This window comes from Mycobacterium sp. ITM-2016-00316 (assembly GCF_002968335.2).
Classification (GTDB): Bacteria; Actinomycetota; Actinomycetes; order Mycobacteriales; family Mycobacteriaceae; genus Mycobacterium.
Genome location: NZ_CP134398.1, coordinates 1420116 through 1535458, shown reverse-complemented (window position 1 = coordinate 1535458; position 115343 = coordinate 1420116). Strand labels below are relative to the sequence as shown.

The following is a 115343-nucleotide window of genomic DNA, read 5'->3' as shown; positions in this document are numbered from 1 at the left end:
TGCGTGATCGCGCTGGTACCCGCCGAGCGATGCGAGGCCGTCGGCGGTGCGGTGCGCGCCGCAACGCGCCACCGCGGCCACCGTGAACCGACGATCGTGGCGACTCATGCCGGCCACGGCGCCGGCGGTTAACCACATGACACAGTTCGAGCTCGTCCTGCCCAGCGGTGGCCGCCCGGTGCGCGCGGTGATCGCCGAGGCAGGCGCGGCCATTCGGCAACTGAGCGTGGACGGCGTCGAGATCACGGCCGAGTTCGACGACCGCGGGCCCGTGCCGTTCTTTTGCGGTGCGGTCCTGGTCCCATGGCCCAACCGGGTGCGCGACGGCCGCTGGGTGCACGACGGGCGCACACACCAACTCGACATCAACGACGCCTGCCATCGCAGCGCACTTCATGGGCTGCTGCACGACACGGCGCATCGGGTGCTGGCCCGGTCGGCCTCCTCAATCACCCTCGGGGCGCCGGTGCTTCCGCAACGCGGGTACCCCTTCCGACTGCAGACCGAGGTCACCTACCATCTGGTGGCTGACGGCATGACCGCGACGCACACGGTGCGCAACGTCGGGTCCGACTGTGCCCCAGTCGCGATCGGTGCCCACCCCTTTCTGGCGATCAGCGACGTGCCCACCGAGACGCTGACGCTGACCGTGAACGGGTCGCACCACATCGACATCGACGACCGGCTCATACCCACCGGGCGTACTGCGGTGCCGGGCACCGAATGGGACCTGCGCGGTGGACGCGTCATCGCCGACCTCGACCTCGACGACGCGTGGTCGGTGCCGACCGCGGACGGGGGCAGCGTGCACACCCTGCGCTCCCCCGACGGCCGTACCGTCTCGCTGTGGGCCGACGACAGCTTCGGATTCGTGCACGTCTTCATCACCCGGCAGTTCCCCCGCGCCGGGAAGGTCGTGACGGCCGTGGCGCTCGAACCGATGACCGCGCCCGCCGATGCATTCAACAGCGGCGTCGGGTTGCGTTGGCTGGAGCCCGACGAGACGCTGTCCGCCTCGTGGGGCATCGGCTATGACGACGCCGACATTTCACGCCGATGAACCTGCCGGTGGGGCAGGATGAAGCACACCCACTTGCCGGATTCAGTCATACTTGACGATATCGTCATTCTCTGGTTCTGTTGGCGGATATGAACCCGCGCAGGGCTCGACCGTCGAGTACGCACGAACAGGCGTCGACGACGGAGCCGCCCCGCACCCGCCGCAGTGAGGGACTCACCATGGGAAATGCCGCCAACGCGCCGGCGTATCGACGGAATATCTACGCACGCAGCGCCATCGTCGACCCCTACCCGCACTACGCCCGACTACGACAGCTGGGCACGGTGGTGTGGCTGCCGCGACAGCGGGTCTACGCGTTGCCGCGGTACGCCGAATGCAAGGCCGCGCTGCGTGATGACGGGCGCTTTGCGTCCGGCCAGGGCGTGGCACTGAATCCGCTGACCAACCGGCTCTCCCGGGGCACCACACTCAACAGTGATGGCGCCGACCACGACCGCCGACGCAAGTTGCTCGCCCACCGCCTCACGCCAAAGGCGCTGCGCACCATGACAGAGGCCATCGATCGGCAGGCCGCGACGGTCGTTGAGGCAGCGGTCGCCCGTCGCCACGTCGACGGCGTCCGAGACGTCGCCACCGCGCTTCCGATAGCGGTGGTACCGGATCTGGTGGGGTGGCCCGAGGAGGGCCGCGACAATCTCATCGAGTGGGCCGGCGCGACATTCGATTCATTGGGCCCGCTGAACCAGCAGTGGCTGCGCACCATGCCCGCAGCCCTGTCGATGCTGCGATTCTCCCGCCGCGTCGTCCGCGATCGCGCAGTGCTCCCCGGCAGCATGGGTGACGATGTGTTGCGTGCGGCCGACGCCGGCGAGTTGCCGCGAACGGAATGTTCGGCACTGATGATCGACTATCTGGCGCCCTCGCTGGATACCACGATCAGCGCCATCAGCTCGGCACTGCACCTCTTCGCGACCCATCCCGAACAGTGGCAGACACTGCGTCAGGACCCGTCACTCGTCGCGAACGCCGTCAACGAGGTCGTACGCCTCGAGTCGCCGTTGCGGGCATTCTCCCGCAAAACCGTCACCGACGTGGAGCTCGGCGGCTCGTTGATTCCACGAGATTCTCGCGTTCTGGTCGTCTACGCCTCAGCCAACCGTGACGAGCGTGAATGGAATGAACCCGATACCTTCGACATCACCCGAGATGCCAATCGGCACTTGGGTTTTGGATACGGTACTCACAGCTGCGCCGGGCAGGGACTAGCCCGCCTGGAGTCACAGGCAATCCTGCGCGAACTTGTTGCCCGAGTGAAACGCATCAACCTCACCGGCGAGCCGATCTGGGCCGTCAACAACATCATCCACCGCTACCAGCGACTGCCCCTTGAGCTGGTACCCGCCTAGGAAGGAACGGCACATGCGTGTCACCGTCGATCAGGACCGTTGCGAAGGCCACGGTTTGTGCACCCAGTCCGCCCCGACGATCTTCTCCTTCGATGACGAGGGCGATCTGGTCAGCGAGTACGTCGATACCGATGTGCCCGAGGACCTGGCCGGCGCCGCCCGGGAGGCGATCGACATCTGTCCGGTCGCGGCGCTACGCGGCAACTGAGTCGTCGCGCCGGCGGCTCACGCCGCCGAATGCGGGGGCGCGATCGCATCCAGATCGGGAAGCGGTCGAGCGCAGACCTCGGCGGCATCGGCTGCCGACATACCGAACAGTCGCAGCACGTCGGACGTCACAGAGTCGGCCGCACGGGCATCGTCGCGATCGGGATCACTGCTCAACAGGGCGCCCAATCCCATGATGGCGCCGCCGGCCACCGCGAGCGCCAACTGCGGATCGTCGACCGAGAACCGCCCGGCGCCGACGGCGGCTTCGATATCGCGCAGCGCACGGGGCGCCAATCCCCGATCCGAGGTCAACAGCGCAACCCCGTTGGCCAAGAGGATCTGACTCTCCTGCGGGCGGCGACGAAACAGACGCCCGGTCAGCCGGAATCGACAGGCGAACGCCTCTGCGGGGTCCTCGACGTCGGCGGTCAGCACATCCAAGAGCGCACCGTGCGCCTCGAGGGCCTCAGCCACCGCGGCGGCGAACAACTCTTCCTTGCTGTCGAAGTAGTTGTAGAACGAGCCCATTCCCACATCGGCGGCCTGCGTGATGTCCAGCACCGGCACGCTGAGCCGACCTTCGGCGATGAAGCCCTGCGCTGCGCTGATCAGCGCAGCACGGGTGCGTTGCTTACGCCGTTGCACCCGACTGACGCCCGGTTCCACGGACTCACCCATCACTACCTCGCCTGTCTCGAAGGGAGCCTCAATCTAGCAGTTCAGTCACAACTGAGGATATCGTCAGTAGCCTTGACTGAGGATGCCGTCGTATGTGACGATTTCATCAGACTTTGAAAGGAGGGCGGTCGACACATGGCTGGGACCCACAACGACCTGCACAGCGAGCGCGGTGCATTGCCCGGCGAGTTCGCCGACCGCGCCACGAATCCCACCATCAAGATCCGCGACATCTCGTGGCTCGAATTCGAGAAACCCGATCTTCTACGTGCCGAGGCCTTCGCGCGTGCGTTCGGCTTCCAGACGACCCTGCGAACTCCCGAGGAACTGCACCTCCGCGGAACCGATGTGGGCACTCCTTGCGTGATCCTGCGGCGCGGCGAAAAGTCTCGCTTCACCGGCGTGGCCTTCCGTGCCGCCGACGAAGCCGACGTCCGTCGGCTTGCCAACAAGACCGGCGCGAAGGTGCGACCGCTGCCCGACACCATCGGCGGTTCGGCGGTCCAACTGAACGACCCCAGCGGAATCCCGGTCCGCGTGGTAGCGGGTACTCATGAGCTTCCCCAATTACCTACGCAGACACCGCTTCTGTTCAACACCGGCCATGAGACCGTCCGCACCAATGCCACCCAGCGGCCTCCTCGGGCCCCGGCCAGAGTCCAACGCCTCGGTCACGTGGTGCTGCAGTCGACCAAGTACGTCGAAGCGCTGACCTGGTATCAGCACAACCTCGGGATGATCGTCAGCGATTTCCTGTTCTTTCCAGGCCAGCGCGAACGTGGCCCCACGATGAGCTTCATCCGCTGCGATCGCGGCGCCGAGCCCGCCGATCACCACACATTGGCGATGGCGCTGGGCCCGGCCAACCGGTACGTGCACTCGGCGTACCAGGTCAGCGATCTGGATGCACTCGCAGCCGGCGGGGAGTACCTGAGAGAGCGCGGCTATTTTCGGTCCTGGGGTATCGGCCGCCACATTCAGGGCAGCCAGCTCTTCGATTACTGGCGTGATCCCGACGGGTTCCTCGTCGAACACTTCGCCGATGGTGACATGTTCGACAACACCCTCGAACCCGGCTGGGCACCGTTCACCGCCAGCGGCCTGTCCCAGTGGGGCCCTCCGGTCAGCAACGACTTCCTCGGCACCAGCCCGCGCGGCGCCCGCGCGGAAGCCCTGTCCATCCTCACCGCCCTCCCACAGCGCAACGAGTTCGACCTCCACCGCCTCATCGGCCTACTGAAAGTTGCCCGCTCATGAGCACATCCATCATTCGCACCGCCGACGGCTGGTGGGTCAAGACCGCCGACCGCGCCACCAAGATCGGCACCTCTGCCTCCACCACCGCACAGCTGCTCGCCGACCGCGCCGCGATCGCCGCCGCAACCGGTGACACCGTCGCGGTGGACGGGCTGGATCTGCTTTCGCCGCTGACCCGGCCCTGCCGGGTAGTCGCGCAGATGACCAATTTCGAATCCCACGTGAAGGATTCGGGCATGGACCCCAAGACGGTCCCGCTGACGTTCTTCCGAAAGTCCTCCGCATCCATCAGCGGCCCATTCGACGACATCGTCAAACCCAAACATGTCCGGTTCCTCGACTACGAGGTGGAGATCGGCCTGGTCATCGGGCGCGACCTGCCGGTAGGCACCGACGTGACACCCGACAATCTCGCCGATTATGTTGCCGGACTGGTGATTACCAACGACGTGTCCGCACGCGACATCCAGCTGCCACAGACCCAGTTCTACGAGGCGAAGTCGTACCCGACCTTCACCCCGGTCGGGCCGGAACTCGTACTCCTCGATGCCGACGAGCTTGCCCGTTTCGGCGACCTGCGCCTGCGGCTGAGCGTCAACGGGGACGAACGTCAGAATGCCGTGGTCGAGGGCGATATGCTCTACCGGCCGCTGGCCGCGTTGCAGTCGCTGACCCGGTTCCAGGATCTCGCCGCCGGCGACCTCGTGCTGACAGGTACACCAGCAGGCACGGCGCTCGTCGCACCACCCAAACCCATCGAGATGATCGGCGCATTGCTGCCGCCGGCGGTGAAGTGGAAAGCCTTCTTCAAACGTCAGGCTTCCAACCGCAAGTACCTGCAGCAGGACGACGTCATCACCGCATCGGTGGCCACCGACGACGGTGCGATCGACCTCGGCATCCAGCGGATGAAGGTCACCTTCGCGTGACCACCGATCAGCTGTGGCCACGCTACGCCGGACCCGCCGACCTGCCCGATGTCGAGCGTGTGCCGCTGCATCAACGGGGGCTGCCGAACTCGACATTCGACATCGTGGAGCGGGCGGCCGGCCTGTGGCCGGACGCCCCGGCGGTGACCGTGTTGCCGGACGCGACCCACTGGGACAACGGCACGTCGAAGACGTTCGGCGAGTTGGCCACCGACGTTCGCCGAAGCGCCAACTTTCTCCGTGCCATCGGGGTCCAGCGCGACAGCGTGGTGGCTCTGCTGTGCCCGAACTGCGACGAACTGATCACCGCAACCCTGGCGGCGCAGCTGGCCGGGATAGCCGCACCGATCAACAGCGGGCTGAGCGCTGAACAGGCCGGCGAACTCCTCGCGCGGTCCGGTGCCCGCACCCTGATCAGCGCGTCGCCCGAGTTCGATGCCGCGAGCTGGGATGTGGCGCAGGCCCTGGCCGACAGTGGGTTGATCGACTGCGTCCTGTTGCTTTCACCGACCGGCACGGCGGTGACCGAGCCCGTGCCCACATTGCCCGGCGTCACCGTCGGATATCTGACGGTGATGGCCTCGGGATACGACGGCGCGGGCTTCGCGGGCGAGCCACCCGAACCTGGCGACCTGGCGGCGATATTCCATACCGGGGGCACCACCGGAACCCCGAAACTCGCCGCGCATACCCACGCCAATGAGGTCACCGACGCCTGGATGGTGGCCGCCGCCGACACCGTCCTCGACCAGGATTCCGTCGTCTTCGCGGCGTTGCCCCTGTTCCACGTCAACGCCTTGGTGGTCACCTTGCTGGCGCCGCTGCTGCGCGGTCAGCGGGTGGTGTGGGCAGGTCCGCTCGGATACCGGGATACCGCGCTGTATGCGAACTTCTGGAAGATCGTGCAGCACTACCAGGTCGCAGCGATGAGCGCGGTGCCCACCGTCTATGCGGTGCTCGCTCAGTGCCCGATCGACGCCGACATCTCCAGCATGCGGATCGCCATCGTCGGCGCATCGGCACTTCCGCCCGCCGTGCGCAAGGACTTTGAATCACACACCGGTATCACCCTTGTCGAGGGATACGGGCTCACCGAAGCGACCTGCGCGAGCGCTCGCAGCTTCGGTCCATACCCACGACCCGGCTCAGTGGGTCAACGCCTGCCCTACCAACAGATCACCGCAGCCAAGGTCGATGAGCAAGGACACCTGATCGATCTTGCTCCCGGCGAGGTAGGAACGTTGATCATCGGCGGGCCAACGGTATTCGCCGGCTACGTGTCCGGCCACGGCGCGCACGGCCTGCAACTCGACGGATTGGGAAGCCTCCATGGGGAACGGCTGGACACCGGCGATCTCGGCTGGGTTGACGACGACGGGTTCGTCTATCTGACCGGCCGCGCCAAAGACCTCATCATCCGCGGCGGCCACAACATCGACCCCGCACAGATCGAGGACGCACTACTCGCCCACGGCGACGTGGCCTCCGCTGCCGCTGTCGGCGCCCCAGACGCCCACTCCGGAGAGGTCCCGGTCGCCTACGTCACGCTTCATCCTGGATCTATCGTCAGCGCTGACGAGCTGACACGGTGGGCGGCCACCCAGGTCGGTGAGCGCGCCGCCGCGCCACGAAAAGTGACCATCCTCGACGCGCTACCGGTGACCGCCATCGGCAAGCCGTACAAGGTGCCCCTGCGCGCCGATGCCGCCCGTGATGTCTTCTCCGACGCCCTGGCCGGGCACGACGGTGTCTGCGTTCACGCGCAGATCGAGGGCGGAGCGCCCGTGCTCATCGTCGATATTGCCGACCCATCACACCGTGAGGACATCGACCGCGTGTTGGCACGCTACGCCGTGACCTACCGCGTGGTGGAAGCGAACTGAGCTCAATTCAGTGACTCCGCATCTGAGATTGATCACTGCCGCCGGACCGCCCGTCGTCATCGTCGGTGCGGGTCCTACCGGTGCCACCGTGGCGACCTTGCTGGCGCAGTACGGCATCAGCAGTCTGGTGCTCGACCGGTGGGACGGGGTCTATCCGCAACCCCGCGCGGTACACATGGATGACGAGGTCTATCGCATCATCGCGCGGTTGGGCCTCTCCGCACGGTTCGCGGCCATCTCGCGCCCGGCCCACGGACTACAGCTGCGCGACCACGATCACCGTGTTCTTGCCGAGTTCCACCGAGATACCCTGCCCAGCACCAATGGTTTTCCGCAAGCAAACATGTTCGACCAACCCGAGCTCGAATCTGTCCTTCGGGAGAATCTCACCCGCTACCCCGGCATCGAAGTGCGGGGCGGCTGCGAGGTGATCGGCATCGAGCAGCGTGCAGACGGTGGCGCTCGGGTCAGCTACCGCGACCGCGGTGACGGCACCACCCAGCAGGTGGACGCGGACTACGTACTGGGCTGCGATGGCGCCAATAGCTTTGTGCGCTCGACGATCCGCGCGCAGATGGTCGACCTTCGGTTCCAGCAACGCTGGCTGGTGATCGATGTCGAGACCACCGCGGACCTCGGCCAGTGGGAGGGCGTCCATCAGGTCTGCGATCCCGTACGGGCAGGTACCTACATGCGTATCGGAGACACCCGCTACCGGTGGGAGTTCCAGTTGCTCGACGGCGAGACCGCCGAACACTTCTGCGACCTGACCGCGCTCAAGCCGCTGATCGCGCCGTGGACCGGAACTGTGGGCGAGGACCAGCTGCACCTCATCCGGGTCGCCGAGTATGTTTTCCGCGCCCAGCTCGCCGACCGCTGGCGCCGGGGGAACGTCTTCTTGCTCGGTGACGCCGCCCACCTGACGCCACCCTTCATCGGCCAGGGCATGGGTGCCGGACTTCGCGACGCAGCCAACCTCGCATGGAAGCTGGCAGGTGTGATTTCCGGTGACCTGCCACCGTCGGCACTGGACAGCTACGAGCGCGAACGAAAACCACACGCGCGAGCCATGGTTCGACTGGCCCTGGTTGTCGGCAGATTCATGACCGCGGGAGGTGAGACCGGCTCGCTGCTGCGTCGCATCGTGGTGCCACGGCTGGGGCTGATACCGGGCATGCGCAACCGGATCATGGATTCGTCGACACCGGCGCTGCACCGCTCCCGCTTTGTTCGACGCCGCCGAGGCCTTCGGTCACTGACCGGGACATTGTGCCCCAACTCCGTGTTGCCGGACGGCCGCCGGGTCGACGACGTCCTGGGTCTGGGTTTCGCGCTCATCACCTCGCTGCCGCTCACGTCGGCCCAGCACCTGCTGGCCGAAGAGCGCGGCTGCACAACATATTTCGCCGCACCCGGTACCGAGATGGCCCGGTGGCTACGCCGCGGTCACACCGTCGCCGCGTTGGTCAGACCCGATCGCACCGTGATGGCGACGTCGAGGAGTGTCGCTCAGCTCGTCACGCAGGTCCCGCGCTACCAACCCTTTCCTCCTACGATGCCGATGCCGATCTCGAAGGACTCTGGATCTCTGTTCAGCTCGACCGACAACCAATGCGATGCCGCAGTGACGGAGGACAAACCGTGAACGCACCCGAGATCTACGACGTGGTCATCGTCGGCCTGGGCCCATCGGGCGCGGCCGCCGCGAATGCCTGCGGCCAACTGGGATTGCGGACCTTGGTCGTCGAACGTGATCTGGCGATCTTCGAACGCCAACGCGCGATCGCCCTGGACGACGAAGCGCTGCGCGCGATCGACAACCTCGGCCTCTACGACGACGTCACCGCCCACATGCATCTCGGGGTGACTGCACGTTTCATCGGACTCAACGGCAAGCCGTTCATCGTCGGCCCCACCGGGCCCACCCGCTACACCGGACATGCGGTGGCGAACTTCTTCCACCAACCGTTGCTGGAGCATGCTCTGCGCGAGGGGCTCAGGCGCTGGCCACACGTCCAGGTGCTCGCCGGCTGGACCGCCGAGTTCGTCGAGCAGGACGGTCAGGCGGTCACCCTTCGCGTCGCCGACGCCGACAGCACCGACCGCCTGGTGCGGGCCCGCTACGTGTTGGCCTGTGACGGCGGAAGTAGCCCGCTGCGCAAGCAATTGGGTATCGAGTTTGCCGGCAAGTCGTATTCCGAGCAGTGGATGGACGTGCAAGCCCGCACCAAACGGCCGTTACACCGTGGACCCCACTTCGACTTCGTGTGCTCGCCGACCCGGCCCGGCGTGCGCTGTCCCTGCCCGGGTGGTTACTACCGCTGGGAGTGGCGCATCAATGCCGGCGAAGACGCCGAGTCCATGCTCGAACCGGAGAACGTCTGGCGCATGCTGGCCGAGGAGGGCGTCACCCCCGACGACGTCGAGATCGCCCGGACCTGGTCCTACACCTTCCACGTGCGCAAGGCACGCGAGTGGCGCAGGGGCCGGGTGCTGCTGCTGGGCGACGCGGCACACGTGATGCCGCCCTTTGCCGGTCAGGGGATTTCGGGGGCGTTCCGCGATGCGGCAAATGTGGTCTGGAAGATCCACGCCGCGATCGCCGGTCATGCCGGCGACGACCTCCTGGACACCTACCAGAGCGAACGCGAACCGCACCACGACGCCATGACCGGCCGGGCGGTCCTGCTGGGTCGACTGGTCATGCCGCCCAGCAGGTCGATCGCTCGCCTGCGCGACATCGCGTTCCGGGTCGTCGCCAAGGTGCCCGGAGCCGCGGACGCCATCACCCGTAAGGTCGTGGAACCGACGCCTCTGGGCCGTGGTTGTCTGACAACAGTTCCGCGCAAGCGGTCTCCGGTCGGCTACCTCCTGACCCCGGCGCGGGTCGCCATGGCAGACGCGCAACAAGTCGGCGTCGACCAGGCACTCGGGCTCGGTTGGAGCATCCTCGGAATGGACGTCGATCCCCGCGCGACGATGACGCCGCAACACCTGGCGGCGTGGCAGCGGATCGGCGCGCGCTTCCTGACCATTCGACCCGGTACGTCGGTCGTCATCGACGGCGAACTGGGCGACCCCAGCGGTCAGCTGTGGAATGCGTTGACCGACAACGGTGCCCGCTACCTCATCGTGCGGCCAGACCGGTATGTGTATCAGGCCACCGACGACGCCGCTGCCCTCGCGCCACCCACGTCCTATCGCCCCGGACTGGTCGCCCACGCCACGGCGGAACAGACCACCGCATGACTGCCTTCAACAGCGGGGGCGGCTTGCGCCGGCCGGCACCCGGCGAGGCGAACGCGTGCGAGTAGAGTCGTCGCCGATAGCGTCTAGGGTTCCGGCGGTCACACGCGACTGGTCCGAGCGTCGCCACCGGGAGTTCCGAACACTCGCGGTCATCTGAACGGATAAAAGCCTGGAGGATCTTGCGGTGGCGCGCGCGTGCCACCGGGAAGGTCCTCGGATGACGCCGATCATTGCCCTCGCCGTGTTGTTCTCAGCGCTGCTGCACGCCATGTGGAACTCGCTGGCGCACAACGTCAACGACCGACTGGTGGGTTTCGCGCTCATCGGCGCGGTCGACATGATCGGCGGCGGGGCGTTGGCGGTGCTGGCGGGGTTTCCGCCAGCAGGCGCGTGGCCGTTCATCATCGCGTCCGCGGCGCTGCACGTGGGCTACAACCTGCTGCTGCTGGCGAGCTACCAGCTCGGCGAGTTCAGCCAGATGTATCCGCTGGCGCGCGGCACGTCGCCGTGGATCGTGGCGCTGGTATCGGTGGTGGTGCTCGGCAACGACCTCCCGCCGAGCGAACTGGCCGGGGTGATCGCGATCTCCGCGGGGCTCGCCGCGCTGGTGTTCGCCGGCGGCCGGCCGGGCCGCCGCGACATCCCAGCTGTGACGGTGGCGCTACTCACCGGCGTGATGATTGCCGCGTACACCGTCGTCGACGGGCTCGGCGTGCGAGAGGCGCCGTTGGCCGCCTACATCGGGTGGATGTTCCTGCTGCAGGGCCCGCCGATCGCGGTGCTGGCGGTGATCCGGCGCCGCGGCCGGCTCGGGCCGGCGTTACGTGCGTCGGCCGGGGCAGGGATCACCGGCGGGATCATCTCGCTGGCCGCCTACTCGATCGTGCTGTGGGCGCAGACCAGCGGGGCACTGGCTCCGATCGCCGCGCTGCGGGAGACGAGCATCATCTTCGGCGCGCTGATCGGAGCAGTGTTCCTCGGCGAGAAGCTCGGCGGCCGCCGCGCGATCGCGTCCGCAGTGGTGGTGGTCGGGGTGGTGTTGATCAGCGTTGGCTGACCAGCGCGGCGATCGCGGTGGACAGCGCCGCGTGGATGGCCGCGTCCGGAATCTCACCGCTGCGGGCGAAGGGCAGCAGCGCGGCTCGGCATGTGCCGCCGAAGGTGTGATCCGCGTCGCGGCGTGTCGCGTCCTCGCACTTTCTCTACGACACCGAGGTCGGCTCCCCGATCCCGTTGGCAGGCACCGTCGCCGCGGTGGTCGTCGACATACTGGCGGCGCAGGAAGCACGCTTGGGGGTGTGCACGTCGTAGACCCCGGCCGGCGGCGCGTCCGGGTCGGAAAAAGGTGTGACGGACATTGATGGCCCAGGCTTAGAACGGACAGCAGCGGGGCATCCTGCGAATATCCCGAACTTACGGGCGATCTGGAGAACCCAAAATGACATCCTCACCTCTGGCCGACGAAGCCAAGCTCATGCTGGAAAAGCCCAACCCCGCCGTCATCAGCACGACCCGGCGCGATGGTCAACCGGTGTCTGCCGCGACGTGGTATCTCTACCGAGACGATCACTTGCTCGTCAATATGGATGTCGGTCGAAAACGTCTGGAACACCTGCGCAGAGACCCACGTGTATCACTGACGGTCATCGACCAGAACGATTGGTACACCCACGTCACCGCCATCGGACACGTCACCCGCATCTACGAGGACGACGGACTCGCCGACATCGACGCACTCTCCGAGCACTACCAAGGCAAGCCCTACCCCGACCGGGACCGCCCCCGCGTCAGCGCACTCATCGAAATCGACCGAGTCCACGGATGGGGCGCACACAAGAACAACGATCAGCCCGACGGAAGCGGCTAGGGCCGGTTGCCGATCTCGGGGCGTCAGGCAGGCGCCGCGGGCTCGTGAGCCATCTCGGCCATATCGGAGAACTCGCGCTGGATCTCGTCGTCCTCGCGGGCAGTCATGAGCGATACGGCAACGGCCACCACCAGGCAGGCGAGGAAGCCGGGCACGATTTCGTACATCGCGCTCGACAGCGACTCGGTCTGGCCCCAGATACCGACCACCACCGCACCGGCGATCATGCCGGCGATCGCACCGGCCGAGGTGAGCTTGCGCCAGAACAGCGACAGGATGATCAGGGGGCCGAACGCGGCCCCGAAGCCGGCCCACGCGAAGCCGACAAGGTCGAGGATCGTCCCATCCGGGTTGAGCGCCAACAGAACCGCCACCACAGCGACCGTCAGCACCCCGAGCCGACCGTAGGTGACCAACCTCGCCGAACTGGCCTCTTTTCCGAACGCCCGGTAGATGTCCTCGACCAGAGCCGACGAGCACACGATGAGTTGCGACGAGATCGTCGACATGATGGCCGCCAGCACTGCGGCGAGCACAATCCCGGCGATCAGGGGATGGAACATCACCTGCGCCAGCTGGAGGAACACGGTCTCGGGGTTGTCCAGCGTCACTCCCTCGCGGAAGAAGTACGCCAGGCCCGCGAAGCCGGTGGTGATCGCACCTGCCGAGGTGAGGATCATCCAGCTGATGCCGATCCGACGACCGGCCTTCGCATCGGCCGAGGAGCGCATCGCCATGAACCGGACGATGATGTGCGGTTGGCCGAAATAGCCGAGTCCCCAGGCCGCAGCCGACACGATGGCGAGGAAACTACCGCCGAAGAACAATGACGTGCGGTGGATTTCGTCGCCGGGGTTGGCGGCGTTGTGCGCGGCGTCGGCGGCCTGGACCAGATTGACCATCTCGCCCGGTCCGCCGGTCGCGATGATCGTGACGACGGGGATCGTGACGAGCGCCGCGAACATCAACACCGCCTGCGCAACGTCGGTGAGCGACGCACCCAGAAAACCACCGAACAGCGTGTAGCACATGGTGATTGCGGCGACCAGAAGCATCCCTGCCAGATACGACGAACCGAACGACGTCTCGAAGAACACGCCGCCGGCGACCATGCCGGACGACACGTAGAACGTGAAGAAGACCAGGATGATCGTGCCGGCCGCGATCCGCAGGACATGTGACTTGTCGCGCAGCCGGTTCTCGAAGAAGCTCGGCACGGTGATCGAGTTGTTGGCGATCTCCGTGTATGCCCGCAGTCGCGGTGCGACGAACTTCCAGTTGAGCCAGGCTCCGATCACCAGGCCGATCACGATCCACGACTCGAGGAGGCCGGAGGCGTAGATGGCGCCCGGCACTCCGAGCAGCAGCCATCCGGACATGTCTGACGCGCCGGCCGACAACGCGGCGACGGTCGGGGTGAGCCTGCGGCCGCCGAGCATGTAGTCGTCGAGGTCGCTGGTCTGCCGGAAGGCGTAGAAACCGATCGCCAGCATCAGAGCGAAGTACAGCCCGATCGCCAAGATCTGAAACGCGGAGTCGGACATAGATTTCTCGTTCCGTCGAGGGTACCTGTGATGCGCTCGTTGCTCTGAATCATGCAAGCAGGACGGCCGTCTGAACTTCTTGGCCGATCGTATGGGAAATGGGCTCGTTCTTTATCCGGTTCGACAGAGCGCCCGGGACAAAGCTTGCTCAGCTGTTCGGTGTCCAGACGCGACCAGGACTTCCCACAGCGCTCCCCTGCGGGCACGAAAACGGCCCCCGGAGAAATCTTCGGGGGCCGTTTTACCTAGTAGCGAGGACAGGATCGAACCTGCGACCTCTGGGTTGTGCGCCGGCCGGTTGCGTTCTTGCCGTTGCAGCCCACGCCGCTCACGTGCAGGTCGGCTGCGAGTCAGCGTCTCGCGTGTCGGGCAGGTGTGAGTGCCCTGCGGTGGCTAGCTTGTTGTGATGATCAACTTGCCGCCTCTTGGGGTGTTGTTGCGTTCGAGCTCGGTCAGCGCTGGGATCGCATCTTGGAGCGGTACCGTTTGAGCGATCGGCAGTCTCAGAGTTCCTGCTGCACACATCCCGGCAAGCTCTTCGAGACTGTCGACGTCGAGCTGGGTCATCAGGATGTTGTAGGGACCCGGCAGCGCGCTTTTGATGAACTTCTTCACGCTGGAAGGGACGATGTCGATGATGCGCCCTCCGGACGCGAGCAACCTACGCGCCGTCGCTGGCGCAAGCGTGCCCACGGTGTCGAAGACGATGTCGAACTTCTTCGCTAAATCGCTTGGGATGGAGTCGAAGTCGACGACCGGGTCAACGCCGAGCACTCGGGCATCCGGCATGCGGCTGGCACGGCAACTTCCTCCCACGCTCGCGGCCCCGCGAGCCAAGGCGATTTGGACAGCAGCCCGCCCGACCCCGCCAAGACATCCATGGATGAAGACGGATTGCCCCGTCTGTAGCTTCCCCTTGGTCACGAGGCCCTGCAGCGCGGCACCACCAATAGTCGGAATCGCAGCCGCATCCTCGAAGGACAGCCGGGCCGGTTTCCTGACGATGCCCTTTTCCATCGCGACGATCATTTCCGCGAAGGCACCGCTGGTTTTCATGGGGGCCACACCCAGCACGTCATCGCCCACTGCGAGCCGCGTGACACCGGGCCCGACCGCCTCCACGACACCCGCGAAGTCGTAGCCCAGTCCCCGCGGAAACGTGCGGCCGGTCATCATCTTCATGTCCCCGTTGCGGACCTTCCAGTCATACGGGTTAGCCGCCGCGGCCTTCACGCGAACCATCAACTCCCCGTTGCCCGGGCGCGCCGGCTCGAAGTCCTCAAATCGCATGACGTCGGGCCCGCCGTACTTGTGATACTGAATACGTTTCATCGTCGACTCCCGCGCGCCCTGACCACACCAAAGCGGCTGAATCTGTTTATTCGCCAAAGACATTCGGGTTGGTCGAGGTGAATTGTCCTCATGTCGCCCTTCTGCTGTCGGATCGAATCGACATGGAACGCGCATAGCGCGCCGGGGCGCTCATGAACCATGCGTTCGCGCCCCGCACGAGATGGGCTTTCGGCGACAAGAACCCGCCAGGGCGCGATCTGCGCTCGACTGGTGTGGCCGCCCGTGCGGCGCTGCAGACAGTGTTCTCGCACACCAAAGCCAGTGCATCATTTCTGGTTCGGGTCGGGCATCGTGAAGTCCCAGGTTCCTTCGGCGATGTCTGCGAGGCGCTGAAGGTAGGCATCCCGTCGTTCTTGCGAGGCGCCCTGCCGTTCCCGGTCCAATTCCGACACACCGAGATCCGCAGGAGGAAGAGTCTGCACAGTGGCCTCCACACCGTAAAACGGAAGATGGTCGTCGAAACCGCCTGGGGCATAGAAGTTGAGTACACGGGCATCCTCGTCGGATATCACGCGGAACGCGTGCCTCGTGGATTTCGGAACCCACACCACAGAACCCGGCCCGGCCCGTACGACCTCGTCTTCGCCGACCACGAACTCGATCTCGCCGGAAAGGATATAGAAGCCCTCGGCCTGGCGCTCGTGGATGTGCGCCGGCGGACCGGCGCCTGCCGGGATGATCTGCTCGATAAACGTGAACTCACCGCGTGTTTGGTTCGCGGACAATAGCACGTTCCACAGCACGCCGCGATACCAGTACGCCGGCGAATCGCCGGCCTTGCCCAGCAGCACCGTAGCTGGATTGCCACTGTTGACCATCGAATACCCCGCCTTCCCCGACCCGACCTTGTTGTCGCGACGTGACATCACGCTACCACTGATGTCGCGGCGTGACATCAGGAGTGCGGCCCGACACGGCGCCCGCATGTGAACCGAGCCACACGCGTCGCCGAAACGCGACACCACGCGTTGTCACGCCGCGTCATCACCGGGGTATCGTCTGGCTGTGCCGCGATGGGAACAGGGCAGTAAAGAGCGGCTACAGCAGGCCGCTATGGAGTTGTTCGAAGAGCAAGGGTTCGAGGACACGACTGCTGTCCAGATCGCCAAGCGTGCTCGCGTCACGACGAGGACCTTCTTCCGGTATTTCTCGGACAAGAAAGAGGTTCTGTTCGCCGACGAGGACATGCTGCGCGCGGCGCTCGTCCAAGAAATGCTCCACACAACTGACGTCGCGGAGCCGCTGGAGGCAGTGACTCACATGTTGGCGGGATTCAATTGGGAAGGTCTGGCTTCACGAGATTCCCTGCGCCGACGGGAAGCAATGATCGCATCGACGCCCTATCTGCGGGAGCGCGAACTGGTCAAACAGCATCAGATGGCCGACGAGTTCGGCAGCGCACTGCATCAGCGCGGAGTCGACCCGGATATAGCCGAGCTCGCGGCTCATGTGGGAGTCCAGATCTTCCGTACCGCCTACCGGCAGTGGCTAGAGCACAGGGATGAGACCGATCTGAGAGCCGCTACCAATTCCGTGGTGTCGCTGCTCGCGACGATCGTGCCAGGCCGACCAGCCGGCCACGCGAGAGAAACCGCCGGTTAGCCAGATCTCAGGCTGATTGATCGGGGGTGGCGCCGCTGTCGGCGAACCTGGGCGTGTTGGGCATGAATCGCCGATCCCCCACGCCATCAACGGTTCTGCGCCGTGGTCAGGCAGTGCTTGTCTTGTGCCCGATGCCCGCAGCCAAGATCGCCAACTACCGCGCTTCGCTTCTCGCCGTGAACTGCGCGACGAGTAGTCGAAGTCGCACGGTGTCGTTGCCCGGGCGTAGCCGGTCGGCACGGCTGAGGGTGACCAGTCCGTGCAGGGCCGCCCATAGCACCTCGGTGAGGGCGTCGGAGTCCTCGTCGTCAGTGATGAGGTCGACCACGCGGCGCAACTCGGCGAAGGCCGCGGTCAACTGCGAGGGAACGTCGTGGGCGGCGAAATGCATGGAAGTTGCCCGGGTGAACATCGCGTCATAGACGGCTGGGTTGCTGCGGGCGAAGTCGATGTAGGCGTGCGCAACGCGGGTCAGCGCGTCAGCGGCCGAATCGCGGCCGGAGCAGGCAGCCCCCATCGCCTCGGCGAGTTCGCCGAAGCCGTCGACGGCGACCGCATCAGCAATCTGGTCCATGCCGGTGAAATGCTTGTACAACACGGGCTGGCTGTACTCGATCTCATTTGAGAGCCGACGCGTGGTCACCGCATCCCAGCCTTCAGCCTCGGCCACCCTGCGAGCCGTGGTGATGATCAGCCGTCGCCGGGCGGCCCGCTCCCGTTCTCGGCGATCGCTAAGGGCCATACCGAAACAGTAGCACTGATACCAACGCTAGCGACGCTATTGACCGCTATCCCATCAAGGGTTAGCGTTGCTAGCAGTTCGATCGACGAGGAGTGACACCATGCCCCCGGACCTCATCACGCAAGTTGCCGCTGTAATCGCGGTGCTGTGTACCGCGGTTGTCTACGGCACCGACGCGTTTTGCGCGATCGTGCTGAAACCGGCCCTGGCGGCCTTGGACGACGACGCCCTGGTCGCGATCACCGGAAACGTGCACCGCTACGGCGACCGGCGCATGCCGGTGCCCGGAACGCTCGGACTCATCGCCACCGCGATCACCGCGGCCGTAGCCACCGCAACCGCCAACTGGGTACAAGCGATCGCCGCGGGCATCGCCCTGGTTCTGCTGATCTGCTGGCTCGTGCTCTATACGCGGCTGAGCGCACCGATCAACCGACAACTCACTTCAGCCGCCGACGCTGGCCGCACGCTCCCGAATGGGCGGGCGCTGCAAGCGAAGTGGGACTCGATCATCGGCGTCCGCGCCGGACTGCAGGGGCTGGCAGTGGCCGCCCTCTGCGTAGTGCTGATGACCTAGCGCGATCACCGCGATGCCAGCCAACCCGAAATCACATGAAGGAGAACAGCATCCGATGTTCCAGCTCAGGATCTACACTCTGCGATCGCCCGAAGCGCTGCAACAGTACGCGACCGTGCACTGGGCGCGCCATCTGGTGACCTTCACGACTTTCGGGATCACCACCCATGGTGTGTGGACCGAACATGACGACGCCACGAACCGACTCATCGCGTTGATCAGCTACCCACCGGGCGCCGACCCTGCCCAACTCACAGCCAGCATCATGGCCAGCGCCGAATTCGCCGCGGACATGGCCGGCTTCGACATCGACAACATCACCGATGTCCAGTCGATAGCCCTCGACCCGACCCTTTTCTCACCGATGCACTGACCGAATCCATTCTCGCCAAACAGGAGTGCGCCATGACCATCGTCATCACCGTCGCCTACACGCTCGCCGGACTCATCGCCGCGGCCATCATCGTCATCGGCGCTCGATTTCTCATTGCCCCCCGCGCCGCGGCCGCCGGTTACGGCTTACAACCCGATCTCACCCAGCCGTCAGTCGGCGCCTATATGAGCATCAAAGGCATCCGCGACATCGCATCGGGGTTCATCGTCATCATCGTCATGGCAGCGGGCCAGCCACACGTGCTGGGATCGGTAATCCTGGCTGCGACCATCATCCCGCTCGCAGACGCCGTCATCGTGCTACGCAACGGCGGCCCCGCATCCATCGCCTGGGGAATCCACGGCGCAACCGCTGCCACCATGCTTGTCACCGCGGCACTCCTGCTCGCTTCCTGAAAGAAACGCCACGTCGCGGTCCATCGATCTCCGGGAGGTGAGGTCTCCCCCGGTTCCATTGGCATCACGGCGCGGCGACCCCGCGCGCCGTAGCCGTACGACGAGCGAACTGCTCGTAGTCGATTGCTTTCCGCGGCAATACTTTCGACAGATCATCGAGGTTGCCTGCAGGAAGTCCGTGCACGTCGTAGTACTTCATCATCTGCACGTAAGTGTCCTGCGCATCGGACGACCAACTTCGAAACCCTCGAGCGTTCGGAGCCGCCCGCAACCCCCGAACGACGTCGGGAAGGGAACCTAATCTGGTCGCCAGCAACGACTTACCGATTGCAGAACCGAAGGGCCCAATGGCCACCAGCGGATTTGTCAGCGCCTGTGGGGGAATTCGGACGGCATCCATGGGGTGACCGAGCACGCGGCTCCAGATTTGCGCCATGTCGTGGCGGGTGAGTTCTACCGTCGACAGGTCATAGGTCTTTCCGATGTGTCCACCCGGTGTGATCAACACGTTGGCCGCGGCGGCGGCAATGTCCTCGACGTCGACCACGCCCATTCGACTCTCTGGCGAGGTGGGGTACGGAAGGAGGCCCGCGCCGAAGAAGTCCCAGAAGTCCAGAACGTTCTGCATGTAGTGCGAGGGGCGAAGCACCGTCACGGGCAGACCCGAGTCGCGCAAGATCCCCTCGACCCTGAGCTTTTGCCGATGATGAGGGAGTTCGGCGATATCGGGATGGATGACCGAGTGAAAGACGACCTGATCGAGTTGTTCGTCTTGGGCTGCCTCGATAAGTCGTTCGGCCACGGGCAGTTCGTCGACGAGCTGAGTTGGGGCGGCATGGTAGATCCGACGGGCTCCGCGTAGCGCGCGTTCAAGATCGCCGGGTCGCCTCAGATCACCGATCACGATCTCTGCGGCACCGTCTCCGCGCGATCGTCGCGCCTGGTCTTCGTTCTTGACGAACGCCCGCACAACTTGTCCGTTGGCGACGAGTTGTCGAACCAGAGGGCGTCCGACACCACCCGCTGCGCTGGTGACCAGAATCATGCCGTGCTCCTGTCGTCGAAAATAAATGGCTTTGTCGTGCAACGAGATCCGTTGCCGTACGTCACGTCGGGCGGCACGGCAACCGTTGACCAGTCGTCATCTTCGGACCTTGACTGGTCGTAGCGACCTCGCGAGCGCCGGCATCAGCACGCGCCTGGGGATCAGCCGTGCCAATGCCGCCGAGATCGAGTTGCTGACTCCCGAGACCGCAGACGGCGGTGTCCAGCGGCGGTCGAGCGCCCGCAAACCTGCCGCCGCGACCTGATCGGCGGACTGCAGGCGGCCCACCGCGGTGGCGGTCTCGCCGATCACGTCGAAGAACTCAGTGTGGGTGGGTCCCGGCGCAAACGATAAAACTGTGACGCCGTGTTGTTTTGCTTCGTACCAGAGGGATTGGCTGAAGCTGAGCACGAACGCCTTGGACGCGGCGTAGACAGCCAGGGTCGGTACCGGCTGATAGGCGGTCGTGCTGCAGACATTCAGGATGGCGCCACGACGTCGTCGAACCATCTCCGGCAGGAACGCATGACACAGGTCGACGACTGCACCGATATCGACGGCCAGAACGCGTGCGTAATCCTCCGCGTCACCGTCCAAGAATGGCCCCTGAGTGGCAAAACCTGCACTGTTGACCAACAGGTCGACATCGCCGTCGACGAGCGCGCGCAACTGGGTGCCCGGACGCTGGACCGATAGGTCGAAATCCACCGAGGCGCAAGAGATTCCATACTTTGCCTCGAGTTGTTTGGACAGCAGGTCGAGCCGATCCTGGCGGCGAGCCACCAGCACCAGATCACAACCGCGCGCGGCGAGCGCCTTCGCAAAGGCCTCTCCGATCCCCGAGCTGGCACCCGTCACCAGCGCTCGCACTGCGCGGTCGTCGTCGCGCACGATGTGCCTCCGTTGCGTGTCAGCTGCCCGTCGTCGTTTGCAAGGAGCGGAACGCTGCATGCATACGCGACTATTGCATGATGAGTGCAATTGGCGCAATATGTGATGCTCGTAGGATCGACGAATGGCCAGGAGGTCGAGCATCAGTGCCTCAGAGCGGCAGGCCGCCGTCGAGCGAGTACTCGGCGGACAACGTGCAACGACCGTCGCCGAAGAGGTCGGCGTGCACCCTGCCACCGTGCACCGATGGGTCAACGATGCGTCCGCCGGCGCCGGGTCCATCTCCACCGATCTGCGTCTGATGAAGGCCACGCAGGAGTTGCTACGCGATCACGACTACAACCAGATCACCGTCGAAGAAGTGGCCCGGCACTCCGGTGTCGCGCTGCGCACGGCCTTCCATCACTTCGACAGCAAGCGCGAACTGTTCAGAGCGGCAGTAGACAACGCTGCCGTGATCCTGATCGAAGCCATGCGCCATCAATATCAAGGCGCCCAATGGCCCGACGAGCCGCTACTGCAGTTGAGCACGTTCTTACGCCTGTCCGCCGAAGCCATCTATGCGACACCCTCGGCACACGTCCTCTTCCGCGACCTCGGAGTTCCGCGGTCAGACAGCTTTTCCGAGCGTTGGCATGACACCTTCGAGCAGGCCGTCGCGCAAATCCTGGCGAGGTGCGCGCTATCCGCGGCGATTGATCCCGACACCAATATCCCGGCAGCAGCGCACGCGATCACCGGGGCCATGCGCGGAATACACGCCGCGGTCTTCGATGGCGGCGACCCTGCACAAGCACTGCGGATCATCGATCGCCTCCATCTCACCGTGTCCGCCGGCAGAGCAGAGTGAACGATGCCGCGTGACGATCGACCGAAGGCAGTAACGGTTGACTGGCCGGCCGGTGTGATGCAGCGCCCGTGGCTGACCAAACTCGAACCCACTGAGGAAGGTCCATTTTCGGGAATATCCCTTCTACCGGGCCGCGCCGAAGAACTGGTCTCACTGCTCGGAGAGGGGCCGGTGGGCTGGGCGGTCGAACTGGGCGCGACGATGGCCGACCGCATCACCTCGGCCATTCCAGAGCTCGCGGTCGACGCGGTCGCTGTCGAAGTGCGCAGGGGTTGCGAGGCGGTGGCACTCGCGGCACTCACGGCGCTCTCCGGCGACATGCACGAGTCGTTCCCGGCCATGCCGGAGGTGCTGACGGGCCCGGCGGAGGTGGTGGCGCGCGGGATCGGCATCGAACACATGCTGCGCAGCATCCATCTCGCGCACGCCACTGCCACCGAGGTGCTGCTCGACGCCGCAGCACGGGTGATCCCGGAGTCGCAGCGCTTCGGGGAAATGCGACGAATCAGCGAACTCCTGTTCGGCTTGGTCGAGGTCGTGAACGAGCGGATGTCGAGCGAGTACGCCCGTGCGCACGAGGCGTGGTTGACCAGCTCCACGGCCCTGCGCATGGAGACCGTCGAGAACATCTTGTCCGGCAAGGAGATTCCGCTGGCGCGGGCATCTCGCATACTGGGTTACGACCTGAGTCGCTGGCATCTCGCGGTCATCGTCTGGACTGCGGGCCCCAGTCCGGCAGACCCGGCTCATTTACGGCGCGCCGCGGATGCCGTGTTGGACTCGGCCGGCTGCACGTCCACCATCGTGTTGCCGGTCGGCGCCCACCGGGTGTGGGCGTGGGGGTCGCGCACCGCCCACCCACCGGTGCCGGGCGAAGCAGATTCGGTGCTGGTACCGCCCGGCGTGCGGGTCGCGACCGGGGTGGACGGTATCGGCGTCGACGGATTCCGGGGCAGCCATCAGCAGGCCGCTCACGCCGCCCGCGTCGGCGCAATGTCAACCGGAGACCAGTGGCTCCTGCACTACATCGATCTCGACATCATCGCGATGCTCAGCGCGGACCTGCCCGCCGCCGGTGAGTTCGTCGCCCGTGAGCTCGGCGCGCTGGCGGGTCCCGGTGCATCGGTGCCCGTCATGCGCCACACCCTCAAGTCCTACCTCGACCGCGATCGCAGCCTGGCTCGCACCGCCGAACATCTTCACGTCGCCCGCAACACCGTCGCCTATCGCGTGCAGCGCGCCGAACAGCTGCGCGGCCGACCGGCCACCCACCGCCGCCTGCAGCTACACGCCGCGCTCACCCTCGCCGAGGACCTCGGAGATGCCGTCCTACCCAAGCAAGCCTGACGAGAGACGTCGTCGGCCCATTGGATTCAAGTCCAACTTGAACACTTCTGTTTTGGATCTCGAACCGAGTATCGGGATGGCTCCGCGGTCTTGACTGGATTCGTCCGGCCCGCTGCCAACCACAAGGAGATCCGGTGGTCACCCACCTCATCCGCTACCGCCACGAACAACGCGTCGGGTGGGGTGTCCTCGCCGGCGGCGTCATCTCGCCCCTCGACGGGAACTACGACCGAACCGCCGATCTGATCGAGCGCGGTGAGTCGGATTGGCGCTCAGCCGCGACGAAGGTCGGCAACCTTGGGTTGGACGACGTCGAGCAACTCTCGCCGGTCACGACCCCGTGCCGGGTGATGTGTCAGGGCGCCAACTATCGCCAGCATGCGATCGAATCGGGCATGAATCCCGACGAGCGGGCGTTCAATCTGTTCTTCGACAAGACCGACGCCACCGTCACCGGGCCCGACGGGCCGGTCATCCGTCCTTCCCACGTCGCGCTACTCGACTACGAGATCGAACTGGCCCTGGTGATGCGCCGACACGTCAGCACGCCGACCACGATCACGTCGGAGAACCTGCACGAGTACGTCTTCGGCGTGACCATCGCCAACGACCTGTCCGCCCGAGACGTGCAACTGCCCCAAGGTCAGTTCCTCAAAGGCAAGAGCTACCGGGGCTTCTGCCCCACCGGACCCGTTCTGGCCGCGCTCGAACCCGACGACTTCGCCGTGCTCGATGACCTCGACCTGCGACTCGACGTCAACGGCGAACCACGCCAAGGCGACAACACGGCCAACATGCTCTACCGCCCCGCGGAGACCCTGACCGAACTGACCGAGTTCTGCAATCTCAGTCCCGGCGACATGCTGCTCACCGGTACGCCGCACGGATGTGTCGCCACCTCGCCGCCACCGGTGGTGCGCCGACTGGCCACCGCGCTGCTGCCCGAGGACAAACTCTGGGCGGCGTTCGTCAAGCTGAACCAGCGCAAGCCCTATCTGCAGCCCGGTGACGTGATCAACGCGTCGATCCGCAGCGCCGACGGTGTTCTCGATCTTGGCACCCAGCGGACCACCATCACCGCACCGTAGAAAGGACACGACGCATGAGTGCCTCTCCGAGCCCGCAGCCGTCGACCCCCGAGGGCAACGACGAGGTGACGTCGGCACCCGACCTGAGCCGACTCCCCGACCGCGTGGTGCCCTCGTTCATCGCCCACTGGGTGGTCAAGACCGCCCGCAGTACGGAGATGATCGACTGGTACGGGCACGTGTTCGGCGCCCGCGTCGTCCACGAGGACGATCACATCGCCTTTCTCACATGGGATCACGAGAGTCACCGCCTCGCGCTGGTCAAACTCCCACCACCGCTGCGACATATCTTTCCGTTGGCACGGCTGCGGCGGAAGACCTACGGCATAGACCATCTCGCGTTCACCTTTCCCTCCTTGGAGCAGCTTCTGCTGAGCTACGAACGCCTGAAAGGCGTTGGCATCAAGCCGGTCTGGTCCATCAACCACGGTCCGACCACCAGCCTCTACTACGAGGACCCCGAGGGCATCCGGCTTGAGTTTCAGGTAGAGAACTTCCCTACCGCTCAGCAGACAGCGGACTACTTCAACAGCCGGGAGTTCGCCGACAACCCGATCGGCGTCAACACCGACCCGGACTACCTTCTGGAACGATTGCGCGCCGGCACCGAGGAAGTCGAGCTGCTGTCCCGTGGCGCCGGCACGCGCCCGGGGACCAAACAGAGAGCCAACAAGCGCACCCTCACATGGAAGACACTGTGACGCATGACTACTCACGACATCGTCATTGTCGGTGCTGGTGCTGCGGGTAGCACGCTGGCGCTACTACTGGCCCGCTACGGGATTCCCAGTACCATTGTCGACCAACGCACCGATACCCGACTACATCCCGCGGCCCACGTGGTCAACGCCCGTACCCTGGAGATCTGGAATCAGGCTTCTCCCAAGTTGGTTCGCACACTCGAGACGATGACGCCGGCGATTGACACGGTGAACATCATCCGGTGGTGCACCGACGTCCGCGCTGATCCCTTGGGCCAGATCGACCTGCTCTCCGAACCGGAGCGGCTTGCCGAGGTTCGAGGGCACAGCCCGTTCCTGATCTCTCACATCGGTCAGCATCTCCTCATGCCGGCCCTGTGGAAGGCGCTCGACGACGAGGCCCTGATCGACTTCCGCCGCGGTTGGCGCGCCGACCTCGACGAGGGCACGCTCGTGCTCCAGCCGCCAGGGCTGGCGCCCATCACCGAGACGCCGCAGTACCTCGTCGCCGCCGACGGCGCCAACAGCGCCTTGCGCAACCGGGCCGGCATCGCGATGACCGGCCCGGTCCTGGCCAACATGGGCAGCGTCTTCTTCCACGCGCCGCGGCTCTACCCGGAGGGCCACGACCGCCCTCTGCTGAGCTGGATCTATCACCCCCGCTTCAGCGGAGTGATGATCGCCCACGCCGACGACGACTACGTGCTGATGACGCCGTACCTGCATCCGGCGCAGCTCATTGCACGGGACAGCGAGAACTACTGGAATCGACAGCTGCCCGACGTGATCGGCGGGGCGGACTACCAGATCCGGTCAACGGGAACGTGGACCATGACCTCGCAGCTGGCCAGCACGTTTCGCCGAGGACCCCTGATGTTGATCGGCGATGCCGCACACCGGTTCCCGCACACCGGCGGTTTCGGCCTCAACAGCGGGGTCCAAGACGCCCACAACCTGGCCTGGAAGCTGGCCGCAGTGCTCGACTCGGGCGCACCGGACACGCTGCTGGACACCTACGAGACCGAACGCAGACCCGTGATCGCCCGGTTCGCCGAGCAGAGCACGACCAACCACTTCAAGCTCGACGAGGTCACCGCGCCACTGGGTATCACCAACCGCTCGCTCCATCAGGCCACCGAGTTCATGGCCAAGCCGTGGCTGTCGCGGATTCCCGACCGCGTCATGGCCTCCGTCGCCGATGGTCTGACCCGGGCACAGACCTCTCGGACGAAGCGACTGTTGCGAGACGACACACGGGGTCGGCGCCTGCGACGACGCATGGCCGAGACCATCCCCGGTCAACTGGAACACTTTGTCGCCAGCGGTCTGGAATTCGGCTACGCCTACGTCAGTCCGCTGATCGACACGGGTATCGAAGGCCCCTGCCCCGACGGCGACGTGTCCATTTACGTGCCGACGACACACCCAGGCACACGCCTGCCACACGCTCTGGTCGGCGACGGCGATGGGGAAATCCGGCCGTTGCACGACCTGATCCGACCCGCCGGGCTGACGCTGTTCACCGCCGACCCACCGGCCTGGGCCGCAAAGATGCCGCAGTCGCTCGCAAACGTCCCGATCACCATCACCGGGCTCACCCCGCCCAGCCCCGACACCCGTTCGGCGATGCTCGATCTCTTCGAGATTGGCGAGCATGGCGCCGTCGTCGTCCGCCCCGACGGTCACGTCGTGTGGCGCAGCCGTAACGGAGTCGACGCAATCGACCATTTCGCGACGTTCGTGCTGAGTGCCTGGGCGCCGCTGAGTAACGTTCGGACCGAAGCCGGTCAGAACCCGGTGCACCACCACCAGGAGCAATCATGAGCCTGCCGCATCCGACATCGCCGGCGCCGGCACATGCCCACGGCGCAGCGCTGAAGGAGGTCTGCGATGCGGCGCTGTGGCTGTCGACCGCGATCGTGCACCACGCCAATCGGGTCCGGCCCAACCCGACCGGAATGAAAGTCGGTGGCCACCAGGCATCTTCGGCGTCGATGGTCTCGATCATGACGTCCCTGTGGTTCGAACAGCTTCAGCCCGGGGACCGGGTTTCCGTCAAACCGCACGCCTCGCCGGTGTTGCATGCCATCAACTATCTCCTCGGCGAACTCGACGAGAAGTACCTGACGACCCTACGGGAATTCGGTGGTCTGCAAAGCTATCCGAGCCGATCCAAGGACCCCGACCCCGTCGACTACTCGACTGGCTCGGTCGGTATCGGTGCCACCGCCCCCATCTGGGGCGCGTTCGCCCGCCGCTACGTCGACACCACCTTCGCCACCACCGGCACAGGCAGACAGTACTCACTGGTCGGTGACGCCGAACTCGACGAGGGTGCGGTCTGGGAGGCGATCCTGGATCCGTCGGTGCAATATCTCGGCGAGATCGTCTGGGTCGTCGACATGAATCGGCAGTCCCTGGATCGGGTGGTTCCCAACATTGCTGCCGGACGCCTGGAGTCGATGTTCTCGGCGGCCGGGTGGCAGGTCATCACCGTGAGGTTCGGCAGGCTGCTCGAGGCGCTGTTCACCCGGTCCGGCGGCCACGCGCTACGACGCCGCATCCTGGACATGCCCAACCCCGAATATCAGCGCCTTCTGCGGTGTACCGCCGAAGAATTGCGCGAGCGGTTGCCGGGCGCCGAGCCCGATGCCCACGAGATCGCGATGCTCTTGGGCGATCTCGACGACGAGACCCTGCTGGCCGCGATCCGCAACCTGGGCGGACACGACCTCGCTTCACTGCGGAAGGCCTACGCCCAGATCGACGATGAGCGGCCGACGGTCATCATCGCCTACACCATCAAGGGTTACGGCCTTCCCACCGAGGGACATCCGCAGAATCACTCGTCGCTGCTGAGCGACGAGCAGTACGCCGACCTCGCGAACAGCCTGGGCAAGGACATCGCCCGACCGTGGGCCAAGTTCGACGACGACAGCCCCGCCGGACGTCTGTGTTCGGCCACTGCCGAACGCCTGCACCGCGACCGCCAGAGGGTGAGCACACCGCCGGCGGTGCCCAAGGATCTGGGCCGCACCCCGCCCGCGGTGTCCACCACGCAAGCCGCTCTGGGCCGCGCCCTGCTCGACTTGACCAGAGACGCACCGGAGGTGGCGAAACGGGTCGTCACCGTCAGCCCGGATGTCAGCTCGTCGACCAACCTCGCCGGCTGGTTGAACAAGGTGGGTGTCTGGTCCACCGATGAACGACGCAACTGGTTCGACGACGACCGCGAAACCATCATGCATTGGCGCGAGAAGCCCACCGGCCAACACATGGAACTCGGCATCGCCGAAACCAATCTCGTCGGACTGATCGGGGAATTGGGCGCCACCTGGAGCCGGTGGGGCCAGCCACTGTTCCCGATCGGGGTGCTCTATGACCCGTTCGTCGAGCGCGCGCTGGAACCGTGGTCGTACGGCATCTACGCCGGGGGCCAATCAATTCTGGTCGGCACGCCATCGGGGGTGACGCTCGCAGCCGAGGGCGGCGCGCACCAGTCCATCAAGACTCCGTCCATCGGCCTGGAGCAGCCCGGCTGCATCGGCTTCGAGCCGGCATTCGCCGTAGACGTCGAGTGGATTCTCATGGATTGTCTGTCCCGGCTGGGACGCCCTGACGGCACCTCGTCCTATCTTCGACTGTCGACCAGGCCTGTCCTTCAAGACCTCGCGGCGATCCCTGCCGATCCCGCCGCGCGGGAGCGCCGCCGTCGCCACGTTGTCGCCGGCGGGTACATCCTGCGCGGCACCGGCAAACCCGCCGTCACCTTGGTCGCCATGGGCGCCATGGTCACCGAAACCCTCGCCGCCGCGGACCGACTCGAACAACTCGGCGTGGCCGCCGAGGTCGTGTGCGTCACCAGCCCCGGATTGTTGTACGAGGGGCTGCAGGCACGTCACGGGCTCGGCGACGGACCGTCATGGATCGTGGACCAGATCCTTCCCGCCGACCGCGCCGCCCCCATGGTCACTGTCCTCGACGGGCATCCGCACACCCTGACCTTCCTGGCGACCGTCAACCACGTGCCGATCAAGTCGTTGGGTGTCAGCCGATTCGGGCAAGTCGGGTCACTCGACGCCGTGTACGAATTCCACGGTATCGACACCGACAGCATCGTCCGGGCCGCCCTGGATATGACGAGTTAGCCCGGCCGTCGAGCGTCGACCTCCGAAGTGTCCGCGCTGCGCGAAGCTCCGAGGCCACCGGCAGGATCCAGCATCGCGTGATGCGCCCAGTGGACCTGTGTCATGCAGACCGACGTCTCGGTGTGATGTGACGGCGCCGTGCCGCCTCGACCAGTGCGGTCGGTTCGAGCCGGAGAACACGTCGGGCTCAACTGGCACACCGCTCCGCGGCGGCGCGAAAGTCGGCCACTGCCTGCATCGCACGAGCCATGAAGGCGAAGAAAACGGCCCCCGGACCGAAGTCCGAGGGCCGTTCCTACTAGTAGCGGGGACAGGATTCGAACCTGCGACCTCTGGGTTATGAGCCGGTCGGTTGCGGTCTTACACTTCTGCCTACGTCGCTACCGTGCAGGTCGGCTGCGATTTCGCGTCTCGCATGTCACCCCGTGTCGAAGCAGTCGGCGCCGTTGCGCACGGTTTCGTTCACAAATCCGTTCACATCGATCGCGGCGCCCCGGACCGGTGACCACGTGAACACCGGGGAGCTTGAACAGGAATCTTCGCGAGGTCGGCCAAGCGCCTAGGTGACCGAGAGTGATCGGAGTGGCTAAAGGTACGGAGCGTCACGACGCAGTCGATGACTCGGGCGGGGAGTTGGTAAATGAGTCCGGGATGCGGAAGGCCGGGTTCGCGACCGCGGTGCACAGGCCGGTGCCGATAGGTCCACGCGCATCGAACAACGTTGCCGATCCGGTGGCCACTCCGGCGGCCCCGTGATGGGTGAGGGCTGCCAGGCCGATGAGGGCGCTCTCTGGCAGGCGGCTCAACGTCAAGGTGTAATCGGCGTTGATGTAGCGCAGACCGTCGACACTGAAGTTGGCCACTGAACTGGTCAGATCGGCGGCCATTGCAGCCCGCACGAATGGGGTGAGCACTTCGTCGTCGACCAGGGGCCGGACTTCGCGCACCCAGGCGTACTTGGGTCCAGTGTGTTTCCACTGGGTGCCGTCGCCTCCGGCGGCTGGATCGCGTCCGAAGCAGGTGATGAACATGGGGCGGTCTTCAGGCCAGTTGTGGCGTTCGGGTGGTGCCGCGGGCATAGTGACCGGCGTCGACCACGGTTCGGGCTGCGGATGCTGGCCTCGACGCAGATAGAGAGCGCTTGCGCGTGCCACGACGTGTCCGTCCTGAACGAGTTCGGCGTCGATGGCGCACATGCGATTGCCGGTGCGCACCACCGATGAGTCCACCTGGATCGGTCGCAGCGCTATGCGCCGCATGATGTCGACCGTAAGCCGGGCGGGCTGCATCTGAGAGTCGGCCGCGTGACGCTCGACCGCGCGGGCCAGCAGCCCACCGACTACCTGGCCCCCCACGGTGGGGCCCCAACCGCCCTGGGCGATCGGGCCGGGGACGAGTCCATCGGGCTCCTTAGTGACAAATGGTGTAGCAGCACACATCTGAATGGCTCCTCTAGGTCGTCGACGCCCTGTGGTGGGCGAGCCAGGAAAGTGTCCGCCGTGAGCCGCGTACCGCACACGACGCAGGGTCAGTTCCTCGATACCCGGAAACCGTATTGCATTCTTCAAGGGCAGAATCATATTCTGCCATGTAAGAAGAACGCGACACAGCCGAGGTCGGTGCTCACCGAGCACCGCCGCCACGGTTGCGCTTACTCCTCCCGACGACGAAGGATGAGGTAATTGGTGTGAAGGTCCATTTGCAGGGTGAGGGCAAGCCGGACAAGGCGGCCCGACGGGCGCAGGCGGTCGCCGATGTTGGGGCCGACGGGCTGTTCAGCTTCGAGGGTTCCAACGACGTGTTCCTTCCGCTCGTCGCCGCTGCGGGCCAGACGGACCTGGAGTTGATGACCAACATCGCCGTCGCCGGCCCACGCAGTCCGCTACATCTGGCGCACGCCGCCAATGACCTGCAGGTCTACAGCGGTGGCCGGTTCCGGCTCGGGTTGGGCTCGCAAACCCGGACGCACATCCTCAAGCGGTACGGGGGGCAGTGGGGTAAGCCGGCCGCTCGGATGGGCGAAACCGTGCGGGCGGTCAAAGCGATCTTCGCAGCGTGGGAAGGTAAGGCCCCGTTAGACTTTCGCGGCGAGTTCTACACCCACACGCTGATGACGATGGCGTTCGACCCCGGGCCCAATCCATTCGGTGCGCCTCCTGTACTGATGGCTGCGCTGGGCCCGCTGATGACCCGCACCGCCGCCGAAGTCGCCGACGGTCTGCTGATACATCCGCTGACCAGCGACCGGTTCTTCACCGAGAAATCCCTGCCCTCGTACACCGATGGCTTGACGCGCGCCGGGCGCACACCGGCCGATTGTCAGATCATGGCCCAGGCCATGGTCGCAATGGGCCGCACCGAAGAGGCTCTCACCAAGGCCATCAACGGGGTGGCGTTCCAGATCGGCTTCTACGGATCCACGCCGGCCTACCGACCCGTGCTAGAGCAGGAAGGTTTCGCCGACCTACAGCCGGCCCTCAACGCACTGGCCAAGCAAGGCAAGTTCGCCGAGATGCGCGCCCTGATCAGCGACGACATGGTGAACGCCTTCGGCATCGTCGGAACGCCCGAGGAATGCGCGGAAAAGATCCGGAGGCGCTTTGGCGACCACGCCACCGACGTGTGCTGCTACTTCTCCAGTTACACCCCCGAGGACGCCGATGTCGCCGACCTCATCGCCGCCCTGCACCAGGTCACTTCCCCCATGAGCCGGGCGCGCAGGTGAAAGTGATCAGAAGTGCGGTGATCTCATGACGCACACCCCACCGGAGCACACGCTTGAGAAGGTTCTGGATCTGCTCGACGTGACGCCAGGAGCCGGGGACACCTTCATCTGCGCCACCGGATGGCCGTCCGCAGGCGCTCGCCAGGTCGTCGAAGGCACCCCACTGCTCGGGCAGGCGCTGGTAGCTGCGGCCAAGCGGTTTCCCAACATGTCGGTGCGCTCCGCACACGCCGTCTTCAGCCGCATCGTGAACACCGGCCGTCCGGTCGAATTCCGGGTGCACGCAACCCACGAAGGCCGTTCGACGGCGGCCGCTGTCGTTGCCATCTGGCAGGACGAGCGGCAATGCGCAACGGTGACAGTGTTAGTCGATACACCCACCATCGACGTTGTGCGCCACCAGCTACCGCGCGCCGAGGTCGGACATCCCGACGACGCGCACCCTTCTCCGGAGGCGCTGCGGGGCATGCGATCACATGTCGTCGAGATGTCCGACGTCAACAGCGCTGAGCAGGTCGGTCCACCCGTGCTGCACGCCTGGCTGCACTACGACCAAATACCGATGCGAGCGGACCTGGTAAAGGCCCTGCTGGCCTACCCGGCCGGCCATCTGGCGATTGCGGTGGCGCTGCGGCCACACCCAGGGTTCGGCACCAGCCAATCCCACCACAGTCTGTCCACCGGGGTGCTCTCCGCGAGCATCTCTTTCCACGAGCCGGTCACCTTCGAAGACTGGCTGCTGTACTCCTGGGAAAGCACCCACGCCGGCGCCGGGATGGCCTACGTGCGGGGCACCGTGCACACCGCAGATGGTGAGCTGCTTGCGTCGTTCACGATCGAAGGAATGATCCGCCCCTTGGGGCACACGGCGCAGCCGATAGGCGTCGACCAGCGCCTATGAGCCTTCACGTCAGCGTGCGTGCGGCACGGACAGCGCGAACCGCAGCAGATGTTCGACCTCTTTGCGGTCGGGTTTGGTCTTGGCCCATAGATGGCTGCTCACGCGACCGACCACGGCTTGGGTAACCAGTTCGGCATCTAGTTCGGGGTTTTGGCTTCCCAGCGCTTCGAAGGGCTCGCGCAGCAGTTTGGCCAACGGGCGTTTGGAGACTTGGCTGCCGATCGGGATGGCTGAGTTGAGATTGACGCTATTCCACAACACCGCCAACGTCGCTTCGGCGTTGGCGTCCTCGGCTTGAGCGAGCACGCCGTCCAGCCACCGCTTCACCCGCCCTTCGGGTGTGCGTTCCTTGGCCATCCGTCGCCCGATACCGGCCGCGGTGCGTTCGGAGCCGTCCTCGACCAGGGCCGCGACCAAGGCGTCCTTGGATGGGAAGTGCCGGTAGAACGCATCGTTGGACAGTCCGGCGGCGGCAACGATGTCCGAGACCCGCACACGGGCGCCGGTGCCGTTGGTGGCCATGATCTTCAGCGCGGCATCGAGCAGGGCTCGAACCTCGTTGTGGTAGTTGGTCCGTCGCGCGGCGGTCTGGGCGGCGATGCGAGCGGCCACACCCTCGGCCGGATCCACTGCGTTCTGCATGAACAGAATTCTATTCTGCCGAAGCCTTGTCTGTCCCCATGCGGCCCCGGTTACACGCGCTGCGGGTTGCCGCCCGTCGGGCCGGGCGATCCTGACATCCTCCGCAACCACTCGTCTCTTGCATTCTCCGAGCAAGAATCTTATTCTCAAGAATCATATTCTTGATAACCAGAAGAACGATGCCGGCTTGGTCGTCTGCCGGCGCTTCGTGGAAGGACCATCCGATGAGCACGCTCGGCTACCGCGCGATCGACGTCGACGAGCATTACTACGAGCCGGTCGATTCGTTCACCCGCCACCTACCCAAAGAGTTCAAGCGCCGCGGAGTGCAGATGGTGAAGGACGGCAAGCGCACCATCGCGTTGATGGGCGGGCGAGCCAACCACTTCATCCCCAACCCGACCTTCGATCCGATCATCGAGCCTGGGTGCCTGGACCTACTGTTCCGCGGAGAGATCCCCGAAGGCGTAGATCCGGCGTCGTTGATGAAGGTCGACCGGATGGCCGACCACCCGGAGTATCAGAACCGCGATGCCCGGGTGAAGATCCTGGACAAGCAGAACCTCGAAACCGTCTTCATGCTGCCGACTTTCGCCTGTGGGGTGGAGGAAGCCCTCAAAGACGACGTCGACGCGACCATGGCGTCGGTCCACGCCTTCAACCTGTGGCTGGACGAGGATTGGGGTTACCACCGCCCTGATAACCGGATATTGGCCGGCCCGATCATCTCTCTGGCCGACCCGGACGAGGCCGTCGAAGAGGTCGAATTCGTACTCAACCGCGGCGCCAAGCTGGTTCTGGTGCGCCCAGCGCCGGTGCCGGGGGTCGTCAAGCCCCGATCACTGGGAGATCCGCTGCACGACCCGGTATGGGCGCGATTGGCCGAAGCCGGCGTCCCGGTCGTCTTCCACTTGTCCGACAGCGGCTACTTGGCGATCTCGGCGCTATGGGGCGGCACCGGAACCTTCGAGGGGTTCGGCAGGCGTGATCCGCTGGACATGTTCCTGGCTGATGACCGCGCCATCCACGACACGATGGCCTCGATGATCGTGCACCAGGTCTTCACCCGCCACCCCACCCTCAAAGTGGCCAGTATCGAGAACGGCTCCTACTTCGTCTACCGGCTGATCAAGCGGCTGCGCAAGGCCGCCAACACCGCCCCGTACCACTTCACAGAGGACCCGGTCGAGCAACTCAAGAACAACCTGTGGGTGACGCCGTACTACGAGGACGACGTGAAACTGCTGGCCGACACCATCGGGGTGGACAAGATCCTGTTCGGTTCGGACTGGCCGCACGGTGAGGGCTTGGCCGACCCGATGAGCTTCACCGCCGACATCCCGCAGTTCCCCGAGTTCAGCGATGAAGACACCCGAAAGGTGATGCGCGACAACGCGCTCACGCTACTCGGCGCGTCCGTACCCGTCACTGCCTGACCAACCCTGTCCACCATGTATCGGCGGTACGAGGGGAGGTGGCGGGCCCGGTGAGGGGTCCGCCACACCGCTCGCGTCCCCACATCAGGCCAACCGGAAAGGCGCGCATGGCCGAATGGTCCTTCGCTGAGATCCTCGATACCGTGGCGGCCGCCGTCCCCGATCGGGTGATGACCCGCTGCGGGTCGCGGGTGACGACGTTCGGCGCTGCCGCCCGCGACACCCGGCGGATGGCGAACTATCTGATCGACCGGGGACTCGGCGGGCGCACATCGGCTGCGGACGTCGCGCGATGGGAGTGCAGCCAGGACCGGGTGGCCCTACTCATGCGCAATGACCGCTACCCGGAGGCGTTCCTCGCCGTCACCAAGGCGCGCGCCGTGCCGGTCAACGTCAACTACAACTACGCCGCCGCTGAAGTCGCCGACCTGCTCGCCTACGTGGCGCCCCGCGCCATCGTCTATCACCGCAGCTTCGGACCCGTTGTCGCACAAGCGATCGACCCATCTGTCACCTCGCTGCTGATCTGTGTCCAGGACGGCAGCGACGCTCCGATGTTGTCCGGGGCGATCGACTACGACACCGCCATTGACCGCGGTGATCCCCACCGCCCCACTCCCTCCTCCCCGGACGATCTGGTGATGATCTGTACGGGGGGCACCACCGGCCGTCCTAAGGGCGTGCTGTGGCGCCACGGCGACATGTACGTCTCGTCCATGGGCGGCGCCGATCACGCCAGCGCGGCGGCGATCACCGACATCGCCCACGCCGGCGGGCAGACGTGGTTTCCAGTCTCCCCACTGATGCATGCACTCGGGCTGTGGAGCGCATTTGCCGCGATCCTCGCCGGACACACCGTGGTACTGCACGACGACCGCCAACCGTTCGATCCCCAGGTGGTGTGGAAAACCGCCGAACTGCACAAGGTGTCGATGATGAGCATCGTCGGCGACGCGTACGCCGCTCCACTGGCGGCCGAACTGCAACGCACCGATTACGACCTGTCGATGCTGTTTGCGCTCGCCACCGGCGGAGCCGCCACCCACCCCCAACACAAGCAGGCCCTGATGTCGCGGCTGCCCCAACTTTCGATCATCGACGGCTACGGATCCTCGGAAACCGGCGGCCTGGGTTACGGGCAGAGCCACCACGGTCAGCAGCCTCACACCTTCTCGGCGTGGAGCGGCGGTGTCGTGCTCTCCGATGACCGCAGCCGGATACTCACCCCAGGTGACACCGAAATCGGCTGGGCCGCAAAGACCGGACGCATCCCGCTGGGCTACTTCGCCGACCCCGCCGCCACCGAAACGACATTTCCCGTGATCGACGACCGCCGGGTGTCGATTCCCGGTGATCGGGCCAAGATCGAAGCCGACGGAACGATCTATCTGTTGGGCCGCGATTCGCTGGTCGTCAACACAGGTGGGGAGAAGGTCTTCGTCGAAGAGGTCGAAGAAGTCCTGCGCGCCCACCCCGCGGTGGCCGACGCGCTGGTGGTGGGTCGCCCACATCCGCGCTGGGGACAGGAAGTGACCGCCGTGGTCAGCACCACAGCCGGGCACAGCGCCGATGCCGATGCGTTGCGCCAGTACTGCCGGACCCAGCTGGCCGGTTTCAAAACTCCCAAAGCGGTGGTGTTCGTCGACGCCGTGCGTCGCCTGGGCACCGGCAAGGCCGACTACCGGTGGGCCAAACAGGTCGCCACCGACGCCGCCGCGGCGCACGCCGCGGCTCATGAATCGGAGATGGTATGAGTCCCAACGTGATCGACTGCCTTGTCAACGTGCACTTCGGTGAAACCGCGCAGCAGCCGCAGTTCATGCTCAAGGTCCGCGATGACTACTTCAAGGGTCCCGCCTCGCTCTACCAGCAGATCGAACTGCCGGCACTGCTCGAGGAGATGGATGCTCACGGTGTCACCAAGGCGATCCTGATGGACAACATCGCCAAACCCTCGGCGACCGCCCGCAGGTTCGTCGACGAGCGACCCGACCGCTTCGCGCTGGCGCTGGGCGGGATCAACCTGCTGCGGCCAGTGGCCTCATTGCGCGAGCTGACCGCGATCGCCGCCGATCTGCCCGTTGCCTACGCGGTTGTCGGGCCGAGTTTCTGGGGTGACGGCCAGTATCCGCCAAGTGATGCCGTCTACTACCCGCTGTACGCCAAGTGCGCCGAAATCGATCTGCCGCTGTGCGTGAACACCGGTATCCCCGGCCCGCCGATCCCCGGAGAGGTGCAGAACCCGATTCACCTCGACCGGGTGTGCGTGCGGTTCCCCGAGCTGCGGTTGTGCATGATTCACGGCGCGGACCCGTGGTGGGATGTCGCGATCCGGATGCTCATCAAATATAAGAACCTGCGCCTCATGACCTCGGCGTGGTCACCCAAGCGGCTCCCGGACTCCTTGCTGCACTACATGCGCACCCGCGGGACGGACAAGGTCATCTTCGCCTCGGACTACCCGGTGCTGCGGCAACAACGCGTCGTCCCCGAGGCCCTAGCACTGGACCTGCCACCGGAGGTCTTGCAGAAGTACCTGCACGACAACGCCGAAGAGTTCTTCTTCGGCACCCGCCCAGTCCCAGCACCCAGCGCGACTGCCGTCGCAGCCGAGGTGGGCTGACCATGGACCGCCACGAACTGCGCCGGCTGGACTACAGCCTCACCCAGGACCACACTGACCTGCAGAACGCGTACCGCGAATTCTTCACCACCGCCTGCCCGATCGAGACGGTCCGTGCCGCCGAGGCAACCGGATTCGACAAGAGGCTCTGGGAACGTCTGTGCGCCACCGGCGCAACCACCATGGCGTTGCCCGAGAGCACCGGAGGTGACGGCGCCACGCTGGTCGATCTCACCCTGCTCGCCGAGGAAGCTGGACGCACCCTGGCGCCGGTGCCGTGGATCGACCACGTCGTGACCGCCCGACTCTGCGCGCGTCTGGGAGCCATGAACACCGAAATCCTCAGTGGCGAACAGATCTGCGCGCTTGATCCCCACCAAGACAGCGCCACCGGCCCGCGCCTGCTGCCGGCGGGATCCATCGCCGACCAGGTCCTCGTGCGCGACGGTGACCAGGTGCTGCGCATCTGGTTCCAGAACAAGCCCGCCCGCGTCCACAACATCGGCTGTCTCCCGATGGCCTGGGTAGACCCCGCCGCGGCCACCGACCGACACGTTCTGGCCCACGGACCCGATGCGGTCGCGGCTTATCAACGCGCACTGGACGAATGGCGACTGCTCACCGCGGCCGCACTGACCGGTCTGACCGATGCCACCATGACGATCGCCGCCGATTTCGCCAAGACCCGCTACACCCTCGGCGTGCCGATCGCCTCGCTGCAGGCGATTTCACATCCGCTGGCCGACATCGCCATTGTCGTGGCCGGCGCACGCAATCTGGTCCGGCGCGCGGCCTGGTTCATCGACAACGAACCCGGCGAACGACCCGAGTTACCCAGCTGCGCCTTCGTCTACATCGCCGGTGAGGCACCCAAGGCCGCTGCGACGGCCGTCCACGTTCAAGGCGGACTAGGGGTGTCCACCGAAGCCGCCGCCAGCGCGTACCTGGTGCGCGCCCGCGGGTGGGCGCTCGCCGGTGGCGACCCCGCCCACACTGCCCAGCGCATCACCGATCTGGTCAATGCACGTGAACACACCCGCCAGAGCACGCGCGGCACCGCAGTCGCCGAGCCCGCCGCGGTCTAGGAGTACACCATGGATTTCTCCCGCATCGCCCTGGCTGACGACGACGCCACCTTTGCCACCCACGCCCGCGACTTTCTCGACGCCCACGTCACCGACGAGGTGAAACGTCGCGTACACGAGACCGGGGAAAGCTTCGACGAGACAGTCCATCTGGCACTCGGCGAGCAAGGATGGCTGGCCGCTCAGCTCACACCGCACGCCGAGGGCGGCTTCAGCCGGTTACACCGCCGCATCTTCGATCTGGAGAAGCGGCGCTCCCGAGCCCCCTACATCGCCTGGGGCACCACCGCCATGGTGGCTCGCGCCGTCCGCAAGTTCGCCCGCCCCGAACTGCAGCAGGAAGTACTGCCTGGGGTCTGCACTGGCGAGATCCGGCTATGTCTGGGCTACACCGAACCCGAAGGCGGTTCGGACATCATGACCTGCAAGACCCGCGCTGTGCGCGACGGCGACGACTGGATCATCAACGGCGCCAAAATGTTCACCACCGGCGCTCACGTGTCCCAATACGTCTTCCTGATCACCAACACCAACCCCGACGCACCCAAACGTGACAGCCTCACGATGTTCCTGGTGCCACTGAACCTGGCCGGCATCGACATCCACGGTGTGCGCTGCGTCGACGGGGACCGCACCAACCTCACCTACTACAACAACGTCCGCGTCCCCGACAAGTACCGCATGGGTGAGGTCGACGGCGGCTGGACAGTACTGCGCGACCCCCTCAATGCCGAGCACGGCGCCGTGGACGCCAATCCCGACGGCCTACAGGACATCGCCGTGATGCAGCAGCAAGCCGACATGCTCGCCGAGGCCGTCGATGACGCCATCGCCCTTGCCTACCAGGCAGACTCGAAGGGCCGTTGTCTGGCTGACGACCAGTCCGTGGGGTACCGGTTGGGCCGTGACTACGCGCGCGTCGAGGCCGCACTGTCCACCCCTAACATTCTCGGGCGCGTGGCCATCGCTCAAGCACTGCGCGAAGTCTCCGCCGACGTGATGGACACCCTTGGCTCGGCGGCGGCACTGCCCATCGGGGCCGACGGCGCCGCTGACGACGGTGCCGCCGAATACCTGTTCCGGTTCGCTCCGCTGGTCGCCATCTACGGCGGCACCGTCGAAGTCTTCCGCAACATGATCGCCCAATACTTCCTGGGCCTCGGAAAACCCGCCTACGCATCACCGGCGCAGAAAGCCTGAACCCCACGATGACACACCAGGAAGAGATCAGATGACCAGTGCGCCCGCGGTGGTCTTCGACCCCTTCTCCGAGGAGTACTTCACCAACCCCTACAACACCTACCGCCGGATGCGCGACGAAGCACCCGTTTACCACAACCCGCAATACGACTTCTACGCCCTGACCCGTCACGCCGACGTCGCCGACGCGCTGAAAGACACCGAGACCTACTCCTCGGCCAAGGGCGTCACCCTCGATCAGATCCTGCTCGGAGATGACCCCGGTGGCGCGTCGATCATCACCATGGACCCGCCCGAACACCGCCGGATGCGCAGCCTGGTCAACAAAGTCTTCACCCCACGAGCGATCCACAAACTGGATCCGCTCATCCGAAAGACCGTGCACCACTACCTGAGCCGGGTAGATCCGATCGCAGGATTCGACGTCATCAGCGACTTCGCCGGACTGTTCCCCGTCGAAGTGATCACCACCATGCTCGGGGTTCCCGAAACCGACCGCCAACAGATCCGGCTGTGGCTGGACACCACCCTGGAACGGCGCGCCGGCAAGCTGGGCATGTCCCGCGCCGGCGTCGAAGCGATGCGCAACACCGGCATGCTCTACTACCGCCTTATCCAGCAGCGCCGCGCAGAACCCCGCGACGATATGATCACCGCCCTGACCACTGTGGAAGTCGACCGCGACGACGGCACCCGCACCAGCCTCGACGACATCGAGATCGCCGCCTTCTGCACCCTGCTCGGCGGCGCGGGCGCTGAGACGGTGACCAAACTCATCGGCAACGCGATGGTCCAACTGGCACGCCATCCCCAGCAATGGCACCAGCTCAAAGCCGACCGCGCCATGATCCCAGCCGCCATCGAAGAGGTGCTGCGCTTCGAAGCGCCCGCGCAATACGCCGTGCGCTACACCCACCACCCCGTGCGACTGCACGACACCGACATCCCGGCGGCCAAACCGGTCCTGCTCATCGAAGCATCAGCCAACCGCGACGAACGCGCCTTCACCAACGCCGACGACTTCGATATCAACCGAGACCGCAGCCAAGCCCAGAACCTCGGCTTCGGTTACGGCGTGCACAGCTGCCTAGGCGCCGCGCTGGCCCGCGCCGAAAGCGCCATCGCGCTGGAATATCTGCTCGACCTGCTCGAAGACTACGACGTCGACGACGACCGACTCACCCGCGTACGGATGACCAGCGTCGCCGGCTGGGCCAACGTCCCCATCCGAGCCAGACCATGACCACCAGCCCCCGCCAGTGGTATTCCGAAACGGTTGCCCCAGAACGGAGTTCAAACCCATGAAGACACATCCTCCTCGCCGCACCCGGATGAACATGGCCAAGCTCTCCGCATTGAAACCCTGCGGATACACCCTCGACGTCGTCGCCGCCAACGTAGCCGAAGCCGTGGACGCCGCAGGCGGACTCATCTTCGACCGTGCCCACGGAGGCTGGACCGTCCGGGTTTTCGTCCTCGATGACGACCTCGACCACCGTGCTCTGCGCATCCTCGGTGCCCGCAGCTTCCGCTACCACTGGACCAATCCTGTGGCACCGTCAAAACGGCACACCGCGCTAGCACTCTCCAGCGCCGCGATGGCCCAACACGACGACATCTATCACGACACGCTGACCCGGCTGCACCGCGGATGCACCGAAGTCACCCTATGGGGAGACCCCCCAACCGAACTGCAGCAACACCTCCTGCCGATGCAGCATCGCCTCACCCCTGCCGCCACGGCGTTCAAGACCGCAGCATGGGCTGCATGCAGCACCCGCCCCGCCGCGAAGCACCACACCGAACGCTTCCACGGGTCAGGCACCCTCTGCCTCCCCGGAAACCCGACCTCACCCCAGTTACCGTCGCCGCCGGCTGAACGAACACCCAACCAACTGCCGAGCCTGGGCCACGCGCGACTCTTCCCCCGCAAGGAGCAACAATGACAGCCCCCACCGCCAATCACCTCGCTCGGATCCTCGCCCAACCCAGCTCCTACACCGACGAAACCGCACTACACACCACGCTGGCCCACCTTCGGGCAGAAGCCCCCGTCTCCTGGGTCGATCAGCCCGGCTACCGGCCGTTCTGGGCGATTACCAAACACGCAGACATCAGCGATATCGAACGCGACAACACGACGTTCACCAATGCACCGCGGCCCATCCTCATCACCACCGAAGCCGACGACCTACAAGCCGGCAGTGGCGTCAGCACCCTGATCCACCTCGACGGTCAACAGCACCGCAAGGTCCGCGCGATCGCTGCAGATTGGTTTCGCCCCAAAGCGATGCGTGCCCTCCAGACCCGCATCGATGAGCTCGCCGCTCGCTACGTCAACGACATGGCCGAGACGGGTGGTGAATGCGACTTCGTCCAACACATCGCCGTCAAGTTCCCTCTCTGCGTCATCATGACGCTGTTAGGGATCCCCGAGTCCGACTTCGCGTTCATGCTCAAACTCACCCAAGAACTCTTCGGCAGTGACGACGACGAATACCAACGGCCTTCCCTAGAGGAACAGGGCCCCGCGCTGATGGAGATGTTCGGCTACTTCACCGAACTCACCGCCAGCCGCCGACAACATCCCACCGACGATCTCGGCTCGACGATCGCCAACGCCCGCATCGACGGCGAACCTCTGCCCGACATCGACACCATCTCCTACTACGTCATCGTGGCTACCGCAGGACACGACACCACCAGCGCCACCATCTCCGGTGGCCTGCATGCCCTCATCGATAACCCCGACCAGCGCCGGGCGCTGCGCGCCGACCCCGGCCTGCAACCATTGGCCACCGAAGAGATGGTCCGCTGGGTAACCCCGGTCAAGGCATTCATGCGCACCGCCGCACGCGACACCACAGTGCGCGGCGTACCCATCGCACAAGGCGAGTCCCTGCTGCTGTCCTACGTATCGGCCAACCGAGACAACGACGCCTTCAGCGACCCCTTCCGCTTCGACATCACCCGAAACCCCAACCGTCATCTCGCATTCGGACACGGCGTGCACTTCTGCCTCGGTGCCGCGCTGGCACGCATGGAAATCAGCAGCTTCTTCGCCGCCCTGCTGCCACGCCTGACCGACATCGAGCTGGCCGGCACCCCCGAACACGTCGCCACCACCTTCGTCGGCGGGCTCAAACACCTGCCCATCCGGTGCCAGTTGACGCAGTGACGATCCCGGGTGCCCGCTACCGAAGGAGTTTCGCCCTTTTGACGTGTGCTCGACGCATGTGACCCAGCCGAACGCCAGCTTGCCACTGCACCCAGGCACGCACCACTCGCCGTCACATGCGGGCTCACGGCTGCGACGCCTGCCCGCTGGATAGATCAAGCCGAGCACAGACTTGCCGCTACAGGACTTTGTGCAATCACTGGCGGCTCGTCACGCGTCAAGATCGTCAGCCGGAAATCCTGACGTTCACAAATGCGTTCACAACCCAATGAAAACGGCTCCCGGAGTTGCCTCCGGGAGCCGTTTTACCTGGTAGCGGGGACAGGATTCGAACCTGCGACCTCTGGGTTATGAGCCCAGCGAGCTACCGAGCTGCTCCACCCCGCGTCGGTAAACACAACATTACCCAAGGGGATGCAACGCACCAAATCGGGTGCTCAGCGCCGGTTTCTAGCCCGAAAACCGCACCACCTGACCGGTGTTGAGCACCCCCGCGGGGTCATATCGATCCGCCAGCGCGGCCAGCCGGTGCCGGGTGTCCTCGTCGTAGGCCCGTGCCATCCGTGCCGGGTCAGCCGCGGGCGCGAAGTTGGGCAGCAGACCGCCCGTCGACCACGGCGCCAGGGCGTGGGTCAGGGCGCGCGCCTGGGCCGGCACCAGCTCGGCGGCCGGGCCGGCCGGCACCCCGATGACGGTCACCGCGTAGGCCGCCTGACGGTGGCAGAACGCGCTGCGGTGCGGCGCCTGTCGTGCCATCGCCCCGCCGAGCAGCCGTACCTCCACGATGGTCTGCACCGACGCCGAACCCGGGCCCGCGGCGGCCAGCAGGATATCGACTGCCTCGGCGCCGAATTCGCGCAGCAGCACGTGCTCCTCGTGCACCGGCATGGGATCGACCGGGTCGGCGTGCACCGCCCCGATCGCGGCGTACGGCAGCACCCCGACGGTGTCCAGCACCGGCGTCGCGGTCTCCCGCATCGGCGCCAAAAGCGCTGCGGCCTCGGCAAAATCATCCAGTGCGGTGTATCGCACCGCGACGGTCAGCCGGCCCGCCAGCGGCTCGGGAACCCCGGGCAGCGGCGGCAGCTGCTGAAAGGCGATGGAGGTGTTGATGTTCTCCGGCAGCGCGGTACTCCACTGCCGCCAGGTGCGCAGCACCGCGGCGGCATCAGCACCGTCGAAATACAATGCCCCGCCGTAGAACTCGGAAATGGGCAACAGGTCGATCTCGACAGCTGTGACGATGCCCAGGGTGGCCTTGCCGCCGCGCAGCCCCCAGTACAACTCGGCGTGCTCCGCGGGCGTCACATGCAGCAACTCCCCCGCACCGGTGACCAGATCGAAGGAACGCACGTAGTCCGAGGACACCCCGACGCTGCGCACCAGCGGGCCCACGCCGGCACCGGTGAGAAACCCGACCACGCCCACCGAGGGTGACGATCCGCACAGCGGCGCCAGCCCATGCGGTGCGGCCGCCTCCAGCACGTGCTGCCACCGCGCGCCCGCGCCGACCCGGGCGGTCCGGCTGGGCAGGTCCACGACACAGTCGGTCATCGCGCTGGTCTGCACCAGGATGGCATCAGCGCCCACCGGGATGGCGCCGTGCCCGGTCGCCTGCACGGTGACCCGCAGACCGTGGCCGGCGGCGAACCGGACGGCCTCGGCCACGTGATGTGGGGAGGTGGCCAGCACCACGGCGGCGGGCTGGACGGGCACGGCGACATTCCACGGGGTGCAGCGTTCGTAGCCGGGCTCGCCGGGCAGCGCGACCAGGGCGCTGACATGGTCGGGCAGTGTCGACACCGCGCTGTTGGCGACCGATTCGGCCAGGGTCATTCGAGGGTCCTTTCGGGCAGGGCTGTTCATCGGAGAACAGACTCACCCGGACCACTTGGCATCTTCTTGGAATAGACCCCAAGCCCAGCTCACGCCCCCGCGAACGTGCGCCGAATCGGGTTCGACGACGGTGTGTCGGCCATCAGACACGCACGCTCGCGGAGAGAAGAGGAAAGAAAAAGCTACCTGGCCTCGCGGTACTTGTTCATCGCATCGTCCAAGCGCTGCAGCGCCTCGCCGAACTCGGCGAAGTCACCACTGGTCTGGGCCTGCTGCATGTTGTCGAGCGCGGCGTTGACGTCCTGCAGCGCAGCGGCTTTCGCCCCCGACAACTGCACCGGACCACCCGGCACCGCCGCTGCCGGCGGAGGCGTCGCTGCCGGCGCACTGCCCTGCTGCGGCGGAGTGGCCTGCGGGTTGGCCGCGGGCTGCGCCGGCGGGCGAGATGCCGGCTGACCGTCGGCGGGCGCGGGGCCCGTCGCGGTGGCGCCTGCGCCGGCACCGAAGATCTCATCCAGGGCGTCGCGGACCGTAGGGCCGTAGCCGACCTTGTCGTTGTACATCATCGCCACCCGGATGAGGCGCGGATAGGTCGAGGCCGCGTCGCCGGTGCCCGGTGAGGCGTAGATCGGCGCGACATAGAGCAGGCCGCCGTTGCCGATCGGCAAGGTGAGCAGGTTGCCCCAGCGAATCCGGTTCTGGCCGTCACGACCGATCTGCCCGAGTTCGGTGGAGACCGCGGTGTCGGTGCTGATCGCGTTGAAGGCCAACTTGGGACCGTTGACCTGACCGGGGACGGTCAGCACCGTGAGCTTGCCGTAGGTTTCGGGATCCGAGCTCGCGCTGATATAGGCGGCCAGGAAGTCACGCCGGATCCAGTTCATCGCACTGGTCAGCTGGAACGACGCCGAGTCGTTCTCCTGCCGTGCCAGATCCTTGGCGACGATGTAGTAGGGCGGTTGGAAGCTGCTGGCCGTCGGGTTGGGATCCAGCGGCACGTCCCAGAAATCGGAGTTCGTGAAGAACTGCACGGGATCGTCGACGTGGTACTTGGCCAACAGTGCGCGTTGCACCTTGAACAGATCCTCCGGGTAGCGCAGGTGTTCCCGCAGCTCCTCGGAGATCTCCGAGTTCGGCTTCACCGTGTCCGGGAAGACCGACATCCACGCCTTCAGCACCGGATCGGCCTCGTCCTGGGCATACAGCGTCACCGTGCCGTCATAGGCGTCGACGGTGGCCTTCACCGAATTGCGGATGTAGGACACCTGCTTGTCCGGCAACAGCCGGTTCACCGCCACCTCGTTGGAGTCGATGGTGGCGTTCGACAGCGTGGTCAACTCCGAGTAGGGATAGTTGTCCAGCGTGGTGTAGCCGTCGACGATCCACACCATTCGCTTGTTGACGATCGCCGGGTAGACCCCGTTGTCGGTCGTCAACCAGGGCGCCACCGCCTCCACTCGTTGCGCCGGATCACGGTTGAACAGGATCTTGCTGTTCTCACCGATGACGTTGGACAGCAGGAAGTTCCGCTCGGCGAACTTGGCCGCGAAGACGCCGCGGTTGATCCAGTTGCCGATCCCCACACCACCGCTGCCCTGGTAGGTGTAGTTCTTGGTCTCGGTGTTGGTCTCGTAGTCGTACTCGCGGTCCACATCGCCGTTCTTGCCGACGATGGCGTAATCCGCGGCCGCGCTGGCGATCACCGGACCGAAATACACCCGCGGCTGGTCCAGCGGCGCCGGTCCCGGGGACACCACGCTGCCGTTGGCACCGACGACCGTCGCCAGGAACTCCGGGTATCCGCCGTTCTGATTGGGATCGTTGGCGACACCGCGCACCGTGTTGGCCGGCGAGGCGACGAAGCCGTTGCCGTGGGTGTAGACGGTGTGCCGGTTGATCCAGTCGCGCTGGTTGTCGATCAGGCGGTCCGGGTTGAGCTCCCGGGCGGCCACCACGTAGTCGCGGATCTGCCCGTCCGGCCCGGTGTAACGGTCCATGGCCAACTGCTCAGGGAAGTTGTAGAAGTTCTTGCCCTGCTGGAACTGGGTGAACGCCGGGCTGACGATCGTGGGATCGAGCAGCCGGATGTTCGACGTGGTGGCCCGGTCGGACGAGACCTGCTGCGCCGTCGCGTTGGCATCGCCGCTGTAATCGCGATAGGTCACCGTCTCGTCGGTGAGTCCGTAGGCGTCTCGGGTCGCGGTGATACTTCGGCTGATGTATTCGCTTTCCTTCTGCGCCGCGTTGGGCTTGACGCTGAACTGCTCGACCACCAGCGGCCAGCCCGCACCCACCACCAGGGAGGACAGCAGCAACAGCACCAGACCGATGGCGGGGATACGCAGATCGCGAAGGACCAGTGCGGAGAACACCGCGACCGCGCAGATGACGGCGATGGCCAGCAGGATCAGCTTGGCCGGCAGCACCGCGTTGATATCGGTGTAGCCGGCACCGGTGAACGGCTTACCGGCGCGGGTGTTGCTCAGCAGCTCGTAACGGTCCAGCCAGTAGGCGACGGCCTTGAGCAGAACCAGGGTGCCGGCCAGTGCGATCAGCTGGATGCGGGCCGCGCGGCTCAGCGCACCGGAGCGCCCGGCCAGCCGGATACCGCCGAAAAGGTAGTGGCCCAACAGGTTCGCCACAAACGCCAGGAACACTGCGACGAAGAGGTAGGTCAGCACCAGCCGGTAGAAGGGCAGATCGAAGGCGTAGAAACCGAGGTCGATGCCGAACTGCGGGTCGGTGATCCCGAACTCGCCGCCGTGCAGGAACAGCTGGACCTGCGGCCAGTAACTCTGCGCGACGATGCCGGCCAGCAGACCGATGAACACCGGGATGCCGATACCGAACAGCCGCAGCCGGCTCATCACCGTGGTGCGGTAGCGGGCCACCGGATCATTGGGGCCCACGGTCGGCACGAACACCGGGCGGGTGCGATAGGCCAGCGTCATGGCCGCAAAGACCACCGCGCCGATCAACACCGCCACCACCAGGAACAGCACGATGCGGGTGAACAGCACCGTGGTGAACACCGAGCGGTAACCGAGCTCGCCGAAGAACAGCCAGTCGACATACCCGTCGATGAACCGGGGGCCCACCAACAACAACAGGACTACAGCTACCGCGACGCCGATGAGAACCCGGCTCCGACGTGTCAGCTGCGGCATTCGTGCCGCGGGCCGCATACCCAACTCTTCAACTCCAGTCCATGATCGGTGGCCTCAGCAAGTAGAGGGGCCACGTCTTGTCCCAACTCTACGCAGTGCCCGCCAAGGAACCTCTCAGCATGTGGGGGGTTCGCCACCGGCAGAAATCGTGTTCAGCGCGTCGACGGCTGTGGTCAGCGTGTCCACCTTCACCAGCTGCAGGCCGTCCTGGTGCGCGGTGACGGCCTCGGCGCAGTTCTCGGCCGGGACCAGGAACACCGTCGCCCCGGCTTCCCGGGCCGCCAGCATCTTGTGGGTGATGCCGCCGATGGAGCCCACCTTGCCCTCGGCGTCGATGGTGCCGGTGCCTGCGACGAACTTGCCGTCGTTGAGCTCGCCGGTGGTCAGCTTGTCGACGACCGCCAGGCTGAACATCAGACCCGCCGACGGGCCACCGATATTGGCCAGGTTGAACTCGATGTCGAACATCGCCCACGGCGCGTCGAGCACCCCGACGCCCAGATACCCCTGCTTGCCTTCGGGGTGCTCGCCCAGCGTGATGGTGGCGGTACCGGCCGGGGCGTTCTTGCGGCGGTAGTCGATGACGATCTGCTCGCCGGGTCTGGTGTTCTTCACGACGTCCTGAAACGCCTTGAGGTCGGCCACCTCGACGTTGTTGACCATGTCGATGGCATCCCCGGGCTGCAGCTTGCCCGCCGAGGGCCCCTTGTCCTCCACGGTCTCGACGGTGACGGCCTTGGGGTACTTCAGGTAGGACAGGGCCGCGTATTCGGCGTCGTCCTCGGACCGTTTGAAGTCCGCGGTGTTGCCCTTGTCGATATCGTCCTTCGACTTGTCCGGCGGATAGACCAGCTCCCGCGGGATCAGCTGATCGCGGCCCGACATCCACAACACCAGGGCCTGGCCCAGGGTGAGCCCGTCGCGCTGGGACACCGTCGTCATGTTCAGGTGACCGGAGGTGGGATGGGTGATCTCGCCGGCCACCCCGTCGGTGCTCTTGATGTCCACGACCTGCTTGCCGTCGATCTCGCCGAGGGTGTCGAACGTCGGCCCCGGCCCCAACGCGACGAAGGGCACCGTCACCACCGACAGCAGCAACCCGAACGCCACGATGGGCACGAGCGCGACCACCAGCGTCAAAATCCGCCTGTTCACGCCGCCCACAGTAGAGCGCGTTCACCCACAGCGTGACCCGCGGCCCCACCCGCGCCGCCGTCGGTGGGTACCGTTGACGCTATGTCTGACCTGCCCTTCGGCTTCTCTCACGGAGACGACCCGGATCCTGACAAGCGCAAGAAAGATCCCTCCGGGGATCCGTTCGGGCTGGGCGGTGAAGGTTTCGACATGTCCGACCTCGGCCAGATCTTCACCCGGCTCGGCGAGATGTTCAGCGGTACAGGCAATATGGCCGCCGGCGGCCAGCAGGCCGGACCGGTCAACTACGACCTGGCCCGCCAGCTGGCCACCAGTTCGATCGGTTTCGTGGCGCCGATACCCGAATCCACCACGTCCGCGATCACCGACGCGGTGCGACTGGCCGAGACCTGGCTCGACGGGGCCACCGCGCTGCCGGCCGGTACCACCCGCACCGTGGCCTGGACGCCGACGGAGTGGCTGGACAACACCCTGGACACCTGGAAGCGGTTGTGCGACCCGGTGGCCCAGCAGATCTCCACGGTGTGGGCCTCGGCCCTGCCCCAGGAGGCCCAGGCGATGGCCGGACCACTGCTGGCGATGATGTCCCAGATGGGCGGGATGGCCTTCGGTAGCCAGCTGGGCCAGGCGCTGGGCAAGCTGTCCAAGGAGGTACTGACCTCCACCGACATCGGATTGCCACTGGGCCCCAAGGGCGTTGCCGCTCTGATGCCCGAGGCCGTGGACGCCCTGACCGAGGGTCTGGAGCAGCCGCGCAGCGAGGTACTGACCTTCCTGGCCGCCCGCGAGGCCGCCCACCACCGCCTGTTCAGCCACGTGCCGTGGTTGTCCAGCCAGCTGCTCAGCGCGGTCGAGTCGTTCGCCAAGGGCATGAAGATCGACATGAGCGGTATCGAGGACATGGCCCAGGGCTTCAACCCGGCGTCGCTGGCCGACCCGGCCGCCATGGAACAGTTGCTCAGTCAGGGCATGTTCGAACCCAAGGCGACACCGGAGCAGACCGCCGCGCTGGAGCGGCTGGAGACCCTGCTGGCGCTCATCGAGGGCTGGGTGCAGACCGTCGTCATCGCCGCGCTCGGGGATCGCTTGCCCGGCACCGAGGCGCTCAGCGAGACGCTGCGCCGTCGCCGCGGCACCGGCGGGCCCGCCGAGCAGACGTTCGCCACCCTGGTCGGGCTGGAACTGCGCCCCCGCAAGATGCGCGAGGCCGCCGCGCTGTGGGAGAAGCTGACCGAGGCCGTCGGCTCCGATGCCCGCGACGCGGTCTGGCAACACCCCGACCTGCTGCCCGGCGCCGCCGATCTCGACGAGCCGGCCGCCTTCATCGACCGGGCCATCGGTGGCGACACCAGCGGCATCGATCAGCTGCTCGAAGACCTGGAGCGCAACGAGCGTCCCGACGGCCCTGTGGATAACTGACGCGGCGATCGGGCCCGTCGTGACACAGTCGGGTGATGCGGCGCTACGCACTCAACCCGGCGATGCCGGTCTTGTTGCGGCCCGATGGAACCGTGCAGGTCGGCTGGGACCCGCGTCGCGCCGTGCTGGTGCACCCGCCCGCCGGATCCACCGGTCCGGCGCTGGCCACCCTGCTGCGTTCCATGCAGGATCCCGCCACCGTCGATGAATTGACCACGCGCGCTGCGGGCTTCGGGCTGCCACCGGCTACCGTGCCGGACCTGTTGGAGGCACTGGTCGCCGACGGTGTGGTGACCCGGACCCGTGCGTCGCTGCGATCGGTGGCGGTGCGGGTGCACGGCCGGGGCCCGCTGTCGGACCTGCTGTCCGGGGCGCTGAGCTGTTCGGGCACCCGGGTGACGCGCAGCAGCCGCCGGCACGCGGTGGTGACCACCGACCGCGCCGACCTCGTGGTACTGGCCGATGCGCTGGTCACCGACCCGCGGGTGCTGCGCGATCTGCACACCGCCCGGGTGCCGCATCTCCCGGTCCGGGTGCGTGACGGCACCGGCCTGGTCGGGCCGCTGGTGATACCCGGCCGGACTTCATGCCTGGCCTGCGCCGATCTACACCGCAGCGACCGGGACGCGGCCTGGCCGGCCCTGGCCGCGCAGCTTCGCCACACCGTCACCACTGCCGACCGGGCCACCGTGCTGGGCACCGCTGCGCTGGCGCTGACCCAGGTCGATCTGGTGATCCGGGCCATTCGTGATGATCTCGACTCGAGGGCCGCTTCGCGCACGCCCATCACACTGGACGCCACCGTCGAGTTCGACGTCGGCACCGGTTCGGTGGTGACACGACGCTGGTCGCGCCACCCCGCCTGCGGGTGCTGACATCGCTTGTTGCCAGTTCGTTGCGGCATATTCAGGCCGGTCGTGGATGATGGTTGGGTGTCCGAAATCAAACGAGGCAGCGTCGCGCGAAACGCGAAGCTCGCCAGCCTTCCCGTCGGCTTTGCCGGACGGGCCGCACTCGGGTTCGGCAAGCGGCTGGCCGGCAAATCCAAGGACGACGTCACCGCTGAGCTGATGGACAAGGCTGCCCAGCAGCTGTTCACGGTGCTCGGTGAACTCAAGGGCGGCGCGATGAAGGTCGGGCAGGCCCTGTCGGTGATGGAAGCCGCTATCCCCGAGCAGTACGGCAAGCCCTACCGCGAGGCGCTGACCAAGCTGCAGCGCGAAGCCCCGCCGCTGCCCGCGGCCAAGGTGCACCGCGTGCTCGACGGGCAGCTCGGTACCAAATGGCGCGACCGGTTCCAGTCCTTCGATGACAAGCCGATCGCCTCGGCCAGCATCGGTCAGGTGCACAAAGCGATCTGGTCGGACGGTCGCGAGGTCGCGGTCAAGATCCAGTACCCCGGCGCCGACGAGGCGCTGCGCGCCGACCTGAAGACCATCCAGCGGCTGACCAGTGTTTTCAAGCAGCTCGCCCCGGGCGCCGATATCGAAAGCGTCGTCGCCGAACTCATCGAGCGCACCGAGATGGAACTGGACTACCGGCTCGAAGCCGACAACCAGCGGGCCTTCGCCAAGGCCTACACCGACGACCCGCATTTCGTGGTGCCCGCGGTGATCGCGAGCGCCCCCAAGGTCGTCATCTCTGAATGGATCGAAGGCGTGCCGATGTCGGTCATCATCCGGGAGGGCACCCCCGAACAGCGCGATGTGATGGGCACCCGGCTCACCGAGCTGACCTTCGGCGCCCCCAAACGCCTGGAGATGATGCACGGTGACGCGCATCCCGGGAACTTCATGTTGATGCCCGACGGGCGGATGGGTGTCATCGACTTCGGTGCTGTCGCACCGCTTCCCGGCGGATTCCCGGCATCGTTGGGTAACTGCATCCGACTGGCCCGGGCCAAGAACTACGTCGAGCTGTTGCCCGCGATGGAGGCCGCCGGCTTCATCCAGAAGGGCGAGCAGGTGTCGGCTCAGGAGATCGACGACATGCTGCGCCAATACGTCGAACCCGTGGAGACCGAGGTCTTCCACTACACACGGCGCTGGATTCAGCGGATGGCCGCCGGCCAGATGGACAACTCGGTGGCGCACATCAAGATGGCGCGTCAGCTCGATCTGCCGGCCAACCTGGCCATCCCGCTGCGCGTCATCGCGTCGACCATCGCGATCTGCTGCCAGCTGGATGCCCATGTCCCGGTGAGAGCCATTGCCACCGAACTGGTTCCGGGTTTCACCGAAGCCGCCTAGCGTCTGGGCCGACCGGGCGGCCCAGCTGTAGCTAGGCCGCCCGGCCCTCCCGAGCATCCTTGCGCGGACGTCCACGCGGCCGCTTGCGCGCCACGATGGTTCCGCGTTCGATGATCTCGCCACCCCAGACTCCCCACGGCTCCTGGCGTTCCAGCGCCTCGTTTAGGCACAGACTCCGGATCGGGCAATCGGCGCACAGCGCCTTGGCCCGCTCCAGCTCGGTCGGGCTTTCGGCGAACCACAGATCGGGATCGGCCTCGTGGCACGGCACCGCGGGCAGTGTTCGCTCAGGGCATGCCTGGACGGACATGTCTTCCCCTACTTCCTGGTCGTTTCTTCGGTGTCGGTGTACTTGACCGGACCGGATGACCAGGGCTTTCGGGTGTTCCGAAAACAATGGCCACGGATCCGGTTGCGCGGGTCCGTGGCCTTTTCGGCGGTTTTGGGGGCTTACCTAGGTGGTGCCCCACTTCACGGACTCGGCGGTCGTTTCGGCGGTGCGGCGCTTATGCTGCGGCGCGGCGGCAGCGGGCGCCCAACCAGCTCGATGCACGGCGGGAATGCCGACGACGGCGCGGGCGGACAGCGGCATACCGCTGACGTTTACGCGCTGCTGCATGGTGAAAATCGTCATGATGCCGAATCCCTCCTCTCGCCTGACAAAAAAGTAGCCCCACAGAACTTGTGATCTTGAGGCTAGAGCCTAACAGCCCGAACGCACAAGCGATTTTCTGACCAGCGGGTTTGGCAGAATCTGTGCGGAAGTTGGCAGGCTCAGGACCGGGCTTTCACCAGCGCCAGCACATCGGGGCCGTACTGTTCCAGCTTGCGGGCACCGATACCGGGAATTGCCACCAGTGCGGCGGCATCGGCGGGCAGCGTCTCGGCGATGGCGATCAGCGTGTTGTCGGTGAACACCACGAACGCCGGCACCTTCATCTCCTGGGAGACGCGCAGCCGCCAGTCCTTGAGCTCGGCCAACAGTTCGACGTCGATATCGGACGGGCAGCTCTCGCAGCGGCGCAGCATGATCGCGGTCGGGCCGTTCAGCGCCCCGTTGCAGACCCGGCAGCGCGGCGTTGCGCCCTTGGCGCGTTTCGGGCGGGCGGGTGCCGCGTCAGCCGGGGACTGTGGGGCGACCCCGTTGAGGAACCGGGACGGGCGCCGGCCCTGTCGCCCGCCGGGGGTGCGGGCCAGCGCCCAACTGAGCGCCAGATGCACCCGCGCCCGGGTGACACCGACATAGAGCAGCCGGCGTTCCTCCTCGACCGCCTCGCTGTCGGGTCCGTGGGACAGCGCATGCGAGATCGGCAGGGTGCCGTCGGCCAGCCCGACCAGGAACACCGCGTCCCACTCCAGGCCCTTCGCCGCGTGCAGCGAGGCCAGCGTGACGCCCTGCACGACCGGTGGGTGCCGAGAGTCGGCCCGCTGACGCAGTTCGGTGAGCAGCGTCGGCAGATCCAGCGAAGGCCGTTGCGCCACTTCGTCATCCACCAGTTCGGCGAGCGCGGTCAGCGCTTCCCAGCGTTCCCGGGCCTGGGTGCCCGCGGGAGGTTCGGCCGTCAGGCCCAGCGGCTCCAGCAGCGACCGGACCAGACCGGGCAGATCGTCGCCGTACTCGCTGTTGACGTTGCGCTGTAACGCGATCAGCGCCTGCCGGATCTCCTGCCTGCTGAAGAACCCTTCACCGCCGCGCACCTGGAAGGCGATACCGGCCGCGGTGAGCGCCTCCTCGTACACCTCGGACTGGGCGTTGATGCGGTAGAGCACCGCGATTTCGGCTGCGGGAGTGCCGGACTCGATGAGCTTCTTGATCTTCTTCGCGACACCGGCCGCCTCGGCCACCTCGTCGGGATGCTCGGCGAAGGACGGTTTGGGGCCCGGGTCACGCTGACCGATCAGGTGCAGCTTGCTGCCGGCCATCCGGCCACGCGCGGCGGCGATGACCCGGTTGGCCAGCGACACCACCTCCGGGGTGGACCGGTAGTCGCGTTCCAGGCGCACGACGGTGGCCTCGGGGAAGCGCCGGGAGAAGTCCAGCAGGAACTTCGGGGTGGCCCCGGTGAACGAGTAGATGGTCTGGTTGGCGTCCCCCACCACCGTCAGATCGTCACGCTCACCGAGCCAGGCGTCGAGCACCCGCTGCTGCAGCGGCGTGACGTCCTGGTACTCGTCGACGACGAAGCAGCGGTAGCGGTCCCGGAATTCCTGGGCGACCGCCGCGTCGTTCTCGATCGCGGCCGCAGTGTGCAGCAGCAGGTCATCGAAATCCAGCAGGGCGGTGCCGTCGCGGTGCGTTTTGAGTCGCTCGTAGTTGTTGTAGACCTTGGCCACGGTGCCCGCGTCCATCGGGACGTCGCGGCGGGTCTTGGCGACCGCGGCGGTGTACTGCTCGGGCGTGATCAGCGAGGCCTTGGCCCATTCGATTTCGCCGGCGAGGTCGCGTACGTCATCGGTACTGGCCTTCACCGCCGCCTTGTTGGCGGCCTGCGCCACCACCGAGAACTTGCTGTCGAGCAGTTGCCAGCCGGTGTCGCCGACCACCCGCGGCCAGAAATACTGCAGCTGGCGCCGGGCCGCGGCGTGGAAGGTGACGGCCTGGACGGCGGCCGTCGGCACCCCGGACTGCTCACCGAGGGCCCGCAGCCGACTGCGCATCTCGCCGGCCGCGCGGGCGGTGAACGTCACCGCCAGCACCTGGCCGGGCGCGACGTGCCCGCCCACCACCAGGTGGGCGATGCGGCGGGTGATGGTGCGGGTCTTGCCGGTGCCGGCTCCGGCCAACACACAGACCGGACCACGCGGCGCGAGCACGGCTTCGCGCTGTTCGTCGTCGAGGTCGCCGAGGAGACTGTCGACGGACGGCATGCCGTCCATCATGGCAGGAGGCTCCGACATCAGCAGCGCCCGTGTCGCCGCATAGGCTGGCGGGGAAATACGCACCGACGTCGATAGGTTAGTTCTGACATGGCCCCCACTTCTGAAGCCCAGCTGACCATGTACACCACGTCGTGGTGCGGCTTCTGCAACCGGCTCAAGACGGCGCTGAAGGCCGAGGGCATCGCCTGGGACGAAATCGACATCGAGGCCGATCCGTCCGCCGCCGAATTCGTCGGGTCGGTGAACAACGGCAACCATGTGGTGCCGACGGTGAAATTCGCGGACGGGTCCACGCTGACCAACCCGAACGTCAAGCAGGTCAAGGCCAAGCTGGCCTAGCAGCGGGTACGCCGGCAGCCACTGGAGCTCACGCAGTGATGCCGTAGGCCTTGACCTTCCGGTACAAACTCGACCGCGACATCCCCAGATGCGCCGCCGCCGCGACCCGATTGCCACCGGTATCGCGCAACGCCGTCACGATGGCGTCGCGTTCGGCGGCCTCCAGCGGGGTCAACGCGTGACGGGACGCAGTCTGACAATACCCGGGCAGATCGGACTCTTGGATTTCACCTACCGGCCTGCGCCGCACCGCATGCACCAGCGCCTCACGCAGCTGAGAAATGTTGCGCGGCCACGAGTATCGCGCGATCAGACGTTGCGCCTCGGGGCTGAGGCGCACCTTACGAGCGGGCGCGATCCCGCGCAGCAACGCCGCGGTGAGCGCCGCCAGATCGTCGGTACGGCAACGAAGCGGCGGAATCGCTATCGACACTTCGAAATGATGCAGCAGCTGGCGAAACGGAAGATCGGCAGCGGACGCCGAGTCGGACCCGGTGGCAACCACCCAGGCCGGCCCTTCCATCGCCGCCACCGCCGAGAAATACGACCCCAGGCGCTCGACGCTGTCGGTACTGCCCTTGTCGATGTCGCGAATGATGTGCAGTGTCGGCTCAGCGGGATAACCGAGCAATGAGCCGAGGTCGGAGGCCGGACCCTCGACGCTGAGCTGGGTGGCGTCCACCGAGATCGCTCGCCCGCTCGGATACACCGCATGGAACAATTCGGCCACCAGGGTGAACTTTCCCGACCCCGGTTCACCGACGACCAAAGCTGGCCGGCCCTGTTCAAGGGCCTGGCACAAATCCGTACACGCACGCACCCAGGCCGGCGAGGTGCCCCCCGCCATCGAGTCCCGTGAGCGCGACAAACCGCCGACGATCTGCGAAGTCTGCGGTGTGGCGACGGCGACCTGAGGCAACTGCTGCTCGCTGAAGTCCGCGGGCGACCCAGGCTGACGCACGGTCACGACATCGGCGATCACCACCATGCCCGCCACCTCCGCCCCCGCCAGGATCCGGGTTCCCCGGATGCGGACCAGGCGCTCTCCGGGCAAGGTGATGGTGTCGCTGACTCTGTCCTTGCCCGCCATGAGGAACATCGCATGCTCACGTACGGCGCGCTGTTCGTCGGCGTCGAACATCTGCTGAGCGGCCGAATTGGCCATGAAGACCGAATCTCCGAACGCGAACACCGCCTGCCGAGCGGCCCGCGCGGTGACCTTGAGATAGGTGTCGAAGATGGCACGTTGTGCCTGTCCCCGGTCGAGCAGAAGATTGCGCCCGATGTCCTTGGCCGCGCTCTTGACAAGGGTGTGCATCAGCGGACTCCACGTCGATGACAGCGTCGAGATGTCCAGCACTCCCTCCAGACGGCCCGTCACCGGGTCGATGACCGGGGCGCCCGTACAGGCGAACAGATGCAGGTTCTCGCTGAAATGCTCGGGGCCGACCACGCTGACCGGTTGTCCCGCTTCGAATACCGTGCCGATGCCGTTGGTGCCCATCGTCGACTCGGCATAACTGAATCCGGGGGCCAGATGCACCCGGTCCAGCAGCCTGGCCACGGCGGTAGAACTGTCGATACGCTCCACCACCCGGGCCTTCTTGTCGGTCAGCGCAATCACCAGCGGCATGTCCGCGGTATCGATCTCCAACTGTTGCAGCACCGGTCGCGCGCAGCGCACCAACAGCGAGGCCGTGTCGATCTCATCGGTGAACTGCACGTCCGGATGCGACACGTCCACCCCGGCCGCCTGGCTGCGCTCCCATGATGCGGCGAGGACGTCGGAGACGCCGGCGGCGCCGCTGCCGCCGTACTCAAGGAAGTCCGCCCGTGCGGCAGCAACCCGCAGTAACCGCGTATCGCTGTTGGGCATGGGCCACCTCCTGACTGGTCATCACCCAGTGTGAACGAGGCACACATCACAACCAAGTCTTCCGATGTCCGATATTGGGACACCCCGCCCCGTGAGACACAGTTCACGCTTGGACGAGCGATGTGGCGCACAGCACAGATGCCGCACGCTCCACGCATTCATATATGCGAATCCCACGAACGGAGTGCCATGGGAACCCTCATCAACATCGACAACGGTGGAACGCTGACCGACATCTGTGTCTGGGACGGCGGTGCGTTCACCTTCACTAAGACCCTGACAACCCAGCACGATCTGTCGGAATGCCTGTTCAGCGGTATCGAGAAGGCGTCGACCGCCCTCTACGGCGAGGCCGACACCACCCGGCTGCTGCACGCCACCGAGCACATCCGATATTCGACCACCCAGGGCACCAATGCCCTGGTACAGCGGCGCGGACCGATGATCGGCATCCTCACCACGCTGGACACCCTCGATACCCGGATGCAGAACACTGCCGCCGAGGAGAAGCTGTTCACCGGGTTGGTTGCCGATCGCTTCCTGACGATCGACCCCGAGGCCGCGGACTTCGAGTTCGACGCCGTCCAGAAGGTGAACCGGCTCACCACCCTCGGGGCGGCGCGGGTCGTCGTCGCTGGGGGCAGCGCGGACGAGGAAAGACGGCTGCGGCACATTCTGCTGCGCAAGTTCCCCCGGCACCTGCTTGGTTCGGTGCCGCTGCTCTACAGCTGGGAGTTGGCCGGCGACCGCGACGACGCACGCCGCGTGTGGTCCTGCGTGGTCAACGCTTTCCTGCATCCGACGATGGAGCGGTTCCTCTACGGGGCCGAACGGCGCCTGCAGGACTACAAGGTGGTCAACCCGCTGCTGGTCTACCGCAACGACGGCGCCTCCTCGCGGGTGGCGAAATCGATTGCCCTCAAGACATATTCGTCCGGACCTCGCGGAGGCCTGGAGGGCACCGCGGCGCTGGCGAAGGTGTACGGACTGTCGCACGCACTGATGATGGACATCGGGGGCACCACGACCGACGTCGGCGTCGTGGAAGACGGATCGGTGGCGGTGTCGGACCGGGGCGCCATCGAAGGTGTGCAGATCTCCTATCCGATGAGTGATGTGGCCTCGGCGGGTGTCGGCGGTTCCTCGGTCATCCAGGTCGTCGACGGCAGCATCACCGTGGGCCCGCAGTCCGTCGGTGCCGCACCCGGGCCGGCTTGCTTCGGATTCGGCGGCAAGCAAGCCACGATCACCGACGTCAACCTGCTGCTGGGGGTCCTCGACGCCGACACCTACCTCGACGGCACCTTCACCCTCGACGCATCCAGATCCCGCACGGTGGTCACCGAAACGATCGCGGACCCGCTGGGCATCTCGCTGGAGGAAGCCCTGATCCGGATGGAGCATGCCTACTTCCAGGCGTTGTCGGCATCGTTCGGGCACCTCGTCAGCGACGGCACCACACTGCTGGCATTCGGCGGGGCCGGACCTATGAGTGCCACCGGCGCAGCCAGACTGGCCGGTGTCAAGAAGGTGCTCGTCCCACGCACGGCGGCGGTGTTCTCTGCCTTCGGAATCTCGTTCTCCGACATCGGCAAGACCTACGAGGTGCTGATCGACGAGCCCAGCGCCGACGCCGCCCGCGCGACGCACGCCGCACTGCTGGCCCGCGCGGAACGGGACATGTTCCAGGAAGGGTATGCGCTGGCCGACTGCCACACGACCTGGCAGCTGCTGGTCGAGAACCCCGATGACGCAACGGTGTCACAGCTGCCGTATGAGCCCGGTGACGAGGTCGACTATCCCGGCGCCGTGGTGTCGCTGCAGTTGAATGCCGCTGCGCCACTGCCTCACCCGAACCTCGAGACGGATGTCCCGATTCGGCCGGTGGCCGCCCCGGCACAGGGAACGCGCGCGGTTCGTTCGACCGCCGACCGGATCGATGACGTCGCCGTGCATGTCCTCGATGAACTCTCACCCGGACATACCGGAGAGGGGCCGGCCATCATCGAGGGCCCGTTCTTCACCGCTCGAGTCCTGCCGGACTGGTCATTCCGGGTCACGGCGGCCGGCGACCTGATGCTCACCGACATCCACTGATCCAAACCCGTACTCAGAAAGGAGGACTCCCATGCGAGTCCCCATGACCGAATACCTCGTGATCGACCTCGACTCCGAACGTTGGGTGTGCCGGGTGTGCGCCCACGACATGGGCTCGGCGCACGAGAACTACAAGCCGGGAACGCTGGTGTACGACCGGGATCCCCGGGAGATCCACCAGCCGATCATCGACCCCGACCGCTACGAGTACACATTCAGCCCCGACCCCACGTACTGCCGGATTCTGGAGTATTACTGCCCCGGCTGCGCGACCCAGATCGAATGCGAGTACCTCCCCCCGGGGCACCCGCCGGCCGTCGACATCCTCGTCGACATCCCGGCGCTGCGAAAGCAATGGGAACAACGCGGCATCGATGCCGAAGCGGCGCACAACTACGGCCCCGGCGAGGACGCCCAGAAGTACACCGCAGCACTCAAGGCCGCCGGCCACACCCACTGACCGGAGAATCAGGAGATTTACTGACATGAAACGAATATCGGTCGACATCGGTGGCACGTTCACCGACTGCTTCTTCGTCTGGGACGGCAACTACGTCGACGCCAAGGCGCTCACCACCCATCACAACCTGGCCATCGGGTTCAACGAGGCCCTCGACCTGGCGTGCAAACGCGCCGGGCTGGACCGCTCGACCGTGCTCTCCGAGGTCGATTCGGTGCGATACGCAACCACCCTCGGCACCAACGCACTTATCGAGCGCAACGGTCCGAAGGTGGCCGCGATCGTCACCCACGGCTTCGAGGACACCATCCCGCTGTCGCGCGGCCGGGGCTACGGCGAGGGTCTGGACTACGCGATGCAGCAGAACCTGCCCGCTGCGGAACGACCGGAACCCCTGGTGCCGCGGCAGCTGATCCGATCGGTCAAGGAGCGGATCAACTCCGCCGGTAAGGTGGTCGCGCGGCTGGATCCCGAGGACGTCCGCACCGTGGTCCGCGAACTCGTCGACGCCGGCGCCGAAGCCATCGTCGTGTCGTTGGTCAACGCCACCGAGAACCCCGAACACGAACTCGCGATCCAGGAGATCATTCTCGACGAGTTCCCGCCGCACGAACTCGGTGCCATCCCGATGCTGCTCGGCCACCAGGTGTCGGGACGCAAGGGCGAATACGTCCGTGCCACGTCGACGATCATCGACGGCTATCTGCACGAGATCATGTTCCACGCGCTGGCCCAGCTGTCCAGCAACCTGCGCGACTTCGGTTATGACAAGCCGATGCTGGTGATCCACAACTCCGGTGGCATGGCGCAGATGAACTCCACCGATGCCCTGCAGACCATCCACTCCGGCCCCATCGCCGGGGTGGGAGCCGCCGAGCACCTCTCGAACGAGACCGGGCTCGGCCATGTCATCGCCACCGATATGGGGGGCACCTCCTTCGATATCGGCCTAGTGCCCGAGGGCGGGGTCAAACACTACGACTTCCTGCCCACCATCGACCGCTGGCTGGTGTCGGTGCCGATGGTGCACCTGGACACCCTCGGTGCCGGCGGCGGATCGATCGCGAGCTACGACCGCATCCACAACTCCGTCAAGATCGGCCCGAAATCGGCCGGCTCCAACCCGGGCCCGGCATGTTACGACCGCGGCGGATTGAAGCCGACCGTGACCGACGCCGACCTGGTGCTGGGCTACCTCGACCCGGACAACTACGCCAACGGCTATATCAAGCTCAACCGCAAGCGCTCGATGTTCGCCATCGAGGAGGAGCTCAGCGACCCGCTCGATATGGATCCGATCGAGGTCGCACGCGTGATCAAGGACGGTGTCGACGAGCAGATGGCCATCGGCATCGGCAAGGAGCTGCGGGTGCGCGGCTACCTGCCGGAGGACTTCACCATGCTGGCCTACGGCGGCAACGGGCCGCTGCACGCCTGTGGGGTTGCTCGGCACGCCGGTATCAAACGTGTGCTGGCACCGCCCTTCTCATCAGTGTTCTCGGCATGCGGTGCGGGCAACATGAAGCAGTTGCACTTCCACGAGCGAGGCGTGCACGTCACCATGTACAACGCCACCACTCGGGCGCTGTATGACAACTACGACGAGTTCAATGCCGTCGTCGCGGAACTCGAGGCGCGCGGCCGCGAGGACCTGGTGCGGCAGGGATTCTCCGAACAGAATGTCCAATACCGTCTGGAACTGGACATGCGTTACGGCAATCAGCTGCTGACTCAGGCGGTGGCACTGTCCGATATCCACCGGATCTCCGGCGTCGGCGATGTGCTGGACGTCATCAAGACGTTCGGCGATGTCTACAGTCACCGTTTCGGCGCGTCATCGGCGGCACCGGAAGCCGGAATCCGTTGCAGCACCATCCGAGTGGCCTCCTATGTGGACGGCGACGTGGTGAACTTCGAACCGCTCGACGCCGGTGGGCAACGTAGCGCGCCGGAGCCGGTCGGCCACCGCAGCGCCCACTTCATCGGGATCGACAAGCCGATCGACACCCCGGTGTTCGACGACAGCGCCCTGGCCCCCGACCGGGTCATTGCCGGCCCGGCCATCGTGACCACCGAGAACACCACCTTCCTGGTCGAACCCGGTTGGCGACTGGAGCCCACTGCCCAGGGCGCTGTCTGGTTCCTGCAGGACTGACCACAAACGTAAGGACTAGAAGATGACAACAGTCAACGAACGCCCGACCGGCACGCTCACCGACGAAGAGCAGCAATGGGTGGACCGCTTCATGGACGAGACCACTCTCTTCCTCGGCCCAGACCGCGAAATCATGCGCAGCCACAGCATTTCCGAGCGATCGGATCATGAAGAGGTGGCCATCGCCGCCGGCGTGGACCGGCTGCAGGTCGAACGCATCCGCAAGCGCATCGCGGGCGCCCTCGACGAGGGTTATGAGATGTGCGAGGCCCAGGGTGCCGCCCCCGGCGCCAAATGGGGCGACCTCACCACCGCGATCTACACCGCCTCCGGCGATGTCTCATATCTGTCCTGCCACGGAGTGATCGCATTCAGTGCGATCCTGCACCACCCGATCCGGTACATCATGAAGTACTGGAAGGACGAACCCACCGTCGGGGTGAACCCGGGTGACGGATTCATCCACAACGATGCCCGGTACGGCAACGTGCACAACACCGACCAGTCGATGATCATGCCGATCATGCGCGACGGCGAGATCATCGCCTGGGTGGCCGCCACCATCCACGAAGGCGAGAACGGGGCGTGCGAACCCGGTGGCATGCCCTCGGGTTCGGAGACGGCGTTCGACGACGGGCTGCGGATGAGCCCGTTCAAGATCGTCGAGCGCGGGGAGTTGCGCCGGGATCTGCTGACCTTCCTGCAGCATTCGGTGCGCGACCCCAAGCTTCAGCTCGCCGACCTCAAGGTGAAGATCACCGCAGTTCGCAAGATCATGGAACGCATCGACGCCGTGATCGACGAGGTCGGTGTCGACACCTTCGTGGGCGCACTGCGCACCACGGTCGAGGATGTCGACGTCGAAGTCCGCCGCCGGATCGCCGAACTCCCCGATGGCACCTACCGCTTCGACCAGTTCATGGACAGCACCCTCAAAGAGAACATCCTCATCAAGTTCGCCTGCACGATCACGGTCAAGGGTGACCACATGACCGTGGACCTGCGCGGCACCGGTCCCGAAATCCTCAATCGGGCCATCAATTCGCCGCTGTGTTCGGTGAAATCGATGATGATGCAGGCCATTCTGGCGTTCTGGTGGCCCGATCTGCCCCGCTGCACCGCCGCGATGAGCTGCATCGACATCATCTCCGACGAAGGCACATGGGCCGACGCATCCTACGATGCCCCGATGGGCCAGTCGTTGCAGGCCTCATTTCGCGGATTCTCCTGCATGCAGGCGCTCTACGGCAGGATGTCCTTCTCCACCCCGAACAAGTACAGCAACGTGGTGTCCAACTGGTTCAACCAGATCAACACCTTCCTCTGGGGCGGCATCACCCAGCACGGGGACATGGTCGGCAACCTGTGCGCCGATCTCAACGGGATGCCCGGCGGCGCAAAACCGTTCCGGGACGGCGAGGATGCGATCTCTCCGCTGTTCTGCGCCATGGCCGATACCGCCGAGCAGGAGGTGATGGAGGAAGAGGTGCCGTTCATGCAGCTCGTCGCCAAGCGCCTGGTCCGCGACAACATGGGATTCGGGAAGTTCACCGGCGGAATGGGTTACGAGATGATCGTGGCCGCCGAAGGTACACCCCAGTGGGGCTTCATGACGGTGACATCGGGTGCCAAGTTCTCCTCGATCTACGGCATGTACGGCGGCTACGGCTGCGGTACCTATCCGCTGGCGATGGTCAAGGGCACCAACGTCTACGAGCACTTCCGGACCGACAACATGAAGTTCGACCTGTCGATCGAGAAGGTCATGAACGAGCGTCCCTTCCCGGACGGTCGATACTCCACGTCGCACATGGGCCTGCAGTTCGACCTCGCCAAGGACGGTGAGCTGTACATGATCAGCCAGGGTGCCGGCGGCGGATACGGCGACCCGCTGGAGCGCCGGCCGGAATCGGTGATCCACGATGCCGAACTGGGCCGAATCAGCCAGAAGGTGGCCGAGGACATCTTCGCCGTTCGCTACGATCCCGCGACGTTCCGCATCGACGCGGCCGGCACCGAGGCCGCCCGGGCCGCCGCACGCAAGCAACGCCTGCAGCGGGGTAAGCCGTTCGCGGAATTCTGCGCGGAGTTCGTCACACCGGAGCCTCCGAAGGATCTGCCGTACTACGGATCCTGGGGAACCTGGACGCCGGAGAAACAGGACATCACCGCGACCGTCTACTCCATCGACGGTCCCGAGCGGGTCTGTGCACCCCTGGCGGACCTTCCGATCGTGATGGTCCCGGATCGTCGCGAGGTCAAGATCGGCAAGCTCGAGGCCCGCATCGCCGAGCTCGAAGCCAAGCACGGCGAGCAGATCACCCGACTCACCTGAACCAGGTGGCGGTCCCGGATGTCCCCCGGGACCGCCACCAACCCCGAAAGGCAGTTCCATGAGCGCGAAATCGCTGGCAGTCGCCACCCCGAGCGGGCGTGGCCGAGCGCTGTTGATCGACGATGCCGATTACTCGACCGCGGTGATCCGCCAGGGTTCACCAATTCCGTGGACCGACACCACCCTTGCGACAGCACATTTCGATCGGGTCAGGGCGTTGCTCGATCCTGATGCGCTATGGGTGGACATCAGGCGACTGTTCGTCGCGCACACCGATGCCCGCACGGACCTCGTCACGGCGATGGGTGCGCGCACCCGCGTCGGCTATCCGCTGCGCACCCTGTTGACCGATGCCGATGTGCTCGCCGCAAGCCAGGAGATGCTGGAGACGGTGGCGAAAACGGCACGGCGCCAGTTGCTCCTGCATATTCCATCGCCCGCATCCTGGCTGTCGACCGCCCACGAGATCGCGGGCAACCCCCTCGCCGAGGTGGACGCCGACCGCGCCGACAGCGCATCGATGTACATTGCCGAGTGGCTGGGACAGCTCGGTTCGCTACCGGTCGCGCTGATCCTGCTGGACGCTCGAAACACCCCGCTCGCAGAAACATTGGCGGACTATACGGCCGTGACCAATGTGTCATCGCACTTCGACTGGACACCGGCGATGTGGAATGACGACGGAATCGACACCGCGGACGGACATCCCAGCATCGGCCTGATCGGTGCGGAATTCTGGACTGGGGCCGCCGACGCGACCGTCCCCGACGCCGATGTGCTCGTCACCTCGATCCCGGCGTCGGCATCACCGGAACGCGTCCTCGATCAACTCGCAAAACTCAACTGATACCGAGAATCACGATCAACAAAGGAGCCCAGACATGAAGGCGATGGTGTACCACGGGAACGGGAAGGCGGGCTGGGAGGATGTGCCGGACGCCGCGATCGTCGACCCGACCGACGCTGTCGTGCGGGTGGACGCGGCCACCATCTGCGGGACAGACCTGCATATTCTGCGCGGCCACGTCCCCACCGCCGACAAGGGCCGCGTGCTGGGGCACGAGGCCGTGGGGACGGTCATCGCGACCGGTTCGGGTGTGCGACGGCTGTCTGTCGGTGACCGCGTGCTGGTGTCCTGCGTCAGCGCCTGCGGCAGTTGCCGCTACTGCCGGCGCACAAGCTATGGCCAATGCACCGGCGGTGGCGGCTGGATCCTCGGGCACCGGGTCGACGGAACCCAGGCCGAATACGTTCGAGTTCCGTTCGCGGACAACTCGACACACATCGTTCCCCCCGGCGTGAGCGATGAGAAGATGATCGCGTTGGCAGATCTGCTTCCGACCGGATACGAGGTCGGGGCACTGAACGGCCGGACCCGCCCCGGCGACACGGTGGCCGTTGTGGGTGCCGGGCCGATCGGCCTGGCCGCGATCATGGCGTCACGACTGTTCAGTCCCAGTCGCATCGTGGCCATCGATCTCGCCGACACTCGACTCGACGCCGCTCGCAAGTTCGGCGCAGACGTCGTCATCAATCCCGGCCGCGAGGACCCGGAGGCGTTGGTCGCCGAATTGACCGGCGGCGCAGGCGCGGACGTGACCATGGAGGCCGTCGGGCTGGCCTCGACCTTCGAACTCGCGGTGCGGTTGGCGCGCCCCGGCGGGCACGTCGCCAATATCGGCGTGCACGGCGGACCGGCCACGCTTCACCTGGAAGACATCTCGATCAAGAACCTCACCATCACCACCGGTCTGGTCGACACGTGTTCGACCCCCACCCTGATCGACCTCGTCGCGGCCGAGCGGCTCGACACATCGTCGATGATCACCCACCGCTACCACTTCGACGATTTCGAAGGCGCCTACCAGGATTTCGGCAACGCCGCCGAGACGGGCGCACTGAAGGTTCTCCTCACTGCCTCAAGCTGAGTCCGCCACCTACATCGCCGAAACTGCAACCAGGAAGGCAAAGTTCGAGTGCACGCCGTCTGGAATACAGTTTCGGCGCTGGGCGGGCCGGGATACTAGCGGCGCAGGCGTAGCGACAGACGGTGCGCCTGCGCCAACAGCATGTCGCCCAGGATGGGGCATCGGTCAGGCCGAAACCTGGTTTCGACCCCGGTCAGGCTCAACGCCCACGCGGGTTGACCGTATCGGTCGAAGACCGCCGCGCCGATACCCCAGCTGCCTTCGACCAACAGCGCGGGATTGACCGCATAGCCGGTGGCCTGGGTCGACCTCATCCGTTCTCGAATCATCGGTTCGGAATGCGCAGATCCCCAATTTATTTCGGGCGAAGTACGGGCAAAGAACTCATCGGCTTCTCGTTCGGGGAGGTGACTGATGATGGCCAGGCCCGCCGACGCGACACCGAGTGGGAAACGGATGCCGGTCTGCAAGACGTGTGACCGCAGCGGAAAACTGCCTTCCTGGGCATACACGCAAACCGTCTCGTCGCCTCGCCGAGCCGACAAGAACGCGCTCTCCCCCGATTCCCGCGCCAGTTCCGCAACGATGTCGCGGGCCTGCTCCACGATGTCGTAGCGGTTGGCCGCGCTCGCCCCCAACAGATACAGCTCCGGGCCCAGCGTCCACCGTCCGGTCTTGCGGTCACGATCGACAAGGCCCTCCTCACCCAGCGCCGTCAGTAGCCGGTGCGCGGTAGGCCGCGCCAGCCCGGCGACTCTGGCCACATCGGTGGTAGATGCACCGTCCGGCTCGCTCGCACCCACCGCCCGCAACAGCGCGCCGGTACGGGCAATGACGCCGAGGACGTTCGCGGTCTCACTCACGCTCTCCAGGATAGGTGTTCATTGAGTGGACGCAATGAACCGTCGCGATCACCATGCGAGCAGCTTGAAACAATCGAAGGGGATTACTTTCGCACTCTTACATGGAGATAGAGAATCTTCTGCAGAACTTTGCACAGTTTGATCAATGAACGGAAAATGGTGATCACATGGCTTCAAAGGTGTACTCCACCGCCGCGGAAGCCGTCGTCGATATCGGCGACGGCGCCCGGATAGCGGTCGGCGGATTCGGCCTCTGCGGCATCCCGGACGCACTCATCCAAGCCATCGCCGACGCGACGGCCACCAATCTGGAGGTGTTCTCCAACAACTGCGGCGTCGACGACCACGGCCTCGGCGTACTGCTGTCACTGGGCCGCATCCGGCGCGTCACCGCCTCCTATGTCGGCGAGAACAAGGAGTTCGCCCGTCAGTATCTGTCCGGTGAACTGGAGGTCGAGTTGACGCCGCAGGGCACCCTCGCCGAACGGCTGCGCGCGGGAGGGGCCGGTATTCCGGCGTTCTACACACCGGCCGGTGTGTCAACACCGTTGTCCGACGGTGGAATTCCGTGGCGATATGCCCCCGACGGATCGGTGCTCATCGCCTCGCCGCCTAAGGAGACCCGGGTCTTCGGGGACCGACGCTATGTGCTGGAGGAGTCCATCCGCGCCGACTTCGCACTGGTCCACGCTCACCTCGGCGACACCGCCGGCAATCTCGTGTTCGAGAAGACGGCGATGAACTTCAATCCGCTGGCCGCGATGGCGGGCAAGATCACCATCGCCCAGGTGGAAACCCTCGTCGACGCGGGTGAGATCGACCCCGGCTCAGTTCATCTGCCGGGTGTATTCGTCCAACGGGTCGTGCACACCGGACTCCAGGACAAACGGATCGAGAAGCGCACCGTGCGCACCGGCAAGGCGATGGCCCGATGACCACGACCCTGTCCGGCTGGTCCCGCGACCAGATGGCCGCCCGTGCCGCCGCCGAAATGGTCGACGGCGAATATGTGAACCTCGGCATCGGCCTGCCCACTCTGATTCCCGATCATCTGGACCCCTGCGTCCGAGTCACCTTGCATTCCGAGAACGGGATCCTCGGCACCGGCCCGTACCCGATCGAAGACGCAGTGGACGCTGATCTGATCAACGCGGGCAAGGAGACGGTCACCGTCAATCCCGGTGCGGCATTCTTCGACTCTGCGACCTCGTTCGGCATGATCCGCGGTGGTCACATCGACACCGCTGTGCTGGGTGCCATGCAGGTTTCCCGGTGGGGTGATCTCGCGAACTGGATGGTTCCGGGCAGGATGGTCAAGGGCATGGGCGGGGCCATGGACCTCGTACACGGCGCCGACCGGGTAATCGTGCTGATGGAACACACCGACCGATCCGGGCAACCAAAGATCGTCAGTTCCTGCACGCTGCCGCTGACCGGGGCCCGAGTCGTCGACCGCATCATCACCAATCTGGCCGTCCTGGATATCACCGCCCAAGGAACGCTGCTGGTCCGTGAGCTGGCGCCGGGTGTCGACTTCGCCGATCTGGTTGCGGCGACCGACGCCCCGTTGGACCTCTCGTGACGGCCAGGACGTCGGTTCTCGTGTCCGGCGCACGCACCCCCATCGGTCGGCTCATGGGCTCATTGGCCGATGTGAGTGCCGCCGAACTCGGCGGGATCGCCATCGCGGCCGCGCTCGCCAAAGCAGGCATCCGAGGCGAACAGGTCCAGCACGTGATCATGGGTCAGGTGCTCACCGCCGGCGCCGGGCAGATCCCAGCGCGCCAGGCCGCGGTCGCCGGTGGCATCCCCATGACAGTGCCCGCCCTGACCGTCAACAAGGTCTGTCTGTCGGGAATCGACGCAATCATCCTCGCTGACCAGATGATTCGCTCAGGCGCCGCCGACGCCGTGGTGGCCGGTGGGCAGGAGTCGATGACCCAGTCGCCACATCTGCTGCCGAGATCACGGGCCGGCTACAAGTACGGCGACGTCGCGATCATCGATCATCTCTCATACGACGGGCTGCGGGACGTCTTTACCGACGAGGCCATGGGCGCACTGACCGAGGATGCCAACGACCTCGCCCGCGTCGAGCAAGATGAGTTCGCGGCCCGCTCCCATCAACGCGCTGCCGCGGCGTGGCGGGACGGCATCTTCGATGACGAAGTCGTGCCGGTGTCGCTGCCGCAACGACGTGGCGAACCGTCGTTGTTCCGTCGGGACGAAAGTGTCAGGGCGGACACCACCAGCGAGTCGCTGGCCAGGCTACGCCCGGCATTTCGGCCTGACGGCACCATCACGGCCGGCAACGCCTCCCCGATCAACGACGGTGCGGCCGCCGTCGTAGTGATGAACCGGCGCAAGGCCGAGGATCTCGGTCTGCGCTGGATCGCCGAGATTGGCGCACCTGGCATCGTCGCGGGACCCGATTCCACCTTGCAACTACAGCCGGCAAACGCCATAGCTGCGGCCTGCGCGCGTGACGGCCTGGAGCCCAGCTCGCTGGATCTGATCGAAATCAACGAAGCATTTGCCGCCGTGGGCATCGCCTCGGTGGCAGCACTGGGAGTCGACCCGGCCAGGGTGAACGTCAACGGTGGTGCGATCGCCATCGGACATCCCCTGGGCATGTCGGGTACCCGCATCACCCTGCACCTGGCTCTCGAGTTGGCCCGCCGTGGAGGCGGCATCGGTGCCGCGGCGCTGTGCGGCGGGGGCGGGCAAGGTACCGCCCTGATATTGCGCTCCGGCCAATAGCGGCGCGGGTCGCGCGGTTCAGTCCAGCGTCGCCCAGGACTCGATGATCTCGCGGGCGATCGAGATGGACCCCGGCAGCAACAGCCGCGAGGACGAATCGCTGCTCCAGTCCCCGCTTTCGAGCGCCTCGCGGATCTCGGCACGGGTGAACCACTGCGCCTCGACAATCTCGCCGTCATTGAACGCGAACGGCTGTTCGGGATCGCCGAGTGCGTGGAAACCCACCATCAGCGAGCGCGGGAACGGCCACGGCTGACTGCCCAGGTACTGCACGTCGGTGACGTCGAGGCCGACCTCCTCGGCGATCTCGCGGACCACACAGGCTTCGAAGGACTCCCCCGCCTCCACGAACCCGGCCAGGATCGAGAACAGCCGCTCCGGCCAGACGGCCTGGCGGGCCAGCACCGCGCGGTCGTGGCCGTCGTGCACCAGGCAGATCACCGCGGGATCGATGCGCGGGAACTCCTCGTGGCCGTTGTCGGGGTTGAGCCGCGACCAGCCCGCCTTGACCGACTTGGTCGGCGACCCGTCGACCGGGCTGTAGCGGGCGTTGTCATGCCAGTTGAGCAGGGCGGTCGCGGTGGACACCAGCTGCGCGCTGGCGTCGTCGAAGATCGCGCCGGCACGGCGCAGGTCGAGCACCTCGGATTCGACGGTCGGGTCCTCGGGCGCCTCCAGCGCGCCGCGGATCGCCCAGACGTGTCTGCCGTCGTCGAGGCGGCCCAGGAACACCGCCTGCTCGGGCGGCGCGTCGCCGAGACCGGCGGCCTTGCCGAGCACGACGCTGCCGCCGGCGATCAGCACCTGGTTGCGCCGGTCCACCCGCAGCACCAGGGCGTCGGCCCAGCCGGCGATCGCGGCGTCGATATCGGTGCGCAGCGTGTCGGCGCGGTCGGCCCCGACCCGGGACAACAGAGGAATGTTCCGGAGTGTGAAACTCAAGGTGGGTTACCGGTCTTCCTTGGAGCGGATGTAGAGCAGCCGGTCGGTCAGCTCCAGAGCATCGACCTGTTCGTCGTCCACCCGAAGCAGGTCGCCGTTGCGGACGACGCCGAGCACGATGTCGGTGAGATGGCGCGGTGAGCCGCCGACCTCTTTGGGCTCGACTTGGCGCTCGGCGATGGCGAAACCCTCGTCGGGCGTCAGTAGGTCTTCCATCATCTCGACGACGCTGGGGGTCTGGGTGGCGATGCCCAGCAGGCGGCCCGCGGTCTCGGAGGTGACGACGGTGGTGTTCGCGCCGGACTGCTTGAGCAGATGCTGGTTTTCGGCCTCCCGGACGGCGGCGATGATGTTGGCCCGCGGGTTGAGCTCGCGGGCGGTCAGGGTCACCAGCACGGCGGTGTCATCACTGTTGCAGGCGACGATGATCGACTTGGCGTGCTGCGCCGAGGCCAGCCGCAGGATCTCCGAATCGGTGGCACTGCCCCGCACGGTGACCAGGCCGGCGTTCTTGGCGCGCTCGAGTGCGGTCGGGTTGTTCTCGACCACGACGATATCGGCGAGCGCGACATCGTCGCCGATCATCGCCGCGACGGCGGTGCGGCCCTTGGTTCCGTATCCGACGACGACGGTGTGGTTACGCACGCTTTTCCTCCATCGCTGGATCTTCAACGCCTGACGTGACTGATTGGTGAGGGTCTCGACCGTGGTTCCGATCAGCACGATCAGGAATGCCACCCGCAGCGGCGTGATGACCAGAACGTTGACCAGCCGGGCCGATGGCGTCACCGGGGTGATGTCACCGTAGCCAGTGGTCGACAGCGACACCGTGGCGTAGTACAGGCAGTCCAGGAACGACAGCGGATCGTCCGGGTTCGGCGCGGAGTCGATATCGCGGTAGCCGTGCCGGTCGAGATAGACGATGAGCACGGTCGCGAACAGCGCACCCAGGGCCAACAACACCCGGGTGAAGATGCGCCGCCACGGGCTGACGAACTTCTCCGGGATGGTGAGAACGTCCACGAGGTCGGCGTCATGGCGCGACGTCAGGTTCTCGTTGACCGCAGCCAGCCGCCGGCGCAATCTACCTTTGGCCACGTTTCACCGATCGCGACGGGGTGGGCACGCCACAATGTAACCATGACACGCCCCACATCCGGAGATCAGAAGCAAGCAACCGCCACCCGTGCCGTCCGGATGGGCGGGTGGCTCGTCGGCATGGGCGTCCTGCATTTCGTGGCCCCCAAGCCGTTCGACACCATCGTGCCCACCGAGCTGCCCGGCAGCGCCCGCTTCTACACCCACGCCTCCGGGGTCGCCGAGGTCGCCGCCGGCGCACTGCTGATCGCCCCGAAAACCCGCAAGGTCGGCGCGCTGGCGTCGATCGCGCTGTTTCTCGGGGTGTTCCCCGCCAACGTCAACATGGTGCGACTCTGGTCCCAAGAGCCGGCCAAGCCCGTCTGGATGCGCATCGGCGCGGTCGCCCGGCTGCCGCTGCAGATCCCGATGATCACCCAGGCCTACAAGATCTATCGCAACTCCTGAGCGTCCTCCAGCAACCCGGCCAGTTCCTCGGCGCCGGGCAGCGTGTCCGGCATGACGGTCACCCCGCTGCGCACGTAGTGGAACGCGGCCCGCACCGATTCCGCCGGGCAGCCCTGCAGGCCGGCCCACGCCAGCCGGTACACGGCTAGCTGTATCGCGGCGTGGCGCTGGGTCTCCGGAGTGCTCGGCGGCTCACCGGTTTTCCAGTCGACCACCACCGAGCCGCCGTCGGCCTCGGCGAAGACGGCATCGATGCGGCCGCGCACCACGGTGGCGCGCGGACCGTCGAGGATCATGTCGAAGGGCACCTCGACGTCGATCGGGGTGCGTGATGCCCAGGGCGAGGACGCGAACGCGGCCTGCAGTTCCGCCAGTTCCTCGGCGTGCGCCCGCCCGGCCTCACCGTCCACCGCGCCGGGCAGATCATCCAGGTCGAACAACCGCTCCGCATGAAAATAGCGCTGCACCCAATCGTGGAATGCGGTGCCCAGCAAGGCATGTGGGTCCGGCCGGGCCGGCAGCCGGCGGCGTAACCGCTGCCGGGCGGCCGCGGGATCCTTACCCAGGTCGACCAGGGTGCTCACCGACAGCTGTCCGGGCAACTCGACCGGGGCCTGCTCGGCGGCCCGCTCCCGCTCGGCGAGCAGCGCGTCGACATCGGCGGCCCAGTCCTCGGGGTCGAGCGCTGCCCCGACGGTTCCCTCGGCGGCCTGCGCAACCAGTGCGGCGCCGCGCTCGATATCGGCGTGGCGACCGGCGGCTGCGGGCACCGGCCACACCGCTTCGACGATGCTGCCGCGCAACGGGTTCGGTTCGCCGTCGGGCGGGTCGGGCGCCCATTCGTCGATGACCCCGCATGGCTGCCCGGCCGCCGCCGAGGCATCGATGATGGCCTTGAGTTCCAGCAGGAACTCCGAGGGTCCGCGGGGTGTGGCCTCGGTGGGCCCCCAGTGGTGCCCCGACAGCAGCAGGGTGTCCTCCGAGCGGGTCAGCGCCACGTACAGCAACCGCCGTTCCTCGTCGCCGCGACGCTGGGCCAGCATGTCCTTGTGATCGGCGATCTTGTCGGACAACGTCTTGCGGTCGTTGACATCCGAGGTGTCCAGCACCGGGACGCCGTGTTCGGAGACGCTCGCCCGATCCCCACGCAGCAGCGGCGGCAGGTCCCCGGCATCGCTGAGCCAGGTGCGGGCCATCGCAGTGGATGGGAACACCCGCGCGCTCAGGTGCGGAACCGCCACCACCTGCCATTCCAGGCCCTTGGCGGCGTGCACGGTGAGGATCTGCACCCGGTCGGCCGACACCGTCACCTCTGCCGGCGCCAGACCGTTCTCGACGTCGGCGGCGACATCCAGGAAGGCCAGCAACCCGGCCGGCGCGCCGTCGGAGCGGGCGGCGAAGTCGGCCACCACGTCAGCGAAGGCGTCCAGGTGCTCGGTGCCGCCCCAGCCCGCGGGCACCGGGCGGGCCGCCCGGACTTCCACGTCGACGCCGAGCACCCGGCGTATCTCGGCGACCAGATCGGGCAGCGGATGCGTGAGATGGGCACGCAGACCGGTGAGTTCGCGGCCGAGTGCGACGATGCGCGCATAACCGGCGACCGAGTAAAGCTCGCTCGGACCGGGATCACAGATGGCGTCGGCCAGGCAGGCGGTGTCCGCATCGGGTGCGGCCGCGGCCACGATGCGCTCCATCGGGCCCAGCTGCCCGGCGGGCACGTCCAGGTCGACGGCGCGCTGCCACAGCGCCGCGATATCGCGGGCCCCCAGCCGCCAACGCGGCCCGGTCAGCACCCGCATCGCGGCCGCACCGCCGGTCGGGTCGACCACCAGGCGCAGCATGGCCACCACATCGGCCACCTCCGGGATCGCCAGCAACCCGGCCAGGCCGACCACCTCGACCGGAATGCCGCGTGCGGTCAGCGCCTCGGCCATCGGCGCCGCATCGGCGTTGCGCCGCACCAGAACCGCCGCGGTCGGCGGCGCCGGGGTCGCCCGGTAACGGACCGCCACCTGATCGGCCACCCAGTTACGTTCGGCGACAACGTCGGTCAGCAGCGCCGCGCGGATGGTGCCCGGCTCGGCATCCGGGCGGGGCAGCAGTTCCCGGACGCTCACCGACCGCCGTCGAGCCTGCTCGGACACCGCATTCGCCAGGTGCAGCGCCTCCGGCGGATTGCGCCAACTGGTGCGCAGTTCCAGGGTGGGCGCAGGGCTGCCGTCGGCGTGCGGGAAGTCGGTCGCGAACCGCGGCAGGTTGGTCGCCGATGCGCCGCGCCAGCCGTAGATGGACTGGACGGGGTCACCGACCGCCGTCAGCGCCAAGCCGTCGTCGACTCCGCCACCGAACAGCGAGGACAGGGCGATCCGTTGGGCGTGCCCGGTGTCCTGGTATTCGTCGAGCAGAACCACCCGGTAGCGCTGCCGGAGCTCGGCACCGACCTGCGGTGCGGCCACCGCCAGCCGGGCGGCCGCCGACATCTGAGCGCCGAAGTCCATCACCTTCTCCGCCCGCATGCGGCGGTGCAGCTCGTCGATCAGCGGCACCAGTTCGGTGCGTTCATTCTGGGTGGCCAGCAACTTGAGCAGCCACTGCGCCGGCCCGCGGTCGGCCCGGCTGCCGCCGGCGGGCAGGTGGTGGATGAGACGTTCCAGCTCGGTGTGGGTGTCCAGCAGCGCAGCGGTGTCCACGAGGTGTTCGGACAGCGCGCCGGCCAACCGCAGCACCAGGGCGGTCACCGCGGCCGGTGACTTCTCGGTGTCCAGGACACGCGGATGGTCACAGACCACCCGGAAGGCCAACTGCCACAACTCGGTTGCGCCGATCAGCCGGGTGTCCGGCTCGACCGGTAGCAGCAGCCCGTGATCGCGCAGCAGCGCCCCGGCGAAGGCGTGGTAGGTGCTGATGGTGGGCGGGTCATCGGCCCGGATGTCGCGGCCGATGCCGGTCCCGGCCAGTCGCGCCAGCCGGGTGCGGACCCGGCGCAGCAGCTGACCGGCGGCCTTGCGGGTGAAGGTGAGGCCCAGAACCTCACTGGGCCGGGCATATCCGTTGGCGATCAGCCAGACCACCCGGGCGGCCATCGTCTCGGTCTTACCCGCGCCGGCGCCGGCGATGACGACCAGCGGGCCCGGCGGCGCGGCGATCACCGCGGCCTGTTCTGCTGTCGGCGCGAACAGCCCCAGCGCGTCGGAAAGCTCGGCGGGGCTGTACTGCTGAGCTGCGATCACGGCCGGCCTTCCGGGTTCTGGGCGGGGCAGATGGCACGCACCGGGCAGTGCCCGCACCCGTCGTTGGCACGCGCGACGAACTGCGGGCCCTGGGTCGCCGCGGCCGCCGCGGTAACGGTATCGCGCCACTGCTGGGCGGTGTCGGCGGTCAGCGCGTCCTGGGTGCGTTCGGTCACCCCGCTCGCGGTGGTCTTGGCCGGGTAGATCAGCAGCCCGCCGCCGGGCTCGTCGCCGTCGGGCAGCACGCCCTCGGCGACGGCGAGCTGGTACATCGCCAACTGGGCGTGGCGCTGGGCGTCATCCTTGGTCGCCGGGCTCTTGCCGGTCTTGACGTCCACGATCACCAGGCGGTCGGCGTTGTCCCGCTCGAGGCGGTCGATGCGCCCGCGCACCCGCACGCCGGGGGCCACCATGCCGTCGACGGCGACCTCGGTGCCGACCTCGCTGAATTGGTCGCGGGTGGACTGGCGCCACTGCGCGAACGCCGACAGCATCGCGGCGTGGCGGGCCAGTTCGTTGTCGGCGTACCACTGGGATTCATACGGCATTGCCGACCAGACACTCTCCAATTCGGCGAGCAGCCGGCTCTCGGTCTTGGTGGAGTCCGCCACCAGCGCGTGCACCAGAGTTCCCACCGCGGAACGGACATCACGCCGATCGGAGCCACCGTGGCGTTCCAGCAGCCAGCGCAGCGGGCAGTCCGCGAGCGTCTGCAGCGTGGACGGAGACAGCGTGCTCACGTGATCATCGCCCGACCAGAGCGGCTCGGCCGTGGACGGTTCGGTGCGCACATGCCACAGCGACGGGTCCGCGCCGGGTACACCCGCCTCCGCGAGACGCGCCAATTGCAGTGCCGCGCAGGCTCTGGCGTCGGATTCGACGTCGCCTTCGGGAGCACACACCACCGCCCGCAACCGACCGACCAGCGCCGCGGGCGTCAGTACCCGGGGCGCCGGGATGATCTCCCGTTCGTCGCCGGTGTCGGTGTCCTCGGTGGCCAGGGCGGCAAGCTCGGCGCAGAACGGCGACGGCAGCAGCGCGGCATCGCCGGTATCGCTGTCGACGGCGGTCACCAGCAGACGGTCGCGGGCACGCCCCATCGCCGCGATCAGCAGCCGGCGTTCCTCGGCCAGCAGCGGGGCCCGGGTCGACACCCTGGCCGTCGGGCCATCGTCGGAACCCGTCACGCCGTCGAGCACATCGACCAGGCCCTGGGTGCCGAGCACCCCACCGCGGGGAACGGTGTTGGGCCACAACCCTTCCTGAAGTCCGGCCAGGACCACGAAATCCCAGTCCCGTTCCAGCGCCGCGTGCGGGCTGCAGATCGCCACCGCGCCGGCCTGCTCGGGGCGGGTGCCGGTGGTCGGCAATTCCAGCGCATCGACATGGGCGACCAGACCGCCCAACGTCGCCCCGGTGGTGTTGGTGACGTACTGGTCGGCGATGTCGAACAGTGCCGTGACCGACGCGAGATCGCGTTCGGCGGCCGCGCTCCCGGCCCCGCCACGGTCGGCCTGGGTGACCAGGCGTTTCTGCAGTCCGCTGCGATTCCAGGCTTGCCACAACGTGTTCCGGGGATCTTCGCCGCCGCGATGGCTCTGCTTGGCCGCGCGCAGCACCGCCTGCACCCGCTGCAGGCAGCGCGCCAGGTCGGCGGGCAGGCCATCGGGGACGCGCTGCACCGATTTCGCCAGCAGTTCGGAGAATTCCTGCTGATGGCCGAACGTGCGCCGCAACGCGCGACGCAGCTGCCGCAGGGACACCGGGTCCACCCGCCCGATGGGTCCGGTCACCAGATCCATCGCGGCCGCACCGGTGAGTCCGTTCGCGGTCGCGTCGGCCACGATCAGCAGCGCGCGCACCGCGGGCTGCTGGGCCAGGCAGGCGTCCGGGCCCGGCAGATCGACGGGTACGCCGGAGGCGGTCAGGGTGCGGCCCAGCGCGGCGCCGACCCGCGGTACCGAACGGACGATCACCGCCATCCTCGACCACGGCACACCGTCGATCAGATGGGCGCGGCGCAGCGCGTCGGCGATGAGTGTGGACTCTGCGTGCACAGAGCCCGCGATCTTCACCGTCACCGAACCCGGTCGGCCGGGCGCCCCGGTGAACTCACGCATGCCGTCGGCTCCGGGCAGCCGACGCGCGATCCCGGTGACCGCGGCGGCCACCGCCGTCGAGCACCGGTGCGATCCGGTGAGTACCACGGCCGGGGTGTCGGCGCGCAACAGTGCCGGATCACCACCGCGGTAACCGAAGACGGCCTGATCGGGGTCACCGGCGAGCACCGTGAGATCGGATCCGGCGGCCAGCACCCGCACCAGCAGCGCCGCCTGCGGGTCGAGCTGCTGCGCATCGTCGACCAGCAGCACACGGACCCGGGCACGTTCGGCGGCCAACAGTGCGGGATCCAAGGCCAGTGCGTCCAGGGCGGCGCCGACCAGTTCGGCCGCACCCAGCGCCGGCACGGTGGCCTGCGGTGCGGCCATGCCGACCGACGACCGCAGCAACATCACCTGCTCGTACATGGCAGCGAACCGACCCGCCGCCACCCATTCCGGGCGCGCCGACAGCCGGCCGAGGCGCTGCAGGGCGACCGGGTCCACACCACGTTCGGCGCACCGCGCCAACAGATCACGTAACTCGGTGGCGAAACCGGCCGTCCCCAGGGCGGGATGCAGCGACAGCGGCCAGCCATCGGCGCCGTCCTCCAGATCACCGGCGAGCAGTTCCCGGATGATGCCGTGCTGCTCGGCACTGGTGATCAGCCGCGGCGGCGGATCACCATTGCGCTGCGCGGCCAGGCGCAGCACCGCGAAGGCATAGGAGTGCACGGTACGGACCAGCGGCTCACGCACCACGCCACGCCCGCCCGCGGTGAGCAGCGCGGCGGTGATCGCGGCCCGGGCCTGCGCCCCGAGCCGGGCCGAACCGGTCAGCAGCAGAACGCTTTCCGGGTCCGCCCCGGCGGCGATGTGGGCGACCGCGGTGTCGACGAGCAACGTGCTCTTGCCGGTGCCTGCCCCACCGAGCACCCGAACCGTGCCGCGCACACCCGGTGCGGTGAGCGCGTTCGGCGTGAGATCGGTGTGCGGCGCGGACATGCGAGCATTTCACCAGGCACCTCCGACAAGTCGCGCTGACCAGCGTGGACGGGCCGGCGAGCGCGGGATGTGGGGTCGGCACCTACGATCGAGGCGTGACCGATCCCCTGCACACCTACCGCTACGGCCCGTCCCGGCCTGCCCAGATCCTGGCCGTGCACGGGCTCACCGGGCACGGCCGGCGCTGGGAAACTCTGGCAGGCGAGCATCTGCCCGAGTTCTCGGTGCTGGCACCGGATCTGATCGGGCACGGCCGGTCCACCTGGGCGGCACCGTGGACGGTCGAGGCCAATGTGGCAGCGCTGGCGGCGCTGCTGGACGCCGAGGGCGGCGGGCCGGTGCTGGTGGTCGGGCATTCGTTCGGCGGCGCGGTGGCACTGAGCCTCGCGGCGGCCCGGCCCGAGCTGGTGTCCGGGCTGGTGTTGCTGGATCCGGCAGTGGCCCTGGACGGCGCCTGGATGACCGAGATCGCCGACGCGATGCTGTCCTCCCCGGACTACCCCGACCGCGAGGAGGCCACCGCCGACAAGCTCTCCGGGTCGTGGGCCGAGGTGGCCGCCACGTTCCCCGACGAGTTGACCCGCGAATTGGACGAGCACCTGATCGAGCTGCCCAACGGGCGTCTGGGATGGAGGATCAGTGTCCCGGCGGCGATGTCCTACTGGAGTGAGCTGACCCGCCCGATCCCGTTGCCGCGCAGCGGAACACCGACCACGCTGATGCTGGCGACCCGGACGTCTCCACCGTATGTGACCGACACGCTGATCAGCACCCTGCGCGAGGCGCTCGGCGCGAGCTTCACGCTGGCCGAGGTGGACTGCGACCATATGGTCGCCCAGGCCCTGCCCGCCGAGACCGCATCGATCATCCGCGGGCACCTGGCCTGACCGTGGCGCCGATCACCGAGGATCAGGTCGAGGTGGTGCGGGCGCTGGTGGCCCGGATCCCGGCCGGGCGGGTGAGCACGTATGGCGATATCGCCGAGGAGGCCGGGTTGTCCAGCCCGCGCATCGTGGCGTGGATCATGCGTACCGATTCCTCGGATCTGCCGTGGCACCGGGTGATTCGGGCCTCCGGATGGCCGGCGCCGCACCTGGCGACCCGGCAGTTGGAGCGATTACGCGCCGAGGGGGTGCTGGCCGTCGACGGCCGGGTACCGCTGCGCGAGTACCGATTTGCGGCGTTTTCGTCGGAGTGATTCCGACGAAAACGCCGCAAATCGCAGTTAGAGGGCTAGCCGGACCAGCGCCGCGGTGCGGGCCAGGCCTGGGAACGCCGACGCCGTCGACCGCGGATGCAGGGCGTGCACGGCGAGCCGGAACATCAAGGCCCGCAACAGCATCTGCGGCCATTCCGGGAGCGGATTCCACCGCTCGACCAGACCGTCGTCGGCCTCACCCCAGGCCAGTGCATCGACCACCACCACGCCGGCCGCCCAGGATGCGGGCCGCCAGTACGGGGTAATATCGGTGATGCCGGGCGCCGCGGTACCGGCGAAAAGCACTGTGCCGTAGAGATCTCCGTGTACCAGCTGGCTGGGGCTGCGGGTCGGTGTGCGTAACGCGGCGAGCTGGTTGATCAGCTCGACGGACTTCTGGCCGTCGGCCGAGCCCGGCGCCACCCGGGCGCCCTGGGGCAGCCCGTGCAGCGGGCGGTCCTCCCAGGCCGCGCGATCGGCGGCGATGAACACGTCGACATCCGACCACGGCGCCACCGGCGGCTGGGTCAGGAAGCGCGGGCGCTCCAGTTTCGCGGTGGCCTCGTGCAACCGCACCGCGGCGGAGACCACTTCGTCGTGGCGCGGTTCGGGTGTGCCCGCCACGAAGGTGTCGGCGCGCCACCCGGCGACCACATAGCGGCCGTCGGTGGAGCGCACTGGGCGGGCCAGCCGGATACCGTCGGCGAACAGCGTCTCGCGGACCTTGGCCGACCAGGCGGCGCGCGCGTGGTCGGCGACCATCGACAGCACGACCTCGCCGCAGCGCCAGCCGCCCTCCCAGCTGGAACCCAGCGGAACCGGCGACAGGCCGGCCAGACCAAACGCCGCCATCACATGGTCGGGTGGCAGATCGTCAGACACGCACGTCAGCCTAAGCGGTGCTCCGGTCGACAAGGGGTCAGTACATCACCATGTCGGGCTCGAGTTGTTTGGCCCACGCCACGATGCCGCCCTGCAGGTGCAGCGCATCGGAGAATCCGGCCTTCTTCAGCACGGCCAGCATCTCGGCCGAACGCACCCCGGTCTTGCAGTAGAGCACCGCGGTCTTGTCCTGCGGCACGGTCGCCAGGCCTTCGCCGGCCTCGATCACCGATTTGGGGATCAACTTGGCGCCTTCGATGTGGTTGATCTCCCACTCGACGGGTTCGCGGACGTCGATCAGCGCCACCGGCTTCCCGGAATCGAGCAGTTCACGCAGCTCCTTCGGGGTCACGGTCGCTCCCGCCGAAGCCTGTGCCGCGTCGTCCGAAACCACACCGCAGAAGGCTTCGTAATCGATGAGCTCGGTGATTTTCGGGGTCGCCGGATCCTTACGGATCTTGATGGTCCGGTAGGTCATGTCCAGCGCGTCGTACACCATCAGCCGGCCCAACAGCGGGTCGCCGATACCGGTGAGCAGCTTGATGGCCTCGGTGCCCATCACCGACGCGATCGAGGCGCACAGGATGCCGAGCACACCGCCCTCGGCGCAGGACGGCACCATTCCCGGCGGCGGTGGCTCCGGGTAGAGGTCGCGGTAGTTCAGGCCCAGTCCGTCGGGGGCGTCCTCCCAGAACACCGACACCTGGCCCTCGAAGCGGTAGATGGAGCCCCACACGTAGGGCTTGCCCGCGAGCACCGCGGCGTCGTTGACCAGGTAACGGGTCGCGAAGTTGTCGGTGCCGTCCAAAATCAGGTCGTATTGCTCGAACAGCTCGACGGCGTTCTCGGGCTCCAGGCGCAGTTCGTGCAGCACCACGTTGACCAGTGGGTTGACCTCGAGCACGGAATCGCGGGCGCTCTGCGCCTTGGACCGGCCGATATCGGACTGGCCGTGGATGATCTGGCGCTGCAGGTTGGACTCGTCGACGACGTCGAATTCGACGATGCCGATGGTCCCGACGCCGGCGGCGGCCAGGTACAGCAGGGTGGGCGAGCCGAGCCCGCCGGCACCGATGACCAGCACCTTGGCGTTCTTCAGCCGCTTCTGGCCCTCTACACCCATGTCTGGGATGATCAGGTGCCGGCTGTAGCGGGCGACCTCTTCGCGGGTCAGTTCAGCGGCTGGCTGCACCAGCGGTGGCAACGACGTCACCGTGCGCTCCTCGAATCGACGACGAATTCCTGGGCCAATCAGACCAGGCACACGTACTCAACAGCAATTCAGGGCATTACGTTCCCGGTGGGCGCCGCCATGGACGGCCGGGGGCGATCGGGCACTCAGGCGATCGGGTAGGGCCACGGATTGAAGCGGCAGGTCAGGTTGTCGGCCTTCACCGACTCCGGGTCGAACCGGGCGCCGTCGTTGTTACTCGTCGAGAAGGTCTGCTGCATCATGATCGGCGCCAGTGCGCCGTTCTCCGGGCACGGCTCGTGCTGGCGGTAACCGATCGCATGGCCGACTTCGTGGTTGACCACGTACTGCCGGTAGGACCCGATATCGCCCTGGAACGAGGTGGCGCCGCGCACCCACCTCGCCTCGTTGATGAACACCCGGGCCTGGTCCCCCAGGTAGGCCGGGTTGTAGCAGGACGCTTCCAGCGGGATGTCGTAGCCGCAGCCCTCGCGGATGGTCAGCGGCGAGGTCAGCGACACCCGGAAGTCCGGCGGGCCTTCGCTGTCGTTGTCGACACGCAGGAACGCGAACTGGGCGTTGTGGGTCCAGCTTTTCGGATTGGCCAAGGTCTCGCTGACCATCCGGGCGAACCCCTCGTCACCACCGAAGGATGCGGTGTCCAGACCGTCCTCGACCTCGACGGAATAGGTGAATGTCCGGTCGGTGCCCTGTCCGATCTTGGGTGAGGTGCCCGGCACGATGTGCCAGGTCTTGGCGCCGGCCTGGGTGAACGGCCCGCCGCCGGGCAGGATGCCGGTCGGCAGGTTGGCGTCGAACTCGGTCAGCCCCTTGGGCGGTGCGCCGACGATGCCGGTGCTCGGGGCGTCGATGGTGGGCGGCCCCTGGACGGGTCCTTCGGCGTTGACCGCGATCGGCGTCGTGCCGGTACCGGTCACCGTCTGATACAGCACGACACAGGTCACGACCGCCAAGATCGGCAGGGCGTAGGCCCGCCAGCCGTAGGTCGAGACGAAGCGGCCCAGCCAGGTCTGCTTGCGCCACTGCTGGTGCTCGTCGCGGTTGGCCCGCGGCCTGCCCTGGTCATCGGCCAGCGGGTCGCGCTGGGCCCGCAGTGGCTCACGCTGATCGTCGCGCTGCACGGGCACCCGGTCCGGGGCGGTGCGCTGACTGCGCTCCTGCCCGCGGTACCTGACCCCGTGATCGTTGTACCGGGGGCCGGAGTCGCCGGTGAACCGATTTCCCGGGTCGCTTCGCTCCTGCCCTCCGAACCGATTTCCCGGGTCGCTTCGCTCCTGCCCTCCGAACCGATTTCCCGGGTCGCTTCGCTCCTGCCCTCCCCGGGCACGGTCGCCGACGCGACGCCCCGGGTCGTAGGTCACCGAACCAGGATGGCACAGCCGCGCCACCGACACGGGCACCGACACCGGGCGCTCCCCCAGCGTGCGGTAGTAATGTCGTGTCGATCGGCAGCTACACCCACCGACGAGGCGCACACCAGCGCACGAGCGTGAGCAGCACACTTTGTGAAATTGAGGACGTAATGAGCGATCTCGCCAATGCCGCCGGGGCGCGGGGCGCCAAGGCCGGCACCGGCGGCAACCGGCGCGGCAACCGTCTGCCCCGCGACGAACGCCGCGGCCAACTGCTTATTGCGGCCAGCGAGGTGTTCGTCGACCGCGGCTACCACGCCGCCGGTATGGACGAAATCGCCGACCGGGCCGGTGTCAGCAAGCCCGTTCTGTACCAACACTTCTCGTCGAAGCTGGAGCTGTACCTCGCGGTTCTGCAACGCCATGTCGACAACCTGGTTTCCGGCGTGCGCCAGGCACTGCGCACCACCACCGACAACCGGCAGCGACTGCGTGCAGCGGTACAGGCGTTCTTCGAGTTCGTCGAGCACGACAGCCAGGGTTACCGGCTGATCTTCGAGAACGACTACGTCACCGAGCCGCAGGTGGCCGCTCAGGTGAAGGTCGCCACCGAATCGTGCACCGACGCGGTGTTCGACCTGATCAGCCGGGATTCCGGGCTGGAGGCACATCGTGCCCGGATGATCGCGGTGGGACTGGTGTCCACCAGCGTCGACTGCGCGCGCTACTGGCTGGACAACGACCGCCCGATCTCCAAGGACGCGGCGGTCGAGGGCACGGTGCAGTTCGCCTGGGGCGGCCTGTCACACGTGCCGCTGACCCGGTCCTGAGGACCGGGCCAGCTGAGCACTAGCTGGTCTTGATGGCCTCTGCGCCGACCCCGAAGCCGACCTTTCGGCTGTCGGCGGCACCGATTTCGACGTAGGCGATCTTCGCCGACGGCACCAGGTAGCGGCGCCCCTTCTCGTCGGTCAGCGCGAGCACGGCCGACGTGTCACCCAGTGACTTGACGATCGCCTGTTCCACCTCGTCGGGTGTCTGCGCGGTGCTGATGATCAGCTCTCGCGGGCTGTCGGTGACCCCGATCTTGATGTCCACGCTGCGGGCCTTTCGGTTGGTTGGCGATGCTTCGACAAAGGCTAGTGGACGCGCTTGCGATCCCGCCGCCGTGGTCGTTGCGCCGTGAGCGAAGCACCCCTGATCAGACCGACGCCGGACCGTGACCGGACCGCGACCGCGTCAACATCATCTGTCACATCTGCCCCACTAACATCGGTTGAGTACGTGCCGGAACTATCTGGGAAATGGGTTATGAGCAGGCAATACGCCCCTTATTCGACCACCCGTGACAGCTACTCGGGCAGTGGCTACCGGTCGGCCGAACCGACCGACCCGGAAGCCGATCAGCAGCCCGGATACCTCAGCGACCGCGAGCGTCGGCGGGCTGCCCGGCGAGGCGCCGGCTACGGACGCGTCCCCCGCGCGACGTACGCCAACTACGACACCTACGACCCTGCCTACGACGAGGCCGTCTATGACGACGAGGCCGACACCGACCTCACCGATTACGAGTTCCCGGCCGATTACCACGAACCGCTGGACCGCCGCTGGATCTGGGTGGCCGGTGTCGCGGGCGTCATCCTGATGGTCGCGGTGATCTGCACCGGCGTCATCCTCGGCGGCGGAGACAGCGGCACCGTGTCCGCGGGCGCCAGCACGTCGGCGGACGCGGAACCCACCGCGCTGCCCTCGGCGACCGTTGCACCCAGCGTCGCCGCGCCGGCACCCGCCATTCCCGCGTTACCGCCCGAAACCGTCACCACGGTGACGCCGAGTGCCACCGCAACCCCCGCCCCCGCGCCGATCCCCACCACCCCGGCGCCGATCGTGGTCCCCGAGGCACCCGTGGCCGACCCGGCCCTGGCAGCCCGCACCGTGACCTACCACGTGACCGGCAACCGGCAGCTGATCGATCTGATCACCGTGATCTACACCGACCAGCAGGGCGCGCTGCAGACCGACGTCAATGTCGCGCTGCCGTGGGTGAAAACCGTCACCCTGGATCCGGGTGTGTCCCTGACCTCGGTGACCGCGACCAGCGTCGGCGGCCAGCTCAACTGCTCGATCGTCGACGGCAGCGGCGCCGCGGTCGCGGTTCAGGCCAACAACACGATGATCACGACCTGCACCCGGTAGCCGCTCAGGCCAGACCGAGTTCCTGCATGCGGCTGGTGTGGGTGCGCTGCAGCTGATCGAAGAACTCCGACAGCTGGGCCAGCCCCTCGCTGCTGCTGATGACCAAATCGACCAGTTCGTCGTGATCGGCGAGCACGAACTGGGCCTGGGTGATGGCCTCACCGAGCAGCCGCCGGGACCACAGCGCCAGCCGGTGCCGCTGCCGGTCGCTGGCGGTGACCGCGGACCGCACCTCGGCCACCACGAACTGCGAGTGCCCGGTCTCGGCCAGCACCGAGCGCACCACATCGGAGGCCTCGGGCGGCAGCGCATCGGCGATCTGCAGATAGAAATCGGCCGCGAGCGCATCGCCGATGTAGGTCTTGACCAGCGCTTCCAGCCAGGTACTCGGGGTGGTCAGGCGGTGATAGTTCTCCAGCGCGGGAGCGTATTTCGTCATCGCGGGCACGGTGTCGACCCCGCGGGCCGCCAAGGCCTCGTGCAGCACCTCGTAATGCCGCATCTCGGCGGCCGCCATGCTGGCCATGTTGATGCGGCCGGCCAGATTGGGCGCCATCCGGGCCTCTTCGGTCAGCCGGTAGAAGGCGGCCACCTCACCGTAGGCCAGGAGCGCGAACAACTCGGTGACTCCCGGCTGATCGACCGACACGCCCGGCGCCCGAGTCTCGCCGACGGAGACGACAGGCTGCGTGGACGACGTCTGCGGCGTCGAAGAAATCATGGTCCAACTCTAGTCTTCGGGCCAGGTGGCAACCGGGTGGCGGGTTGACCAGCTATCATGGGAGTCAGGTTGCGACCTTCTGAGCTATGCAAACGACTTGTTTCGACCGGTCGCCACCGAAGAAATGTGCGTGCACGTGGTTCGGCCCGCCCTCGATCGGCAGGGCCCGACGGAGCGGTATCCCCCGTCTAGCTGGGAATACCCGCCTTTTACTCGTCATCGTCGTGCGCGCGTGGACGCGACGAGGAAAGACAAGCGAAAGGCTGACGGCAGCGAAAGCTACGCCGACCACACATATGACTTCATCTGACCTGACTGCACCCGAAACACCCGACGTGGATGTCACCGTCCCCGAGACCAAGCCGGCCATCTCGTTCGCCGAACTGGGAGTGCGTGACGAAATCGTCCGTGCCCTGGCCGAGACCGGCAAGGAACACGCCTTCGCCATCCAGGAGCTGACCCTGCCGCTCGCGCTGGCCGGCGACGACCTGATCGGGCAGGCCCGCACCGGCATGGGCAAGACCCTCGCCTTCGGCGTGCCGCTGCTACACCGGATCACCAGCGACGGCGGACGCCCGCTCAACGGCACGCCGCGCGCACTCATCGTGGTGCCGACCCGCGAGCTGTGCCTGCAGGTCTACAGCGACCTGGAACTCGCCGCCAAATACCTGCGCGCCGACGATGTGGAGGGGCACACCGACCGCAAGTTCGTCGTGACCTCCATCTACGGCGGGCGCCCCTACGAGCCTCAGATCGAGGCGCTGCGCAAGGGCGTCGACGTCGTCGTCGGTACCCCGGGCCGGCTGCTGGACCTGGCCCAGCAGGGACACCTGCAGTTGGGCAGCCTGTCGGTGCTGGTGCTCGACGAGGCCGACGAAATGCTCGACCTGGGCTTCCTGCCCGATATCGAGCGGATTCTCCGGCTCACCCCCGATGACCGGCAGGCGATGCTGTTCTCGGCGACCATGCCGGGCCCCATCATCACGCTGGCACGCACCTTCATGAACCAGCCCACCCATATCCGGGCCGAGGCCCCGCAGTCCTCGCAGACCCACGACACCACCGAGCAGTTCGCCTACCGTGCCCACGCGCTGGACAAGGTGGAGATGGTCGGGCGCATCCTGCAGGCCGAGGGCCGCGGCGCGACGATGATCTTCACCCGCACCAAGCGCACCGCGCAGAAGGTCGCCGATGAGCTGGCCGAGCGTGGGTTCAAGGTCGGCGCCGTGCACGGCGACCTCGGCCAGATCGCGCGTGAGAAGGCGCTCAAGGCCTTCCGCACCGGTGAGGTCGACGTGCTGGTCGCCACCGATGTCGCCGCCCGCGGTATCGACATCGACGACATCACCCATGTCATCAACTACCAGATTCCCGAGGACGAGCAGGCCTACGTGCACCGCATCGGCCGGACCGGGCGCGCGGGCAAGACCGGCATCGCGGTCACCCTCGTCGACTGGGATGAGCTGCCGCGCTGGACGATGATCGACAAGGCGCTGGGCCTCGACAACCCCGACCCGGTCGAAACCTATTCCAGCTCACCGCATCTGTACGACGAGCTGAAGATCCCGGCCGGTGTGACCGGTTCGCTGACCGCACCGCCACGCAAGACCAAGACCCGCACCGAAGGTGAACGCACCGAACGCGTCGAGCGCACCGAACGTCCGGCCCGCAACCGCAATCGCCAGCGCACCCGCGCCGGTCAGCCCGCGACCGGCCATCCCGAGGGCGAGTCCGCGCCGCAGGACAGCACCGAGGGCCCCGCTGCCGACGCGGGCCAGGACTCCGAGGGCGCCGACGCGCCGGCCAAGCGACGCCGCCGGCGTCGTCCGCGTAAGACCAGCTCTCCCGCCAACGGCTAACGCCCTCGATGGTTGCTCCGGAACGCCGCACCCGCGGCGATCTGATCGCGGCCGCGGTGATCGTCGTGGTCGTCGCCGTCACCGCGGCGCTGATCTGGTGGACCAGCGATGCCCGGGCCACCATCAGCAAGCCGGCCACCGAACCGGTGCCGAGCCTGTCCCCGGCCACCCAGGTGCCGGACACACTCAAGCAGTTGTGGACGGCCCCGAGCGCGAAGACCACGATGCCGCTGGTGGTGGCCGGTGCGCTGGTGACCGGCGACGGCAACGGCGTCATCGGCCGTGATCCGCTCACCGGCACGGAATTGTGGAGCTACACCCGCGATCTCGAGTTGTGCGGCGTGACATCGGTGTATCAGTACGCCGTCGCGGTGTACCCGGACGCGCGGGGCTGCGGGCAGGCCAGCACCATCGATGCCGGGACCGGCAAGCGCGGCCCGGCCCGCACCGCCTACGCCGATCCCGAGGTGCACCTGTCCTCGGACGGCAGCACGGTGCTCTCGGCCGGCGACAGCCGCCTGGAACTGTGGCGCTCGGATATGGTCCGCATGCTCGGCTGGGGAACGCTCGATGCGCGCGTCAAACCCGATGTGCCGCAGTCACCGCTGTGCCGGCTGGTGTCGGCGGCGGCCAGTTCGGCCGCGGTGTCGGTGCTCGAATCCTGCCCGGAACAGACCGAGATGCGCCTGACCCTGCTGCGGCCGTCCGACGAGGAAGACACCCCCGAGGTCAAATACGAACAGCAGCCCGGTGTTTCATCCGATGCCGACGCCCGGGTGATCGCGGTCTCCGATACCACCACCGCGGTGTACCTGCCGACACCGAAGCCGGTGGTCAACATCGTCGACGACACCGGCACGGTCACCGCCAGCACACTGCTGGACAAGGCACCGTCGGCGGCGGCCACGATGTCCCGGACCGGTGACCTGATCACCTGGTGGACCGGCGATTCCGTGCTGGTCTTCGAGGCCGCCGGCCTGCGCTACAAATACACCGTCGCGCCCGCGCCCGGCGGCGCGCCGGTCGGCCCGGGCACCATGATGGCCGGCGAACTGCTGGTCCCGGTCACCGACGGCTACGACGTGTTCAACGCCGAAACCGGGACCGGCTTGAGGCATATCGACCTGGACCGCGAACCGACGGACAGCGCCGTCGTGCCGGCCGCGGCCGGCTCCACGCTGGTCGAGCAGCGCGGCGACACCGTCGTCGCGCTGGGACCACCCTGAACCCCTAGACCTCCGGGGTGAAGGTGCCCAGCGCCTTGCCTGTTTTCCAGTGCTTCAGCAGCGCCTCGGCCAGTTCCCGATATGCGACCGCGCCCTTGTTCTTCCGGCCCGCCAGCACCGATGACCCCGAGGCGCTGGCCTCGGCGAACCGCACGGTGCGCGGAATCGGCGGCGCGAGCACCGGCAGGTTGTAACGATCGGCCACGTCGAACAGCACGTCGCGGCTGTGCGTGGTGCGGGCGTCGTAGAGCGTGGGCAGTGCACCGAGCATCTTGAGATCAGGGTTGGTGATCTGTTGGACGTCGTTCACGGTCCGCAGGAACTGCCCGACACCGCGGTGTGCCAGCGTCTCGCACTGCAGCGGCACGATGACCTCGTCGGCGGCCGTCAGCCCGTTGAGCGTCAGCACACCCAGCGACGGCGGGCAATCGATCACCACCACATCGAAAGCTCCGTCCGATGTCGCCGCTCCCGCGGCTCCGACGCCAAGCTTCGACAACGCGCGCTTGAGCGCGTACTCGCGCCCCGCCCGCATCAGCAGCATCGCCTCGGCGCCGGCCAGGTCGATATTGGCCGGCAACAGCGTCATGCCCTCGGGCGTCTCGACGAGCGCCGCGCCCGGTTCGACATCGCCGAGCAGCACTTCGTGGATCGACACTGCAAGGGTGTCCGGGTCGTGGCCAAGCGAAAACGTCAGGGAACCCTGCGGATCGAGATCGACGAGCAGTACCCGCCGACCCTTCTCCGCCATCGCCGCACCGATCGACGCCACCGTCGTCGTCTTGGCGACCCCACCCTTTTGATTGGCGACCGCTAATACTCGCGTCACACGTTCATCCTGGCACGCGGATGCGGCGGCGGCTGCCCCGTGCGGCAGAATCGCCAGGGTGAGCGTCCACCAGCACCGGTTGATCTTGCTGCGCCATGGCGAAACCGAGTGGTCACGCAGCGGTAAACACACCGGACGCACCGATATCGAACTCCTCGACATCGGCCGCGAACAGGCCGCGCTGGCCGCCGAGGTCATCGGCGACCTCCAACTGCGCCACCCTCTGGTGGTCAGCAGCCCGCGACAGCGCGCCCAGTTGACCGCCGCACTCGCGGGGCTGACGGTCGACGAGGTCTCACCGCTGCTGGCCGAATGGGATTACGGCGACTACGAGGGCCTGACCACCCCCGAGATCCGCGAGACGGTTCCGGGCTGGACGGTGTGGACACACGGATCCCCCGGCGGCGAGACGGCCATCCAGGTGTCCGACCGCGCCGACGCCGCCATCGCCCTGGCCTTGGAACACATGGAATCCCGGGACGTGGTGTTCGTCGGCCACGGCCATTTCTCCCGCTCGGTGCTGAGCCGGTGGGTTGAACTGCCCATTTCCGAGGGAGTGCGGTTCTCGATGGCCGCCGCCTCGATCGCGGTGTGTGGGTTCGAGAAGGGCATCCGCCAGATCAGCGCGCTCGGGCTGACCGGGCACACCAATCCCTGCCTGCCCCCGGCGTGACCCCGACCTTCGTCCTTTCCGGACCGTCGGGCACCGTGGTGGCCGACGGCAGCGACACCGGCTTCTCGGAGGTGGCCGCCGCCCAGCACGCGCTACACACCGGTGCCGCGCCGGTGGTGTTGGGCGCCTTGCCTTTTGACCTCGACGGTCCCGCGGCCCTGCAGGTGCCCGGCACCGTCCGCCGGACTGACGCATTGCCGGAATGGCCCGACACCGCCCCACCGGTGATCCACACCCGCGACACGTTGCCGCCGGGCCCCGTGCACCGGGAACGAGTGGCCGAGGCGGTGCGCCGGCTGCGCGCCGCGGAGTCACCGCTGCAGAAGGTGGTGCTGGCGCGCGCGATGCGGCTGGTCGCCGACACCCCGTGGGATGCCCGCTCGGTGCTGCGCAGGTTGGCCGCCGCCGATCCCGCGGCGACGGTCTACCTTGCCGATCTGTCACCGGCCGGCGCCGAGTATCAGGGGCGGCTCCTCGTCGGCGCCAGCCCGGAACTGCTGGTTGCCCGCGACGGTGACACGGTGGTCTGCCAACCGTTCGCAGGTTCGGCACCGCGCTCGGCCGACCCCGACGTCGACGCGCGCAATGCCGCGGCGCTGGCGGCGTCCGGTAAGAACCGGCACGAGCATGCGCTCGTCGTCGACGTGATGCGCTCGGCACTGGAACCGCTGTGTGCCGACCTGGAGATCGCCGACGAGCCGCAACTGCACGGCACCGACGCACTGTGGCATCTGAGCACCCCGATCCGCGGCCGGTTGCGGTCGGCGGAGACCACCGCGCTGGATCTGGCGCTCGCGCTGCACCCGACACCGGCGGTGGGCGGGGTGCCCACCGAGCTGGCCGCCGCACTGATCACGGAGCTGGAGGGCGACCGCGGCTTCTACGCCGGCGCCGTCGGCTGGTGCGATGCGCGCGGCGACGGCCGCTGGGTGGTGTCGATCCGATGCGCGGTGCTGGATGCCGACCGCCGCAGCGCGCTCGCGCACGCGGGCGGTGGCATCGTCGCCGAGTCCGATCCCGATGACGAGGTCGACGAGACCACCACGAAATTCCGGACGATCCTGACAGGGCTGGGGGCAAGCACATGACATCGGCGAGCAGCGGAGCAAATCGCACATGACTGAAGTGATCCGTCGCGCGCGACCGGGTGACGAGGCCGAGATCGTCGCGATGATCCGCGAGCTGGCCGAGTTCGAACACGCCGCCGATGAGTGCGTGGTGAACGAAAAGTCGCTGCACACCGCTCTTTTCAATGATCAGCCGACCGCGCACGCCCATATCGTCGAGATCGACGGCCGGGTGGCCGCGACCGCGGTGTGGTTTCTGAACTTCTCCACCTGGGACGGGGTGTCCGGGATCTACCTGGAGGATCTCTATGTGCGCCCGGACTTCCGCCGCCGCGGTCTGGCCCGGAAGTTGTTGTCCACCTTGGCCGCCGAGTGCAAGACCCGTGGCTACACGCGGCTGAGCTGGGCGGTTCTCAATTGGAATGTCAATGCCATCGCACTGTATGACGCCGTCGGCGGTAAGCCGCAGACCGAATGGACCACCTACCGGGTGTCGGGGCCCGAACTCACCGCGCTGGCCCAAGGCTGATTCCCGGGTCGCCCCGCTCCAGCCCGCCGGAAGAGATCTAGTCCCTGCCCGCCATCCACTGCACCGACGACGGGCTGAACAACATGCCCAGCGCCGTCAGCGCCAGCAGACCGACCAGGATGCCATAGACCACGTGGTGGCTGGTGATGACGTACCAGGCGATCGGCAGCAGCAGCAGGTTGGTGGGCACCGCGATCCCGCGGCCCCAGCGCCGGCCGGTGATCAGCGCCCAGCCACCGGCCAGCACGCCGCCGCCGATGAGCACGAACCAGACCGCGGTGCCGTACCCGTTGACGATCTGTTGGTCGGCACCGCCGAAGGCCCGGACCAGCAGCACCGCGGCCATGATCAGCCCGGCCACGCCTTCGGCCGCCACCAGGAACCCGACGTAGCGGACGATCGGCGGTTGCAGGTTCACGACAGTTTTGCGGCGAAGTGGCGCACCGCATACTCGTAGCCGGCGGGCCCGGCACCGGCGATCACGACGTCGGCCACCTCCGAGACGAAGGAGTGGCGACGGTACTCCTCGCGGGCATGCACATTGCTCAAATGCACTTCCACCACCGGCAAATCGACCGATCGCAGGGCATCGGCGATGGCCACCGAGGTGTGGCTGTAGGCGCCCGGGTTGATGATGATGCCGGCGCAGTCGCCGCGCGCGGCGTGGATCGCGTCGATGAGAGCGCCCTCGTGGTTGCTCTGGATGGCACGCACCTCGAAGCCGGATTCCGCGGCGTGTGCGGTGACGTCGGACTCGATCTGGGCCAGCGTGGTGGCGCCATAGACCTCGGGCTGGCGGGTGCCGAGCAGGTTGAGGTTCGGCCCGTTGACGAGGAGCAGGCGCTGCCGGTTCGGACGTGGGTTCACGCGATCACGGTACCGAGGCGCTACCGCTGGGCGGCGAGGCGCACCGGTGCGTTGTCGGTGCCGTAGCCGTCATACCCGCCGATACGCTGCACGAACTCGAAGAACACCGTGCCGACCGTGCGGGTGTAGAAGTGGATGAACTCACCCTGGGGGCTGCGGTCGTAGAGCAGGTTCAGCGCTTTCAATTCGGCGACCCGATCTTCCGCCAGCCCGAACCGCCCGGACAGGTAGTCGTAATAGTTGTCGGGCACCGGCAGGAACGGCAGGCCGTTGTCCGCCGCGGCGCGGGCCAATGCGATGACGTCATCGCAGGCGAAGGCGACGTGCTGGGGCAGGCCTGCGCCGTCGAGGATGTGCGGGGCGACATTGAGCGGCAGCCGCACCGACAGGTCCGCGTTGTGCATGACCTGGCTGCGGATCAGGCCGGTGGGCCCGGGCACCTCGGCGGGCGCCCCGGCGGACAGGCCGAACACGCTGGTCAGGAACAGCACCGCGTCGTCGGCGGTCTGCCAGGGCTGGGTCAGGTTGACGTGATCGATCGCCATGGACCGGCCGTCATCGGCGAGTCCGCCCTCGAACTCGTCGACCCACCGAGGCAGCACTGACCAGAAAAACTCGGTGCCGTCGGGGGCCACGGCGGCACCCAACGGCTGCTCGGCGGCGTAGGTCCGGCGGTAGGCCAGCGGCGCCATCAGTTCGGCGGCGCGCCGCGAGGTGGCCTCGGCGTCGGGTACCTGCAGACCGACCGCCGCGACGTGCGGTACCCGGTCGCGGGCCTGCTGCTCGTTGAGCACCACCCGGGCAGCACCGGCGGACCACAGCGATACCGGCTTGGTGCGGTGCTTGCCGCGCGGTGTGAAGCCCAGCTGGCCCAGCACCACCTCGACCTCGCTGGTGTCCTCGGCCTTGATCTCCACGAAATCGAAGCCGGTCGGCGGCTTGGCGTCGGTGAGCGTGTGCAGCACCTGATCGCCCAGCCAGCGCAACGAGCGCAGCGCGTGCACGGCGGTGTGGCCCGGATCGGTCTGGCGGAAGGTGTCGTTGAAGACCTCCAGTGACCACGGCCCGTCGTATCCGGCGGCCAGGGTGTGCCGCACGAAGGAGGCCAGATCGAAGCTGCCCTCGCCAGGGAACAACCGGTGGTGCCTGCTCCAGGACAGCACGTCCATGGACAGTGCGGGGGCGTCGGCCAGCTGCAGGTAGAAGATCTTGTCACCGGGGATCTGCTCGATGGCCGACGGATCGTGTCCGCGGGAGAGCACGTGGAAACTGTCAAGGCAGACACCGACATTCGGGTGATCGGCGAGTTGCACGATGCGCCAGGCGCGGCGATAGTCGTCGACGAAGCGGCCCCAGGCCAGCGCCTCGAACGCGATGCGGATGCCGCGGGTCTGCGCGATGTCACCGATGCGGCGCAACTGGTCGGCGGAGACCTCATCGGAGTCGACGGTTGCCGTGGCGACATTGCTGCACACCAGCACGGTGTCGATGCCGAGGCGTTCGGCGGTGGCGAAGGTGGCATCGGCGCGGCGCAGGTTCTCGGTGAAGGTGTCCTCGTCGACGCCTTCGAGGTCGCGCAGGGGTTGGTAGAGATCCAGGCTCAGCCCGAGCCGGTGGACCAGGTGCCGGATCTCCTCCGGGGAATGGTCGTTGGCGATCAGGTCGGGTTCGAAGATCTCGACGCCGTCGAATCCGGCCGCAGCGCAGGCGTGCAGCTTCTCGACCAGCGAGCCCGACAGTGACACGGTGGCGATCGAGGTCTTCATGCCCAATTAATGTACTAGTTAGTTCATTGCCTGGGAAGGGGTCGGCCCCAGTAAGCTCTGCCCCCATGGCCGCCAAGCCCAAAGCCGAACTGCAGCGCGACGCCGAGCGCACGCGCGCCGAGCTGCTCACGGTGGCCACCGAGGTGTTCGCCGAATCCGGCTACTCGGGCGCGCGGGTCGACGAGATCGCCGAACGGACCCGCACCACCAAGCGGATGATCTATTACTACTTCGGCAGCAAGGAACAGCTCTATCTGGCCGTCCTGGAGGACGCGTACCGCGGCATCCGGGAGGCCGAGCAGAAGCTGCGGGTCGACCATGACAACCCCGTCGTGGCGATCCGTCGGCTGGCCGAGGTCACCTTCGATCACCACATCGCCCATGACGCGTTCATCCGGCTGGTGTCCATTGAGAACATCCACCGGGGTCAGTTCATCCAGCAGCTGCGTGAACTCCCCGACCTCTCCCGGCCCGCCACCTCACTGCTCGACGAGATCCTGCGCGACGGGCGCGCGGCCGGCGTCTTCCGCGATGACGTGGCGGCCCTCGACGTGCACGTGGTGATCAGTTCCTACTGCGTGTTCCAGGTGGCCAACCGCTACACCTTCGGATACCTGTTCGACGTCGACTTCACCGAGACGTCGCAGCGCGCCCACCTGCGCCGGATGCTCGGCGACATGGTGGTGGGCTGGCTCACCACCCAGCCCTGACGCCGTCCCCGAACGCCGCACGGCCACCCGAGCGAACCGCGGCCTGGCCAGAGACCCAGTTCACACTCACCCCTTGACGCGACGCGCGCCACAATGCTCTACTTTGCGTACGTACCAGTTAGTACATTAAGAGAGCAGGACGAGGATGAACCACCCGCAGCCGTACTTGGTAGGGCTCATCGGCAACGGCATCGGGCCGTCGCTGACACCCGCGCTGCACATGGCCGAGGGTCGCGCCCAGGGCCTCGACTACCTCTACCGGACCCTCGACCTGGGCGCGCTGGGGCTGGCACCCGAACAGATCGGCGAGATCCTGCGTTGGGCCCGCACCCTGGGCTACAACGGCCTCAACATCACCCACCCGTGCAAGCAGCTGGTGCTCCCCCACCTCGATGACATCGACGAGGCGGCCGCCACCCTCGGCGCGGTCAACACCGTCGTCTTCGAAGGCGGCCGGGCCGTCGGCTACAACACCGACACCACCGGGTTCGCCCACGGCTTCACCGAGGCCCTGCCCGGCGCGGCGCTGGACTCCGTGGTGCTGATCGGCGCCGGCGGCGCCGGGACCGCGGTCGCCGACGCACTGTTACGCCTGGGCGTCGGACACCTGAGCGTCGTCGACCTGGATGTGGACCGCGCCACCGCACTGGCGCACGAACTCGGCGGCCGGCACCCGCTCACCCGCGTGGACGCCTCGTCTTTCGACAAGCTCTCGGTGCTGCTGCCGGGCGCCGACGGCGTCGTGCACGCCACCCCCACCGGGATGGCCGAACACCCCGGTATCGCCTTCGACGCCGCGCTGCTGCACCCGAAGCTGTGGGTGGCCGACATCGTCTACCGGCCACTGGAGACCGCGCTGCTGCAGGCGGCCCGCGCCGCCGGGTGCCGCACGCTCGACGGCGGTCACATGGCCGTCTACCAGGCCGTCGACGCCTTCGCGCTGATCACCGGTATCGCCCCCGATGCCGCACGCATGTCCACCCATTTCCGCAATCTGGTCGCCTGAGACCAACCCGCCCACCTGACCTGATCCCCACCCACCCGCCAGATCCGTTCAAAGGAGACCCGGATGACCACCACCGAAGCACAACCGCCCGAATCAGCACCGGCCCGCACACCGCGCAAGGCCGCACTGGCCAGCTTCATGGGCAGCGCCGTGGAGTACTACGACTTCTTCCTGTTCGGCTCGGCCGCCGCACTGATCTTCCCGCACGTGTTCTTCCCGTCGAACGACGAAGCCGCCCTGGTGATGTCGTTCGCCACATTCGGGTTCGCCTACATCGCGCGCCCCGTCGGCGCCGTCATCCTCGGGCACTTCGGCGACCGCATCGGCCGTCAACGCGTCCTGATGTTCACGCTCGTCCTGATGGGCATATCCACCTTCATGATCGGCTGCCTGCCCGGCTTCGACACCATCGGCTGGGCCGCCCCCGGCCTGCTGGTGTTCTGCCGACTGCTGCAGGGCCTTTCGGCCGCCGGCGAACAGGCCGGCGCCAGTTCACTGACCTTGGAACACTCCCCCGACAACCAACGCGCCTTCTACACATCGTGGACACTGACCGGCACCCAGGGCGGCCTGATTCTTGCCTCGCTGGTGATGATCCCGTTCATGGCGCTGCCGGATGAAGCCAAATACAGCTGGGGCTGGCGGGTGCCGTTCTGGCTGTCGGCCGTCGTCGTCGTGGTCGCCTACTTCATCCGTCGGCAGTTGCACGAGACCCCCCAGTTCACCGAGGCCAAGAAGGCCGGCACCATCGCCCGGATGCCGCTGATCCCGTTGCTGCGCAACCACTGGCGCGACGTCGTGCGGGTTATCCTCTGCGCCTTCATCGCCGCGGTGTCAACGGTTTTCGGCAACCTGGCACTCGCCTACGGCAAAGCCGTCGGCCTGGAAGCCGACCTCACCCTGTGGCTCGTCGTGGTCGCCAACGTCGGTGCGCTGATCACCCAGCCGTTCTTCGGCAGGCTCGCCGACCGCATCGGCCGCAAGCCGGTGTTCATCTACGGCGCACTGTCCTCGGCGGTCCTGATGCCCTTCTACATGCTCTCGATGAGCCAGGGCAACCATCTGCTGACCTTCGCCCTGTCTGTCGCGACCTTCTCGTGCGGCTACGCCGCCGCCAACGCGGTCTGGCCCTCGTTCTACGGTGAGATGTTCTCCACCCAGGTACGGTTCTCCGGTCTGGCCATCGGTACCCAATTGGGTTTCCTGGTAGCAGGTTTCGCGCCGTCGATCGTCACCGCGCTCGGCGGGGTCCGCGAAGGTGGCTGGGTGGTCATCAGCATCTTCACCGCGGTGGTCTGCCTGATCGCCGCAGGTTCGGCCCTCACCGCCCGCGAAACCCGGGACGTACCCACCGAATTGCTGGGGCAACGAGTCCCGCAGGGCGAGCTCGTCAGGCACTGACGGCTCAGAGCAGTCGCCCGATTCCCCGCGCGGCGACCTGCAGGGCCCCCAACAACCGCTGGCGGTCGCGTTTCAGGGTGGGCACCACCACCCCGATCGCGGCCGCCACGGCGTTATCCGAGGCGCGGATCACCGGCACCGCCATCGAACACGCCCCGATCGACATCTCCTCCACCGTCACCGCCACCCCGTCGCGACGGATCCGCTCCAACTGTGCATCGAGCACCGCCGGCGACGTGATCGTCTTGGCCGTGACCCGCACCAGCGCGGCACACACCTGTTCACGCACGTCGGCAGGCGCGTGCGCGAGCAGAACCTTGCCCACACCGGTGCTGTGCATCGGCAGCCTGCTGCCCACCGTGCTGACGATCGGCACCGAGGCCCGCCCGGACATCCTGGACAGGTAGAGCACCTGGGCGCCGTCGCGCACCGCGAGGTGCACCGTGGCCAGGGTGGCGGCGTACACGTCGTACAGGAACGGCTCGGCGAGCTGCTTCAACCGGCCCTCCACCGGCGCCTGCAGGCCGGCCTCCCACAACAGCCTGCCGACCACGAACCGCCCGTCCGCGCGGCGTTCCAGCGCGGCGCCGGCCACCAGTTCGGAGGCCAGCCGCGATGCCGTCGGCACCGTGAGGCCGGCCCGGTGGGCGAGTTCGGTCAGCGTCAGCGCGCGGTGGCGCTCATCGAAGGCGGCGACCATCGCCAGCAACCTGGCGGCCACCGTGGTGCCCGGTACCGATGTGTTCCCCGCCAACCGCAGAATCCTTTCGCTGAGCGGAAGTCTACTCTTCCGCGGCCGGTGGCCGACTGACTAACGTCAGACCGCATGACAGCCCCGAACTCCACCCGCACGGCTACCGATCCCGATAGCGCCTCGGCGAGCCAGGCTGAGATCAACGCCGAGATGGCCGCCATCGAAACCGCTTACCTGCAAACAGGTATCGAGGAATCGCAGCCCCGGCTGGACTACGCCCCCTACCGCAGCAGTCTGCTGCGCCACCCCACCAAGGATCTGCATCACGCCGATCCGGAGGCCCTCGAGCTGTGGGCGCCGGTGTTCGGTGAGCGCGATGTGCACCGGCTGGAATCGGATCTGACGATCCAGCACAACGGCGACCCGATCGGCGAACGCATGGTCATCACCGGACGCGTCCTCGACGGCGACGGCCGGCCGGTGCGCCACCAGCTGGTCGAGATCTGGCAGGCCAATTCGGCGGGCCGCTATGTGCACAAACGCGACCAGCACCACGCCCCACTGGATCCCAACTTCACCGGTGTCGGCCGCTGCCTCACCGATGCCGACGGCACCTACCGCTTCACCACCATCAAGCCGGGCCCCTACCCGTGGAAGAACCATCGCAACGCCTGGCGACCCGCACACATCCATTTCTCGTTGTTCGGAACGGATTTCACGCAGCGAATGATCACCCAGATGTACTTCCCCGGCGACCCGTTGTTCGCCCTGGACCCGATCTACCAGGCCATCACCGACCAGAAGGCGCGTGACCGGCTGGTCGCCGCCTACGACCACGATGTCACCAGTCACGAATGGGCCACCGGCTACCGGTGGGACATCGTGCTGACCGGCTCGCAGCGCACCCATTTCGAGAACGGTGAGGAACACTGATGACCATGCTGACCGCCACTCCCGGGCAGACGATCGGCCCGTTCTACGGCTACGCCCTGCCGTTCGACCGCGGCGGCGAGCTGGTCCCCGCCGGCGCTCCCGGCGCCATCCGCTTCCACGGGGTCGTCACCGACGGCGCCGGCCGGCCGGTACCCGATGTGCTGCTGGAGATCTGGCAGGCCGACGCGGAGGGCCGGGTGCCCCACACCGCGGGATCGCTACATCGCGACGGCTGGACCTTCACGGGCTGGGGCCGGGCATCCACCGACGACGAGGGGCAGTTCAGTTTCAGCACCGTCGAGCCGGCGGCCGGTGCGCCGGGCCGGGCGCCGTTCATCGCGATCACGGTCTTCGGGCGCGGGCTGCTCAACCGACTGTTCACCCGGGCCTACGTGCCGGGCCCGGACTGCGCCGACGATCCGCTGCTGTCCGGTCTGCCCGCCGACCGGCGCGACACCCTGATCGCCACCCGCGACGAGCAGGGCCTGCGCTTCGACATCCGGCTGCAGGGTGACGGCGAGACGGTTTTCCTGCGGTACCCGGGCCAATGAGCGACCTGTTCTGGCCCGGTGATCACCGCGCGGGCGCGGTGATGTCGGATGCCGCGCTGCTCACCGCGCTTGCCGCGGTCGAGAATGCCTGGCTGACAGTCCTCGTCGACGCCGGTATCGCGCCGGCGGCGGCCGCCGCGGGGCTGACCGCGCTGGTATCGGAGGCGGATCTGGCAGACCTCGCCGTCGCCGCGGAGAAAGACGGCAACCCCGTCACCGCGCTGGTGGCGCTGCTGCGCACGCGGGCCGGCGGCGACACCGCCACCTGGTTGCACCGCGGGCTGACCAGTCAGGACGTGCTGGACACCGCCCTGATGCTGTGCACCCGCGACGCACAGGCGACCGTGCACGCCCACCTGGCCGCACAGCTGCGCACTCTGCTGTCCTTGATCGAAACCCACCGTGATGCACCGGTTCTCACCCGAACGCTGACCCAGGCTGCGCTACCGGGCACCTTCGGCGGCAGGTTCGCGGGGTGGCTCAACGCCATCCTGGACACCGCCGAACCCTTGTCAGCCCTTGCTTTTCCGGTGCAGTGCGGCGGCGCGGCAGGCACCATGGCGGCGGCGACCGAACTGTCCGGGTCGCCGGAGGCCGCACTGCGACTTGCCGACGCGCTGGCCGACGCGCTCGATCTGAGGACCGCGCTTCCGTGGCACACCACCCGCGGCACGCTGACCCGCATCGGTGACGCGCTGGTCACCTGCACCGACGCCTGGGGTCACATCGCCAACGACATCGCCGCGGGTGTCCGGGTCGGGGAACTCGCCGAGGGCTCCGGCGGCGGATCGTCGACCATGCCACACAAGAACAATCCGGTGCTCACGGTGCTGCTGCGCCGGACCGCGATGTCGGCGCCGCAGTTGGGCGCCACCCTGCACACCGCGTCCGCGGCCAGCGTCGACGAACGCTCCGACGGCGGCTGGCACGCCGAATGGGCCGCGCTGCGGACCCTGGCGCGGCGCACCGTGGTGGCCGCATCGCAGGCCGTCGATCTACTGAGTGGTCTGCGCGTCGATACCGCCACCGCGGCCGCGAACCTCGCCGCCGCCCCGGGCATCGACGCCGAGCAGCACTCCATGCAGGCGCTGACCGGACGCACCGGGTCGGCCGATTACCTCGGCGCCACCGCCCATCTCGTCGATACCGCGGTGGACCGCGCCCGGCTCTACCTCAAGGAGAACCGTGACCACACATGACGACGGTATGGCGGTGCGCCGCCAGGTGCTCGGCGATGCGCACGTCGACCGCGCGGTGGCCGCCACCACGGCATTCACCGCCGACTTCCAAGACCTGATCACCCGGTACGCCTGGGGTGAGATCTGGACCAGGCCCGGCCTGGACCGGAAGTCGCGCTCGATGATCACCCTGACCGCGCTGATCGCCCGCGGCCATCACGACGAATTCGCCATGCATGTGCGGGCCGCGCTGCGCAACGGGCTGACCGCCGACGAGATCAAGGAGGTGATCCTGCAGAGCGCGATCTACTGCGGGGTCCCCGATGCCAACAACGCGTTCCGGATCGCCGCCGAGGTGCTCGGCGAGTAACCCTCCCGGGCGCGTCGACCCGGTACATGTCCCGATCGGAAACGTGCCGGTGTCGGCGTGCGTGATTTACACAGCTGCGGCGACCGCGTTGCATGGACGCCATGACGATCAGCGTGACCGAGCGCGCCGAGCTGCGATCCGCGGTCCGCGCCCTGCTGCACGACGACTGCACCGAGGCCGACGTGCGGCGGGTGATGACCTCACCGGACGGCTTCGACCGTGAACTGTGGGCCAAGCTGGCGGCGCAGGGCGTACCGGGACTGCTGGTGGAACCCGAGTATGGCGGTGTCGGTCTGGGCGCGCCGGAGTTGGAGGCCGTCGCCGAGGAGACCGGGGCCGCCCTGCTGCCCGCGCCGTTCCTGTCCGGCGCGGTACTGACCGTTGCGCTCATCCAGTCGGCCGGCACCGAGGCCGACAAGCAGCGTCTGCTCCCCGGGCTGGCCGACGGCACCGCGATCGGCACCGTGGCCGTCACCGGGGCCCGCGGGACCTGGACCGCCGACGCGGTCGACATCCGGGCCGGCGCGGACGCCACCCTGACCGGGACCGCGCACTACGTCACCTTCGGGCAGATCGCCGATGTCGTCCTGGTCATCGCGCTGACCGACAACGGCCCCGCCGTCTTCGAGGTCGCCCCCGATGCCCCCGGCTTCCAGCGCACCGCCGCAACGGTTTTCGATGCGACCAGCCCGCTGTCCACCTACACCTTCACCGCGACCCCGGCCCGGCGCATCGGCACCGCGGGCTGGGATGCGGTGCAGCAGGCGCTGGATCTGGCGGTGATCGCCATGGCCGGCGAGCAGGCCGGCGGCTCCCGGCGGATCTTCGACATCACCGTCGACTACCTCAAGACCCGCATCCAGTTCGGCCGCCCGATCGGCAGCTTCCAGGCGCTCAAGCACATGGCTGCCGACCTGCTGCTGCAGGTCGAATCGGCGACCTCGGCAGCCCAGCACGCCGCGGCCCGCTACCAAGACCCCGAAACCCGCGCCGGCGCCGTCGCACTGGCGGGCTTCACGTGCGCCGAAGCGTATGTCGAGACGGCCATGCAGGCCATCCAGATGCACGGCGGCATCGGGTTCACCTGGGAACATCCCGCGCACCTGTTCCTGCGCCGGGCGCGCACCGGCCTGCAACTGTTCGGCGACTCCGCGGCACACCGCGAGCGCTACCTGCTGTCGAAGGGCGCCTGAGATGACCGAGAACACCCTGCCCTCCGCCGACGAGCTGCGTGCCGAGGTCCGCGACTGGCTGGCCGCCCACTGGACCGCCCTGCCCAAATCCGATGACCCGTGGGCGAGTTCGCCGCAGCGTATCGCGTGGCTGGAAAAGGTCCTCGACGCCGGATACGCCACACCGACCTATCCGGCCCAGTGGTACGGCCGGGAGTATCCCCACCAGCTCGCCAACGTCATCGACCAGGAGTTCCGCGCGGTGCGTGCACCGGGCGCCCGCCAGGACAAGTACAGCATTCCGGCCAACACCGTGCTGAAATTCGGCACCGAGCAGATCAAACACGATCTGTTGCGCGACTTTCTCACCGAGAGGTCGCGTACCTGCCTGCTCTACAGCGAGCCCGGGGCGGGCTCGGATCTGGCCGGCGTGCGCACCACCGCGGTGCGTGACGGCGACCAGTGGGTCATCAACGGCCAGAAGGTGTGGACATCGGGAGCGTTGACGTCGGACTACGCGCTGCTGATCGCCCGCACCGACTGGGATGCGCCCAAACACCAGGGCATCACCTTCTTCATCATCGGAATGAAACAGCCCGGGATCGAGGTCCGGCCGCTGCACCAGATCACCGGCGAGTCGCACTTCAACGAGGTGTTCATCACCGATGCGAAGACGCCCGACGCCTACGTCGTCGGCGGCACCGGCAACGGCTGGCGGGTGCTGCAGACCGCACTGGCCTACGAGCGCTCCCTGATGGGGTCGGCCGGGCGATCCGGTCGCAACAGCTCCAAGGCCAACAGCCTCGTCGACCTCGCCCGCGAGCACGGACGTCTCGACGACGCTGCGGTGCGCAGGTCACTGGCCGAGGCGCTCGCCCTGCGAGAACTCAACGGCCTCAACAACGCCCGCGCGAAGGCCGAGGCCAAGCAGGGCACTTCATCACCGGTCATGTCACTGGGCAAGCTGGCGATGTCGGGCATCCTGCACGCCGAGGCGCGACTGAAGACCGACATCATCGGCGCTCAGGCCCTGCTGGCCGGAAGCGACAACCCCGAATCCGATGACGTGAACTTCTTGACGCTCAACGCGTTCTTCACCTCGATCGGCGGCGGCACCGACCAGATCCAGCGCAACATCATCGGCGAACGGGTGCTCGGGCTGCCCAAGGAACCCGAAGTCGACCGCGATATCCCGTTCCGCCAGGCCCGGAGGAACTAGAACCCATGCCCTATGACCCGCCACTGTCCGGCGTACGGGTCCTCGACCTGACCACCGGCCCGATGACAGCCGTCGGACGCCTGCTGGCCGATCTGGGCGCCCACGTCACTGTGGTTGCGCTGCAAGGTGTCAGCTCCCAGGACGAACCGCTGCCGCTGGACACGGCAATGAACCGGCACGGACTGGATGCGGTGACCGTGGCGGACCCCCACACCTGGACCCGCATGCTGGCCGACGCGGACATCCTCATCGAGAACACCGCGCCGGGCTCCGCCGCCGAAGGTGCACTGGCCGTCCGCGCGATCCGGACGGCGCACCCGACACTGGTGATCCTGTCCATCAGCGATTTCGGCCGCGACACCCGATTCCGGAACTGGCAGGCCACCACGCCGGTGCTGCACGCCCTGACCAGTGAGCTGTCCCGGTCCGGGATCCCCGGGCGCGCACCCCTGGTGCCGCCCGGGCGCCACCTGCCCTACCAGGTCGCCGCCGCGCAGGCGGCGGTGTTCACCGTCAGCGTGCTGCTGGACCGATTGCGGACCGGCGAAGGCGATCTCATCGACTTCTCGGTGCTCGACGGCGCCATGCAGACCCTCGATCCGCCGTACGGCACGGCCGGTACCGCCTCGGCCGGGGTGGCGCTGAGCGCGCAGAAGCGCAATTGGGCTGCCGAGCAGTTGCGGTACCCGATCATCGCGTGCCGCGACGGGCACGTGCGAATCTGCCTGTTGGCCAAAAGGCAGTGGGAGGGCATGTTCGAATGGTTGGGCCGCCCAGCCGAATTCGCCGACCCGAAGTACTACAGCCTGCGAGAGCGCCTCACCTCGGTCGAGTTGCTGGGCGCGATCGGGCGATTCTGCGCCGACAAGACGCGCGCCGAACTGGAGGAGCAGGGCCAACGCCACCGGGTGCCGACCGCGGCAGTGCTGTCCCTCGCCGAGGCGCTGCGCAGCGAACACGTCAGAGAGCGCGGCTTCTTCCGCGACGTCGAGCTCAGCACGGGCGTGACGGCACCGGTTCCGGTGGGCATCGTCGAGATCGACGGGCACCGGGCCAGCACGCTCAACTCCCCCAGCAGGCCGGGCGCCCGGCTCGCGGGTGCACCCATCCTGGGCGGGCGAACGCGCCGCGACGAAGGCCTGCCACTGGAGGGTCTGCGGGTGCTGGATCTCGGGGTCATCGTGGTGGGCAGCGATACCGGCCGGCTGTTCGGTGACCTCGGCGCCGACGTCGTCAAGATCGAGAACTCGGCGTTCCCGGACGGACTGCGCGGCAACCTTGCGTCGATATCGCACACCTATGCCGCCGGGCACCGCAACAAGAAGTCGATCAGCATCGACCTGCGCATCCCGGAAGGCCAGGCGCTGGCGCACCGGCTCGTCGAGTCCGCCGACGTGGTGCTGACCAACTTCAAACCCGGTGTCGCCGCCACCCTGGGAATGGACCACGACACGCTGCACCGAATCAACCCGGGCATCGTCGTCGTGGACAGTTCGGCGTTCGGCCCGACGGGGCCGTGGGCGAACCGGCTCGGCTACGGCCCGCTGGTCCGGGCCGCCGCGGGGTTCACCGACCAGTGGGCCTACCCGGACGAACGGGATCATTCCCCGTCGCTTCGCTCGCCCCAGGACGATTCCCCGTCGCTTCGCTCGCCCCAGCCTGCCTTCTGCGATGCCGTCACCGTCTACCCCGATCATGTCGCCGCGCGGATCGGCGCGCTCGCCGCGCTGGCCCTGCTGCTGCGCCGGGAGCGCACCGGGGCCGGCGGAGCCGCCAGCGTCGCCCAGTCCGAGGTGATGATCAGCCATCTGGCCGCCGAGATCGCCGGCAAGGTGCTCGGCCTCCCCGAGCAGCCGCCCGCGCATCCGTGGGGCCTGTTCCCCGCCCGCGGCGTCGACGCCTGGGTCGCGGTGACCGTCCGCGACGATGCCGACCACCGGGCCCTGCGCACCGTGATCGGCGAGCGCCCGCTGGCCGAATGGACCGCCGAGCACAGCGCAGGCGAGGCCATGGAACTGCTCCAGACCGCGGGAGTGCCCGCCGGCGCCGTCCTGCACGCCGCCGATGTGCCCGGCTGGGCCTACTACATCGACCGGCGCGCGTTCCGGGAGGAGTTGCATCCGCACGGCCGGGAGCCCTACATCCTGGAGAACGCCCAGATCCACTCCGACCGCATCGCGGACCCGCCACTGGGGCAGGCCCCGCTGCTGGGTGAGCAGACCCGCGAGCTGGCCGCCGAGCTGCTGGGACTGAGCCAGGACGAGATCGACGATCTGATGGCCCGCGGAGTCCTGGAGTCGGTGGCCGAGGTGGCCACACCGCCTCGCTGACCCGGCGCCCGCGCCCCAGGCTTAAGATCGCCGGAGCCAACATCAGCCTCGACCTGTTTCGGACGTGCCCGCATGCAAGTGGACTTCACCAGGCTCCGCTATTTCGTCGCAGTCGCCGAGGAACTGCACTTCAAACGTGCCGCCGACCGGCTGATGATCACCCCACCGCCGTTGAGCAAGCAGATAAAGCTGCTGGAGAACGAACTCGGCGGTCAACTGTTCGAACGCGACTACCACAACGTGCGGCTCACCCCGCTGGGCGAGAGGCTGCTGGGCCCGGCCCGCGACATCCTCGACCGGGTCGACGACCTCAAGGCCCTGGCATCGCGAATCACCAACGGCGCCAAGCCGGTCCGGATCGGCGCCACCGCATACGCACCATCGGACTTCCTGGCGCGACTGGAGACGACGGTCGCCGCGCTGAGGTCCCCGGCCGAGTTCAGTGTGCCCGGATCGGCGGCGGAGGTCATCGCCAAACTCGTGTCCGGGCACCTCGATCTGGGCCTGATCCACCTGCCGCACTCCGACAAGCGATTACGCCACCGGGTGGTGGCCAGTTACCCGGGCGCGATCGCCGTTCGCTTCGATGATCCGCTGGCCGCCGGCGACAGCGTGACCATCGAGGCACTGCGTGACCGTGACGTGGTGATCGACTTCGCCCGACCGAACCCGGTGGTGCTCGCCGGGCTGACCCGCGGCCTTCAGGCCCGCGGAGTACACCGAATCGTGCGGACCACCAATCAACTCGGCGGCGAGTTGGAGATGGCGACCCAGGTGTTCAACCGTCATCTCGTCGCGATGGTGACCTACGCGCCGGCCTCGGCCATCGGCCGGATCTTCTCACCCCCGGAGTTCAAACTGATCCCGATCGACGAAAGCACCTGGGCCCCGGTCCGAATCGCTCTGGCGTGGGTGCCGGACCGCCTGCACGACCCGGCACGGATCGAGGCCATGGTGGACGAGATCGCCTCTGCGGTAGGAATTTCAGATGTCCGAGGCTGATACCGGGCAGTGCCCCTGCGGATCCGGGCGGGCCTACCGCCATTGTTGCGGACCGCTGCACGACGGAACGGCGGCCGCCGCCACCGCCGAAGCGCTGATGCGTTCGCGATTCAGTGCTTTCGCGCGCGGTCGCGCCGACTACCTGCTGAGCAGCTGGCATCCCGGCACCCGGCCCGCGCGGCTGGAGCTCGACGGGCAGATCACATGGCGGCGGCTGCAGATCGTGGACACCGAGTCCGGGGGCGCCGACGACGATACCGGGATCGTCGAATTCCGCGCCCAGTACCTACAGCACGGAAAACGGCACATCCTGCACGAACGCAGCCGCTGCAGCCGGGCCCGCGACGGTACCTGGCGTTACGTGGACGGGGATTTCGGCGACGGCCGGTAAACTGGCCTGATGCGTTTCGTGCTGACCGTGGCGACCATGGCCGTCGCCGCCGTGCTGTCGGCGCCGCTGTCCCATGCCGACCCGGCCGGTGAGACCGCGCCGGACAGCGCGCCGCTGACCGCCTTCGATGTGGCGGACCCGGCGATCGGACGGCTGGACCCGACCCTGCTGGCGGCGGTGCAGAACGCCACCTCCGCCGCGGCGGCCGAGGGTGTCACCGTGACGGTGACCTCGGGGTGGCGCTCCCCGGAGTTCCAGCAGCAGCTGCTCGACGACGCCATCGTGACCTACGGCAGTTACGCCGCGGCCCGACAGTACGTCCAGACTCCCGAGCAGTCGCGGCATGTGGTGGGTGCGGCCGTGGACATCGGCGGCCCGGGCGCCGACCAGTGGATGATCACCAACGGACCGCGGTTCGGGCTGTGCCAGATCTACGCCAACGAGACATGGCATTTCGAGCTCACCACCGATCTGTTCGGCGCCTGCCCGGCGCTGTTGCCCGACGCCGCCGGCGCGCACTGACCACGGTCATCGCAACGGGCTTGAACCCCAACGCGATCGGGGACCCCGATGTTCACCCGACGATCATCGAGCATGCCCCGACCGCTCACCCGGTGTTGTGTGCGGCGATTCGCCACCGGCGGATTCGCGGTTAGGCTGGTTCCCCGTGCGTGCCGTGCTGATCGTGAACCCGAACGCGACATCGACGACCCCGGCGGGACGTGACCTGCTGGCTCACGCGCTGGAGAGCCGCGTCGACCTGACCGTGATCCACACCGATCACCGGGGCCATGCCATCGAGATCGGCCATCAGGCCACCCGGGACGGGATCGACGTGCTGATCGTGCACGGCGGTGACGGCACGGTGAACGAAGTGGTCAACGGCGTACTGCAGGAACCCTCCGAACGCGCGCCCGCCGTCGGCGTGGTACCGGGCGGCTCGGCCAACGTCTTCGCCCGCTCGCTGGGAATCAGCCCGGACCCGGTCGTGGCGACCAACCAGCTCGTCGACCTCCTCGGCGATTACCGCCGCGGGGTGCCGTGGCGCCGCATCGGCCTGATGGACTGCGGCGAGCGGTGGGGCGTGTTCACCGCAGGCATGGGCGTCGACGGTGCCGTGGTGGCCGCCGTGGAGGCTCAGCGCGCCAAGGGCCGAACCGTCACCGCATCGCGGTACATCCGGGTGGCCATTCGCGAAATGCTGGCCAGCGCCCGCAGAGAGCCCCTCCTGACCGTGGAACTGCCCGGACGCGAACCGACATCGGGCGTCCATTTCGCGTTCGTCTCCAATTCCAGTCCGTGGACGTACGCGAATGCCCGCCCGGTGTGGACGAACCCCGATACGACCTTCGAGACCGGACTCGGGGTGTTCGCCATCACGAACATGAACGTCTGGCGCAATCTCGGCCTGGTGCGCCGGATGTTGTCGTCTACACCGGATATCACCGCGCCCCATCTGATCCGGGAAGACGATCTGCCGTGGCTGCGCGTGACCAGCGACACACCGGTGGCATGCCAGATCGACGGCGACTACATCGGGTTGCGTGATGCGATGACTTTCACGTCGGTTCCGGACGCGCTGTGCGTACTGGCGCCGTCTACCGAAACTTCGTGACCTGCGAATTTGCTGTGAGCAGCGTAGATTTAGAGCGCAAGTGAGTTGAGTGTAGTACAAACGGGTGAGCGGTCCGGTAACCCGGTACCGCAGTGACATTGCCCACGTGTTAACGCACTTCTATTGACATCTGTTCAGCCTGTGAAAGCATTGGATGCAACAGCGCAGAAACATTTGATGCATGCGCGTTAACAGCCGAAAAAACTCAGGGTGTCTTTGTAGCGCCACTGTAACGACGTGACTAGGAGATAGAAGCATGGATTGGCGTCACAAGGCGGTCTGTCGCGACGAGGATCCGGAACTGTTCTTCCCGGTGGGAAACAGCGGCCCGGCACTCGCCCAGATCGCTGATGCGAAGCTCGTCTGCAACCGTTGCCCGGTAACCACCGAGTGCCTGAGTTGGGCGCTTGAGTCCGGCCAGGATGCCGGCGTATGGGGCGGCATGAGCGAAGACGAGCGTCGCGCCCTCAAGCGTCGCAACGCGCGGACCAAGGCACGCACCAGCGTCTAGGCCCACCCGCAAGACTTCGACTGCGGCCCCGACAGTGAATGTCGGGGCCGCAGTCTTTTTCGTGCGAGTTCGACTGTGAGCCATCAGACATTGTGCGCCACATCACATTTCGCTGTGCTGCCGGCTAGATAGCGGCCCTGCGGTGACGGCCGATCGGCACCCGCAACACCACGTCGGTGCCACCGGAGTCCACATCGTGCATACCCAGCGAGCCATCGAGTTCCGCCGAGACCAGCGTGCGCACGATCTGCAGACCGAGCCGGTCGGACTTCTCCAGGCTGAACCCCTCCGGCAGTCCGCGGCCGTCGTCATGGACGACGACGTCGAGCCAGCGCGCCGAACGCTCGGCCCGGATGGTCACCGATCCCTTCTTCACGTCGCCGTCGAAGGCGTGCTCGAGTGCGTTCTGCACCAGTTCGGTGATCACCATGATCAGCGCGGTGGCCCGGTCGGCGTCGAGCACGCCGAGATCACCGTCGCGGGTGATCCGGATCGGGGTGTCCACCGAGGCGACATCGTTCATGATCGGCAGGATGCGGTCCACCACCTGGTCGAGGTTGACCTCTTCGTCCACCGACATCGACAACGCATCGTGCACCAGCGCGATGGAGGACACCCGCCGGACCGACTCGATGAGGGCCTCCCGTCCCTCGGCGTTGTTGGTCCGCCGGGCCTGCAGGCGCAGCAGCGCGGCGACCGTCTGCAGGTTGTTTTTCACCCGGTGGTGGATCTCGCGGATCGTCGCGTCTTTGGACAGCAGCGCGCGATCGCGCCGTTTGACCTCGGTGACGTCGCGGATCAGCACCGCGGCGCCGACGGCCGCACCGCCCACCTGCAGCGGGATGGTCCGCAACAGCACCGCCGCCCCGCCGGCGTCGACCTCCATGCGCATGCTCGATCCGCCGGCCAGCGAGTCGCGCACGTGTGCGGCGAGTTCCTGGGCCTCGAAGGGATCGGAGATCAGCGGCCGGGTGACCGCGACGAGGTTGTGCCCTTCGAGTTCGGCCGCGAAGCCCATCCGGTGATACGCCGAGATGGCGTTGGGGCTCGCGAAAGCGACCTCACCGGCCACCCCCAGCCGGATGAAACCGTCGCCGACGCGCGGACTGGACCGCGACATCGGCAGGTCCCCGACGTTCGGGAAGGTGCCGTCGCTGAGCATGTGCAGCAGGTCGGCGGCGCAGTCCAGATAGGCGCGTTCCAGCGGGCTGGACGTCCGGCCCTCGGCCAGTGCGGTCTGATGGGTGATCACCGCGACGACGCGGTCGGCGTGCCGAACCGGGACCGCCTCCACATTCCGCCATTGGCCGTCGCCGCGCGGCTGGCTGACATCGCTTTCCCGGCCGATCGCACCGGAGTTGAACGCCGCGCGCACCACCGGCATCTCCGCGGCGGCCGTGGCGGTACCGACGGCATCGGCCAGCAGCACCGTGGAGGCGGTGTTGGGGCGCACCTGCGCCACACAGACCAGCACGTCGTCGTCGCTGCGGACCCACATCAGGTAGTCGGCGAAGGACAGGTCGGCCAGCAGTTGCCATTCGCCGACCACGGCGTGCAGATGGTCGACGGCGTTACCGGGAAGGACGGTGTGCTCGGCGAGCAGGTCGCCGAGAGTCGACATGAGCCGTTACCGCAGACGGGCTAGCTGATCACCGCGATGAGGTCACCGGCCTGGATGACGTCACCCACCGACACGCTCACCTCGGTGATGGTGCCCGCGACCTCCGCCAGCACCGGGATCTCCATCTTCATGGACTCCAGCAGCACCAGGGTGTCGCCCGCACCGATCTGGTCGCCCTTCTGCACAACGACCTCCAGCACGCTGGCCACGATCTCTGCGCGAACATCCTCGGCCATCTTCACCCCACTCATTTCGCCTTGGCCGGCTGCTGATCCGCCTGCCGGCCTATATCGAACCACAACACCGAAAGGCCCATCGAAGACCACGCGGGAAAAGCAGTCCCTCCGGCATGAGATACTGGTGCCCAAGTATTCATTTGATCCGGAGGTTCACCATGGCCAAGCGAGGCCGCAAGAAGCGCGACCGCAAGCACTCGAAGGCCAACCACGGCCGTCGCCCCAACGCCTGACGCGTTGTCGTAGCCGCCATCGGGGCAGCACACAACAAACCGCCCGAGCTCTCTTCCAGAGAGCCGGGCGGTTGTTTTGTGCGCCGGTACGGGCGCTCAGCCCCGAATGATGGTGGTCCGGCTGATCTCGATCTGCAGCCGGGCCCGCAGACCCTCGGGCGCCTTCTCACCGCGGCACTTGCTGGCGATCAGGTTCTTCACCCGCTCCTCCACGCCGTAATGGCGCAAGCAGGTCGGGCATTCCTCGAGGTGCTGCTTGAGCTTGTCCCGGCTCTCGTCGGTGCACTCACCGTCGAGCAGCGTCCACACCTCGGCGATCACCGCGGCGCATTCGGGGTGCTCGGGATCGACTGGGCCGACCGGCGGCGACCAGCGCTCATCCTCGTGGGACTGGGTCATGACGAAACCTCCTCGGGCGCACCGAGCTGTGGGTCTCGGATGAAGCCGCGGTCCCTGGCCACATCGGCCAGCAGCTCCCGCAATTGTTTTCTACCGCGATGCAACCGCGACATCACGGTGCCGATCGGCGTGTCCATGATCTCGGCAATCTCCTTGTACGGGAATCCCTCGACGTCGGCGTAGTACACCGCCATGCGGAACTCCTCGGGCAGGGCCTGCAGCGCTGCCTTGATCTCGGTGTCGGGCAGCGCCTCCAGCGCTTCCACCTCGGCCGAACGCAGACCGGTCGAGGTGTGCTGCGCGTTGGCCGCCAGCTGCCAGTCGGTGATCTCGTCGGTCGGGTACTCGGCGGGTTGGCGCTGCTTCTTGCGGTAGCTGTTGATGTAGGTGTTGGTCAGGATGCGGTACAGCCACGCCTTGAGATTCGTGCCCGCGCGGAAGGAGCGGAAGCCGGCGTAGGCCTTGACCATGGTTTCCTGCAGCAGATCCTCGGCATCTGCCGGGTTGCGGGTCATCCGCAGCGCGCCGCCGTAGAGCTGGTCGAGCAGCGGGATGGCATCGCGTTCGAACCGGGCGGTCAGCTCGGCATCTGTCTCTGCGGCCCGAGCCGCTTCGTCGATATCGGTCATCGCGGGAGACACCGTCCCTTCTGTTGCGGCATCACCGAACAGCTCCAGTGTGAACACCGGACGATCCAGGCAGGCCGTTGGCACCAAAATCCCCTATCTGACGATCCTAAAGGCAATGACCGACACCAACCGGGCTCAGGCGCCCGTTCACCGTCGATGCAAGCAACAACGGCGGCCCTGGCGGTCTACATTCCCGGACTACGCTGGCCCGGTGGCAGGAGCAGCAACCCCGGCGATCGCCGCCCTGCTGGACGACGGCGCCGACCACGAAATTCTGCGTTACCGGCACGATCCGCGCGCGGAGTCCTTCGGCGAGGAGGCGGTCGCCGAGCTGGCCGCCGCACATGGCCTCGCCCCCGAGCAGATCTTCAAGACGCTGATCCTGGCCGTCCCGGGCGGGCTGGCGGTGGCGGTCCTGCCCGTGCCCTCGAAACTGTCGCTGAAGGCCGCGGCCGCGGCGCTAGGCGTGCCGAAGGCCGCGATGGCCGAGCGGGCCGCGGCCGAACGTTCCACCGGTTACGTGCTCGGCGGGATCTCTCCGCTGGGCCAGCGCAAGGCATTACCGACGGTGATCGACTCCTCGGCGCTGCGGTGGGACCGGGTGCTGTGCAGCGCGGGTAAGCGCGGGTGGGACGTCGCACTCGCACCGGCCGATCTCGTAAGGCTTACCGTTGGTGTTACGGGGGATATTCGGGCCACGTAGGCTGGGGGCCATGTCGCTTCAGGGAAAGACCATGTTCATCTCCGGCGCCAGCCGGGGCATCGGCCTGGCCATCGCCAAGCGGGTGGCCGCCGACGGGGCCAACATCGCGATGCTGGCCAAGACCGCCGAACCGCACCCCAAACTGCCCGGCACCGTCTACACCGCGGCCCGCGAGATCGAGGAGGCCGGCGGTCAGGCGCTACCCATCGTCGGTGATGTGCGCGACCCCGATGGTGTGCAGGCCGCGGTTGCGGCGGCGGCCGAACAATTCGGCGGGATCGACATCTGCGTGAACAACGCCTCGGCCATCAACCTGTCCCCCATCCTGGACGTGCCGATGAAACGCTTCGACCTGATGAACGGCATCCAGGTGCGCGGCACGTACGCGGTCTCCCAGGCCTGTATCCCGCACATGATCGGTCGGGAGAATCCGCACATCCTGACGCTGTCCCCACCGATCCGGATGGAGCAGAAATGGCTGACCCCGACCGCCTACATGATGGCCAAGTACGGTATGACGTTGTGCGCGTTGGGGATCGCCGAAGAGATGCGCCAGCACGGGATCGCCTCCAATACCCTGTGGCCGCGCACCATGGTCGCGACAGCGGCGGTGCAGAACCTGCTCGGCGGCGACGAGTCGATGGCCCGTTCCCGCAAGCCCGAGGTGTACTCCGATGCCGCCTACGCCGTGCTGACCAGGCCGGCCCGCGAATACACCGGGAACACCCTGCTGTGCGAGGACGTGCTGCTGGAA

Annotated in this window: 108 protein-coding genes and 1 tRNA gene (2 of these 109 cut by a window edge); 72 read left to right on the top strand and 37 right to left on the bottom strand. The window is 67.0% G+C overall.

Annotated elements, in window-relative coordinates; genetic code table 11:
* From C6A86_RS07375 to C6A86_RS07360, 4 genes are all read left to right on the top strand, one after another.
* A protein-coding gene (locus C6A86_RS07375) for a galactokinase (RefSeq protein WP_105365698.1) crosses the window boundary here: on the top strand, positions 1 to 132 show its 3' end. Its footprint begins 960 nt before the window's first position; 132 of the gene's 1092 nt are visible here — the last part of the coding sequence; its start codon lies beyond the left edge, outside the window; it ends in the stop codon at positions 130 to 132.
* A gap of 4 nt (positions 133 to 136) precedes the next feature.
* On the top strand, positions 137 to 1060 hold the full coding sequence (locus tag C6A86_RS07370) for an aldose 1-epimerase family protein (protein ID WP_105365733.1): 924 nt from the start codon (positions 137 to 139) through the stop codon (positions 1058 to 1060).
* 179 nt (positions 1061 to 1239) lie between these two features.
* Positions 1240 to 2427, top strand: a complete 1188-nt coding sequence (locus C6A86_RS07365; protein WP_105365699.1) for a cytochrome P450 — start codon at positions 1240 to 1242, stop codon at positions 2425 to 2427.
* Positions 2428 to 2440: 13 nt separating this feature from the next.
* Positions 2441 to 2635: a ferredoxin gene (locus C6A86_RS07360; RefSeq protein ID WP_105365700.1), complete on the top strand. Its 195-nt coding sequence runs from the start codon at positions 2441 to 2443 to the stop codon at positions 2633 to 2635.
* Between the two features lie 17 nt (positions 2636 to 2652).
* Here the strand turns inward: C6A86_RS07360 and C6A86_RS07355 are convergent, their stop codons facing one another.
* Positions 2653 to 3315, bottom strand: a complete 663-nt coding sequence (locus tag C6A86_RS07355) for a TetR/AcrR family transcriptional regulator (RefSeq protein ID WP_105365701.1) — start codon at positions 3313 to 3315, stop codon at positions 2653 to 2655.
* 135 nt (positions 3316 to 3450) lie between these two features.
* On the opposite strand from C6A86_RS07355, the gene C6A86_RS07350 reads away from it, so the two are divergent.
* From C6A86_RS07350 to C6A86_RS07325, 6 genes are all read left to right on the top strand, one after another.
* Positions 3451 to 4572 carry a VOC family protein gene (locus C6A86_RS07350; RefSeq protein WP_105365702.1) on the top strand — a complete coding sequence of 374 codons (1122 nt, stop codon included), beginning with the start codon at positions 3451 to 3453 and terminating at the stop codon, positions 4570 to 4572.
* On the top strand, positions 4569 to 5501 hold the full coding sequence (locus C6A86_RS07345; RefSeq protein WP_105365703.1) for a fumarylacetoacetate hydrolase family protein: 933 nt from the start codon (positions 4569 to 4571) through the stop codon (positions 5499 to 5501). The genes C6A86_RS07350 and C6A86_RS07345 overlap by 4 nt, the downstream gene beginning before the upstream one ends.
* Positions 5498 to 7384: an acyl-CoA synthetase gene (locus C6A86_RS07340; RefSeq protein ID WP_105365704.1), complete on the top strand. Its 1887-nt coding sequence runs from the start codon at positions 5498 to 5500 to the stop codon at positions 7382 to 7384. The genes C6A86_RS07345 and C6A86_RS07340 overlap by 4 nt, the downstream gene beginning before the upstream one ends.
* 10 nt (positions 7385 to 7394) lie before the next feature.
* A complete protein-coding gene (locus tag C6A86_RS07335) occupies positions 7395 to 9029 on the top strand; it encodes a bifunctional 3-(3-hydroxy-phenyl)propionate/3-hydroxycinnamic acid hydroxylase (RefSeq protein WP_233213209.1) in 1635 nt (544 codons plus the stop codon).
* Complete coding sequence (locus C6A86_RS07330; RefSeq protein ID WP_158263327.1) at positions 9026 to 10633, top strand: bifunctional 3-(3-hydroxy-phenyl)propionate/3-hydroxycinnamic acid hydroxylase; 1608 nt, start codon at positions 9026 to 9028, stop codon at positions 10631 to 10633. Before C6A86_RS07335 ends, C6A86_RS07330 begins: the two co-directional genes overlap by 4 nt.
* A gap of 217 nt (positions 10634 to 10850) precedes the next feature.
* Positions 10851 to 11690 carry an EamA family transporter gene (locus C6A86_RS07325; protein ID WP_105365707.1) on the top strand — a complete coding sequence of 280 codons (840 nt, stop codon included), beginning with the start codon at positions 10851 to 10853 and terminating at the stop codon, positions 11688 to 11690.
* Positions 11691 to 11835: 145 nt separating this feature from the next.
* On the opposite strand, the gene C6A86_RS07320 is transcribed toward C6A86_RS07325, so the two are convergent.
* Positions 11836 to 11991 carry a hypothetical protein gene (locus C6A86_RS07320; RefSeq protein WP_158263328.1) on the bottom strand — a complete coding sequence of 52 codons (156 nt, stop codon included), beginning with the start codon at positions 11989 to 11991 and terminating at the stop codon, positions 11836 to 11838.
* 80 nt (positions 11992 to 12071) lie between these two features.
* Between C6A86_RS07320 and C6A86_RS07315 the strand changes: the two genes are divergently transcribed.
* Entirely contained in the window at positions 12072 to 12500 is a 429-nt protein-coding gene (locus C6A86_RS07315; RefSeq protein WP_105365708.1) for a PPOX class F420-dependent oxidoreductase, read from the top strand.
* 23 nt (positions 12501 to 12523) lie between these two features.
* Here C6A86_RS07315 and putP read toward each other — a convergent pair whose 3' ends face one another.
* The 3 genes from putP to C6A86_RS07300 form a co-directional block, all read right to left on the bottom strand.
* Complete coding sequence (putP, locus tag C6A86_RS07310; protein WP_105365709.1) at positions 12524 to 14044, bottom strand: sodium/proline symporter PutP; 1521 nt, start codon at positions 14042 to 14044, stop codon at positions 12524 to 12526.
* Positions 14045 to 14437: 393 nt separating this feature from the next.
* A complete protein-coding gene (locus C6A86_RS07305; RefSeq protein WP_105365710.1) occupies positions 14438 to 15376 on the bottom strand; it encodes an NADP-dependent oxidoreductase in 939 nt (312 codons plus the stop codon).
* Between the two features lie 287 nt (positions 15377 to 15663).
* The gene (locus C6A86_RS07300) at positions 15664 to 16263 is read right to left on the bottom strand and encodes a cupin domain-containing protein (protein WP_233213210.1); all 600 of its coding nucleotides are present in this window, start codon (positions 16261 to 16263) and stop codon (positions 15664 to 15666) included.
* Positions 16264 to 16450: 187 nt separating this feature from the next.
* On the opposite strand from C6A86_RS07300, the gene C6A86_RS07295 reads away from it, so the two are divergent.
* On the top strand, positions 16451 to 16999 hold the full coding sequence (locus C6A86_RS07295) for a TetR family transcriptional regulator (RefSeq protein ID WP_233213211.1): 549 nt from the start codon (positions 16451 to 16453) through the stop codon (positions 16997 to 16999).
* A gap of 154 nt (positions 17000 to 17153) precedes the next feature.
* Here the strand turns inward: C6A86_RS07295 and C6A86_RS07290 are convergent, their stop codons facing one another.
* Positions 17154 to 17741 carry a TetR/AcrR family transcriptional regulator gene (locus tag C6A86_RS07290; protein ID WP_105365712.1) on the bottom strand — a complete coding sequence of 196 codons (588 nt, stop codon included), beginning with the start codon at positions 17739 to 17741 and terminating at the stop codon, positions 17154 to 17156.
* 100 nt (positions 17742 to 17841) lie between these two features.
* Between C6A86_RS07290 and C6A86_RS07285 the strand changes: the two genes are divergently transcribed.
* From C6A86_RS07285 to C6A86_RS07275, 3 genes are read left to right on the top strand one after another with little or no spacing between them, the layout of a single operon-like run.
* The gene (locus tag C6A86_RS07285) at positions 17842 to 18318 is read left to right on the top strand and encodes a DUF1772 domain-containing protein (RefSeq protein ID WP_105365713.1); all 477 of its coding nucleotides are present in this window, start codon (positions 17842 to 17844) and stop codon (positions 18316 to 18318) included.
* Between the two features lie 55 nt (positions 18319 to 18373).
* Complete coding sequence (locus tag C6A86_RS07280) at positions 18374 to 18691, top strand: NIPSNAP family protein (protein ID WP_105365735.1); 318 nt, start codon at positions 18374 to 18376, stop codon at positions 18689 to 18691.
* A 32-nt stretch (positions 18692 to 18723) separates the two neighbouring features.
* A complete protein-coding gene (locus C6A86_RS07275) occupies positions 18724 to 19107 on the top strand; it encodes a DUF4267 domain-containing protein (RefSeq protein ID WP_105365714.1) in 384 nt (127 codons plus the stop codon).
* 64 nt (positions 19108 to 19171) lie between these two features.
* Here the strand turns inward: C6A86_RS07275 and C6A86_RS07270 are convergent, their stop codons facing one another.
* Positions 19172 to 20152, bottom strand: coding sequence for an SDR family oxidoreductase (locus C6A86_RS07270; RefSeq protein WP_105365715.1), 981 nt, complete (start codon positions 20150 to 20152; stop codon positions 19172 to 19174).
* 96 nt (positions 20153 to 20248) lie between these two features.
* Positions 20249 to 21043, bottom strand: coding sequence for an SDR family oxidoreductase (locus C6A86_RS07265; RefSeq protein WP_233213212.1), 795 nt, complete (start codon positions 21041 to 21043; stop codon positions 20249 to 20251).
* Between the two features lie 124 nt (positions 21044 to 21167).
* Between C6A86_RS07265 and C6A86_RS07260 the strand changes: the two genes are divergently transcribed.
* The 6 genes from C6A86_RS07260 (at position 21168) to C6A86_RS07235 (ending at position 29177) form a co-directional block, all read left to right on the top strand.
* Entirely contained in the window at positions 21168 to 21893 is a 726-nt protein-coding gene (locus C6A86_RS07260; protein ID WP_105365717.1) for a TetR family transcriptional regulator, read from the top strand.
* 3 nt (positions 21894 to 21896) lie between these two features.
* The gene (locus tag C6A86_RS07255) at positions 21897 to 23240 is read left to right on the top strand and encodes a helix-turn-helix domain-containing protein (protein ID WP_311101066.1); all 1344 of its coding nucleotides are present in this window, start codon (positions 21897 to 21899) and stop codon (positions 23238 to 23240) included.
* A 134-nt stretch (positions 23241 to 23374) separates the two neighbouring features.
* Complete coding sequence (locus C6A86_RS07250) at positions 23375 to 24328, top strand: fumarylacetoacetate hydrolase family protein (RefSeq protein ID WP_105365718.1); 954 nt, start codon at positions 23375 to 23377, stop codon at positions 24326 to 24328.
* Between the two features lie 14 nt (positions 24329 to 24342).
* A complete protein-coding gene (locus C6A86_RS07245) occupies positions 24343 to 25029 on the top strand; it encodes a VOC family protein (RefSeq protein WP_105365719.1) in 687 nt (228 codons plus the stop codon).
* Between the two features lie 3 nt (positions 25030 to 25032).
* Positions 25033 to 26853 carry an FAD-dependent monooxygenase gene (locus C6A86_RS07240; RefSeq protein ID WP_105365720.1) on the top strand — a complete coding sequence of 607 codons (1821 nt, stop codon included), beginning with the start codon at positions 25033 to 25035 and terminating at the stop codon, positions 26851 to 26853.
* Positions 26850 to 29177 (top strand): transketolase-like TK C-terminal-containing protein, encoded by a 2328-nt coding sequence (locus tag C6A86_RS07235; protein ID WP_105365721.1) that lies wholly within the window; start codon positions 26850 to 26852, stop codon positions 29175 to 29177. The genes C6A86_RS07240 and C6A86_RS07235 overlap by 4 nt, the downstream gene beginning before the upstream one ends.
* A gap of 602 nt (positions 29178 to 29779) precedes the next feature.
* Here C6A86_RS07235 and C6A86_RS07230 read toward each other — a convergent pair.
* Entirely contained in the window at positions 29780 to 30532 is a 753-nt protein-coding gene (locus C6A86_RS07230; protein WP_311101065.1) for a thioesterase family protein, read from the bottom strand.
* Between the two features lie 332 nt (positions 30533 to 30864).
* Between C6A86_RS07230 and C6A86_RS07225 the strand changes: the two genes are divergently transcribed.
* Both C6A86_RS07225 and C6A86_RS07220 read left to right on the top strand, forming a co-directional pair.
* On the top strand, positions 30865 to 31902 hold the full coding sequence (locus tag C6A86_RS07225) for a TIGR03617 family F420-dependent LLM class oxidoreductase (protein WP_105365723.1): 1038 nt from the start codon (positions 30865 to 30867) through the stop codon (positions 31900 to 31902).
* A gap of 25 nt (positions 31903 to 31927) precedes the next feature.
* Entirely contained in the window at positions 31928 to 32803 is an 876-nt protein-coding gene (locus C6A86_RS07220) for an acyl-CoA thioesterase II (RefSeq protein WP_105365724.1), read from the top strand.
* A 9-nt stretch (positions 32804 to 32812) separates the two neighbouring features.
* Here C6A86_RS07220 and C6A86_RS07215 read toward each other — a convergent pair whose 3' ends face one another.
* Positions 32813 to 33445 (bottom strand): TetR/AcrR family transcriptional regulator, encoded by a 633-nt coding sequence (locus C6A86_RS07215; protein ID WP_105365725.1) that lies wholly within the window; start codon positions 33443 to 33445, stop codon positions 32813 to 32815.
* A gap of 224 nt (positions 33446 to 33669) precedes the next feature.
* Between C6A86_RS07215 and C6A86_RS07210 the strand changes: the two genes are divergently transcribed.
* From C6A86_RS07210 to C6A86_RS07175, 8 genes are all read left to right on the top strand, one after another.
* The gene (locus tag C6A86_RS07210; protein ID WP_105365726.1) at positions 33670 to 34881 is read left to right on the top strand and encodes an amidohydrolase family protein; all 1212 of its coding nucleotides are present in this window, start codon (positions 33670 to 33672) and stop codon (positions 34879 to 34881) included.
* Positions 34882 to 34988: 107 nt separating this feature from the next.
* Positions 34989 to 36635, top strand: coding sequence for an AMP-binding protein (locus C6A86_RS07205; protein WP_105365727.1), 1647 nt, complete (start codon positions 34989 to 34991; stop codon positions 36633 to 36635).
* Positions 36632 to 37504: an amidohydrolase family protein gene (locus C6A86_RS07200; protein WP_105365728.1), complete on the top strand. Its 873-nt coding sequence runs from the start codon at positions 36632 to 36634 to the stop codon at positions 37502 to 37504. The genes C6A86_RS07205 and C6A86_RS07200 overlap by 4 nt, the downstream gene beginning before the upstream one ends.
* A 2-nt stretch (positions 37505 to 37506) precedes the next feature.
* Entirely contained in the window at positions 37507 to 38589 is a 1083-nt protein-coding gene (locus C6A86_RS07195) for an acyl-CoA dehydrogenase family protein (protein ID WP_105365729.1), read from the top strand.
* Between the two features lie 9 nt (positions 38590 to 38598).
* The gene (locus tag C6A86_RS07190) at positions 38599 to 39789 is read left to right on the top strand and encodes an acyl-CoA dehydrogenase family protein (protein WP_105365730.1); all 1191 of its coding nucleotides are present in this window, start codon (positions 38599 to 38601) and stop codon (positions 39787 to 39789) included.
* Between the two features lie 31 nt (positions 39790 to 39820).
* The gene (locus C6A86_RS07185) at positions 39821 to 41032 is read left to right on the top strand and encodes a cytochrome P450 (RefSeq protein WP_311101064.1); all 1212 of its coding nucleotides are present in this window, start codon (positions 39821 to 39823) and stop codon (positions 41030 to 41032) included.
* A gap of 94 nt (positions 41033 to 41126) precedes the next feature.
* Entirely contained in the window at positions 41127 to 41735 is a 609-nt protein-coding gene (locus C6A86_RS07180; RefSeq protein ID WP_142407079.1) for a hypothetical protein, read from the top strand.
* Entirely contained in the window at positions 41732 to 42967 is a 1236-nt protein-coding gene (locus tag C6A86_RS07175) for a cytochrome P450 (RefSeq protein ID WP_105365762.1), read from the top strand. Before C6A86_RS07180 ends, C6A86_RS07175 begins: the two co-directional genes overlap by 4 nt.
* A gap of 310 nt (positions 42968 to 43277) precedes the next feature.
* Here the strand turns inward: C6A86_RS07175 and C6A86_RS07170 are convergent.
* From C6A86_RS07170 to C6A86_RS07155, 4 genes are all read right to left on the bottom strand, one after another.
* A tRNA-Met gene (locus tag C6A86_RS07170) sits at positions 43278 to 43354 on the bottom strand.
* Between the two features lie 63 nt (positions 43355 to 43417).
* Positions 43418 to 44803 carry an FAD-binding oxidoreductase gene (locus C6A86_RS07165; protein WP_105365761.1) on the bottom strand — a complete coding sequence of 462 codons (1386 nt, stop codon included), beginning with the start codon at positions 44801 to 44803 and terminating at the stop codon, positions 43418 to 43420.
* Positions 44804 to 44985: 182 nt separating this feature from the next.
* Complete coding sequence (locus C6A86_RS07160; RefSeq protein ID WP_105365760.1) at positions 44986 to 47994, bottom strand: UPF0182 family protein; 3009 nt, start codon at positions 47992 to 47994, stop codon at positions 44986 to 44988.
* Between the two features lie 90 nt (positions 47995 to 48084).
* Positions 48085 to 49125, bottom strand: coding sequence for a PDZ domain-containing protein (locus C6A86_RS07155; protein WP_199196394.1), 1041 nt, complete (start codon positions 49123 to 49125; stop codon positions 48085 to 48087).
* Between the two features lie 63 nt (positions 49126 to 49188).
* Between C6A86_RS07155 and C6A86_RS07150 the strand changes: the two genes are divergently transcribed.
* From C6A86_RS07150 to C6A86_RS07140, 3 genes are read left to right on the top strand one after another with little or no spacing between them, the layout of a single operon-like run.
* A complete protein-coding gene (locus C6A86_RS07150) occupies positions 49189 to 50544 on the top strand; it encodes a zinc-dependent metalloprotease (RefSeq protein ID WP_199196393.1) in 1356 nt (451 codons plus the stop codon).
* Positions 50545 to 50579: 35 nt separating this feature from the next.
* On the top strand, positions 50580 to 51419 hold the full coding sequence (locus C6A86_RS07145) for a TOMM precursor leader peptide-binding protein (protein ID WP_105365757.1): 840 nt from the start codon (positions 50580 to 50582) through the stop codon (positions 51417 to 51419).
* Between the two features lie 42 nt (positions 51420 to 51461).
* A complete protein-coding gene (locus C6A86_RS07140) occupies positions 51462 to 52793 on the top strand; it encodes an AarF/ABC1/UbiB kinase family protein (RefSeq protein WP_199196392.1) in 1332 nt (443 codons plus the stop codon).
* A gap of 31 nt (positions 52794 to 52824) precedes the next feature.
* Here the strand turns inward: C6A86_RS07140 and C6A86_RS07135 are convergent, their stop codons facing one another.
* From C6A86_RS07135 to C6A86_RS07125, 3 genes are all read right to left on the bottom strand, one after another.
* Complete coding sequence (locus tag C6A86_RS07135; RefSeq protein WP_105365756.1) at positions 52825 to 53103, bottom strand: WhiB family transcriptional regulator; 279 nt, start codon at positions 53101 to 53103, stop codon at positions 52825 to 52827.
* 144 nt (positions 53104 to 53247) lie between these two features.
* Entirely contained in the window at positions 53248 to 53427 is a 180-nt protein-coding gene (locus tag C6A86_RS07130) for a hypothetical protein (protein WP_105365755.1), read from the bottom strand.
* A 140-nt stretch (positions 53428 to 53567) separates the two neighbouring features.
* Positions 53568 to 55661: an ATP-dependent DNA helicase UvrD2 gene (locus C6A86_RS07125; RefSeq protein WP_199196391.1), complete on the bottom strand. Its 2094-nt coding sequence runs from the start codon at positions 55659 to 55661 to the stop codon at positions 53568 to 53570.
* Positions 55662 to 55760: 99 nt separating this feature from the next.
* On the opposite strand from C6A86_RS07125, the gene mrx1 reads away from it, so the two are divergent.
* Positions 55761 to 56012: a mycoredoxin Mrx1 gene (mrx1, locus tag C6A86_RS07120; protein WP_199196390.1), complete on the top strand. Its 252-nt coding sequence runs from the start codon at positions 55761 to 55763 to the stop codon at positions 56010 to 56012.
* Between the two features lie 28 nt (positions 56013 to 56040).
* Here mrx1 and C6A86_RS07115 read toward each other — a convergent pair whose 3' ends face one another.
* Complete coding sequence (locus C6A86_RS07115; protein WP_105365754.1) at positions 56041 to 57888, bottom strand: sigma-54-dependent Fis family transcriptional regulator; 1848 nt, start codon at positions 57886 to 57888, stop codon at positions 56041 to 56043.
* Between the two features lie 189 nt (positions 57889 to 58077).
* Between C6A86_RS07115 and C6A86_RS07110 the strand changes: the two genes are divergently transcribed.
* The 6 genes from C6A86_RS07110 to C6A86_RS07085 are packed head-to-tail and all read left to right on the top strand — an operon-like array spanning position 58078 to position 66863.
* On the top strand, positions 58078 to 59985 hold the full coding sequence (locus tag C6A86_RS07110) for a hydantoinase/oxoprolinase family protein (protein ID WP_105365753.1): 1908 nt from the start codon (positions 58078 to 58080) through the stop codon (positions 59983 to 59985).
* Positions 59986 to 60016: 31 nt separating this feature from the next.
* Entirely contained in the window at positions 60017 to 60445 is a 429-nt protein-coding gene (locus C6A86_RS07105) for an acetone carboxylase subunit gamma (protein ID WP_067999595.1), read from the top strand.
* Between the two features lie 25 nt (positions 60446 to 60470).
* Positions 60471 to 62600 (top strand): hydantoinase/oxoprolinase family protein, encoded by a 2130-nt coding sequence (locus tag C6A86_RS07100; protein WP_105365752.1) that lies wholly within the window; start codon positions 60471 to 60473, stop codon positions 62598 to 62600.
* A 22-nt stretch (positions 62601 to 62622) separates the two neighbouring features.
* Positions 62623 to 64935 carry a hydantoinase B/oxoprolinase family protein gene (locus C6A86_RS07095; protein ID WP_105365751.1) on the top strand — a complete coding sequence of 771 codons (2313 nt, stop codon included), beginning with the start codon at positions 62623 to 62625 and terminating at the stop codon, positions 64933 to 64935.
* Between the two features lie 58 nt (positions 64936 to 64993).
* Positions 64994 to 65782 (top strand): hypothetical protein, encoded by a 789-nt coding sequence (locus C6A86_RS07090; RefSeq protein WP_105365750.1) that lies wholly within the window; start codon positions 64994 to 64996, stop codon positions 65780 to 65782.
* A 34-nt stretch (positions 65783 to 65816) separates the two neighbouring features.
* Complete coding sequence (locus C6A86_RS07085) at positions 65817 to 66863, top strand: alcohol dehydrogenase catalytic domain-containing protein (RefSeq protein ID WP_105365749.1); 1047 nt, start codon at positions 65817 to 65819, stop codon at positions 66861 to 66863.
* 95 nt (positions 66864 to 66958) lie between these two features.
* Here C6A86_RS07085 and C6A86_RS07080 read toward each other — a convergent pair whose 3' ends face one another.
* Entirely contained in the window at positions 66959 to 67726 is a 768-nt protein-coding gene (locus C6A86_RS07080; protein WP_105365748.1) for an IclR family transcriptional regulator, read from the bottom strand.
* 167 nt (positions 67727 to 67893) lie between these two features.
* On the opposite strand from C6A86_RS07080, the gene C6A86_RS07075 reads away from it, so the two are divergent.
* From C6A86_RS07075 to C6A86_RS07065, 3 genes are read left to right on the top strand one after another with little or no spacing between them, the layout of a single operon-like run.
* The gene (locus C6A86_RS07075; protein WP_199196389.1) at positions 67894 to 68661 is read left to right on the top strand and encodes a CoA transferase subunit A; all 768 of its coding nucleotides are present in this window, start codon (positions 67894 to 67896) and stop codon (positions 68659 to 68661) included.
* Positions 68658 to 69308: a 3-oxoacid CoA-transferase subunit B gene (locus C6A86_RS07070; RefSeq protein WP_105365747.1), complete on the top strand. Its 651-nt coding sequence runs from the start codon at positions 68658 to 68660 to the stop codon at positions 69306 to 69308. Before C6A86_RS07075 ends, C6A86_RS07070 begins: the two co-directional genes overlap by 4 nt.
* 53 nt (positions 69309 to 69361) lie before the next feature.
* Complete coding sequence (locus C6A86_RS07065) at positions 69362 to 70486, top strand: acetyl-CoA C-acyltransferase (protein WP_233213216.1); 1125 nt, start codon at positions 69362 to 69364, stop codon at positions 70484 to 70486.
* Positions 70487 to 70504: 18 nt separating this feature from the next.
* Here the strand turns inward: C6A86_RS07065 and nudC are convergent, their stop codons facing one another.
* Entirely contained in the window at positions 70505 to 71428 is a 924-nt protein-coding gene (gene nudC / locus C6A86_RS07060; protein ID WP_105365745.1) for an NAD(+) diphosphatase, read from the bottom strand.
* A gap of 6 nt (positions 71429 to 71434) precedes the next feature.
* Positions 71435 to 72526: a TrkA family potassium uptake protein gene (locus C6A86_RS07055; protein ID WP_105365744.1), complete on the bottom strand. Its 1092-nt coding sequence runs from the start codon at positions 72524 to 72526 to the stop codon at positions 71435 to 71437.
* Between the two features lie 42 nt (positions 72527 to 72568).
* Between C6A86_RS07055 and C6A86_RS07050 the strand changes: the two genes are divergently transcribed.
* Entirely contained in the window at positions 72569 to 72973 is a 405-nt protein-coding gene (locus C6A86_RS07050; RefSeq protein WP_105365743.1) for a hypothetical protein, read from the top strand.
* On the opposite strand, the gene C6A86_RS07045 is transcribed toward C6A86_RS07050, so the two are convergent.
* Both C6A86_RS07045 and C6A86_RS07040 read right to left on the bottom strand, forming a co-directional pair.
* Entirely contained in the window at positions 72958 to 76260 is a 3303-nt protein-coding gene (locus C6A86_RS07045; RefSeq protein WP_396834875.1) for an ATP-dependent helicase, read from the bottom strand. The genes C6A86_RS07050 and C6A86_RS07045 overlap by 16 nt on opposite strands.
* A complete protein-coding gene (locus C6A86_RS07040) occupies positions 76200 to 79307 on the bottom strand; it encodes an ATP-dependent DNA helicase (protein WP_105365742.1) in 3108 nt (1035 codons plus the stop codon). The genes C6A86_RS07045 and C6A86_RS07040 overlap by 61 nt, the downstream gene beginning before the upstream one ends.
* A gap of 95 nt (positions 79308 to 79402) precedes the next feature.
* Here C6A86_RS07040 and C6A86_RS07035 point away from each other — a divergent pair, with 95 nt between their 5' ends.
* Both C6A86_RS07035 and C6A86_RS07030 read left to right on the top strand, forming a co-directional pair.
* On the top strand, positions 79403 to 80194 hold the full coding sequence (locus tag C6A86_RS07035; RefSeq protein WP_105365741.1) for an alpha/beta hydrolase: 792 nt from the start codon (positions 79403 to 79405) through the stop codon (positions 80192 to 80194).
* A 2-nt stretch (positions 80195 to 80196) separates the two neighbouring features.
* On the top strand, positions 80197 to 80505 hold the full coding sequence (locus C6A86_RS07030; RefSeq protein WP_105365740.1) for an MGMT family protein: 309 nt from the start codon (positions 80197 to 80199) through the stop codon (positions 80503 to 80505).
* A gap of 27 nt (positions 80506 to 80532) precedes the next feature.
* Here C6A86_RS07030 and C6A86_RS07025 read toward each other — a convergent pair whose 3' ends face one another.
* The 3 genes from C6A86_RS07025 to C6A86_RS07015 all read right to left on the bottom strand — a co-directional run bounded on the left by C6A86_RS07025 (position 80533) and on the right by C6A86_RS07015 (position 84006).
* The gene (locus C6A86_RS07025) at positions 80533 to 81387 is read right to left on the bottom strand and encodes a TIGR02569 family protein (protein WP_105365739.1); all 855 of its coding nucleotides are present in this window, start codon (positions 81385 to 81387) and stop codon (positions 80533 to 80535) included.
* Positions 81388 to 81424: 37 nt separating this feature from the next.
* Positions 81425 to 82600: an adenylyltransferase/sulfurtransferase MoeZ gene (gene moeZ, locus C6A86_RS07020; protein ID WP_105365738.1), complete on the bottom strand. Its 1176-nt coding sequence runs from the start codon at positions 82598 to 82600 to the stop codon at positions 81425 to 81427.
* A gap of 125 nt (positions 82601 to 82725) precedes the next feature.
* Positions 82726 to 84006: a DUF3152 domain-containing protein gene (locus C6A86_RS07015; RefSeq protein WP_396834872.1), complete on the bottom strand. Its 1281-nt coding sequence runs from the start codon at positions 84004 to 84006 to the stop codon at positions 82726 to 82728.
* A gap of 116 nt (positions 84007 to 84122) precedes the next feature.
* On the opposite strand from C6A86_RS07015, the gene C6A86_RS07010 reads away from it, so the two are divergent.
* Entirely contained in the window at positions 84123 to 84782 is a 660-nt protein-coding gene (locus C6A86_RS07010; RefSeq protein WP_057166733.1) for a TetR/AcrR family transcriptional regulator, read from the top strand.
* A gap of 19 nt (positions 84783 to 84801) precedes the next feature.
* Here C6A86_RS07010 and C6A86_RS07005 read toward each other — a convergent pair whose 3' ends face one another.
* On the bottom strand, positions 84802 to 85050 hold the full coding sequence (locus C6A86_RS07005) for a DUF3107 domain-containing protein (protein ID WP_105365737.1): 249 nt from the start codon (positions 85048 to 85050) through the stop codon (positions 84802 to 84804).
* A 213-nt stretch (positions 85051 to 85263) separates the two neighbouring features.
* On the opposite strand from C6A86_RS07005, the gene C6A86_RS07000 reads away from it, so the two are divergent.
* Positions 85264 to 86148: a hypothetical protein gene (locus C6A86_RS07000; protein ID WP_311101063.1), complete on the top strand. Its 885-nt coding sequence runs from the start codon at positions 85264 to 85266 to the stop codon at positions 86146 to 86148.
* Between the two features lie 4 nt (positions 86149 to 86152).
* Here the strand turns inward: C6A86_RS07000 and C6A86_RS06995 are convergent, their stop codons facing one another.
* The gene (locus C6A86_RS06995; protein ID WP_105362042.1) at positions 86153 to 86869 is read right to left on the bottom strand and encodes a ferritin-like fold-containing protein; all 717 of its coding nucleotides are present in this window, start codon (positions 86867 to 86869) and stop codon (positions 86153 to 86155) included.
* A 296-nt stretch (positions 86870 to 87165) separates the two neighbouring features.
* Here C6A86_RS06995 and C6A86_RS06990 point away from each other — a divergent pair, with 296 nt between their 5' ends.
* A complete protein-coding gene (locus C6A86_RS06990) occupies positions 87166 to 88728 on the top strand; it encodes a DEAD/DEAH box helicase (RefSeq protein ID WP_105362041.1) in 1563 nt (520 codons plus the stop codon).
* An 8-nt stretch (positions 88729 to 88736) separates the two neighbouring features.
* Positions 88737 to 89954 (top strand): hypothetical protein, encoded by a 1218-nt coding sequence (locus C6A86_RS06985; RefSeq protein ID WP_105362040.1) that lies wholly within the window; start codon positions 88737 to 88739, stop codon positions 89952 to 89954.
* 4 nt (positions 89955 to 89958) lie between these two features.
* On the opposite strand, the gene C6A86_RS06980 is transcribed toward C6A86_RS06985, so the two are convergent.
* Positions 89959 to 90783: a ParA family protein gene (locus tag C6A86_RS06980; RefSeq protein ID WP_105362039.1), complete on the bottom strand. Its 825-nt coding sequence runs from the start codon at positions 90781 to 90783 to the stop codon at positions 89959 to 89961.
* Positions 90784 to 90841: 58 nt separating this feature from the next.
* Here C6A86_RS06980 and C6A86_RS06975 point away from each other — a divergent pair, with 58 nt between their 5' ends.
* From C6A86_RS06975 to C6A86_RS06965, 3 genes are read left to right on the top strand one after another with little or no spacing between them, the layout of a single operon-like run.
* Entirely contained in the window at positions 90842 to 91456 is a 615-nt protein-coding gene (locus C6A86_RS06975; protein WP_105362038.1) for an acid phosphatase, read from the top strand.
* Complete coding sequence (locus C6A86_RS06970) at positions 91453 to 92544, top strand: isochorismate synthase MenF (protein WP_233212890.1); 1092 nt, start codon at positions 91453 to 91455, stop codon at positions 92542 to 92544. Before C6A86_RS06975 ends, C6A86_RS06970 begins: the two co-directional genes overlap by 4 nt.
* A 28-nt stretch (positions 92545 to 92572) precedes the next feature.
* Complete coding sequence (locus tag C6A86_RS06965; RefSeq protein ID WP_105362037.1) at positions 92573 to 93052, top strand: GNAT family N-acetyltransferase; 480 nt, start codon at positions 92573 to 92575, stop codon at positions 93050 to 93052.
* Between the two features lie 37 nt (positions 93053 to 93089).
* Here C6A86_RS06965 and C6A86_RS06960 read toward each other — a convergent pair whose 3' ends face one another.
* The 3 genes from C6A86_RS06960 to C6A86_RS06950 are packed head-to-tail and all read right to left on the bottom strand — an operon-like array spanning position 93090 to position 95685.
* Positions 93090 to 93470: a hypothetical protein gene (locus tag C6A86_RS06960; RefSeq protein WP_105362036.1), complete on the bottom strand. Its 381-nt coding sequence runs from the start codon at positions 93468 to 93470 to the stop codon at positions 93090 to 93092.
* Complete coding sequence (gene aroQ, locus C6A86_RS06955) at positions 93467 to 93919, bottom strand: type II 3-dehydroquinate dehydratase (protein WP_105362035.1); 453 nt, start codon at positions 93917 to 93919, stop codon at positions 93467 to 93469. Before aroQ ends, C6A86_RS06960 begins: the two co-directional genes overlap by 4 nt.
* A gap of 20 nt (positions 93920 to 93939) precedes the next feature.
* Positions 93940 to 95685: a bifunctional sugar phosphate isomerase/epimerase/4-hydroxyphenylpyruvate dioxygenase family protein gene (locus tag C6A86_RS06950; RefSeq protein WP_105362034.1), complete on the bottom strand. Its 1746-nt coding sequence runs from the start codon at positions 95683 to 95685 to the stop codon at positions 93940 to 93942.
* Positions 95686 to 95750: 65 nt separating this feature from the next.
* On the opposite strand from C6A86_RS06950, the gene C6A86_RS06945 reads away from it, so the two are divergent.
* The 3 genes from C6A86_RS06945 to C6A86_RS06935 all read left to right on the top strand — a co-directional run bounded on the left by C6A86_RS06945 (position 95751) and on the right by C6A86_RS06935 (position 98802).
* Positions 95751 to 96395, top strand: coding sequence for a TetR/AcrR family transcriptional regulator (locus C6A86_RS06945; RefSeq protein ID WP_105362033.1), 645 nt, complete (start codon positions 95751 to 95753; stop codon positions 96393 to 96395).
* 145 nt (positions 96396 to 96540) lie between these two features.
* Entirely contained in the window at positions 96541 to 97401 is an 861-nt protein-coding gene (locus C6A86_RS06940) for a shikimate dehydrogenase (RefSeq protein ID WP_311101062.1), read from the top strand.
* Between the two features lie 63 nt (positions 97402 to 97464).
* The gene (locus tag C6A86_RS06935; RefSeq protein WP_105365568.1) at positions 97465 to 98802 is read left to right on the top strand and encodes an MFS transporter; all 1338 of its coding nucleotides are present in this window, start codon (positions 97465 to 97467) and stop codon (positions 98800 to 98802) included.
* 4 nt (positions 98803 to 98806) lie between these two features.
* Here the strand turns inward: C6A86_RS06935 and C6A86_RS06930 are convergent, their stop codons facing one another.
* Positions 98807 to 99556 (bottom strand): IclR family transcriptional regulator, encoded by a 750-nt coding sequence (locus tag C6A86_RS06930; RefSeq protein WP_105365567.1) that lies wholly within the window; start codon positions 99554 to 99556, stop codon positions 98807 to 98809.
* Positions 99557 to 99628: 72 nt separating this feature from the next.
* On the opposite strand from C6A86_RS06930, the gene pcaH reads away from it, so the two are divergent.
* From pcaH to whiB1, 12 genes are all read left to right on the top strand, one after another.
* Positions 99629 to 100429, top strand: coding sequence for a protocatechuate 3,4-dioxygenase subunit beta (gene pcaH / locus C6A86_RS06925; protein WP_105365566.1), 801 nt, complete (start codon positions 99629 to 99631; stop codon positions 100427 to 100429).
* Entirely contained in the window at positions 100429 to 100980 is a 552-nt protein-coding gene (gene pcaG / locus C6A86_RS06920; protein WP_199196372.1) for a protocatechuate 3,4-dioxygenase subunit alpha, read from the top strand. Before pcaH ends, pcaG begins: the two co-directional genes overlap by 1 nt.
* Positions 100977 to 102179: a lyase family protein gene (locus tag C6A86_RS06915; protein WP_105365564.1), complete on the top strand. Its 1203-nt coding sequence runs from the start codon at positions 100977 to 100979 to the stop codon at positions 102177 to 102179. The genes pcaG and C6A86_RS06915 overlap by 4 nt, the downstream gene beginning before the upstream one ends.
* Positions 102166 to 102528, top strand: coding sequence for a 4-carboxymuconolactone decarboxylase (gene pcaC, locus C6A86_RS06910; protein ID WP_199196371.1), 363 nt, complete (start codon positions 102166 to 102168; stop codon positions 102526 to 102528). The genes C6A86_RS06915 and pcaC overlap by 14 nt, the downstream gene beginning before the upstream one ends.
* Positions 102529 to 102629: 101 nt before the next feature.
* The gene (locus C6A86_RS06905; RefSeq protein ID WP_105365574.1) at positions 102630 to 103721 is read left to right on the top strand and encodes an acyl-CoA dehydrogenase family protein; all 1092 of its coding nucleotides are present in this window, start codon (positions 102630 to 102632) and stop codon (positions 103719 to 103721) included.
* Between the two features lies 1 nt (position 103722).
* Positions 103723 to 104919: an acyl-CoA dehydrogenase family protein gene (locus C6A86_RS06900; protein WP_105365562.1), complete on the top strand. Its 1197-nt coding sequence runs from the start codon at positions 103723 to 103725 to the stop codon at positions 104917 to 104919.
* Between the two features lie 5 nt (positions 104920 to 104924).
* Entirely contained in the window at positions 104925 to 107249 is a 2325-nt protein-coding gene (locus tag C6A86_RS06895) for a CoA transferase (RefSeq protein ID WP_105365561.1), read from the top strand.
* A 72-nt stretch (positions 107250 to 107321) separates the two neighbouring features.
* A complete protein-coding gene (locus C6A86_RS06890; RefSeq protein WP_105365560.1) occupies positions 107322 to 108251 on the top strand; it encodes a LysR family transcriptional regulator in 930 nt (309 codons plus the stop codon).
* Positions 108238 to 108642 (top strand): YchJ family protein, encoded by a 405-nt coding sequence (locus C6A86_RS06885; protein WP_105365559.1) that lies wholly within the window; start codon positions 108238 to 108240, stop codon positions 108640 to 108642. Before C6A86_RS06890 ends, C6A86_RS06885 begins: the two co-directional genes overlap by 14 nt.
* Before the next feature lie 9 nt (positions 108643 to 108651).
* Complete coding sequence (locus tag C6A86_RS06880) at positions 108652 to 109164, top strand: M15 family metallopeptidase (RefSeq protein ID WP_105365558.1); 513 nt, start codon at positions 108652 to 108654, stop codon at positions 109162 to 109164.
* A gap of 145 nt (positions 109165 to 109309) precedes the next feature.
* Entirely contained in the window at positions 109310 to 110257 is a 948-nt protein-coding gene (locus tag C6A86_RS06875) for a diacylglycerol kinase family protein (RefSeq protein WP_105365557.1), read from the top strand.
* Between the two features lie 256 nt (positions 110258 to 110513).
* A complete protein-coding gene (gene whiB1 / locus C6A86_RS06870; protein ID WP_029373613.1) occupies positions 110514 to 110768 on the top strand; it encodes a transcriptional regulator WhiB1 in 255 nt (84 codons plus the stop codon).
* 124 nt (positions 110769 to 110892) lie between these two features.
* Here the strand turns inward: whiB1 and C6A86_RS06865 are convergent, their stop codons facing one another.
* On the bottom strand, positions 110893 to 112389 hold the full coding sequence (locus C6A86_RS06865; protein WP_105365556.1) for a sensor histidine kinase: 1497 nt from the start codon (positions 112387 to 112389) through the stop codon (positions 110893 to 110895).
* Between the two features lie 20 nt (positions 112390 to 112409).
* Positions 112410 to 112625 carry a biotin/lipoyl-binding carrier protein gene (locus tag C6A86_RS06860; RefSeq protein ID WP_057166796.1) on the bottom strand — a complete coding sequence of 72 codons (216 nt, stop codon included), beginning with the start codon at positions 112623 to 112625 and terminating at the stop codon, positions 112410 to 112412.
* 158 nt (positions 112626 to 112783) lie between these two features.
* On the opposite strand from C6A86_RS06860, the gene C6A86_RS29160 reads away from it, so the two are divergent.
* Positions 112784 to 112858, top strand: coding sequence for a 50S ribosomal protein bL37 (locus C6A86_RS29160; protein ID WP_085976028.1), 75 nt, complete (start codon positions 112784 to 112786; stop codon positions 112856 to 112858).
* A gap of 96 nt (positions 112859 to 112954) precedes the next feature.
* Here the strand turns inward: C6A86_RS29160 and rsrA are convergent, their stop codons facing one another.
* Both rsrA and C6A86_RS06850 read right to left on the bottom strand, forming a co-directional pair.
* Entirely contained in the window at positions 112955 to 113257 is a 303-nt protein-coding gene (rsrA, locus tag C6A86_RS06855; protein WP_105365555.1) for a mycothiol system anti-sigma-R factor, read from the bottom strand.
* On the bottom strand, positions 113254 to 113886 hold the full coding sequence (locus C6A86_RS06850) for a sigma-70 family RNA polymerase sigma factor (protein WP_199196374.1): 633 nt from the start codon (positions 113884 to 113886) through the stop codon (positions 113254 to 113256). The genes rsrA and C6A86_RS06850 overlap by 4 nt, the downstream gene beginning before the upstream one ends.
* Positions 113887 to 114097: 211 nt before the next feature.
* On the opposite strand from C6A86_RS06850, the gene C6A86_RS06845 reads away from it, so the two are divergent.
* Complete coding sequence (locus C6A86_RS06845; RefSeq protein ID WP_233213192.1) at positions 114098 to 114589, top strand: YbaK/EbsC family protein; 492 nt, start codon at positions 114098 to 114100, stop codon at positions 114587 to 114589.
* Positions 114590 to 114599: 10 nt separating this feature from the next.
* Positions 114600 to 115343: the 5' portion of an NAD(P)-dependent oxidoreductase gene (locus tag C6A86_RS06840; RefSeq protein ID WP_105365552.1), read on the top strand. The gene runs 108 nt beyond the window's last position; only the first 744 of its 852 coding nucleotides appear in the window; it begins with the start codon at positions 114600 to 114602; its stop codon lies off the right edge, out of view.

What these genes read in the sequence shown, in the direction of transcription:
- C6A86_RS07370 (WP_105365733.1), top strand. Translation starts at nt 137, where the DNA reads ATGACACAGTTCGAGCTCGTCCTGCCCAGCGGTGGCCGCCCGGTGCGC.
- C6A86_RS07365 (WP_105365699.1), top strand. Translation starts at nt 1,240, where the DNA reads ATGGGAAATGCCGCCAACGCGCCGGCGTATCGACGGAATATCTACGCA.
- C6A86_RS07360 (WP_105365700.1), top strand. Translation starts at nt 2,441, where the DNA reads ATGCGTGTCACCGTCGATCAGGACCGTTGCGAAGGCCACGGTTTGTGC.
- C6A86_RS07355 (WP_105365701.1), bottom strand. Translation starts at nt 3,315, where the DNA reads ATGGGTGAGTCCGTGGAACCGGGCGTCAGTCGGGTGCAACGGCGTAAG.
- C6A86_RS07350 (WP_105365702.1), top strand. Translation starts at nt 3,451, where the DNA reads ATGGCTGGGACCCACAACGACCTGCACAGCGAGCGCGGTGCATTGCCC.
- C6A86_RS07345 (WP_105365703.1), top strand. Translation starts at nt 4,569, where the DNA reads ATGAGCACATCCATCATTCGCACCGCCGACGGCTGGTGGGTCAAGACC.
- C6A86_RS07325 (WP_105365707.1), top strand. Translation starts at nt 10,851, where the DNA reads ATGACGCCGATCATTGCCCTCGCCGTGTTGTTCTCAGCGCTGCTGCAC.
- C6A86_RS07320 (WP_158263328.1), bottom strand. Translation starts at nt 11,991, where the DNA reads ATGTCCGTCACACCTTTTTCCGACCCGGACGCGCCGCCGGCCGGGGTC.
- C6A86_RS07315 (WP_105365708.1), top strand. Translation starts at nt 12,072, where the DNA reads ATGACATCCTCACCTCTGGCCGACGAAGCCAAGCTCATGCTGGAAAAG.
- putP (WP_105365709.1), bottom strand. Translation starts at nt 14,044, where the DNA reads ATGTCCGACTCCGCGTTTCAGATCTTGGCGATCGGGCTGTACTTCGCT.
- C6A86_RS07305 (WP_105365710.1), bottom strand. Translation starts at nt 15,376, where the DNA reads ATGAAACGTATTCAGTATCACAAGTACGGCGGGCCCGACGTCATGCGA.
- C6A86_RS07300 (WP_233213210.1), bottom strand. Translation starts at nt 16,263, where the DNA reads ATGTCACGTCGCGACAACAAGGTCGGGTCGGGGAAGGCGGGGTATTCG.
- C6A86_RS07295 (WP_233213211.1), top strand. Translation starts at nt 16,451, where the DNA reads ATGGAGTTGTTCGAAGAGCAAGGGTTCGAGGACACGACTGCTGTCCAG.
- C6A86_RS07290 (WP_105365712.1), bottom strand. Translation starts at nt 17,741, where the DNA reads ATGGCCCTTAGCGATCGCCGAGAACGGGAGCGGGCCGCCCGGCGACGG.
- C6A86_RS07285 (WP_105365713.1), top strand. Translation starts at nt 17,842, where the DNA reads ATGCCCCCGGACCTCATCACGCAAGTTGCCGCTGTAATCGCGGTGCTG.
- C6A86_RS07280 (WP_105365735.1), top strand. Translation starts at nt 18,374, where the DNA reads ATGTTCCAGCTCAGGATCTACACTCTGCGATCGCCCGAAGCGCTGCAA.
- C6A86_RS07275 (WP_105365714.1), top strand. Translation starts at nt 18,724, where the DNA reads ATGACCATCGTCATCACCGTCGCCTACACGCTCGCCGGACTCATCGCC.
- C6A86_RS07270 (WP_105365715.1), bottom strand. Translation starts at nt 20,152, where the DNA reads ATGATTCTGGTCACCAGCGCAGCGGGTGGTGTCGGACGCCCTCTGGTT.
- C6A86_RS07260 (WP_105365717.1), top strand. Translation starts at nt 21,168, where the DNA reads ATGGCCAGGAGGTCGAGCATCAGTGCCTCAGAGCGGCAGGCCGCCGTC.
- C6A86_RS07255 (WP_311101066.1), top strand. Translation starts at nt 21,897, where the DNA reads ATGCCGCGTGACGATCGACCGAAGGCAGTAACGGTTGACTGGCCGGCC.
- C6A86_RS07245 (WP_105365719.1), top strand. Translation starts at nt 24,343, where the DNA reads ATGAGTGCCTCTCCGAGCCCGCAGCCGTCGACCCCCGAGGGCAACGAC.
- C6A86_RS07240 (WP_105365720.1), top strand. Translation starts at nt 25,033, where the DNA reads ATGACTACTCACGACATCGTCATTGTCGGTGCTGGTGCTGCGGGTAGC.
- C6A86_RS07235 (WP_105365721.1), top strand. Translation starts at nt 26,850, where the DNA reads ATGAGCCTGCCGCATCCGACATCGCCGGCGCCGGCACATGCCCACGGC.
- C6A86_RS07220 (WP_105365724.1), top strand. Translation starts at nt 31,928, where the DNA reads ATGACGCACACCCCACCGGAGCACACGCTTGAGAAGGTTCTGGATCTG.
- C6A86_RS07215 (WP_105365725.1), bottom strand. Translation starts at nt 33,445, where the DNA reads ATGCAGAACGCAGTGGATCCGGCCGAGGGTGTGGCCGCTCGCATCGCC.
- C6A86_RS07210 (WP_105365726.1), top strand. Translation starts at nt 33,670, where the DNA reads ATGAGCACGCTCGGCTACCGCGCGATCGACGTCGACGAGCATTACTAC.
- C6A86_RS07205 (WP_105365727.1), top strand. Translation starts at nt 34,989, where the DNA reads ATGGCCGAATGGTCCTTCGCTGAGATCCTCGATACCGTGGCGGCCGCC.
- C6A86_RS07200 (WP_105365728.1), top strand. Translation starts at nt 36,632, where the DNA reads ATGAGTCCCAACGTGATCGACTGCCTTGTCAACGTGCACTTCGGTGAA.
- C6A86_RS07195 (WP_105365729.1), top strand. Translation starts at nt 37,507, where the DNA reads ATGGACCGCCACGAACTGCGCCGGCTGGACTACAGCCTCACCCAGGAC.
- C6A86_RS07190 (WP_105365730.1), top strand. Translation starts at nt 38,599, where the DNA reads ATGGATTTCTCCCGCATCGCCCTGGCTGACGACGACGCCACCTTTGCC.
- C6A86_RS07185 (WP_311101064.1), top strand. Translation starts at nt 39,821, where the DNA reads ATGACCAGTGCGCCCGCGGTGGTCTTCGACCCCTTCTCCGAGGAGTAC.
- C6A86_RS07180 (WP_142407079.1), top strand. Translation starts at nt 41,127, where the DNA reads ATGGCCAAGCTCTCCGCATTGAAACCCTGCGGATACACCCTCGACGTC.
- C6A86_RS07175 (WP_105365762.1), top strand. Translation starts at nt 41,732, where the DNA reads ATGACAGCCCCCACCGCCAATCACCTCGCTCGGATCCTCGCCCAACCC.
- C6A86_RS07165 (WP_105365761.1), bottom strand. Translation starts at nt 44,803, where the DNA reads ATGACCCTGGCCGAATCGGTCGCCAACAGCGCGGTGTCGACACTGCCC.
- C6A86_RS07145 (WP_105365757.1), top strand. Translation starts at nt 50,580, where the DNA reads ATGCGGCGCTACGCACTCAACCCGGCGATGCCGGTCTTGTTGCGGCCC.
- C6A86_RS07135 (WP_105365756.1), bottom strand. Translation starts at nt 53,103, where the DNA reads ATGTCCGTCCAGGCATGCCCTGAGCGAACACTGCCCGCGGTGCCGTGC.
- C6A86_RS07130 (WP_105365755.1), bottom strand. Translation starts at nt 53,427, where the DNA reads ATGACGATTTTCACCATGCAGCAGCGCGTAAACGTCAGCGGTATGCCG.
- C6A86_RS07125 (WP_199196391.1), bottom strand. Translation starts at nt 55,661, where the DNA reads ATGCCGTCCGTCGACAGTCTCCTCGGCGACCTCGACGACGAACAGCGC.
- mrx1 (WP_199196390.1), top strand. Translation starts at nt 55,761, where the DNA reads ATGGCCCCCACTTCTGAAGCCCAGCTGACCATGTACACCACGTCGTGG.
- C6A86_RS07115 (WP_105365754.1), bottom strand. Translation starts at nt 57,888, where the DNA reads ATGCCCAACAGCGATACGCGGTTACTGCGGGTTGCTGCCGCACGGGCG.
- C6A86_RS07110 (WP_105365753.1), top strand. Translation starts at nt 58,078, where the DNA reads ATGGGAACCCTCATCAACATCGACAACGGTGGAACGCTGACCGACATC.
- C6A86_RS07105 (WP_067999595.1), top strand. Translation starts at nt 60,017, where the DNA reads ATGCGAGTCCCCATGACCGAATACCTCGTGATCGACCTCGACTCCGAA.
- C6A86_RS07100 (WP_105365752.1), top strand. Translation starts at nt 60,471, where the DNA reads ATGAAACGAATATCGGTCGACATCGGTGGCACGTTCACCGACTGCTTC.
- C6A86_RS07095 (WP_105365751.1), top strand. Translation starts at nt 62,623, where the DNA reads ATGACAACAGTCAACGAACGCCCGACCGGCACGCTCACCGACGAAGAG.
- C6A86_RS07090 (WP_105365750.1), top strand. Translation starts at nt 64,994, where the DNA reads ATGAGCGCGAAATCGCTGGCAGTCGCCACCCCGAGCGGGCGTGGCCGA.
- C6A86_RS07085 (WP_105365749.1), top strand. Translation starts at nt 65,817, where the DNA reads ATGAAGGCGATGGTGTACCACGGGAACGGGAAGGCGGGCTGGGAGGAT.
- C6A86_RS07075 (WP_199196389.1), top strand. Translation starts at nt 67,894, where the DNA reads ATGGCTTCAAAGGTGTACTCCACCGCCGCGGAAGCCGTCGTCGATATC.
- C6A86_RS07070 (WP_105365747.1), top strand. Translation starts at nt 68,658, where the DNA reads ATGACCACGACCCTGTCCGGCTGGTCCCGCGACCAGATGGCCGCCCGT.
- C6A86_RS07065 (WP_233213216.1), top strand. Translation starts at nt 69,362, where the DNA reads ATGGGCTCATTGGCCGATGTGAGTGCCGCCGAACTCGGCGGGATCGCC.
- C6A86_RS07050 (WP_105365743.1), top strand. Translation starts at nt 72,569, where the DNA reads ATGACACGCCCCACATCCGGAGATCAGAAGCAAGCAACCGCCACCCGT.
- C6A86_RS07040 (WP_105365742.1), bottom strand. Translation starts at nt 79,307, where the DNA reads ATGTCCGCGCCGCACACCGATCTCACGCCGAACGCGCTCACCGCACCG.
- C6A86_RS07010 (WP_057166733.1), top strand. Translation starts at nt 84,123, where the DNA reads ATGAGCGATCTCGCCAATGCCGCCGGGGCGCGGGGCGCCAAGGCCGGC.
- C6A86_RS07000 (WP_311101063.1), top strand. Translation starts at nt 85,264, where the DNA reads ATGAGCAGGCAATACGCCCCTTATTCGACCACCCGTGACAGCTACTCG.
- C6A86_RS06995 (WP_105362042.1), bottom strand. Translation starts at nt 86,869, where the DNA reads ATGATTTCTTCGACGCCGCAGACGTCGTCCACGCAGCCTGTCGTCTCC.
- C6A86_RS06990 (WP_105362041.1), top strand. Translation starts at nt 87,166, where the DNA reads ATGACTTCATCTGACCTGACTGCACCCGAAACACCCGACGTGGATGTC.
- C6A86_RS06985 (WP_105362040.1), top strand. Translation starts at nt 88,737, where the DNA reads ATGGTTGCTCCGGAACGCCGCACCCGCGGCGATCTGATCGCGGCCGCG.
- C6A86_RS06965 (WP_105362037.1), top strand. Translation starts at nt 92,573, where the DNA reads ATGACTGAAGTGATCCGTCGCGCGCGACCGGGTGACGAGGCCGAGATC.
- C6A86_RS06950 (WP_105362034.1), bottom strand. Translation starts at nt 95,685, where the DNA reads ATGAAGACCTCGATCGCCACCGTGTCACTGTCGGGCTCGCTGGTCGAG.
- C6A86_RS06945 (WP_105362033.1), top strand. Translation starts at nt 95,751, where the DNA reads ATGGCCGCCAAGCCCAAAGCCGAACTGCAGCGCGACGCCGAGCGCACG.
- C6A86_RS06940 (WP_311101062.1), top strand. Translation starts at nt 96,541, where the DNA reads ATGAACCACCCGCAGCCGTACTTGGTAGGGCTCATCGGCAACGGCATC.
- C6A86_RS06935 (WP_105365568.1), top strand. Translation starts at nt 97,465, where the DNA reads ATGACCACCACCGAAGCACAACCGCCCGAATCAGCACCGGCCCGCACA.
- pcaH (WP_105365566.1), top strand. Translation starts at nt 99,629, where the DNA reads ATGACAGCCCCGAACTCCACCCGCACGGCTACCGATCCCGATAGCGCC.
- pcaG (WP_199196372.1), top strand. Translation starts at nt 100,429, where the DNA reads ATGACCATGCTGACCGCCACTCCCGGGCAGACGATCGGCCCGTTCTAC.
- C6A86_RS06915 (WP_105365564.1), top strand. Translation starts at nt 100,977, where the DNA reads ATGAGCGACCTGTTCTGGCCCGGTGATCACCGCGCGGGCGCGGTGATG.
- C6A86_RS06905 (WP_105365574.1), top strand. Translation starts at nt 102,630, where the DNA reads ATGACGATCAGCGTGACCGAGCGCGCCGAGCTGCGATCCGCGGTCCGC.
- C6A86_RS06900 (WP_105365562.1), top strand. Translation starts at nt 103,723, where the DNA reads ATGACCGAGAACACCCTGCCCTCCGCCGACGAGCTGCGTGCCGAGGTC.
- C6A86_RS06895 (WP_105365561.1), top strand. Translation starts at nt 104,925, where the DNA reads ATGCCCTATGACCCGCCACTGTCCGGCGTACGGGTCCTCGACCTGACC.
- C6A86_RS06890 (WP_105365560.1), top strand. Translation starts at nt 107,322, where the DNA reads ATGCAAGTGGACTTCACCAGGCTCCGCTATTTCGTCGCAGTCGCCGAG.
- C6A86_RS06885 (WP_105365559.1), top strand. Translation starts at nt 108,238, where the DNA reads ATGTCCGAGGCTGATACCGGGCAGTGCCCCTGCGGATCCGGGCGGGCC.
- C6A86_RS06880 (WP_105365558.1), top strand. Translation starts at nt 108,652, where the DNA reads ATGCGTTTCGTGCTGACCGTGGCGACCATGGCCGTCGCCGCCGTGCTG.
- whiB1 (WP_029373613.1), top strand. Translation starts at nt 110,514, where the DNA reads ATGGATTGGCGTCACAAGGCGGTCTGTCGCGACGAGGATCCGGAACTG.
- C6A86_RS06865 (WP_105365556.1), bottom strand. Translation starts at nt 112,389, where the DNA reads ATGTCGACTCTCGGCGACCTGCTCGCCGAGCACACCGTCCTTCCCGGT.
- C6A86_RS06860 (WP_057166796.1), bottom strand. Translation starts at nt 112,625, where the DNA reads ATGGCCGAGGATGTTCGCGCAGAGATCGTGGCCAGCGTGCTGGAGGTC.
- rsrA (WP_105365555.1), bottom strand. Translation starts at nt 113,257, where the DNA reads ATGACCCAGTCCCACGAGGATGAGCGCTGGTCGCCGCCGGTCGGCCCA.
- C6A86_RS06850 (WP_199196374.1), bottom strand. Translation starts at nt 113,886, where the DNA reads ATGACCGATATCGACGAAGCGGCTCGGGCCGCAGAGACAGATGCCGAG.